Origin of the sequence: Klebsiella sp. FDAARGOS_511, from assembly GCF_003812845.1 — a bacterium.
Classification (GTDB): domain Bacteria; phylum Pseudomonadota; class Gammaproteobacteria; order Enterobacterales; family Enterobacteriaceae; genus Klebsiella; species Klebsiella grimontii.
Genome location: NZ_CP033824.1, coordinates 3,039,640 through 3,152,090 on the forward strand (window position 1 = coordinate 3,039,640; position 112,451 = coordinate 3,152,090).

Consider the following 112,451-nt stretch of genomic DNA (forward strand, 5'->3'; position numbering starts at 1 on the left):
CGCCATTCTGGAATCCCGTTAATTTTCTTTACGTTCCCGCCATTCATTATCTCCTTGATTCTTATCCCGGTTTAACGCCGGGGTAGGATCAGGTGCATAAAAATATGTGAAACCGATCAAAAGATATAAGGGTATACCTTTATATCTTTTTGAGTATGGTTACACTTTCTTCATCGCCTCCATAAATTTCTGGCGGCGGCTTATATATAAAAACGTTTTTATTTCATGTAGTGACATCATTAATTGCTCACCCTATTTGCGCTGTTAAGCGTAAAGGAATATCAACATGAAACTTTCTATTGTGGAAAAGATCGGCTTCGGCGCAGGAGACATGGCGATAAACGTTGTGATTATCGCCATGCAGCTGCTGCTCGCCTATTTCTATACCGATATCTATGGCCTGAGCGCCGCTGATGTTGGCGTACTGTTCGTGGTTGTACGGATGATCGATGCGATTATCGATCCCGCCATGGGGGTTCTTACCGATAAGCTGAATACGCGCTGGGGACGTTATCGCCCGTGGCTGTTGTGGTTTGCAATCCCTTTTGGCTTTGCCGTTTATTTGATGTTTATCACGCCTGATATGGCCTATATGGCCAAGCTGGCATGGGCCTACGGCACCTATATTCTGATGACTCTGGTCTATACCGCCATAACCATTCCTTATATTTCGATGATTGGCGTAATCACCAGCGACCCTGTCGAACGCTTAAGCGCAAACGGCTATCGCTTTGTGATGACTAAGATTGCCGCTTTTCTGGTAACTATCGTTGTGCCGATGCTCGCCGTCTGGCTGGGGCAGGGCAACAAGGCGCTGGGCTATCAGTTTTCAACGGGGCTGATGGGCGCGATGGGCGCCGTGCTGTTTATCTTCTGTTTTCTCACTACGCGTGAACGCAGCGAGCCGGAAATTACCTCGCTCTCGGTGGGGAAGCAGTTTAAGTATCTGTTACGTAACGATCAGTGGATTATTCTCGGCGTTGTTATTTTACTGCTGATGTGCGGCTATGTTATTCGTGGTTCCGTCGCGGCTTATTATGCTAAGTATTATCTGAACGGTGGCGATAGCCTGATTTCACCCTTCCTGACCACCGGCGTCATCGCTTCTATTTTGGCGATGATCGCCACCACATGGATAACCAAGTTCTGGGATAAAATTAAGATGTTCCGCTACACCCAGATTATTACTTTTATCCTGAGCGCGCTGATGTATTTCTCCGTCGGGCGCGAAAACCTTGTCCTGGCGTTTGCGTTCTATTTTCTTATTAATTTCTTCTGCGATATGCAAATGCCGGTGTTCTGGTCCTCTATCGCTGAAGCGGTAGATTACGGAGAAAAGAAAACCGGGCTGCGCGTTTCCGGACTCGCGTTTGGCGGCATCCTCTTCTTCCAGAAGTTTGGTATGGGCATTGCGGGAGGCATTCTTGGATTTCTGCTGAGCCACTTTGGCTATCAGGCCGATGTTGAACAGAGCGCACGTTCTCTCACCGGCATTGCGCTGATGATGACGCTCATTCCTGCCCTGTTCCACCTTGCGGTGGGGCTGCTTATGAAAAAATATCTGATTAATAACGAATATTACCGTGATATTCAGCTCGCCCTCGCGCAGAAAAAGGCATAAGGAGGCGCAAATGGACACCATCAATAAAGTTTGGGTTATCGGTGACGCCTCCGTTGACCTGGTGCCGGAAAAACAAAATAGCTACCTGAAATGTCCCGGTGGAGCATCGGCCAACGTGGGAGTGTGCGTGGCCAGGCTGGGCGGAGAATGCGGTTTTATCGGCTGTCTTGGCGACGATGATGCCGGGCGTTTTCTGCGCCAGGTATTCCAGGACAATGGCGTAGATGTCTCATTTCTTAGGCTGGACGCGAGCCTGACCAGCGCGGTGCTGATCGTCAATCTGACGGCTGACGGCGAGCGCAGCTTTACCTATCTGGTGCATCCAGGAGCCGACACCTACGTTTCGCCGCAGGATCTGCCGCCGTTCAGGAAACACGAATGGTTTTACTTTAGTTCGATAGGCCTCACCGACAGCCCCGCCCGCGAGGCGTGCCTTGAGGGGGCGAGACGTATGCGTGAGGCCGGCGGCTACGTTCTTTTTGACGTCAACTTACGCAGCAAGATGTGGCGCGATGCTACGGAGATCCCTGATCTGATCGCCCGATCTGCCGCGCTTGCCTCTATCTGCAAAGTCTCAGCAGATGAGCTTTGTCAGCTGAGCGGCGCCAGCCGCTGGCAGGATGCGCGTTATTACCTGCGCGATCTGGGCTGTGAGACCACCATTATTTCGCTGGGGGCCGATGGCGCGCTGCTCATTACCGCCGAGGGGGAGTTCCTTTTTCCTGCTCCGCGCGTTGACGTCGTCGATACCACCGGAGCAGGCGATGCCTTTGTTGGCGGCCTGCTGTTCACGCTTTCCCGCGCAAACGGCTGGTCTCATGCCCTGCTGGCGGAGGCTATCGGTAATGCCAACGCCTGTGGTGCGATGGCGGTGACGGCAAAAGGTGCGATGACGGCCCTGCCGTTTCCCGACCAGCTAAACACTTTTCTGGCCAGCCATTCGCTGGCACAAGCTATGACCATGAAATAAGGAGTCATCATGCACGTTGATCAAAACAAAATACTGGGATGCCTGGTTGGCGCCGCCGCCGCGGACGCGATGGGAGCGGCAACGGAAGTTCGGACTCAGCAGCAAATTAAGGACTATTTTGGCGGCTGGGTGACAACCTTTCAAAAACCGCCGGCGGATACGTTTGGCCGCTGCAATGAAGCGGGCATGTGCACCGATGATTTTATTCAGGCTAAGTACATTATGGACGCGCTGCTGCGCCATCAGCGCCAGGTCAGCGACGAAGCGATGCGCGAGGCGTTCCAGCAGTGGCTGGATTATCCTTACTACGCCAACTTTACCGGTCCGACGACGCGCGCGGCGATGAAAGCGATCTTCAATGACAACCGCGCCTCTTTGCAGGGCGAGCTGGAAGGTGAAAAACAGTCGGTACAGATTATTAATAAAGGAAACGCGGAAGCCACGAACGGCGCGGCGATGAAGATTTGGCCAGCGGCGGTGCTGCACCCCGGCAATATCGACGCGGCAATTGAATGTGCGCTGCAGATTTGCCGCTTTACGCACAACAATGTGCTGGCGATGTCCGGCGCGGCGGCGATGGCCGCGGCAACCAGCGAGGCGTTAAGATCGCAGACCAATGCAGACAGCATTATTGCCGCCGGTGTTTACGGCGCTCAAAAGGGCTATCTGCTGGCGCAGGAGCAAGGAGCGATGATGGTTGCAGGCCCTTCCGTTGCCCGGCGCATTGAGCTGGCGGTGGAGATCGGTAAACGTCATCGCCATTGGGAAACCGCGGTAGTGGAAATCGCCGATATTATTGGTTCCGGGCTGCACGTAAGTGAAGCAGTACCTGCGGCCTTCGGTCTGTTCGCGTGTTGTCCGAATTCTGCCGTAGATGCTATTATCTCCGGCGTTAATATCGGCAATGATACTGATACTGTCGCCACCATGGTTGGGGCGATCTCCGGCGCATTTCATGGTGCGGATGCTTTCCCCGCCGATTATTTAACGACCGTGGATCGTATGAATCATTTCGATTTGGTAGAACTGGCCAGGCAAATCGCAGGGTAGCGAATTCACCCTGCCGGGGACGGTGAAACGTCCCCTGCTGGCGAAGACGTGAGGTGCGCAGTTTGCAGGTTGATAAAACGAGCTTTACTCCGCTTTATAAGCAACTATTTTTTATCATCTGTCAGCAGATCCAAAACGGGTCTTTGCCTGTAGGCAGCCAGCTGCCGACGCAAAAAGAGGTCGCCAGAGCCTACAACGTCTCGTTGATTGTGGTTAAGCAGGCCTGGAGCGAATTAATCAATGCCGGCATTATTTCGTCCCAGCGCGGAAGCGGCTCGGTAGTATGTTCCGTGCCGGAAGGCGTGAGCTATGGCCATACGTTTCGCGGAATTACCAGCGATCTTCAGGATGCCAGCGTCGAGATAGAGAACCGTATTCTGGAAATCGCTCCGCGCCGCGCGCGCGATGCTCAGGCAGATGGCTTGAGCCTTCCTGCCCATCATCATTATCTTTATATCTCGCGTATTCGTTGCCTGAATAACCGCCCGTTCAACCATGAAAAAATATATCTCGATCTTAGCTTCTTTCCCGGCCTGGAATTGACCCCGCGGTCGCTGGAACATACGTCGCTTTATTCGTTATTAAACGTTACAAGCGACTCGGCGATTGAAAAAGTTGAGGCGATTTTACCTTCCCCCGAGTTATGTGAAAAACTGCAGATTGCTGAGAATAAACCGCTGCTATCCGTCGCCAGACAGACGTTTCAGGCCGGACACGATAGTCCTTTTGAATATTGCCGTTATTACGTGCTGTCTGAATACTTTGGTGAGATCCATTATCACTAAACTGCCTGTATCCATCCCGTAATAACCCCACCATATCTGGCGTTTACCTGTCTTATTGTCCGTCGTATTCTTGCTGAAAAAAACGACAGGAGACAGGTATGTCGCTCTGGTTTTCCCACCCTCTGTTCCTTCCCTCTATCATCGTCGGCATCACTATTCTCCTCTGGGCGACCTCGCTACTGCCGGAGTTTATGACCGCGCTGCTGTTTTTTGCCGCGGCGATGATCGCCAAAATCGCGCCGCCGGAGGTGATTTTCGGCGGCTTTGCCTCATCGGCGTTCTGGCTGGTGTTCAGCGGCTTTGTGCTGGGGATCGCTATACGCAAAACCGGGCTGGCGGACAGGGCGGCCCGGTCGCTCTCGTCGCGGCTAACCGACTTCTGGCCGCTGATGGTCGGCAGCGTGGTGCTGCTCAGCTATGCGCTGGCGTTTGTGATGCCGTCCAATATGGGACGTATCGCGCTGCTGATGCCGATTGTGGCGGCAATGGCCAGGCGTGCCGGTATTGAAGAGGGGACGCGCCCGTGGTTTGGCCTGGCGCTGGCGGTAGGGTTCGGGACCTTCCAGCTGTCTGCCACCATTCTGCCTGCCAACGTCCCGAATCTGGTGATGAGCGGCGCGGCGGAGGGGTCATACGGCATCCACCTGAATTACCTGCCCTATTTACTGCTGCATACGCCGGTACTCGGCTGGCTCAAAGGGGCTGTGCTGATCGCCTTGATATGCTGGCTGTTTCCCGGAAAACCGCACCCGCCGCGCGACATGACGCCGCTGCCGCCGATGAGCCGCGATGAGAAGCGCCTGGCGTGGCTGCTGGTGGTGGTGCTGACGCTCTGGGTGACGGAGAGCTGGCACGGCGTGGGGCCGGCCTGGACAGGGCTGGCGGCGGCGGTGATAACGCTGCTGCCGCGGGTCGGTTTTATCAGCGGCGAGGAGTTTTCCAGCGGCGTGAATATCCGCACCTGTATTTACGTCGCCGGAATTTTGGGACTGGCTATCACCGTGACGCAAACCGGTATCGGCGGCGTGGTGGGGAATGCCCTGCTGCAGATTATGCCGCTGGATAAAGAGAGCCCGTTTACCAGCTTTCTCGCATTGACCGGCATTACCAGCGCGCTGAACTTTATCATGACCGCTAACGGCGTACCGGCGCTGTATACCACCTTCGCGCAGAGCTTCTCCGATGCCACCGGCTTCCCGCTGCTGAGCGTGATTATGATTCAGGTGCTGGGGTACTCCACGCCGCTGCTGCCGTATCAGGCGTCACCGATTGTCGTGGCGATGGGGCTAGGGAAAGTGCCTGCGCGGGCGGGAATGCTGCTGTGTATCGCGCTAGCGGCGGTGAGCTATTTGATTCTGCTGCCGCTGGACTATCTGTGGTATCAGGCGCTGGGGAAACTGTAGCGGTGTAAAAAACCCGGCTTGCGCTGCGCTGAGCCGGGCTACAAATATTGCAGATTTCTGGTCAGTAGCCCCGGTTGCGAAGCGCGACCGGGATAGCCTTTAAAGCGAATTACGCTTTTTTCGCGGCTTCTGCTGCTTTAACGATCACCGCGAAAGCGTCAGCTTTCAGGGATGCGCCGCCAACCAGCGCGCCGTCGATGTCCGGCTGGGTAAACAGCTCTGCTGCGTTGCCCGCGTTAACGGAACCGCCGTACTGGATGATCACTTGTTCAGCCACTTTCGCATCGGCTTTCGCGATGTGGTCGCGAATAAATTTGTGTACTGCCTGAGCCTGAGCCGGGGTAGCGGATTTGCCGGTACCGATCGCCCATACGGGTTCGTAAGCGATAACCACGCCTTCGAAGGCCGCCGCGCCCTGAGTTTTCAGAACGGCGTCGATTTGACGGGCGCACACTTCTTCCGTTTTGCCCGCTTCGTTTTCCGCTTCGGTTTCACCGATGCACAGAACCGGGATCAGACCCTGCTCTTTCAGTACCGCGAATTTTTTAGCGATGAGCTCGTCGGACTCTTTATGGTAGGTACGACGCTCGGAGTGGCCGATGATGATGTACTGAGCGCCGATGTCTTTCAGCATTTCAGCAGAGGTTTCGCCGGTGAATGCGCCGGACAGGTTCAGGTCAACGTTCTGCGCGCCCAGGTGAATGTGGCTGCCGGCAGCGGCTTGTTTCGCCAGGTCGATGTACATTTCAGGCGGAGCAATTGCAACTGCACAGCCGGTCACGCCAGCCAGTTCGGTACGCAGGTTCGCGACCAGTTCGTTTACCATGTGGCGGCTGCCGTTCAGTTTCCAGTTACCCATCACTAAAGGATGTCGCATTTTTATTCTCCACGCTTCAAAGCGAATTAAGGAATATAGCCGCCCCCGAGGGCAGCATGGTCTGTGAAACAGTATAGAGATTCATCACTGGAAAGGCTTTGCTTTTTGTCATTTATTGTTGTTTTCCAGCGTTTCAGATAGCGCCAGCTTAATCGGTTCAACAGCGAAGGTCAGCCCCTTTTCGCCGTTGTCCGCCACCACATAGCGTACCGCGCCTTCGGTTTCGCTGAAGTAACGTTTACCTTTTCCGGCGGTCAGCAATTTTTGCAATTTTTGCTGGCTTTGCGTCTGGCTCAGGGTGGGCACAAAAGCGCGCATCACGGCGCTCATATACTCCTGAGCCCTGGCTTTCGCCGCTTTCTGCTGCGGCCCCTGAATCGGTAGCCAGGTTATTTGCATCGATTTAATTTTGAGGGTTCCACGTTCAAGCGCGGTCGACGCGTAGAGGTTCTCATTGATCTTGGTGGCGGCGCGGGTCAGGTTCGCCTGGTCTTTGCTGGCGGCGACGGCGCGAAATTCATTGAGCGTTAGCTTCGGGTTATCGCGATTGAATTTTTCCCGAAACTCGCTGATGGAAATATCAAAGACCGGCGCGCCGGAGAGAAGATAGGGTGCCGTAGCACCGGCGTCTGACTCGGCGGACAACGCCTTTTGGCCAACGGATAACGCCGCCAGCCCAATCAAACATAAGGTTGCCCACTTCTTCATGCCCATCTTCCCTTTTTTTATCTGCTGACGATTAAAACGAGAACCGTCACGCTTGTCAAAAAGTCACGCCTTCAGGGTAAACTACGTCAGTGATGATGATAAGGAATAAAATATGACCCTACAGCAGTGGCTATTCTCAATTAAAGGGCGGATTGGACGTCGCGACTTCTGGATCTGGATCGCTATCTGGATAATGACCATGAGCGCGCTGTTCACGCTGGCTGGCAGTAATCTTCTTAATTTACAGACGGCGGCTTTTATTCTGGTGTGCTTGCTGTGGCCGACGGCGGCGGTGACCATTAAACGCCTGCACGATCGGGGTAAATCCGGTCTCTGGGCGCTGCTAATGATTCTGGCGTGGATGCTGCTGGCGGGCAACTGGTCAATGCTGCCTGGGGTCTGGCAGTGGGGCGTCGGGCGGTTTATACCGACGCTGATTATCGTCATGATGCTGATCGACCTGGGCGCGTTTGTCGGCACCCAGGGCGCGAATAAGTTTGGTAAAGAGACGCTGGACGTACGCTGGAAAGCGGAATCCTGATTACCAATAGTGTTCGGCTGTCATATGACCCGGTCGGCGACGCAGGTGCTTGCTCATCTGCCGGGTCTCTTTCAGTAGCTGCTGGGTGTCGCGCACCATCTGCGGGTTACCGCACAGCATAACGTGGCTGCTCTCGGCGTTCATCGGCAGGCCGACGGCCTCTTCCAGCGCGCCGGTCTCAATCAGGAACGGGATGCGCCCCGTGAGCATGCCCGGTGCGGTTTCCCGGCTGACGACTGACTGGATGCGCAGCTTGCCCGCATAGCGCGCTTCCAGCGCCTGCATCTGCGGCAGATAGCTGAGATCGGCGGCATAACGCGCGGCGTGCACCAGTACCAGGTTTTTAAAACGATCCAGGTCTTTCCCTTCTTCGAGAATCGACAGGTACGGGCCAATGGCTGTGCCGGTGGCGAGCATCCATAGCGTGTCGCAATCGGGTACCTCTTCCAGGACAAAGAAACCAGCGGCTTCGCTGACAATCTGCACTTCGTCGCCCGGCTTCAGTGCCGCCAGCCGCGGGCTGAGCTTGCCCTCCGGAACCGTCACCAGGTAGAACTCAAGATCGGGATTACCGGGGGCGTTGACGTAGGAATAGGCGCGCTGCACGCGTTCACCGTCAATGTCCAGGCCTAGCTTGGCAAACTGACCTGCGGTAAACGGCGCAACCGGTGCGTGAACGGTGAGGCTAAACAGTGCATCAGTCCAGTTTTGTACTTTTACCACTTTACCTGTAACCCAGTTGGCCATAGCGTCTCTCCTCTCAATCCTGTTAGCGTATCTTCACCGCGACGAGAGCAGATTTCCAGCCCGAAAAGGCTGGAAAGCTCTATTGATCAAATGTTTTACAGGATGTGCAGCTGGATATCCGGATCTTTGCGATCGAGATAATGAATCGACTGAATACGGCGAATTGTGCGGGATTTGCCGCGGATCAGCAGAGTTTCGGTGGTGGCCATATTGCCTTTACGGGTGATACCGTCCAGCAGATCGCCTTTGGTGATGCCGGTCGCTGAGAAAACGACGTTGTCGCTGCGCGCCATATCGTCCAGGCGCAGCACTTTGCCTGCTTCAATGCCCATTGCTTTGCAGCGTTCCAGCTCGTTTTCGCCGATGCGGCGGTTCTCTTCGCTGTCGCCCTTCACGTGGTGACGCGCCAGCAGACGGCCGTTCATATCGCCGTCCAGCGCGCGGATCACCGCTGCGGAAACGACGCCCTCCGGCGCGCCGCCGATACCGTACATAACGTCAACTTCGCTGTCCGGCATACAGGTCAGAATAGAGGCGGCAACGTCGCCGTCGGGGATAGCAAACACGCGCACGCCCAACTTTTGCAGCTCAACAATGACCTTATCATGGCGCGGCTTGGCTAAGATGGTGACCGTTAATTCGCTCAGCGGCTTATTCAGCGCGCGGGCGATATTATGCAGGTTCTCCGCCAGCGGCAGGTTCATATCGATGGTGCCTTTCGCCCCTGGGCCGACGATCAGCTTTTCCATGTACATATCCGGCGCGTTCAGGAAGCAGCCCTTATCGCCTACCGCCATGACCGCCAGCGCGTTCGCCTGGCCCATCGCCGTCATGCGGGTGCCTTCGATGGGATCGACAGCGATATCTACCGCATCGCCGTGGCCGGTACCGACGCGCTCGCCGATGTACAGCATCGGCGCTTCGTCGATTTCGCCTTCGCCAATCACGATGGTGCCGTCGATGTTGATCAGGTTGAGCATAATACGCATGGCGTTGACGGCGGCGCCGTCGGCGGTGTTTTTATCACCACGGCCTAACCACTTGTAGCCTGCCAGCGCGGCGGCTTCGGTGACGCGCGAAAATTCGATGGCCAGTTCTCGTTTCATAATCCACTCATCTGAATAAAAATTATGCGCAGCGTGGCGAGATGACGTTCGCGCTACGCGTTGGAATAGCGTTCGGTTTCCGGCATCCAGCGCTCAATCAGGGCCTGGGCCTGCTGGGGATAGCGTTCGTGAATATGGCGGGCGATGCGCTGAACTTCCGGGATCATGGCCTGATCGCGCAATAAGTCCGCAACTTTAAATTCAGCATTGCCGGTCTGACGGGTGCCAAGCAGCTCGCCGGGACCGCGAATTTCCAGGTCTTTTTGGGCGATGACGAAACCGTCGTTGCTATCGCGCAGAACCTGCAGGCGCTTCTGGGCGGTTTTTGAAAGCGGCGATTTGTAGAGTAGCACGCAGTGGGAAGCTACCGCGCCGCGCCCGACGCGGCCTCTGAGCTGGTGCAGTTGAGCCAGGCCCAGACGCTCCGGGTTTTCGATGATCATCAGACTGGAGTTGGGCACGTCCACACCGACTTCAATCACCGTGGTGGCGACCAGCAGATGCAGCTCGCCCTGCTTGAATGCGCTCATCACCGCCTGCTTCTCGGCGGACTTCATGCGCCCGTGCACCAGGCCGATATTCAGCTCCGGCAGCGCGAGCTTCAGCTCTTCCCAGGTGGCTTCCGCCGCCTGGGCTTCCAGCAGATCCGACTCTTCAATCAGCGTACAGACCCAGTAGGCCTGACGACCTTCGTGGGTGCAGGCGTTGCGCACGCGGTCAATAATATCGCTGCGGCGGGTATCCGGAATAGCCACCGTAGTGACCGGCGTACGGCCCGGCGGCAGTTCATCGATGACCGAGGTGTCGAGATCGGCATAAGCGGTCATCGCCAGGGTTCGTGGAATCGGCGTGGCGGTCATAATCAGCTGGTGCGGGTGAAAACCCTGCTGTTGGCCTTTTTCCCACAGCGCCAGCCGCTGATGGACGCCAAAACGGTGCTGTTCGTCGATAATCACCAACGCGAGGCCGTTAAACTGGACCTGCTCCTGAAAGATGGCGTGGGTCCCGACAATCATCTGCACCTGTCCGCTGGCGATAGCCTCCTGCTGCGCCAGGCGCGCTTTGCCTTTTTGTTTGCCCGCCAGCCAGCCAACCTCAACGCCCAGCGGTTCGAACCAGCTGCGGAAATTATTGGCGTGCTGTTCAGCCAGCAGCTCGGTCGGTGCCATCAGCGCCACCTGTTTGCCGTGGGCGATGGCGCGCAGGGCGGCAAGCGCGGCAACCAGGGTTTTACCGGAACCCACGTCACCCTGCACCAGACGCATCATCGGCACGTCCAGCGCCATATCGCGCTCGATTTCAGCCGTCACGCGCGCTTGCGCGCCGGTCGGCGTAAAGGGGAGGGAGGCCAGCAGCTTGTCTTTTAACGTGTCGTTAGCGCTAAGCGCGAGGGCGTGATAGCGCTGGGCGCCTGCCCGCAGCGCCAGCATGCTGAGGTTATGCGCCAGCAGCTCTTCCAGAATTAAGCGCCGCTGGGCTGGATGTTTACCGCTTTCCAGCTCGCCAAGCTGTAACGTGGGCGGCGGGCGATGCAGGGTGCGTAAGGCGTCCGGCAGGCTCATCATCCCCTGGGCCAACTCCGGCGGCAGCAGCTCGGCGATAGCGCAGGTTTCAAGCAGCTCAAGCGCCTGGTCAGTGAGCTTGCGCAGCGTAGCCTGCTTGATGCCTTCGGTGGTGGGATAAACCGGGGTCAGCGTTTCCTGTAAATCAGGCGTACTCATGTCGCCCTGAACCCGATATTCCGGGTGGATCATCTCCGCTCCGTGCTTACCGCGCTTCGCTTCGCCGTAGGCCAGTACGCGGCGCCCGGTTGCCAGGCTGTTTTTCATCGCCGCGCTGAAGTTAAAAAAGCGCATGGTGAGGATGCCGGAACCGTCGCTTATCTGGCAGGTCATCATCCGGCGGCCGCCGAAAGTGATATTGCAGTTGAGAACTTCGCCTTCAACGGTGGCGTAAACGCCGGGCAGCAGTTCGCCGATTTGATACAGATGGGTGCGGTCTTCGTAGCGTAGCGGCAGGTGCAGGAGCAGATCCTGTACCGTATGCAGGCCAATCTTTGCCAGTTTACTACTCTGGGCCGCGCCAACGCCCGTCAGGGAGTTGAGCGGCACCGCATCCAGCAGACGGCCCTGCATGATTACTTCGCCGCCTGCATGGTGGCCCACCACGCGGCATCGGCTTCGACTTCACCCTGCTCGTTGATGTGGGGGTAGGGGAGACCTTTGCGTTTTGCGACCCTCGCCAGCACCGGATAGCCGCCCTCAAACAGCAGTCGCTGCTGGTCTTCTTCCGGCAGCATGCTGTTCTCGCGCTGGTACATGCCGGCGTTCTGCCGCTGGCGCTGGGCTTCATAGAGGATAAGCGCTGAGGCGACGGAAACGTTCAGCGACTGCACCATGCCAATCATTGGAATGATGATGTCCTGGTCCGCCAGGTCTAACGCTTCCTGCGTAATGCCGGTTTTCTCCTGCCCCATCAGGATACAGGTAGGGCGGGTATAGTCGATTTCACGGAAATCAACGGCTTTATCAGAGAGATGGGTCGCCAGGATCTGCATTCCCTGGCCTTTTAAATGCGTGACGGCCTCGCCAATAGTACGGTGGGTTTTAACCTGCACCCAGCTATTGCTGCCGGCCGCCGCAGAGGCCATGGTACGCATACGGCTGCCCGGCCAGATGGCGTGCACTTCATGCACGCCAACGGCGTCAGCCGTACGAATGACCGCAGAGACGTTATGAGGTTTGTGGACCTGCTCCATGCAGACCGTCAGGTCAGGCTGACGCCTGGCGAGCATCTCGCAGATACGCGCATAACGCTGTAAATTCATTACACTTCATCCTTCGAATGACTCTTTAATCGCCGCGGATTACTCGGCCCATCCCTGGGCCTCGCCCCTTGCGGGGCTGCTGTAAGCAGCGTTCAAATCCGCTCCCGGCAGATTTGTCATTCGCTTGCCGCCTTGATGCAATTCGAATGATTTTGTGTCAGAGCTAGTTTCGGTTACGGGTGACTTTTATCACATCCGGCATGACGCGAATTTTGCGCATAATATTCGCCAGATGCACGCGGTCGCGCGCGGTGAGGCGAATAAAGGCGCTGTAAACGCGGCCATCTTTCTCTTCCGTATTCAGGCTTTGGATATTGGAAGAGGCGGTGTTGATCGCGGCGGTAAGATTCGCCAGGGCACCCTGATGGTTGAACATGTCCACCTTGATTTCGGTGATAAATTCCTGCGCCGTCTCTTTGTCCCACTCGACCGCCATAAATTTCTCCGGCTCTTTCTGATAGCCGCGAATGTTACGACAGGACTCATGGTGGATGACCAGGCCTTTGCCCGGACTAACGTGCGCAATAATCGGGTCGCCGGGGATCGGACGGCAGCATTTGGCAAAGGTGATCAGCACGCCATCCGCGCCTTTAATCGGCAGATGGTTATGGCCGACAGGCGCCGGCTGTACAGGCACGGCGGTAGTTTCACCCTGCTGTAGGTTTTTGGCCACCACGACGCTCATGGCGTTGCCGAGGCCGATTTCGGCCAGCAGATCGTCAAGCGTGGTCAGCTTCATGCGCTCAATTTCACGCTGAATATTCTCTGGCGGAATCTCCGCCAGCTTGCGGCTACCGCCGAGGGCGTGGTTGAGCAGGCGGCGTCCGAGGCTAACGGAATCGTCGCGCTTGAGGTTTTTCAGCAGCTGGCGAATTTTGGCGCGCGCTTTCGAGCTGACGACAAAGTTCAGCCACGCGGCGTTCGGGCGTGCGCCCGGCGCGGTGATGATTTCCACCGTTTGGCCGCTGGAGAGCGACTGCGATAGCGGATAGGGCTGGCGGTCGACGCGCGCGCCGACGCAGGCATGGCCGATATCGGTATGCACCGCGTAGGCGAAGTCCACCGGCGTCGCGCCAGCGGGCAGTTCGACAATGCGCCCTTCCGGGGTGAAAACGTAAATCTCATCCGGGAACAGATCGGATTTCACGCTCTCAATGAATTCAAATGAACTACCGGCGCTCTGCTGAAGCTCCAGCAGGCTCTGCATCCAGCGCTGGGCGCGGATTTGCGCTGTGGTGCTGCTCTCGCCGCCGTGCTCTTTATAAGCCCAGTGCGCCGCAACCCCCATTTCCGCCATCTGGTCCATGTCTTCGGTACGAATTTGTACCTCAACCGGGACGCCGTGCGGGCCGATCATCGAGGTGTGCAAAGATTGATAGCCGTTCGCCTTTGGAATGGCAATGTAGTCTTTGACGCGACCCGGACGCGGCTTGTAAAGGCTGTGCATCTGGCCTAGCACGCGATAGCAGGTGTCAGAATCATGGACAATCACGCGGAAGGCGTAGATATCCATAATCGAGTGAAAACGCTGCTCTTTGAGCACCATCTTGCAGTAGATGGAGTACAAATGCTTTTCACGGCCGCTTACGCGACAGGGAATTCCCGCTTCCTGCAGGCGCCCTTCGATTTCGGAGAGGATCTTTTGAATCATCTCTTTACGGTTACCGCGCGCCGCTTTGACCACCTCTTTAATGACGCGGTAGCGGTTAGGATACAGCGCCTCAAAGCCCAGCTCTTCGAGCTCGGTTTTGATGTGATGAATACCTAAACGGTGCGCCAGAGGGCTGTAGATTTCCAGCGTTTCGCGGGCGATGCGGCGACGCTTATCCGGGCGCAATGAGCCCAGCGTACGCATGTTATGGGTGCGGTCAGCAAGCTTGATAAGGATGACGCGGATATCCTGCACCATCGCCATAATCATTTTGCGAAAGTTTTCGGCCTGGGCCTCTTTTTTGTCGCGAAACTTAAGCTTATCAAGTTTTGACACCCCCTCTACCAGTTCAGCAACGCTTTTACCAAAAAGCTGTTCCATGTCCTGGTAGGTGGCGGGGGTATCTTCTATCACGTCGTGCAGCAGAGCGGCCATCAGCGTTTCGTGGTCGAGTTTCATCTCGGCCAGGATACAGGCTACCGCTACCGGGTGCGTGATATAGGGTTCACCGCTTGAACGTGTCTGGCCCTCGTGAGCGTCACGTGCAACGAGATAAGCCTGCCGAAGACGTTTAATTTGCTCTTCGGGCAGGTAGTTTTGAATCAGCTGATTCAGGCTTTCAAACAGATACAAGGGCGACCCGCAGTGTGATTAACGACGACCTTCAGCAATAGCGGTAACGGCTTGTAATTCAGCGGCTTCCTGCTCTTGCTGTTCCTGGCGCTCACGAACGTCGAGGATCTTATTGTTGATCAAACCCTCTTCGATTTCGCGCAGTGCGATAACGGTAGTTTTATCGTTTTCTTCCGGTACCAGCGGATCCTTTCCGCCTACCTGCATCTGACGAGCGCGACGCGCGGCGACCAGCACCAGGTCAAAACGGTTACCAATTTTCTCTACAGCGTCCTGAACAGTTACGCGTGCCATACTTAAAATGCTCCACAGGTGAAGAAATGACTGGGCATAATACTGAATGTGGGTTCAGTCTGCCAACAGTTTGGTGATTAAAGCGCCATGTCGCTGCTTTTGGCGGCTCATGCGCAGACGTTCGGCGCGAATAATAATTTTCAGATCGCTCAGCGCGGTATCAAAATCATCATTCACAATCAGGTAATCATATTCCGCGTAATGGCTCATTTCTGCAACTGCCTGCGCCATACGTTTCGCGATAACCTCTTCGCTATCCTGACCGCGGCCGCGCAGGCGACGATCAAGCTCATCTTTTGACGGCGGCAGAATAAAAATACTGCGCGCGCCGGGCATTCTGTTGCGGATTTGCTGCGCGCCCTGCCAGTCGATATCAAGGAAGACGTCGACGCCGGTCGCCAGTACCTGCTCGATAGCTTCGCGCGAGGTGCCGTAATAGTTGCCAAAGACTTCTGCATGTTCAAGAAAAGCGTCTCTGCCAATCATCGTTCTGAATTCGTCGTGATTCACAAAGAAATAGTGTTCACCGTGCACTTCACCCGGACGCGGAGCGCGTGTGGTATGCGAAACAGAAACCTGAGAGTCGTACAACGGTTGGGTTTTTAATAAAGCCTGAATCAGGCTGGATTTACCCGCGCCGCTAGGGGCGGAAACAATATAAAGCGTGCCTTGAGCCATGAGTGTCTTTTGTATGTGATGGTCGAAATAGAGCTTACATACGAGCCTATTATACACGGCGGCGCAGCGTGACGCAGTCCCTGTCACACTTTTTGCGTTCTTTCTTTCATTTTGCTTGCTGTTTTCCTGATTTCTCCGTGCGTTGCAGAAACAACGCAGAAAAGCCGGAAGCATGCTCGCAGCGTTAAAAATCCCCTCTCGCCGATGAAAATAAGCCTGCGGCACAATCCCCGGTGAGAAAACAGGAGGGCATCGCGATGCAAAAAGGAGTCTGGGCGCTGGTGCTGTGGATGCTGGTGGGATACGGGCAGGCAGCCTGCCCCGCGTGGCCGCAGGCCAGGGCTGAACAGGAAATCGAACGTCTTGGTCAGCGGATAACTGAATGGAATAACGCCTACTGGCAGCAGGGGAGCAGTACGGTAAGCGATGAAGTCTATGACCAGCTTGCGGCGCGGCTGGCATACTGGCAGCGCTGCTTCGCCAGCGAGACCCCCGCTCGCTTTGTGCTTCCGTCGCTAAGGGGAGATATCAGACATCCGGTAGCGCACACCGGCGTGCGTAAACTGGCGAATCAAGCCGACGTGGCGCGCTGGATGCGCGGCCAGTCCAGCCTGTGGGTACAGCCGAAAGTCGATGGCGTCGCGGTCACGCTCGTATATCGGCAAGGGCGTTTGACGCAGGCGATAAGCCGGGGTAACGGCTTGACCGGAGAAGACTGGACGGCCAGGGTCTTGCAGATCCCCTCCGTTCCTAAAACTTCTGATGGCTTACTCGCGAATAGCGTGTTGCAAGGCGAGCTGTTCCTGCTCCGCGAGGGGCATGTGCAAAAGCGAATGGGCGGCATGAACGCGCGGGCAAAAGTAGCCGGCATGATGATGCGACAGGAGGCGCAAGCGGAGCTTGATAGGCTGGGCATCTTTATCTGGGCGTGGCCAGATGGTCCAGAGGATATGGAACAGCGGCTGGCGCTGCTGCGGCAGGGCGGCTTTCTTTACAGCGCGCTTTTTTCGCATCCTGTCGCGGATGCGCAGCAGGTTGAACGGTGGCGCCAGCGTTGGTTAACTTCACCGCTGCCTTTTGCCACCGATGGCGTTGTGGTGCGGCGGGCGAAAGAGTCCCCCGGGCGTTTCTGGGCGCCGGGTCAGGGCGATTGGGTTATCGCCTGGAAATATCCGCCTGCCTCGCGGGTTATGGAGGTTCGCGGTATCAGCTTCAGCACCGGTCGTAGCGGTAAAATAGCCGTGGTGGCGCTCCTGGAGCCGCAGCTGCTGGACGATAAGCGCGTGCAGCGGGTGAACATCGGCTCGGTATCCCGCTGGCACAATCTGGACATCGGTATTGGCGATCAGCTGCAAATCAGCCTTGCCGGGCAGGGGATACCGCGCATCGATTCGGTCGTCTGGCGCACGGCTCAGCGTAATAAACCCCAGCCACCGGCGGCGCGTTTCAATGCCTTAACCTGCTATTTCGCCACCCCAGAGTGCGCGGAGCAGTTTCTCTCGCGGCTGGTCTGGCTCTCATCCCGATCGGTTCTCGATATTGACGGCGCGGGGGAAACGCTGTGGCGGTCCCTGCATGATGCGCGCGGCATGGAGCATCTCTTCTCATGGCTGGCGTTTACGCCGGAGCGGCTGCAATCCATCCCGGGCATCTCTGCGCTGCGCGGGCAGCGGCTGTGGCATCAGTTCAATCTTGCGCGCGAACGGCCTTTCCTGCGCTGGATACAGGCAATCGGCGTGCCCATACCGAAGACGGCATTTGCCGGGCTGAAGGAGGATGACTGGCGACAGATGCAGGATCGCAACGAAGAGCAGTGGCGACGCCTGCCGGGCATCGGGGAAGAACGGGCGCGGCAGCTGGTGACGTTCTTGCATCATCCGGATGTCGCCGCGCTAGCGAAGTGGCTAAGCGGGCAACACGTTCCGGGATTCTGAAAGCACTAATGTGCGCTATGGTTGTAATTAAACACCGGCAGGCCCAGCTTCCAGCGCAGCGCCAGCATGCGGGCGGTAAAGCCGAACAGCAGGGTGGAGATAACCACCACATCGTGATTGCTGACGTAATGCTGGAGCGCGATATAAAGCACCGCGGCGGCGAATGATACCCCGGCGTACAGCTCTTTCTGGAACACCAGCGGGATGCGCTTGCAGAACATATCGCGCAGCACGCCGCCAAAGACGCCGGTGATCACGGCGGCAATGGAGGCGATGACCGGGCCCTGGCCCATATCCAGCGCGATCTGGGCGCCAATGATAGAAAACACGATCAGGCCGAGCGCATCAAGCACCAGAAACAGACGGCGCAGATGCGGCATCACCGGCGCGGCAATCGTGGTCAGGACCGCGGCGACGGCGACAATAATCACGTATTCAGGGTGCTGCACCCAGCCCAGCGGGTAGTGGCCAAGCAAAATATCGCGCACTGAACCGCCTCCGAGAGCCGTCGCGGTGGCAATAATAATGACGCCAAACGTATCCATACGGCGGCGTCCGGCAGCCAGCGCGCCGGTCATGGCTTCCGCCGTAATCCCAATCAGATAAAGAATATGAAGCAGCATAAATCCCCCACGGTGATGGCGGAAGGTTAACGATTTGTGCTCAGGATCACGATTGAGATTTTCTAAAGTGAATGCGTTTAACCTGATTAAACTAATGCACGATAGGTTTAAATTGGCTGAATTTAACGGTTTATTTGTCATTTATTCATTTTTATTGATTATAAAAAGTAATGTGAAAGCCGTCGATGCGTATCGGTATTGAAAACGCGATGAATACCTGTTGTTTAACTCTCAACCTTTATCCTTTTATTTTCCTCCTTCAAGGCCTGAGAAAATGACTGTAGCAGCTGGCAATAAAAACTATCTCACCCGCCTGATTGCCGTTGTGCTGACGGGGCTGCTTGCCGGTCTATCAGGCATGGTTCTGGCGCTGATTTTACACGCGATTCAGCACCTGGCCTTTGGCTACAGCCCCGGGCAGATCGTGAGCGCGGAGTCATTTTTAGAGGGCGTCACGGATTCATCCTGGCCTCGTCGCATCTCGGCCATTGTGGCGGGGGGAGCCATCGCAGGATTTGGCTGGTGGCTCCTTGGGCGCTATGGGCAGAAGCGAGTCTCAATAGCGTCAGCGGTGGCGAATCCTTCCGTGCCAATGCCTGCGGGTACCACAACGATTCATGCCCTGTTGCAGATTGTCACCGTGGCGCTGGGTTCTCCGCTTGGTCGCGAAGTGGCTCCCCGGGAAATGGGCGCTCTGGGAGCGGGGATGGTGGCGCGTAAGCTGGGGCTGACGGCGGATGAAACCCGAACGCTGGTTGCCTGCGGCGCCGGTGCGGGCCTGGCGGCGGTGTATAACGTCCCGCTGGCCGGTGCGTTATTCAGCCTTGAGGTCATGCTGCTGTCGTTTAGCTGGGAAAAAACGCTGGCGGCGATGATTACCTCGGCGATTGCCGCGTGGACGGCAACGCTCGGGTTAGGCGAGGAATCGCAATACCATTTTGCTTCCGACATCCTGCCGCATTCATTTCTCTGGTGGGCAATTATCGCCGGCCCCATTCTTGGCGCCGGGGCCTGGCTCTTCCGCAAAGCGACCAGCACGGCGCGCTCGCGGGTCCGAAGCAACTGGCAGATGCCGGTTTTCTGTCTACTGGCGTTTTCTCTGCTCGCCGTCCTCAGCCTCTATTTCCCCCAGCTTCCGGGAAACGGTAAAGGACCTATGCAGCTGGCTCTCAACGATGAACTGGGTTTCCCCGGGGCGGCGATGCTGCTGGCGCTAAAAATGGTGGTGATTCTGGCGGTGCTGCGCGGCGGCGCGGAAGGCGGCCTGCTGACGCCGGGGCTTGCGGTCGGCGGCCTGACCAGCCTGCTGCTGTGTATGCTCTGGCAACAGCTGCTTCCCGGCGGAGATTACGGCAGTTTTGCTCTCGTCGGCGCGGCGGCGTTTCTCGCCGCATCCATGCAGATGCCGCTCACAGCGGTCGCGCTGGTGATGGAGTTCACCCACATGGATCACAGCTATCTGGCACCTACGCTGCTGTGCGCCGCAGGGGCATTTTTAACCTGCCGGATATTGGACAAAAACTACGTCTTCTGAAACGCAGCGAAAATAAAAGGCCATGATTTACCATGGCCTTTTGTCTGAGCGTGATGTGGCGGGCGGGGAACCGTTACTCGATGTTGGATCTGAATGTTGAGTATTTGCCTTAATCCCTTGTCATTAGAGGGATTCGATTACTCTGCTTTTTCTGTAAGTACACCCTTAAGTACCCGTGTTTTATCAGCGCTCGTTTTTTCGGCGCGAATGCGGCAGCACTTTAAACCGTGCTTAAAATGGCAGCGCACAATCATTCTTTACTCATTTTCATACCGTTTTCCGCTCATTCTTATGCAGGAAATGAGCATTATTTAACAGAAAATCTCATTTTTCTGGCGGGGCGTTTGTCTTTTTTGTTATGTATATCAATTCATTAAATGAATTTACCCTAAAATAAAATGACTACTGCCACCCCAGAATCGCGGTCATTCCGCTAAATCCCGTACTTTCCCGGATAATCCCGGAATAACTCGCCTTTTAAAAGCCGTTTAAATCGTGCTGTAAACTCCCGGTGCTTTTGGTAAGGCATCGGCCCGCCCGGTGTTCGTTTACTGCGCCTGCGGGCCGCTGGCTCAGTCAGTCCGGGGGGGTATCGTAGGGGGTGCTTTCATACTGCTGGTGGAGTCTGTCCCCCTCCGCGCAGTAGCGAGGCACCTTAACGCCGTGAGCAACACAGACCGGGCAGGCCATCAGGTGACTGATAAACGCATCGCGGGCCATCTGCCATGCGCGGGGTGGCGGGTACATCGGTGGCAGGGGGTGAGATTGGGCGGGGCTTTCAGACTCCGGCCATTCATCGGCCCGTGGTTGCCGTTGTGGTGCGGGAGGCTCCAGCGACTGAATGAAGTGACAAAGCGCGGGCGGAAGGATGAATGGACGTTGCATAAAGTAATTCCTGCATTGTGTCGTAACGGGATGTTTAATGCCGTTTTTACCCGTTAATTGTGGGTTTCTGCCCGGTGATTTCCTGTAATCCCTTTGCTGGTGCGGCCTGCGGGCGCATTGTGCGGCTGGAATGCCCTTCATAAAACGCCTGTCCAGCGCAACAAATACGGCTGTAAGCCTTGCCGTGTCTGGTCTTGCGTGATTTTGCCACCAGAAAAGCGCGTTTTCTGGCTAAAATGCGTACTTTTGCAAACGCGGATAAACCAGCCTGCAAGCCTTGCGGCGTCTGACCTGTGGCTGTTTTTTGTTGTTCCGGCGCTTTCACTGCTTAACACGGTATAATCAGCCTGTAAGCCTTGCTGTATAAGAGATTGTGTTGTTTTCAGCGGGTTATTTCCGCCGTTCTGGCTACCGTGAAAATGCATGGGGACAGCGGGGACAGTGGGGACAACCAGATATGGCGCGGGTTTGAGGCGTCCCCACTCGTTTCTGACTGCGGGGACAGTGGGGACAGGCTGGCTAAAATGCAATCAATGCTGTCCCCACCTGTCCCCACTGTGTCCCCACTTAAAAACGGCTAAAAACACATCTGTAAAAAATATAACTTAATGATTAATTGATTATTTTATTTTTCTGTCCCCGGTGTCCCCACTGTCCCCAGCGGTTTTTCATGTTTCGAAAGTGCCTCACTTTCTGTTTTATGCATCAATACTGCTTAAAATTGCATTCGCGCCAATGGCGTATACGTGGGGGCGGATTGACCCGGCCCGGATACGCTTTGTGTAGCGCCCGGCGTCGCGCTCCACGATGGCACCCACTGCGTCCAGACAGGCAACAACACGCGAGCGGTCATAACCCGGCGCAGCCTCCCCCAGCGTGTCCGGGGCGAAATACAGTACCTTTTCCCCGGCCTCATTCGCCCGCCACCATCCGGCGCGGTTGGGTATGCTGCCATATTCATTAGCCGCCATCCCCTCAAAACGGGCCTCATGGTGCGCGATAAATGAAGCCACGGCGCGGAGTATCTTCACATCCTCCGACTGGCCCCGGCCACGATACGCCGCCCACGATTCAAAGATGGCCCGCACGGCGGCCAGCGCTGCCCCCTGTTTCCACGGCAGAATCCCCGCCGTGATTGCCATTTCTCCCGCCAGCGCACACAGGGTAAAACGCGCAGCGGCGCGGGCTTCCTGCCCGGTACTGACCGGAAATTGCTCACGCAGCCCGGCGAAAACATCCCCCAGCGTCTGGCCGTCGCTGTTATTGCTGGTGCTGCTGGTCTGGCTGCGGGAAATGAGCCAGCGCACAAACTCCGGCCCGGCGTGGCCGTAATGTGTGGAGGCGTTGCCGCGCAGAGTTTCGGCAAACTTCCGGCCAGCGCCCCGGCGCTCCGCTTCATTGTCCGGGTTATGCGCCAGCGCCATGCCGTGGAGAAAATCAAACGCCCCATAGAGTCGTTGCGCCGGAATATCTAACAGGCGCATTTCCTGCCCGGCTTTGATGCGCTGGCCGCTGCTTTCCATGTGCTTACCCACGGTCATTTCCCCGGTGGAAATCAGCATGGTACGCCACACGTTGACCGGGCGAGCCATACCGGACACCTTGCCGCGCTGGCGGCCCGTGCCGTTGCCTAACTGGTAAATCAGCCCGCCGATATCTCTCGCCGGGGCTTCGCCGATTTCGTCCAGAATCAGCGCGGTATCGTTGCGCATGGTTGCCAGCCCTTCTAATCCGGTGCTGGTGGCGTTCCAGTTGCGTTTAAAGCTGCGAGGCTCACCCCATACACTACAGGCCACCAGTGCGGCCACGCTTTTACCACTGGAACTGTCGCCCATGAAATGGAATCCGCCGCTGTCCACGTCCAGCAGCCACAGCAACGGCCCGGCCAGCGCCGCGCATACTGCCATCATCGGTACAGGGTTATCACGGCACAGGGCGGCCACGCCATCGCGCCAGCCCTCCGCCGTGCCTGCGGTGGTGTATTCCTGTGAACCGGCTTCCGTGGACTGAAACACCACATCACCGATGCCAATAATGCCGGATGGCATCACAAACAGCGTGGAGGAATGCCAGCCCGTGGCGGTGGCGGCCAGCGCATGACGTTTCGGGGCGGATTCCATGATGTAATCCGTTAACGCCTGTCGTTGCTTGTGGGGGATAGTTACGCCCATGCGCAGCAGTTCGGCGCGGAGTTCGCCGCCGTCGCCGGATAACATTTCCATAGGGGCCGCCCATTCGCGCCACTCGCCTTTCGGGGTGAGAAAGCGCAGCAACCGGCCGTAGTTTTCCCCTTTGTCGTCGCTGGTCATGGCGATGACTTCCAGTGGGGAGCAAATAAACGTATCGGTATTGGTGGCATCACGCACTCCGTGCCAGTAAAGGCCCGGTTTCAGTATCTGGCCGCCATCCACCTGCACATACTGCGCATGGGTGGCATAGCCCGGACGTGCCGGGCTGACTTTCGGGTATTTGGGGCGGGGCTTTTTGCGCGGCCCCGCGCCTGTGGTTTTTGCTGGCTGGCCGTCAGGCTTCTGGCTCATGTTCTATCGTCCATATCATCAGGTCGTTAAAGTCGGATAGCTCGACGGGCGCACCGGGCGGCCACTCCGGGGATACCACCATACACCCGGCCAGATACGCCGCCTCATTGGCGGCCCGGTCTCCGGGATTGCCTTGTGACGCCCGGTCATCATCCCCGGCAATCACCATCTGAATACCTGAGCCGTAGCGCTCACGCAGCGCCAGCGCCACATGTTTAAGGTTTCCGGCGTTCATGGCGCACACTACGGCCTGAATATCCCAGAATTGCAGCAGGGCGGCCCCGGTGGCCCATCCCTCACATACGTACACGTCATGCGGCGGGGCGTCCGGGTTCATCTGGTCAAAATCCCCCATCACATGGAAAGCGCCCTGCACCTGCCCGTCACGCAAAAACAGCTTGCGCCCGTCCGGGCCGATGGTCTGCACGTTCACCAGTTCGCCGCGCACGTTATGCAGCGGCACCAGCAAATCATTGCCGGACTGATACAGCCCGTGGGGTTGCAGCCGTTTGGCGACCAGATACGGGTGATGAGGGCAGGCCGCCTCCGCATTGCTCAGTAACTCAAAGGCCCGGCAGGCGGTCAGTTTCTGGCGGCGCTGGCGCTGCTGGTGTTCGGCCTGTCTCAGGCGGGCGGCTTCCTGCTCCGCCGCCGCCAGCCGCTCCCGCTGCGCCTTACGCTGCCCGGCGTTCATAACATCGGGCTTACCCAGCGCGGGCAGGCACAGGCCCAGCCTGTCGGCCACGATGCGGGCAGCGTCAGTCTGGCGCACGTTCCACAGGTACGCGCCCAGCGCCACAAGGTCGCCGCCGCCGTCACCCGTGGCGAAATCGTGCCAGCGGCCATCCACCAGAGAAACCGAAAAGCTCCCGGCGTGACGGTCTGCGCGGGTGGGATTGCGGCACGTCCATTCACCACCCTGTCGTTTACCTTCCGGCAGCCATTCCGGCACGAGAATTTCAGCGCTTTGCGTGGCGGCAGCGGCCACGCTGCGAATGGCGTTGATTGTCGCTATGTCAGACATGGCGGCCCCCTCTGAATACCGGGAGTTCCCCGGCTATCTGGCGCTGGCGGTAAACGTCCACCACGTCATACATGCCCCGGATAATCTCGACGGTGAGCGCCAGTGAGGCTCCGATATCACGCAATTTATCCGGTGGTGTATCGGTGGTATCGCGTGATTCTTCCATTGCCTCACCCATGCAGACTAAAAGCGCGGTCATTCTGTCGGCGCAAAGGCCGGCATCCTCAAAAAGGCGTTCAGCCTGCGCGGCGTCGGCGGTTTTCATCGTCTGAATTAGCAGGTCAGGGATTCGGGTATATCCGGCGTTACGCATGGCGCACCCCCTGAGCAGGGACGCGCCCGGCAAAGCACAGCACAAAGCTCCCGGCCAGCAGCCGGCGGGCGGTCAGTTCATCGGGTGCGGTGACGGATTCGCGGTGCGGTTTATCGTTCAGGTCAGAACGGCGCACGGCCAGAAAGTGAAACGTAAATTCAGGGTGTGACGGGGTAGGGGTAGCAACCATAACGGCGGCCTCCTTTTTCATATTTAAGGAGTCACCACCAGAGTTCCTACGCTCACAAAGGGTGGTGACGCTGGCAGGGGTAGGAATACCGGCGAAAAAGGAAACCGGCCAGCCCGAAAGCTGCCCCACCAGCGCCACCATTGATACAGGGCGACTACAAGCCGCTGAATACAGGTGTGCTGATATTGCGACAATAAAAAAGACGCTCGCGGCGTCTGGTGTCGCCTTTTTCAATTCCGGGTTCCTACGCCCGGCTGGTGGATTGACACCAGCGGGATAACTGTAGCGGGCTTTTGTGTTGGCTGCAATACCTGACGGCCAGATTTGGGCGCAAGAGCGCCCCGGCCCGGTATCGGGCCTTTGTGTTGTTCTCATGGCTGGATCCTGCTGGCGGATTAGTGGCTGGTGGTTTTTCGGGATTTAACCCACTCGCGTAGCTCGGCAACGTCAAAGCGGGTTACACCATCAGATAGCCTGTCTGGTTTGGGGAATTTCCCGTTCTTAACCCAGTTCCACAGGGTGGATTCGCTAATCTGGAAATGGCGCATAACCTGCGCGGGGCGCATGTAGCCGGATTCCGGTAGGGTGTCCATGTTTAAAGCCTCTGACAGTGATTAGGAGTTATCAGGAGCCTATGCAGTAAATAGGAAAAATAAAAGGCAACTAAATTTAGTTGCCAATTTTGGATTGGATGTGATTTTCAGATTGTGCGGGCATCTGTTTTAAAATGTGCGTTTAAATGCTCAATCTTCGCTCAATTTATCACTTTTTTGATTTTGCATTTCCGCCCAAAATTTTCCACTCATCCGGTGTTCTGGTGGCATCAGAAAGAATTTTAGCCACTCGCTCAGGGTCTGGCGCTGGTTCATCCTTCCAGAAAAGGTATGAGTGCTTATCAATGCAACCGGCGTGTGATTTAAAGGTCTTGCCCGCCTCTTTGGGGAAATGGTGTGCCACATACAGGGCAGCGGCCAGAATTTTTTCACGCTCCAGCGCAAACCTTTCAATACCGCCGTGTGATTTGGATTGCTCCGGCTGTTCTTCCGGCAGTGTCTGCGCCTGCTGGTGTCCGGGCCGCCTGGCTAGCATTTTGCGCATTACGTCCATATCGGATTCGGTGATGCGTAAATTCTTTTTCTCAGGGGCATTGATGCGGCGTGAGCCGATACCCGGCGTGAAAGTGGCCGCCACCGCCGCGAATGCCGCGTTTGGGGAGAATGCCTGCAATGTGAAAGTGTCCTGCACATGGACGCGGGAAAACTCTCTGTAAGGCACCACCCACAGGCCATACAGCAGAACATCATAAACCAGCATTACCCCTGCGCCGTCTGGCACTGCCCGGCTATGTTTGTGGTCAAAGTAAAACCCGGATTGCGAATATTCGTGATAGAGGCTCGGAAATACCGTAACCAGTTCCTTGCCTTTGTCCATATCGAGAAGGGAAAAAAAACGCTCTTCTTTCTTTGGCTTAAGCAGGTCTATGGGGAAAAAATCATCTTTTGCAGGTGCGGAAATATCAGCAATATTCCAAGGCGTAAGGCGGTTATAACGGGCGTCAACATCTTCATAGCTGGTGGGCTTTACTTTGTCCTTTGGCCCGAAATCCAGAACGATTTGAATTGTGCCTTTAGCCCATTCCGTCATGATTTTCTTTTGCTGGCACCCCAGCATTTCTGCGGCGGTGTCTATCGGGTAAGTCGTTTCATACATAATTAACGTCACCTTTAACGCTGCCTTAAAAGGGCCGGGGCAGGCGGTAAGGCTTCCCGCTTTTCACGCCGTCGCGCTATCCCCGGTTGGTTTCGTTGCTCTTGTGTCAGGCTCGCTTTATAGGGGTTACGTTGTATTCTCCGCCTTGCTCCAGAGCCACCAGCAACCCGGCCCACAACTCCAGCGCGTGGCGACGTTCATCAAAATACTGGTGGCGGTTGTAAATCCCCTCCACTCCCTTAATACGGTGATTAAGGCAGCGTTCGGCTACCACGGGGTCAACCCCCAGAGCGGCTAAATGAGTGCGGCCAGTTCGGCGGAAGTCGTGAATTGTAAAGTTGGGGGTGTCCGGCATTTCGTGACGTACCTTTGCAAGCGCCACGGGCAGAGTGCTTTCCTGAATATGGGGAATCATCCGGTGTTGCATCTTGCGGGCAGGTAATACCCAGCGGCTACCGCCTGAGATGCGGTGTAACTCGCGCAGCCATTCAACCGCTGGTGGGGGTAGCGGTATATCAATCGCATCGCCATTCTTAACCCGTTCGGCGGGAAGGTGCCATATTGCCCCGTCTAAATCGAACTCGGCCCACGGTGCGCCGCACAGTTCCATTTTCCGGCAGCACAGAGCAAGCAAAAGCTTCATAGTTAGTTCATTTTCCCGGCTGAATCCCTTAGCCATGCGCATAGCCTGAAAGAACCGGATAAGTTCATCACGGGTTAACCAGCGTTCACGGCTTTTTTCCTGCCCTCCGGCATCTGCAATCTCAAAAGCTCCGGCAGGGTTGACTTCTAAAGCATGGCGTTTAATGGCGTAATCAAATATGCGACGCGTCCAGCGCAGCACATCGTTAGCCACGGTGGGCGCTCCACGGGCGACAATCTTTTGTAACATGTCGTCAATATGGCGTGGGCGCACGTCTTCGACTTTCAGGCCGCCAATGTTGGGATTGATATCTTTTTCAATGCGGCGGCGCAGAATGTCCGGGTGTTTCCAGCGGTCTAATATCTGGCGTTCAAAATATTCGGCGGCCAAATCAGACACACGCAGCGCGTTTTTTTCTTCCTCAATCCTTTCCAGTGCTTCCGCTTTCCGGGCCTGCTTTTCGCCCGCCACGTCATAACCCAGCGCGACACGGGCGGCCAGTTCTTTAACGGTTGCACGTGCCTTGCTCAATGACAGGTCGGAATATGAGCCGATAAGCATAGCCCGACGCTTACCCGCTATCCGGTAACGGAATCGCCAGAACGGGGCGCTGTAGCTGCTGGGAAAGCAAAGATATAGCCCGCCCCCATCGGCGCGACCATCAAAGTGATCCCCGGCCTTTATCCATGCTCGTATCTGAATATCAGTTAGTTTTGCCATATGCCCGCCTGAACATTGAATAGGGGTGGGTACTTAAACTGGAACGTGAATCACCCTGTAAGTACCCACTTAAGTACCCGTTTTTTGCTGGCTTGTCTCGGAGTATATAGGAGCGCATAGGAGTAAAAAAGCCCCGATTGATGGGGCTTGATGGTTTTTGCGTGGAGTGTCTCGGAGTGGATGAAAGGTTATTCCACGTTTTGGATCTGCTCGCGCATTTGTTCGATCAGCACTTTCAGCTCAATGGCGGAGTTCGTCACTTCGGCATTGATTGATTTAGACGCCAGGGTGTTCGACTCGCGGTTGAACTCTTGCATCATAAAGTCGAGACGGCGACCGACTGCTTCTTTCTTCTTCAGGATATTCCACGTTTCTTTCACGTGTGCTTCCAGACGATCCAGCTCTTCGGCGACGTCTATACGCTGCGCCATCAGCACCAGCTCCTGCTCGAGGCGGTTGTTTTCCAGCTGCACTTCCGCATCTTCCAGCTTGGCAACCAGACGCTCGCGTTGCCACTGTAAAATTTCCGGCATATGGGCGCGCACTTTAGCCACTTCGGCCGTCACGCCGTCGAGACGCTGTTCGATCAGCGCTTTCAGCGCCTGGCCTTCGGTTTCGCGGGCGACGATAAAGTCATCCAGCGCGCCGTTTAACGCGCCCAGGATTTCGGCGGCAATGGCGTCCAGATCCTGCTCATGAGCTGACATTACGCCCGGCCAGCGCAGAATATCGACTGGATTGATTTCGCCTTCGTCGCTCTGCATTTTGACCCAGTTGGCGGCGTTAACCAGCTGCTTTGCCAGTTTCTCGTTGAGGATCAGCTCGCCCTGCGCGCTCGGGTCCTGCTCAAAACGCAGGGTACATTCGACTTTACCGCGGGTCAGACGGGAACGAATACGTTCACGCACCACGGGCTCCAGGCTACGGAACTGCTCCGGCAGGCGGAAGTAGGTTTCCAGATATCGTTGGTTTACCGAGCGCAGTTCCCACGCGGCGCTACCCCATTCACCCTTGATTTCACGCCGGGCGTAGGCGGTCATACTGCGGATCATAGACGTTCCTGTTTTTAAAGGAGAGTGGGGTGGATTATAGCTTTCGAGGCCTTATCAGGATAGGAATAAGCGCGCATTATCCGTATAATGCGCAGCCACATTCGTTTCAAGCCGGAGAACACCATGCGTCCAGCAGGCCGTAGCGCTAATCAAGTGCGCCCAGTAACCCTGACCCGTAACTACACAAAACACGCAGAAGGCTCCGTGCTGGTCGAATTTGGTGACACGAAAGTATTGTGCACCGCTTCTATTGATGAAGGCGTGCCGCGCTTTCTGAAAGGCCAGGGCCAGGGGTGGATCACCGCTGAATACGGCATGCTGCCGCGTTCTACCCACACGCGTAACGCGCGTGAAGCCGCAAAAGGTAAGCAGGGCGGACGCACCATGGAAATCCAGCGCCTGATCGCGCGTGCGCTGCGCGCTGCAGTTGACCTGAAAGCGCTGGGTGAGTTCACCATCACGCTGGACTGCGACGTGCTGCAGGCAGACGGCGGCACCCGTACCGCGTCTATCACCGGAGCCTGCGTGGCGCTGGCCGATGCGCTGAATAAGCTGGTCGCGGCCGGTAAGCTGAAAACCAACCCGATGAAGGGAATGGTGGCGGCGGTCTCCGTGGGTATCGTGAATGGCGAAGCGATTTGCGATCTGGAATACGTTGAAGATTCCGCGGCGGAAACCGATATGAACGTGGTGATGACCGAAGATGGCCGCATCATTGAGGTGCAGGGTACGGCGGAAGGCGAGCCGTTCACCCATGAAGAACTCCTCACCCTGCTGGCATTGGCCCGGGGGGGTATCGAATCCATTGTCACGACGCAGAAAGCGGCGTTGCAAAACTAGTTTTTAAGGCGACTGAGAAGTCGCCTTTTTTTTGTCCGTAGAAAAGTAAGATGAGGAGCGAATCCATGAAACCGTATCAGCGCCAGTTTATTGAGTTTGCGCTTAACAAGCAGGTACTTAAGTTTGGCGAATTTACGCTGAAATCCGGGCGCAAGAGCCCCTATTTCTTCAACGCCGGCCTGTTTAATACCGGGCGCGATCTGGCTCTGTTAGGCCGTTTTTATGCCGAAGCGCTGGTGGATTCCGGGATTGATTTTGACCTGCTGTTTGGCCCGGCCTATAAAGGCATTCCGATTGCCACGACCACGGCGGTCGCGCTGGCGGAACACCATGACCGCGATCTGCCTTACTGCTTTAACCGCAAAGAGGCGAAGACTCACGGCGAGGGTGGAAACCTGGTGGGGAGCGCGCTGCAGGGCCGCGTGATGCTGGTGGATGATGTGATTACCGCAGGCACCGCGATTCGGGAATCGATGGAAATTATTCAGGCCAACGGTGCTGAGCTGGCCGGCGTACTGATCTCTCTGGATCGTCAGGAACGCGGACGCGGCGAAATCTCCGCGATTCAGGAAGTTGAGCGCGACTACGGCTGTAAAGTGATTTCCATCGTGACGCTGAAAGACCTGATTAGCTATCTGGAAGAGAAGCCGGAAATGGCTGAACACCTGGCGTCCGTTCGCGCCTATCGCGAAGCGTACGGCGTATAAACCGCAGCCCGGCAGGCGCCGGGCTGATTCAAGCCGCTACGCTGAGAGCTGCAGGATATCAACGCGGATCACGTTCCTGTGGGAAGAGATGCAGCCTTTCTGGCTGCATAGAGACAGGCGATAATTACTTCAGCTGGGCGGCGACCAGCGGCCAGCGGGCGTCAAAATCGTCCGTCGGGCGATATTTAAATTCGCTGCGCACAAAGCGCGACAGCATCCCTTCGCAGAAGGCCAATAGCTGGCTGGCCAGCAGGGCCTCATCGACGGTAAAGCCTTCGCCTTCGCGCATTTTCTTTTCCCGCATCACCTGACGCAGCTGAACTTCAATACGCTCGAACAGCTGATTGATACGGCCCTGAAGCCGGTCCTGTTCAAACATCAGCGCATGGCCGGTCAGAATTCGTGTCAGCCCAGGATTACGCTCGCCAAACCCAAGAATCAACAGAACAATCAGCCGCAGGCGCGCTGAAGTGTCTTTTTCATCTTTTAAAATCAAATTGATGCGCGTAATCAGGCTGTCTTCAATAAATTCAATCAGGCTATCAAACATGCGGGTCTTGCTCGGGAAATGCCGATACAGAGCCGCTTCGGATACGCCAACGGACGCCGCCAGTTTCGCTGTGGTAATGCGCTGACTTCCATCGCTGGATTCAAGCATTAGCGCCAGAGATTGAAGTATTTCTTCGCGACGATTCCTTTTCGCAGTTTGTTTTTCTGCCATGTTTTAAAATACCCCTGAAAAAAAGCACTTGTCAGGCAGGCACCCACAAAGCGACCGCAAGCTGTGGCCTGCGGTGATGTTATTGCATTAGTGCGCTTTGCGATGCTGGTTCCACTTCATCCTTCAGGCTGCCTTTTTGCCGGCGACGCCCCGAAAGGTTTTTGTCTAACGCCGGGCTTATTGACGCCCTGAGTGGCCGAAGCCGCCTTCGCCGCGATCGGTGGCGTCAAAATCTTCCACCAGGTTAAATTCCGCCTGCACAACAGGCACAAACACCATTTGCGCGATGCGCTCGCCGGGTTCGATGATGAAGCTCTGCTGGCTGCGGTTCCAGACGGAAACCATCAGCTGGCCCTGATAGTCAGAATCAATCAGACCGACCAGGTTACCCAGTACGACACCGTGCTTATGGCCCAGCCCGGAGCGTGGGAGAATGACCGCGGCCAGAGAAGGATCGGCAATATGAATCGCCAGTCCGGTTGGCACGAGGGTGGTTGCGCCGGGAGCCAGCTCTACGGCGTCATCGAGACAGGCTCGCAGGTCAAGTCCGGCGGAGCCGGAGGTGGCATAGGTCGGCAGCGGAAATTGCTGACCAACGCGCGGGTCCAGAATCTTAACGTCGATTTTTTTCATCATAACGGGTAACGATCTCGTCGAGTAATAATTGGCCCAGGAGTTCCTTGCGCTCAAGTGGTAAGCGCTTATCTCCCTCCTGCCAGAAAAGGTGTAATGCATTGCTGTCGCTGTTAAATCCTTGATTTGGCTGTGAAACATCATTTGCGCAAATCAGATCAAGATTTTTGCGGGCTCGCTTTTGCCGTGCGTATTCTTCCACATTATTTGTTTCGGCGGCAAACCCAACGACGTAAGGGCGGTTGGCCTTAAGCGCAGCGACCCCTGCGACGATATCCGGATTTTTCACCATTTTCAGGGTTAATTCATCACCTTGTTTTTTAAATTTTTCTTCGGCGATGGCGACCGCGCGGTAGTCGGCGACTGCCGCACAGCCAATAAAAATCTGCTGTTGAGACGCGCTGTTTTGCACCGCGGCTTCCATTTCCAGCGCGGTGGTGACATCAATTCTGTGTACAAACGGCGGCGTAGGCAGCGAAACCGGGCCGCTCACCAGCGTGACGTTCGCCCCGCGGCGCGCGGCGGCGGCGGCAATCGCGAAGCCCATCTTACCAGAACTGTGGTTGGTGATATAACGCACCGGATCCAGCGGCTCCCGGGTGGGGCCCGCGGTAATCATGATGTTCAGATGTTGCAAATCTTTGACAGGAGAGAAATGCTGCGCGGCCATATCCACAATGGTCAGCGGGTCGAGCATCCGCCCTGGGCCAATATCGCCGCAGGCCTGGCTGCCGCTGTCCGGGCCCCAGACCAGCAGGCCGCGTGCGGCGATGACGCCAAGATTATGCTGGGTGGCGGCGGCGCGATACATCTGCTGGTTCATGGCGGGCAAGACGGCGACCGGCGACGGCGTAGCGAGACAGATCGTCGAGACGAGATCGTTGGCCATGCCTGCCGCGATGCGGGCGATTAAGTCGGCGGTGGCGGGGGCAAGAATGACCAGGTCAGCCCATTTCCCCAGCTCAATATGGCCCATTGCCGCTTCGGCGGCCGGGTCGAGCAGGCTGTCGGATACCGGATAACCGGATACCGCCTGTAAACTTAACGGCGTAATAAAGGCTTTTGCGGCTTCCGTCATGGCGACGCGGACATCCGCGCCGCGGTCACGCAGGCGGCGCACCAGTTCCGGCGTTTTATAGGCGGCAATGCCGCCGCTCACGCCAAGAACGATCTTTTTACCAGCCAGACTCATCATGATTTTTTCCTGTTGCGGTACACCAGAATTCGCGCATCTTATCACAATCCTCACGGCATCGTGTGCCTGGTAGAGATTCACTTTGCGAGGCACCACGCAGGGACAAAACTTGCGTATCGGCGGCGCAAAAAGGCTGTGCCAGGATAGCGCGGAGTGGGAAGGAGAGGTCGCGATGGAAATACAAGAATCCCTGATGCCGAGGGAAAAGATGCAGCGCTACGGTATCGAAGTTTTGTCGGATATTGAGCTGTTGGCGCTATTTTTACGTACCGGTACCCGCACGCAGGATGTGATGACGTTTTCGCGCGAGTTGCTGCAGCGTTTTGGCTCGCTGTACGGCCTGTTATCGGCGGAGGAGTCGCAGTTTGCCGAGGTCGAAGGCATTGGCCTGGCGAAATATGCGCAGCTAAAAGGGATTGCTGAACTGGCGCGACGCTATTTTAGTCTGCGAATGACCGAAGAACCCTCGCTGGTTACCCCATCGATGACGCGGGAATTTCTGCAAAGTCAGTTAGCCGACGAAGAGCGCGAGATCTTCATGGTGATCTTTTTAGACAATCAGAACCGGGTATTGAAACATAGCCGACTTTTTTCTGGTACTCTTAGCCACGTTGAGGTGCATCCGCGAGAAATCGTACGCGAAGCCATCAAAGTGAACGCCGCCGCGGTGATCCTGGCACATAATCATCCATCCGGTAGTCCTGAGCCGAGCAAGGCCGACAGGTTGATTACCGAAAGAGTGATAAAATGTTGTCGATTCATGGATATACGTGTGCTTGATCACCTTGTAATCGGCCGCGGAGCGTACGTATCTTTTGCTGAACGCGGCTGGATTTAGCCCCGATCGCGCGATCCATCGGGATCTTTGTCTGTTCGGGACTTGAGCACATCGCCGAGTCAGCGTATACTACGCCACCTTTGAGAATCTCGGGTTTGGCATTTGGGCCTGGCAATCGAGAGTTCAATAGAACTATGCGATGACCGGGCTGTAAAGCCTGACGAGGCGCCAATACCCCATACGAAGCTCGAGCTAATTTGATTTTTGGAGAATAGACATGTCCCGAGTCTGCCAAGTTACTGGCAAGCGTCCGGTGACCGGTAACAACCGTTCCCACGCACTGAACGCGACTAAACGCCGTTTCCTGCCGAACCTGCACTCTCACCGTTTCTGGGTTGAGAGCGAGAAGCGTTTTGTCACCCTGCGCGTATCTGCTAAAGGTATGCGTGTTATTGATAAGAAAGGCATCGATACAGTTCTGTCCGAACTGCGTGCCCGTGGCGAAAAGTACTAAGTACTTAGAGGAAATAAGTCATGGCTAAAGGTATTCGTGAGAAAATCAAGCTGGTTTCTTCTGCTGGTACTGGTCACTTCTATACCACCACGAAGAACAAACGTACTAAGCCGGAAAAACTGGAACTGAAAAAGTTCGATCCAGTTGTCCGTCAGCACGTTTTATACAAAGAAGCTAAAATCAAATAATTTTAGATTCCTTGTAAAGAAAAACCCCGCCTCGGCGGGGTTTTTTGTTTCCATTTTATAGCCCTCCTTCAGTATTAATCAGTCGTCCATGTTTTCCTTTTCAATCATTAACTATATGAATGAAATGGTTTTTCTTGTCTTGAGTGCATGAGGTGTTTATTCTGCCGGTACAGAAAACCACCGACAGGGATTGTTATGGCATCTTTAATTCCGGATGTTTCATTTATTGATAATAGTGAACAGCGCACGCCTTTAATTTTGGTTCTCGATTGTTCCGGTAGTATGGACGGCCAACCTATGGCTCAGCTCAATCAGGGGCTTAAGCTCCTGGAAGAAGAGCTGAAGCAGGATGTCATCGCGGCTAAACGCGTCCGCCTGCTGGTGATTAAATACGGCGGTTATGATGAATGTGAACTGTATGGCGACTGGTGTGATGCGATGGACTTCACGGCTCCCGTACTTGAAGCCAATGGACTGACGCCAACCGGGCAGGCCGTTAGCCTGGCGCTGAGCGAAATCGAGGCAGAAAAACAGCGTCTGAAAGCAGCTGGTGTACCCTATACCCGGCCATGGCTGTTTTTGATGTCGGACGGCGAGCCTACGGACAACTGGCAAGCCGCGGCGCAGGAGTGTCGCGAAGCGCAGGCGGCAAACAAAGTCGCCGTATTCCCGATTAGCGTAGGAAAAGAAGCCACTGAATCAATGGGCCACTTCAGCCGTAGCGGCATTAACGGCGTGAAGCAGCTAAAAGGATTGCAGTTCCGCGAGCTGTTCCTCTGGCTGAGCGCCAGTATGCAGGTCGTTTCGCAGTCGACGCCGGGCGGTAAAGCACAGCTGCCGCCGACGGATAGCTGGTCAGAAATTTCGGTCTGATGCCATGAGCTGGCGCGTTTACGCTTCGTCGGTCATTGGCAGCAGCCACCGACAAAATAACCTTCCCTGTCAGGATGCTTTTTGCTATCGCAATTTGGGCGATCGCCTGGTGGCCGTCGTTTGTGACGGCGCAGGCTCCGCCACGTATGGCGAACAGGGGGCGGCTTTGGTCAGCCGGGAGCTGGTTGAGGGGCTGGTAAAATTTACCGCCGTACCCGATGAAAATCAGCTGTCTACTCTGGTGGAGAGCGTGCGCAAGACCATTCTGAGCCAGGCGCAAGAACGGGAACGCTCCGCAGGCGATTTTGCCTGTACTGTTGTGGCCGCGTGGCTCGGGGAGAGTGCCTCTGTGATGCTACATATCGGCGACGGTGTTGCAGCGTTGCATATTGATGCTGATGAGCACTTCTCTTTACCTGAGAACGGAGAATATGCTAACCAGACCTGGTTTCTTACCAGTCACGACTGGCGAGACCATTTACGTATCAGCCAGTTTGCTGGTCGCGCCACGCAGCTGGTGATGATGTCTGACGGCGTGCAGCCGTTCGCGCTAAACCGGCGCGGCGATGCGCTGTTCTCTCCTTTTATGGATCCTGTTTTGCGCTATTTACAGCAGGTCTCCGAGGCTAAAGGGAGCGAAGCGATATGCGCCACGCTTGACGATCCGCGCTCCTGGGCGATAACCGGTGATGACAAGACGCTTCTGGTAGCTCTGCGTCATGAAGCATAAAAAGGTTGCGACCTGCTATACCGAGCAGCGCCGCGCGGTACGTCTGGGGAAACTCATCAAGAGCGGCGGTGCGGGTAGCGTCTATTTCCTGGCGGATGACCCGGACCGCGTTGCCAAAATTTACCATCCCCATACCGATACCGGTTATTACCAGCGTAAGCTCGGCGCTATGCTGGCGCAGCGCCCGGAAATCCCTGCGCCGACAGAAGATGAGGCGATTGTTCAGCTGGCATGGCCTGATTATTTGCTTTTCGATGAGCGCAGGCGCGTCGTTGGTTTTGTTATGCCTGTTCTGGATACCCAGCGCACCATTGAGCTGGAGTACATTTTACAGGCGCGGCAGGCGAAGGCGCAGAATCTGCCGGAAGGCATCGGCGCAAAAGTGAGCCTGGCCTGTAACCTCGCAACCCTGGTATCCGCGCTGCACGCTCGGCAGCACCGGGTGATCGACATGAAGCCGATCAACCTGCGGTTTTATCGTGACAGCCTCTATATCGCGCTGCTGGACTGCGATGGCTTTAGCATCCAGGGCGTCGGTGAACGTTTCCCGGCCGGGCAGTTTACGGCGGATTACCTGGCGCCGGAGTTTCAGCGCATCGGGCAAGTACCCGGAGAACAGGAAGAGGCTCAGGATCGCTTTTCTCTGGCAGTCATTATTTTCCAACTGCTTAACCACGGTATCCATCCCTATAGCGGCCGTTCACAAACGGCGAAGGTGCCTGATGATTTATCAGGGCGTATTGCCGTGGGCTGCTACGCCTATGGCATTGATGCCGCAAACAGTATCGCCCCGGTACCGGCCAGCACTCACCATCTCTTGCCGCTCGAGCTTCGTAAGCTGTTCGATCGCGCTTTTAGCGATTCAGCCTCCCGACGTCCTTCCGCCGATGAATGGGCGCAGGTGCTGCGTCCTTATGCGCTACGCAGCACGCAAAAAATTATTCTCTGTAGTCAGAAGCATCAGCATTTCGCCGGAATGCCGTGCCTGGTGTGTGCGCGTGAAAAACAGCTTACCGAGGGGGTAAAACAGGCGAAGCTGCATAAAAGGACGCAAACCATTCGCCCGCGTCCTGCGCCTGTAAAACGGCAGCCTCATGCGGCGTCAGCCGCAGCGGTTCCTCGGCAGCCAGCCGTGCCGGGGCCGTTAACGCTGCTGTGGCGCAATATTCGCGGCAAAGTCCCTTCGTTTGTATGGCATGGCGCCCTGGCTCTTATTAGTACGCTGGTGATGGCCATATTAGCGCGCAATTTTACCCAACTGAGCGGTCCCTGGCATGCCTGGTACGATAACGCGGCGTTAATCCTGATTTTTGTCTGGATAACCGTGATGGGGTTGCTGGCGATTTTTCGGAGTAAGCCATAGATGATTACGCCGAAGTTAAAATACCTGCTGGTTATCTTGTCTTTGATTGCGCTTTTTGTCGCGCCGAATATGGTGCTCTTTCTCTGGTCTGCACCCTTTATGTTAGTGGATAAGCTTTCGCTTTTACCTGCGGTGCTCAACGACCCCCAGCGTTTATATCTCTATGGCCTGTGGCTGGGGGGAATGCTCTATTTTTCCGCCCTGATGTGGGTGGCGGTTACCCGGCGTAATAAAGGTTATCTGGCAGCCGCCGTGGCGCAGGTTGTTTTTGTCGTGGGGATCACGTTATTCAATGTCCCCATCGGCGAGCAGAACCAGCGGCGCTGGCACAGTATGAATCAGCTGGAATCACCCGCCTGGCAGGGATTTCTCTTTGATCGCCATGCCCGTTTTATTCAGATAACCCTGGGCGGAGAGCCGTTTAATCAGCATCAGATTATTGAGCAATTTCTCGCGCAGAAAAGACCGCTGGCGGAGCTGCCGCTTGGCTGGAGTGAAGAAGATGCCGCCGCTGCCGATGCGTTCTGGCAACAGGCATTGGGCTATCCTGAGCAAGAGGCAAAAGCCCTTCCGAAGATGGATGATTATTTGTCCTGGATGCCGGACCGTGGCGATCTGACGCTGGCTGCGGCCGTCCTGACGCTGGCCACGGATGCCAATAAATCGCTGGCTGAAAGCGCGTTTCGTCGGGCAATCGCTATTGTGCCGGAAAACCCTGACGCCTGGCTGGGTTGGGCATTAGCGCTGATTCAGTCCCGGGATGATGAGCGGGTGCGAAATTCGCAGTTTCAGCCGCTTACGCAAAGCATCACCAGCGGATTATTGATGGCGGAGGGCCTGAAGGATAGCCCGCGCCAGCCTGCGCTACAGCAGCGGTTAGAGGAGTATATCGCGCAAATGCCGGCAGAAGATCGGCAAATCCTGCAAATTCTGCGGGCCAGAATGCAGAGCCATTCCTGCGATTTGCCACTGGACAGCTATGCCTCGGAAAAGGGTGAGGCTGGTAAGGTACTGCCTTTATCGAAACCGATCCTGTTTAAACAAGGCCCTGTGCATAGCGTCAGCCCGGTTAACGAGCGCTTTCCCGGACACGTGAGTATTGAGGCCGAAAGATATGGAATCGCCAAAGAGACGTTGTCTCCGATGCTCTATCCGGCGATATATAAATTTATCAAGTCGGCGACGACGGTGCTCTCGGTGGATACTCACGTTAGCGGCGATCTGTTAAACGTGGTGGTTGAATGCAGTAGCGGCGTTCCAGAGTTTGATAAGGCTGCGCTGCACTACGCGCAGCAGTGGCGTTTTCACGCTAACCCGCAGGGAAGGCGTTTGCTGATACCAGTGACGTTTATCAGCGATCGTCTGCCTCCTGAGGAACACTATCGGGAGATGGAAACACGGGCGATGCGTATCGCCCGGCTGGCGGCCCGGCATAATAAAGCCGGGATGGAAACTGCCGCGCAAGAGATGACCGCGCAATTCACCCGGATGAAAGCGCTCTTTCCGCAGAAGAAGCTCAGCGCGGAAGAGGCGCGAAATTTGCAGCTCGTCTACTTCAAAAAGCGGGATAAAAGTACCAAAAGCCGAATGGAAGCCTTCACTGAAATGACCGAGGCGATGGAGGCCCTGGTTGATACGCATCCGTACTACGCGCCGCTATTGAAGGATCTGGCGCTGCGAAAGAGCTTTGCTTCTTTTGAAGAGAATCGGGCAACGTGGGCACAGCTGCTGGCGCTGGCTCCGGAAGACCCGCAGGTATGGATGGCCTGGGGTAGTCTGTGGGCCGAGCATGACCCCGAGCTGTACATTGGTGCGATGATCTATTCCCTGTTGCTACAGCCCCTCGTCGCGGATACCGAGCAGAAATTAGCCGATATCAAAACTAAGCTGCTGATGCGGGTTGGCATGGGTGAACGTAATGCGATTCTTTCAGCAAAAGTGTACGCGGATTATGTCGATATCCTCGGGGAAAGAGCGAAAGGTGAAGATACCGCAAAGGCCGGAGACGTCTTACCGGCGAGCAAAATGCTGGACCGTCATGAAACTATTGTTGCCGGTGACTTTCCGGTGAGTATGGCGGTTGATATCGATCGGAATGAGGTGTTAAACGCGTCTTTCTTCAACGTTGAATGGAAGACGCCGCAGGCGCAAGGAGACAAACGCGCTGAGCTGAGTGTTGATATTGATAAAAATGGCGCTCCGACGTTGGTGCTGGTGAGCAAAAGCAGCGAAGTGGAAGAGTATGATGCACGGGCGATCGATATGTTTTGGCGCTGGAAATTCAAGCCGCAGCCTGACGGCAGGAGAATAACTATCCGAGTGAATTTTCAGCACTAAACGCTTCGTTACCTCCTGAAAGAGGTAAAATAGGGGCGCCTGCTGTTTAAACATGAGAAAAATATGCCTGAATTACCTGAAGTAGAAACCAGTCGCCGCGGCATTGAGCCGCACCTGGTGGGAGCCACCATCCTGCACGCCGTTGTGCGCAACGGGCGTCTGCGCTGGCCCGTTTCTGAAGAGATCTATCGTCTGAGCGACGTTCCGGTGCTCAGCGTACGCCGCCGTGCTAAATATCTGCTGCTGGAGCTGCCCGACGGCTGGATTATCGTCCACCTCGGCATGTCCGGCAGCCTGCGTATCCTCAGCGAAGAGCTGCCCGCAGAAAAACACGATCACGTAGACCTGGTGATGAGTAACGGCAAGGTCCTGCGCTATACCGATCCGCGCCGCTTTGGCGCCTGGCTGTGGACTAAAGAGCTGCAAGGCCATCCGGTGCTGGCGCATCTGGGGCCGGAGCCGCTGAGCGATGAGTTCAACGCCGATTATCTGCAGGCGAAGTGCGCGAAGAAGAAAACCGCGATTAAGCCCTGGCTAATGGATAATAAGCTGGTGGTCGGGGTGGGCAATATCTACGCCAGCGAATCGCTCTTTTCGGCGGGCATTCATCCCGACAGGCTGGCTTCTTCTCTATCGCGAGAGGAGTGCGAGCAACTGGTGAAAGTGATTAAGCTGGTCCTGCTGCGCTCCATCGAACAGGGCGGGACGACGCTGAAAGATTTCCTGCAAAGCGACGGTAAACCGGGCTACTTTGCCCAAGAGCTGCAGGTGTATGGCCGCAAGGGCGAGCCGTGCCGCATTTGCGGGACGCCGGTTATCGGCAGTAAGCACGCCCAGCGGGCGACGTTTTATTGCCGCCAGTGTCAGAAGTAAAGTGCGGGGGTTACCGTGAACCCGGCTCGCGCTGCGCTTAGCCGGGCTACAGGGCGGCAACGGAGATAGCCCGCTAAGCGCAGCGCGAGCGGGGGAGTGCATGGGTAAAAAACTTTACTACAGCTTCTTCAGTAGCGCCTGGTGAACGTTTGCCGGCAGAAAGTGAGAGACATCGCCCTGGTGGCGCGCCACTTCTTTTACCAGCGAAGAGGAGATAAACGACCACTCTTTGCACGGCATCAGAAACACGCTCTCCAGCGTCGGCATCAAATGACGGTTCATATGCGCTAGCTGCATCTCATATTCAAAATCCGCCACCGCCCGCAGGCCGCGAATTAAAATATTCGCCTGCTGCGCGCGGGCGAAGTTGGCCATTAAATCGCTGAAGCCAATAACCTCAACGTTGACCAGATGCGCCGTTGCCTGGGTGGCCAGCGCGATGCGCTCGTCGAGAGTGAACATCGGCTTTTTGCTCGGGCTGGCGGCGATAGCCAGCAGCACTTTATCGAACATGCTGGCCGCGCGGGTGACGATATCGATATGGCCGTTGGTGATAGGGTCGAAGGTTCCCGGATAGATCGCTTTTGTGCTCATAATGACACTTTCTCCGAGTAGCCGCGGCTCAGGGCCCACAGCTCGGTGTATTTATTAAACGTATATTGCGCGTTGACCACCGCCAGCAGCCAACCTTGTTTCCCATCCAGAAAGCCCCCGCGCAGCAGCAGCGTTTTAACAAAAGCGCCCAGCGTATGGCCGAAGATAGCGGCCAGCGAGGTCTTCTTCCCTCTTTGATGGCGCTCCTGCGCCCAGGCGGCGGCGTAGGCCAGCTGCTTTTGCTGAAAGCCGGAAAAATCGCGGCAGGTCAGATGCAGCAGGTCGCCCGCGAGTTCGATAACCTGCGCGCCCTGGGCGTCGAGAGATTCGTGGACCAGATTATCGTTATAGCGGTAACGGTCGCGTTCGTACAGGCGCATCACGCGGTCGGGGTACCATCCGCTGTGGCGCATAAAGCGGCCAAGGAAATAGTTGCGCCGGGCGATGCTGTATATCGCGCCGGTTTGCGGCGCGGCCAGCACGCTGCGGATGGACTGCTCAAGCTCCGGGGTCACGCGCTCGTCGGTATCGATCATCAGCACGTAGTCGCCGGTGGCGTAGGCCTGGGCGCGCTGGCGCTGAATGCCGTAGCCCTGCCAGTCGCGGTTGATATGTACCTGAACGCCCTGGCTGCGGGCGAGTTCGACGGTGTTGTCGTTGCTGCCGGAATCCAGCAGCACTATCTCATCGGCCCAGCTTACCGAGGCCAGACAATCAGGCAGCAGATCTGCCGCGTTTTTGGCGATCATCACGACCGAGAGGCGAGGCGACATCAGTGGCTCCGCTGCGGCAGGTAGGGTTGTAGTAACTGTAGCAGACGGGAGAGCGCGCCCTGGTTTTGGTGCAGAACTTCCACCGCGTGACGGCCGTACCACAGACGGTAATCTTCATCGGTTAGCAGGTTAGACACCTGCGTTACCAGCGAGTCGGCGTCGGTGACGGTAATCAGTCCATCGTCCTGCTGCAGCTTGGCGCAGATATCTTTGAAGTTGAACGTGTACGGACCCATCAGTACCGGTATCGCATGGGCGGCGGGCTCCAGCGGGTTATGGCCGCCGCGTTCTACCAGGCTGCCGCCGACAAACGCGAGGTCGGCAATACCGTACAGCAGCATCAGCTCGCCCATGGTATCGCCAATCACCACCTGGGTACTGTTCGACGGGATTTCGCCGGTGCTGCGCAGGGTGTAGCTCATTCCCGCTTTCTGCACCATCTCGCGGGCGTCGCTGAAGCGCTCCGGATGGCGAGGGACAAGGATCAGCAGCAGGTTGGGGAAACGCTCGAGCAGCTTTTTATGCGCCTGAAGAATAATTTGTTCTTCGCCGTCGTGGGTGCTGGTGGCAATCCACACCTGGCGGTGGGGCGCCCACTGGCGGCGTAGGGTGATGGCGCGAGCCGCCAGCTCCGGCGTGACCGAAATATCAAACTTCAGGCTGCCGGTGACCGCCAGTTGATTGCGTTTCAGGCCAAGGGCGATAAAGCGGCTAGCGTCTTCTTCGTTCTGCGCGGCGATAAGGGTAATGCGGCTTAGCAGCCGACGCATAAATTTCCCCAGTTTGGCATAGCCTTTCGCCGACCGTTCGGAGAGGCGGGCGTTGGCGATCACCAGCGGGATTTTACGCTTGTGCAGCGTGGCGACCATGTTCGGCCAGAGTTCGGTTTCCATGACGATAACCAGCTTCGGCTGAACGGTGTTGAAGAAGCGGTTCATCGCGCCGGGCAGATCGTAAGGCAGATAGACGTGATGCACGTCTTTGCCGAAAGCGGACATGGCGCGTTCAGAGCCGGTTGGCGTCATGGTGGTGACGGTGATTGGCAGATAGGGGTAACGGTGGCGTAGCGCGCGCACCAGCGGAATCGCCGCCAGGGTTTCGCCAACGGAAACGGAATGCAGCAGGATGCCACCCGGTTCTACCTTGTTCTGGCAGAAGCCATAACGTTCCTTCCAGCGTTTACGATAGGCAGGGGCCTTACGGCTGCGTAACAGCAGTCGCAGCCACACCAGCGGCTGAATGAGGTAAAGTAGGGCGGTATAAAGCAATTCCAAGCGATTTATCCGTATTTATGTTTTTGCGGGCAAATTCTAAGCATTTAACCCGCGTAAAGCTATCTCTTTGGCGGAAACTAAGGGATTCAGTATTAAGCCGCGTCGCGATAGCGCTTGATGCGCAGATAGCGGCGTCCAAGACGCCAGCGTAGACGGAACGTACGGGCGTTTTTCCAGATCAGGCGCCAGATGCCGCGGTCGAAAAACTCTTTAATGATAATATGCTTTTTTGACTCATCTTTCATGCTATCGAAGGTATGAATAATTCCCAGCCCCTCTTTGGCGATCTGCCAGCGGCAGGCGGAAATATCGCGAACCTTGTCCGGATAGCGCTGGTTGATGGCGTCCAGCATCTCCAGAATCTTCATGTAGTGGCGCGCTGAACGCATCAGCGTGTCGTCGTTGTCCGGCTTATGCGATACCGATTCCGAGTGAATATAGTAGTCGTAGAACTGTTCGCTGGTGTACTGCACGCGTTCTGCCGCCAGCAGCACTTCGGTGGTCCAGGGAATATCCTGATGGCGCAGGCCAGGCTCAAAATGGAAGTGGTGGCTGGCGATAAACTCGCGGCGGTAGATATTGAGCCAGGTGACATGCAGGAACTTACGAGAATCCAGCGCCTGCTTTAACCAGACGTGGCCGGGCAAAACGCCCGTCGACTGCAGCCGGTCCAGCGGAAAAATAGGATGGATATCTTTTTTCGTCTCGTAGACGTAGCGGCCGTTGCAGGTGGCGACGTCAAGATTGCCCTTTTCCGCCATCTCCAGAAGCGTACGGTACATGCCCGGGTAAAGCTTATCGTCGATATCCGGGAAGGTCAGGTACTTACCGGTCGCCGCGGCGAGGCCGGTATTGCGCGCCACCGACACGCCCTGGTTTTCCTGCTCCAGCACGAGCACGTTTTGCAGGCGCTCTTTCCACTGGTCGATAACCGCAAGGCTGCCGTCCGTCGACCCGTCGTTCACCAGGATCAGTTCATAGCTTTCCAGCTGCTGTTGCTCAAGGCACTCAAAGAATTGCGCAAGGAATTTTTCGCCGTTATAGACGGCGGCTACGATGCTTAGTAAAGGCGTTTGACTCATAACTCATTCGATCCTGGTTGAATAACGGCGTCAGGCGCTGCGCAGCTGACGATACTGCTGACAAATCGATGCCACGCTGAACTTCTCCAGCGCCGCTGCGTCGATGGCCGGCGGGCTATGGTAAATGCTTTGCATCGTCTGAGCCAGCGCCGGGCTGTTGAGATCCGCCAGGCCGCGCGACAGCTCGCCGGTGAGGATCTCGGTCACGCCGCCCGGGCAGCGGGTGCTGGCGACCGGCGTATCCAGCAGCAGCGCCTCAACCACCACGTTGCCAAAGCCTTCGCTATCGGAGCTGAGGACCAGCATCCGCGCGCCTTTGATCCACGGCAGCGGGTTTTTCTGGAAGCCTTTAAACAGGACGCGATCGGCAACCTGTAGCTGCTGCGCCAGCTGGCGCAGGCGCTGCTCTTGTTCCGGTTTGCCCTGCCCCAGCAGCACCAGCGGCGCGTCGATACCGCTTTGCGCATAGGCCTCAATCAGGCGGTCGTGGCGTTTGCCGGGGTGAAAGCGGCCGACGTGGATAATATAGTCGCCGTCGGGGCGCTGGCTGGGCTCTTCGGCCGCGGCGCGCAGGGCGGCGATATCAAACGGGTTATAAATCGTTTTCAGCTGGGCGGGGCGAATGGCGAACTGCTCGACCAGGTCTTGACCGACCGCATCGGAGACGGTAACGACATTGCGTCCCTGATAAACGCGCCCGATCTTCTGCTTTTTCATCCAGCGGTTAAAACCGCTGCGGTGTCCGAGATAGGACGTGGAGAACACGCCGTGCAGGCAGAACCAGACGTTGCGCCCGTTCAGCAGGCGGCTGCGGGAGACGATGCGGTCGGTTTTATGTAGATTGGAGAGCACCAGATCGAAACGGCCCTGCTGTTCTGCTTTCTCGATTGCCGCATCAAGCTGGCGCGCGCGCCGGGATAGCTCGGTGAGTTTGCGCCAGGGTTTGCGGCAGCGGTCGGCGATGACCTGATAATCCAGCCCCGCCGGTAGCGGATACTCGCAGACATCGCGTAGGGAAAAAAGCGATACCTGTTCACCCTGGCTGATAAAATGCGCTGCCAGCGTCAGCACGACTTTTTCCGCGCCGCCGCCGGGCAGGCCGTCGATAACAAACAGTATGCGCATCGTTATTTCACCAAATCCTGATAGAGGGAGAGCAGCTGTGCCGAGAGCCGTTCGCTGGTGCAGGTCATGATCCGCTCGCGGGCGCGCTGGCCTTCTGCAGAACCCAAAGCCCGAGCAGGCAGGGCGTTAACCGACTCCTGCAGGGCCGGGATATCCAGCGCATCGCAAACGTAGCCGTTGCTGCCCTGAACGATAAACTCCGCGCCGCCGCAGCCGGTAGTCGTAATCACCGGCAGGCCGCAGGCCATCGCTTCGAGAATGACGTTGGGGAACGGATCGTAAAGCGTCGGCAGCAGCAGGGCGTCGGCCATCTGATAGAATGGCAGGGTTTCCGACTGCATGCCGAAAAAGCGCACCCGTTCCTCGCAGTTCAGCGTTTTCGCCAGCTGCTGATAGCGACTCTGCTCTTTATCTTTGCCCACCACCAGAAGATAGCGGTTGGTCGGCGCGATGGCGCGGATCGCCGCATCCAGCCCCTTGCGCTCAAAGCCGGAGCCGACGTAAATCAGGCAGGTTGCCTGGATCGGCAGATTCCATTTGGCGCGCAGCGCGGTAAAGGCTTCTTCCGTCGGCGGCAGAAAACGCTGGTTATCAATAGCGTTATAGATGACGTGAATTTTTTCCGCCGGCAGGCCGAAGTCTTCAATAATCTCGCGTTTAATCATCTCCGCGTTGCAGATAACGCCGCGCAGGTGCGAGTCCTGGTACATGTCGCGCTCGGCCTGCATCACATAGCGATGGTAGCGGTCGGCAAACAGCAGGCGGCTTTTCCAGCCGGGCAAAATGCGCGAACGCTGCTGCAGCCAGCGGCGGTGTACGCCGTCTCCGGCGCGGTACAGGTCGCAGCCGGGTATACGCTCATGGCTTTGCACCAGATCGAAGGCTTCGCGCTGCCAGAGCTGGCGGGCGGCGTCGGCAAACCCACGCTCGCGGCTGATCCGCCCCCACTTGCGCGGATTGCAGATGTGGATGTTCCACTCGGGCTTCACCGGCCCCTGCCACTCGCGGGTGATGACGTTCAGTTCAAGATCGCTGTCGTCGAGGGCTTCCAGCGCGCGGGAGACAAAGCGCTCCGCACCGCCGTCCGGGCGATACTTCTGGCGTACCAGAGCCAGCCTGAATTTACTCATGCCAGTACCTTTTTCGCCGCCGCGATGACCGCGTCGGTGGGGATTAAATCGAGAAAGCGTTCGTTGGTGTTGGTATCAATGTCGTCAGGATCGGGAATCGATCCGAAATCACCCGCCCAAATCACCTCGCCCTGCGCCTGCCATGGACGCCAGAAGGTGAGCTTGGAGGGGCCGAATAGCGCCACCAGCGGCGTACCGAGCGCGGCGGCCATATGCATCGGCACCGAGTCGACGCCGATGAACAGGCGGGCATGGTCGATGACGGACGCCAGCTGGCGCAGGGTGAGCAGCCCGGCGAGGGAGTGCAGGCGAGCATCGGGGCAGCCCGCCATAATGGTGTCGATCATCTGCTTCTCTCTGGCGTCAGGGCCGGAGGTCAGCACGACCGGGTAGCCTGCTTCAGAAAGCGCGTTTATCAGGGCGCTCATTCGCGCTTCGCGCCAGCACTTAAAGAACCAGCGGGAGGTCGGCTGAATGACGATATAGTTATCCTGAAATCCTTCCGGCAGCAGCGCGCGGCTGGCGCGCCAGTCCTGCTCGCTGTAGCCCATCTTCGCCGGCGCGTCAGCAATATCCAGTCCAAGCGGCGCCAGAATCGACAGATTCTGCTGCACGGTATGCAGCTGGTTATGCCGCTCGGTTGAGGCGAGGGCGGTATGGCAAAAACGCCAGGCCGGGTGGCGACGCTTCGGAAAGTCAAAGCCGATACGGATGGCCGCCCCGGTCAGTTTGGTGATGATCGCGCTGGGCCACTGATCGGCAAGATTGAGCACCATATCGTAGCGCTGCTGGCGGAGCGTGCGAATCAGCCGCCACTCCATCTTCAGCTGATGGCCAGCGCCCTGTTTTTTCCAGCGCCGGTCAATGCCGTAAATGTGGCGGATATCCGTATTCGCTGCGAGCATATCCCGCGTTTCTTCATAAAGCAGCACATCCACGCAGGCGGCGGGATATTGCTGCTTAAGCGCATGAATAAGCGGCGTTATCAATAACATATCGCCATGATGGCGAAGCTTAATAACCAGGATTCGCGCCGGGTTCACGCGGCCGGAAGTGCGGGTTTCAGGCGTCATTCTCTGTTCTTCATTCAGGGTCAGGGCTCCGATTCTAGGGGATCAGATAGATTGAGAGAAGCCTTGTCTTGCTCTACCATGACCCGATACGTATGGCCTGAGGACGTTTTCGTGCACAAACCCGCATTTCTCATCACGATTGATACAGAGGGTGATAACCTCTGGCAAAAACATGACAGCATCACCACCGAGAATGCGCGCTATCTACCGCGTTTTCAGCAGCTTTGCGAAAAGTATGGTTTTAAACCGGTCTGGTTGACCAACTATGAAATGGCTATCGACCCGGTTTATATCGAATTTGCCAAAGATACGATCGCCCGGGGTACCGCGGAAATTGGTATGCATCTCCACGCGTGGAACAGCCCGCCGACCGATCCGCTCACCGATGACGACTGGCGACATAAACCGTATTTGATCGAGTACAGCGATGCGGCGATGCGGGCAAAAGTCGACTATATGACCCGTTTGCTGGAGGACACCTTCCAAACCAAAATGGTCAGCCATCGCGCCGGGCGGTGGGCGTTTGATGAGCGCTACGCGCGTCTGCTGGTGGAGTATGGCTATCTGGTGGATTGCTCGGTTACCCCGAGAGTGAACTGGAAGACGGCGAAAGGCGCGCCGCAGGGCGACGGCGGCACCGATTATCGTCATTTCCCGCAGCACGCCTATTTTCTTGACGAGAATGATATCCGTCGTGAAGGGCAATCATCGCTGCTGGAAGTGCCTATGAGCATTCAGTACAAGCATTCCGCCTGGATGAATAGCCTGAAGCAGGGCTACGATCGCCTGCGCGGCAAAGTACGCTCGCCGTCGGTACACTGGCTGCGTCCGATGGGCGGTAACGTTGAGACGATGAAAAAAGTGGTCGAACAAACGTTGACTCAGGGTAATGACTACGTCGAATATATGCTCCACTCTTCAGAGTACATGCCCGGCGGCAGCCCAACGTTTAAAAACGAGCAGGATATCGAGCGCTTATATGCCGATCTGGACGCTTTTTTCAGCTGGCTGGCGCCGCAGGTGAAGGGAATGACGTTGGCGGAGTATTACCAACAGAAACTCACACAGCGATAAAAGATCACAACCAGGTACCGTATGCGTATCGTGAAGCAGTTTACGCGGAAGAAAAATGCCTTCTTCCGCGAAATTAAGTTTAATTTAATTAACTATCGTTACAGAAATAAAAGCGCACGCCAGCCCTTTAATTCCGCGAAGATTCAGCATGTTTTATTATTGCGCCTGGATGACAAAGTTGGGGATATGGTCGTAACGACCGGCTGCGCAAAGCTTTTAGCCGATCGGGGCTATAAGGTTTCTGTGCTGACCGGGCCGGTCTGTAAGCAGATGCTTGCCGGCGCGGATTTTCTTGAGCAGGTCTATTTATATCAGCCGCGGATGCCGTTAAACGCACTGCGTGCGGCAGGATTTGACGCGGTTGTTGATTTTGATGATGTGAAAACCTACGAGCGTTTTAAACTGCTGGCTGATTTGCAGCCTGGCTGTGTTATCGGTTTTAATAAACAAGAATATAAACTTTACGATCACTCCATCCCTTTTCTGGATAGCAGCAGCCATATTTCCGCCCGCTATAAAGCCGTCGCCAGGCTATTTGGCATAGAACACCCTCATTACCACTATCATCTGCCCGGCGATGCTTTTGAGCGGGAAAAAGTCAAAACACTGATGGCTCAGCACAAGGGGAGTCAGCTCTGTATTGCCATAAACCCGTTTACCGCCTCAACGGATAAAGACTTTTGCCGTCATCAGGTTTCTGCCCTGATTGAGCGCTTATATACGCTCCCTTATAAAATCAGCGTCGTGATGGTCGGGCATAGCGAGAAAATTCGTCAGCTTAATCTGGAAACGGCGCTGCATCTGCCTGATAGCAATATTAATTCAGCAGTTGAGATTGTTCGCCACTGCGATCTGGTGATTACGGCGGATACCGCCATCGTGCATATTGCTCGCGCGTTCGACAAGCCCATGGTGGCGGTTTACAACAAACGTAAACTCAAAGATACCGGATTGCCGGGCTATACCATCTGGGCGCCGGGTTATGACAAGGCCAGACAAATTGTCTGCGAAGAGACTAACGTCGCCGACATGACCATTGACGCGGTCTGGCCGGTGATCAAAGCCCAGGCGGATGCCCTGATCGCCGCCCGCCAGCAGGCGTAAAAAAGGGCCCGCTGCGGGCCCTTGTCTTAGCGTTTCGCCTTCAGGCCGCCGCTGAGCGCAATGCCCAGCGGTAGCCAAAACAGCGGCCAGCTTTCGCGAGGGTTGCTGATGATAAACATGCCCTGCGAAGCCATAAAAATCAGCGCATAGATAAAAATCGCCAGCCCGTAGCGGCCATCCTGCTGTTTACGCCATGCCTGCCATAACCCTCCGGCAATCACCGCCAGCAGCAGCGCCAGGCCGATGATGCCGCCTTTCAGCAGTGCGCCAAGATAGACGCTGTGGGTGGTGGTGATATGCTCGCCGCTGTAGTTGGTAAAGTTGAGCTCGTAGTCAAAGCCACGACCCAGCCACGGCTGGCTGGCCACTTCCTGGACCGTATGGCGCCAGATACTCAAGCGCAATCCGCTTTGTGTGCCCAGCTCTTCAAAGCGCGCCAGCAGCAGGTCTCCCGTTGGCGTAAAGAGGAAAAGCGCGCCCAGAACCAATGCTAACGCGGCGACAATCAAAAGATTGCGGCGGGTAAAGACGTGCAGGTGCAGGGTGCAAACAAACGCCACCAGCAGGGCGATAATCGGGCCGCGGCTTTGGGTCAGAAACAGCATCACCAGCATGATGGCCATCGGCACATACAGCAGGTGGCTGCCTTTCTCCTTCAGCAGCATCGCGCAAATAAGGATACCGATACCGCAATAGCCTGCGAGGTCGATAACGTTGGTCGGCCCGGGATTGCCCGGTGACACCAGGCGCTCTTTGAGGACCAGGGTGAAATCGATCGCCATCGTCCAGATGGAGAGCACCGTGATCCCGGCAACGACGCTCAGCAGCGCCAGATGTCGGGTTCGGGTGTCGCCCAGCAGGGTAGTTAGCAGCAGGAGATAAAAAATTAAATAGGCGCCGTGCGTCAGCGGCGAGTCGATATGCTGAGGCGTCTGCCCCCAAATGTTGCTCAGGGCATAGTAAACGCAGAATATCACCAGCAGGCTATAAACCGGCCACCGCTGGCGGATGCTTTCCGCTATTGCCTGACGGTTAACCTGGTTAAGCAGTGAAAGCAAAAACAGCAAAATAGATAAATGAAGAAGGTTGTTTGTCCGGGTTGATACGCAAAAAACAGCGCTAAAAAACAGAAACAAAGTGAAGAAAACGGTGTAGCCCTGTCTGGCGTAACTACTTATTTTTAAAGTACTCATCAAAAGAAACCTTTGCGAAAATCGTTTCCGGAACCGCGCTTTCTAAAGAGAAGTTAACGACCCGAATATGGTTTTGTTGCAGCACGTTGGCAGCGTGCGAAAAGGACGGCATGACCAGGTCATCCACCTTATTTGCCAGCCAGGAGGGGAGTTTATCCTGTTCCGTTTCGTAGAATCGCGGCTGGTTGAAGTTACTCATATCCAGACCGCTTATCAGAATGGTTTTAAATCCCAGCCACATCAGAATTTGCAGGGCCCAGTAGACCACGGTTCCGGCATCGAAAATGCCCTGGCGGATATCGGTGCTAAAGCAAATATCCTGCCGCTGCGGGTGAAAGCGTAAAGCCGCAACGCCTTTCCAGACCTGCGGCATCGCGCTTTTGGCGACTTTGGGCTGATAAATTTTATAACAGGCGTCTTCAATTAATGCCAAACGACAGCGAAGCTCTGCGCCGTGGCGGTCGAGGATTTTGGCGATACCGTGCATGGTGGTGAAGAGCACGAGATCGGGTTGGCTAATCACTGAACGAATCACGTCCGGCTTTTTATCGTAAAAGACCATATCGACAATGGTATAGAACGAAAATTTAATTTTATCAGAGAGATGCCAGGCGCCATTCACCCCCATCACCGGAACGCTTTTCGGCAGCCGCGTGAAATCAATACGGCGCGTAGAGGGGCCGGTGGCGGTCAGCAGCACCTCGCCCTGGGCGCTATCCTTCAGTTCGCTGAGATTAACCAGCGGCACCGTTTTTCCTTTGTATTTCAGGGTGCGGATTTCACCGCTCGCCGCGCGCGTGATATGGGTAAACGGCCAGAGATTTTCGTTATGGCGATAGGCGCGTCGATGCGTGTAGCGATAGATCTGCTTAAATAATGAACCCATTAAGCCAGTTCCTGAGATTTCAACAGTTGCCGAATCCGGGAGGCGGGTATATCCCCCGTGCTGCTGCCGCTTTCCGGGCGCACCACGTACTGATTTTTACCGTAGCCGCCAATCAGCCCCGGATCGGTCGGGCCGTACAGCGTGAAGTTCGGTTTATCGAGCGCGGCGGTAAGATGGCTCAGCCCCGTGTCGACGGAAACCACCCCGCGCGCGCCTGCCAGAACCTCTGCTACCTGCTCCAGGCTCATGCGCGGCAGGACGTCGACAAAATCGTGCCCCTCCGCCAGGCGCCTGGCCCGCGCCTCTTCATGGGGGGCGCCCCACGGCAGTTTGATGCGTACGCCGCTGTCGGTCAGCAGGGCGATAAGCGCCCGCCAGTTCTCTTCCGGCCAGTGCTTATCATCGCGCGTCGTGGCGTGGAGGAACACCAGATACGGCGCAGCGGACGGGTCAGTCTGACGCAAAAAATGGCGGGCGATCGCGTAGTCGCCCTGGGTTTCCGGCTTCGCGTAGCCGAGGCTTTTTGCGAACAGCTCGCGGGTGCGCTCAACGGCGTGCTGCTGTTTAGCAATATGGTGGCGACGGTTGTAAAACAGGCTGGCCAGCGGCTCGCGGGCGGTTTGCCAGTCCATACCGTGCTTCACGCCGCGGGCCAGCCGGGTGACCAGCGCGGCGCTCTTCACCAGCCCCTGAGCATCGATGATCGCGTCATATTTTTCCGCCCGTACGGCGTCGCGGAAAGCCTTACGCTCGGCTTTGATCGGCGCGGAAAACCACGCCTTGCGCCAGCGGCGAATCGCTACCGGGATGACCCGGTCGACGGTCTCATGCCAGGAGGGGATCTGCGCGAAGCCTTCCTCAACCACCCAGTCGAAACGAATGCCGGGAAAGGCCAGCGCGGCGTCGCTCAGCGCGGGCAGCGTGTGCAGCACGTCGCCCATGGACGAGGTTTTTACGATCAGTACCCGCATCCGTTAGTCTTCCTCTTGTTCCGTTTTTTCCAGCAACAGGTCGTTTAATTCTTCCAGCACGCGCTGTGGCGTAATGTCGATCAAACTCTGATGATAGCCTTCGGCGGCGTCGCCTTTACGTACTTTGTGGTAGCCACTGATCAGGCGGATCACGCGCGCTTTGTGCGACAGAGGTGGAGTGAAGTCCGGGCTGCTGGGCCCGTAGAGCGCCACCAGCGGACGGTCGAGCGCGGCGGCGACGTGCATCAGGCCGGAATCGTTGCTGACCACCGCTTTACAGGCGGCGATCAGAATGACTGCCTGCTCAAGTTGAGTCTCCCCGGCCAGATTGCGGCACCATGCCTGCTGTTCGGTATTGAGGGCGGCGAGGATTTCATTGCCCGCTTCGTGATCTTTCGCGGAGCCAAACAGCACGATCTGAAAGCCTTCGTCGATCAGCTGTTTCGCCAGTTCGGCGTAGTGATAGTGCGGCCAGCGTTTTGCCGGGCCGAACTCTGCGCCGGGGCAGAAGCCGATGAGCGGGCGCTCGGCTGAGAGGTTAAACGCGCTACAGGCCTGCGATTTTTCGCCTTCATGTACCTGCAGCTGCGGCCAGAGCAGCGGCTGCGGCAGATCTTTCGCGCAGCGCATCACGCCTTTGTCGTAGGCCAGACCGACGTAGCGTTCGACCATCAGCGGCCAGGCGTCTTTATCCAGCTTGCGGGCATCGTTCAGCAGGCCGTAGCGCATCTCGCCGAGCCAGCCGGTGCGATGCGGTATTCCCGCAAAGAACGGCACGAGGGCCGATTTAAACGAGTTGGGCAGCACATAAGCGCGATCGTAGCGACGTTCGCGCAGGCTGTGCCCAAGCTTACGCCGTTCCCCGATTTCCAGCGCGCCGTGGCCGAGCGGCATCGGGATTGCTTCGTTGACTTCCGGCATGCGCGATAGCAGCGGACGGCACCATGCGGGCGCCATCACGTCGATGATCGCCTGGGGATAGCGCGCCCTGAGCGTACGATAAAGACTTTGCGACATCATCATGTCGCCCACCCAAGACGGGCCAATCACCAGTATTTTCATGCTTGCTTCTTACGCGTCGCGGTTCAGCCAGGCCATATATTCCGTTACGCCTTCGGCAACGGTCTTAAACGGTTTATCGTAGCCCGCTGCGCGCAGGTTTGTCAGATCCGCCTGGGTAAACGCCTGATAGCGGCCTTTCAGCTTATCCGGGAACGGAATGTACTCGATGCTGCCTTTCTGGTGGTAAGCCAGCGTTGCGTCTGCGACAGCCTGGAAAGACTCCGCGCGGCCGGTGCCAAGGTTGAAAATGCCGGATACGCCGTTTTCCCAGAACCACAGGTTCACCGCCGCGACGTCGCCGACGTAGACGAAGTCGCGCTTGAAGCCGTCGCTGCCTTCAAACAATTTCGGACTTTCGCCATTATTCAGCTGAGTATTCAGATGGAAAGCGACGCTGGCCATGCTGCCTTTATGGCCTTCGCGCGGCCCGTAGACGTTGAAATAGCGGAAGCCGACGATCTGCGAGTTCGCTTCCGGCAGGATCTGACGGACATATTCATCAAACAGAAACTTGGAGTAGCCGTAAACGTTGAGCGGCTGCTCGTATTCGCGGGATTCGATAAAGTCGCTGGTGCGGCCGCCGTAGGTCGCCGCGGAAGAGGCGTACAGGAACGGGATTTCACGCTCCAGACAGTAGTGAAGCACCTCTTTTGAGTACTGATAGTTGTTATCCATCATGTACTTGCCATCCCACTCCGTGGTGGAAGAGCAGGCGCCTTCATGGAAAATAGCGTCGATATCGCCGAACTCTTCGCCCGCCATAATCTGGATCAGAAAGTCTTCTTTATCCATGTAGTCGGCAATGTTCAAATCCACCAGATTGATGAATTTGGTGCCGTCTTTCAGATTATCTACGACCAGAATGTCGGTAATGCCCTGGTCATTCAGTGCTTTAACGATATTGCTGCCGATAAAGCCTGCGCCGCCGGTAACGATGATCATAACTGTAACCTTTGAAGTGGGTAGTCCAGAGACAATCCGGACATGAATACTCTTATCATATCACTACATCGAAAAGGCTTCAGCCATTCGCCGATAAGGTAGAGAGGGACTCGTGATTTATGCTGCAAATAATTCATGCAGTAATGCATCATCTCGTATCAGCGTATAGCTTTAGGTAATATGTGCCAAATTTTGCCGAATCTGGAGAGTTGCAATGCGTGGTGATTTCTACAAACAGTTAACCAATGACCTGGATACCGCGCGCGCGGAAGGGTTGTTTAAAGAAGAACGGATTATTACTTCGGCGCAGCAGGCGGATATCACCGTCGGCGGCAGCCTGGTGATTAACTTCTGCGCCAATAACTATCTCGGCCTCGCGAACCACCCGGAACTGATTGCCGCCGCGAAAAGCGGCATGGATAGCCACGGCTTCGGTATGGCCTCCGTGCGTTTTATCTGCGGGACCCAGGACAGCCATAAAGCGCTTGAGAAGAAGCTGGCCGATTTTCTCGGTATGGAAGATGCGATTCTCTACTCCTCCTGTTTTGATGCTAACGGCGGCCTGTTTGAAACCCTGCTCGGCGCAGAAGATGCGATTATCTCCGATGCCCTGAACCACGCGTCGATCATCGACGGCGTGCGCCTGTGTAAAGCGAAGCGCTTCCGCTACGCCAACAACGATATGGTGGAGCTGGAAGCCCGTCTGAAAGAGGCGCGTGACGCCGGCGCGCGCCATGTGCTGATTGCCACCGACGGCGTGTTCTCAATGGACGGGGTGATCGCCAACCTGAAGGGCGTTTGCGATCTGGCGGACAAATACGACGCGCTGGTGATGGTGGATGATTCTCACGCCGTGGGTTTTGTGGGTGAAAACGGCCGCGGTTCCCATGAGTACTGCGACGTGATGGGCCGCGTCGATATTATCACCGGTACGCTGGGTAAGGCGCTGGGCGGCGCGTCCGGCGGCTATACCGCCGCGCGTAAAGAAGTTGTCGAGTGGCTGCGCCAGCGCTCGCGTCCGTATCTGTTCTCCAACTCGCTGGCGCCGGCGATTGTCGCCGCTTCCATCAAAGTGCTGGAGATGGTGGAAGCGGGCAGCGAGCTGCGCGATCGCCTGTGGGCTAACGCGCGCCTGTTCCGTGAAAAAATGACCGCGGCAGGGTTTACCCTTGCGGGCGCCGATCACGCCATTATCCCGGTGATGCTCGGTGAAGCCACCGTGGCGCAGCAGTTCGCGCTCGAGCTGCAAAAAGAAGGGATTTACGTCACCGGATTCTTCTACCCGGTGGTACCAAAAGGCCAGGCGCGTATCCGTACCCAGATGTCTGCGGCACATACCCCTGAACAAATTGAACGTGCGGTGGAAGCCTTTACCCGCATCGGTAAACAACTGGGCGTCATTGCCTGAGGGTGTGAGATGAAAGCGTTATCCAAACTGAAGGCGGAAGAAGGCATCTGGATGACCGACGTGCCGGAACCGGAAGTCGGCCATAACGATTTGCTGATTAAAATTCGCAAGACCGCGATTTGCGGTACCGACGTGCACATCTACAACTGGGACGAGTGGTCGCAAAAGACCATTCCGGTGCCGATGGTGGTGGGCCATGAATATGTCGGCGAAGTGGTGGGTATCGGTCAGGAAGTTCGCGGCTTTAAGCTTGGCGACCGCGTTTCCGGCGAAGGGCATATCACCTGCGGCCACTGCCGTAACTGCCGCGCCGGGCGTACGCATCTGTGCCGCAATACCACGGGCGTCGGCGTCAACCGTCCGGGCTGTTTTGCCGAATATCTGGTGATCCCGGCGTTTAACGCCTTTAAAATCCCCGACAATATCTCTGACGATCTGGCGTCGATTTTCGACCCATTTGGCAACGCCGTGCATACCGCGCTTTCATTCGACCTCGTCGGTGAAGATGTGCTGGTTTCCGGCGCCGGCCCGATCGGCGTGATGGCCGCCGCGGTGGCGAAACACGTTGGCGCGCGTAACGTGGTGATTACCGACGTTAACGAATATCGTCTGGAGCTGGCGCGCAAAATTGGCGTCACCCGGGCGGTGAACGTTTCTAAAGAGAACCTTAACGATGTGATGGCCGAACTGGGCATGACCGAAGGTTTCGACGTGGGTCTGGAGATGTCCGGCGCGCCGCCGGCGTTCCGCACCATGCTCGATACCATGAACCACGGCGGGCGCATCGCCATGCTGGGGATCCCGCCGTCGGATATGTCTATCGACTGGACCAAGGTGATTTTCAAGGGGCTGTTTATCAAAGGGATTTATGGTCGCGAAATGTTCGAAACCTGGTACAAGATGGCCGCGCTCATCCAGTCCGGTCTCGATCTGTCGCCGATCATCACTCACCGCTTTGGTATTGATGATTTCCAGCAGGGCTTTGACGCGATGCGTTCCGGCCAGTCTGGCAAAGTCATTCTCAGCTGGGATTAATTTCCCCCGGTCTGCATTTTAAAAAAGCGCCTGCGGGCGCTTTTTTGAGAGTTGTCCTACATTTTTGTGATACTTAATCCACTCCGCACTTTTTCTAAATCGCTTTCTCGCCTATTCGTTTATACAGTCAGTTTAACCATGGTTTAACCCTACAAAGATTATGCTTAAACTTTCTGTATGCTTATTGACCTGTAATTCATCCCGCTTATTACGGGAGGTTTTACCACCTTTGCTTAAGGTAGCTGATGAATTTATCGTCATCGATTCAGGCAGTACGGACGCCACGCTGCAGATTTGCCAACAGTTCGGTCTCACCGTTCACTATCATGCTTATACCACTCACGGCTCGCAGATGAACTACGCGACCTCCCTCGCCAGCCACGACTGGGTGCTGTGTATGGATAGCGATGAGATTCTTGATGACGAGGTGGTGGCAGCTATTCTGGCGCTGAAGGCGGGGGATGAGCCCGATCCAACCTGCGCCTGGCGTCTGCCGCGCTACTGGTTCGTGCTGGGTGAAGAGGTGCGAACTATTTACCCGGTATCCTCGCCGGATTTCCCGGTTCGCTTGTATAACCGTTCTGCCGCCCGGTTCAACGAGCGTCCGGTAGACGATCAGGTCGTCGGTTTTTCGCACTCGGCCAGGCTACCGGGATGCGTGCGCCACGACACTTTCTACTCCCTGCATGAAGTGTTTAATAAGCTCAATAGCTACACCACGCGGCTGGTTAAATATCAGAAGATCAGGCCGTCTCTTGGGCGCGGAGCGATCAGCGCGATTGGCGCTTTCTTTAAGTGGTATCTGTTTAGCGGAGCGTGGCGAAAGGGCAAGGTCGGCGTGGTCACCGGGCTTTACGCGACCTTTTACAGCTTTCTTAAATACTTTAAAGCCTGGTACGCCCATCAGGACAAGCCGGAATCCGCGGCGGATAAGCACACGGATTCCCGGACGATTTAGTTGGTGGGCTGATCCCAGCCCTGCCACTTCAGCTGGTAATACTGCAACAGCGTACTCTGCGCGATGCTTTCGCTCAGAATGGTAAAGAAGCGGCTGGCGTTGACCGGCTCCGGCGGACGTTTAGATTTGCACTGCTTCACGCCGCGGAACGGATTGCGCGGCGGCTGAACCCGCGGCGCGGTGTTCGGCGTAGAGGTATCCACCTGCGGTTCGTTGAGCAGGCTGCTCGGGCGAACCAGAGTGATATCCGGCGGCAGGTTATACACCATCTGCTGCAGCACGCGCACCGTGGTGGGATGCGGGTGGCCGATAGCAATGGCGGAACCGTTGCGCCGCGCCAAAGCGATAGCGCGGTTGAACTGATAGCGGATATCCGCTTCGTTTTGGGTATCGTCGAGGAAAACCTTACGCTTAATCACCTTTACGCCGGTGCCCTGCGCCGCGCGCATGGCTTGGGTATTGCCGATGGTGACGCTATCGAGAAAGTAGAGATTGTAGCGCTCGAGCGCCTGCATCACCTTCTGCATGCCGAAGAGGTTCGACGTCATCGCGCTGCCCATATGGTTATTCAGCCCCACGGCGTAAGGGACCTTGCCGTAGGCTTCGCGGATAATGCGCTCTATCTCGCTGCTGTTCATATCCGGACGGAGAGTATCTTTTTCCAGCGGCTGTTTGCTGAGCGGCGCCATCGGCAGGTGGATGAGCACCTCGTGGCCGAGATTATGCGCTTTGGTCGCCATTTCGCGGGCGTGGGGCGCATTAGGGAGTACGGCAACGGAGATCGTCGCTGGCAGCGCCAGCACCTGGTTTTCCGTTTGTGGACGATAGCCAAAGTCGTCGATAACAATGGAGAGTTTGCCGGCAAATACCGGCGACGCGATAACCAGCGTACCGGTTACCGCGAGTGCGATTCTGCGAAATTGAAGCAAAACTTATCTTCCCAACCACGGCTGTGGATTGACCGCCTGACCCTGGCGGCGAATTTCGAAATAGAGCGACGGACGGCCCTGACCGCCGCTGCTGCCTACGAGAGCGATCGGCTGGCCCGCCCGGACCTGAGTGCCGACGCTGACCAGCGCGCTTTGGTTATAGCCGTAAAGACTCATGTCGCCTTTGCCGTGTTCAACGACCACCACCAGGCCATAGCCCTGCAGCCAGTCGGCGAGAATAACCCGACCATCGGCAACGGCTTTGACCTCGGTGCCTTCAGACGCAGCGATAACCATCCCCTTCCAACGTAGTTCACCTTGCAGCTGTTCGCCATAGCGATGGAGAATTGAGCCGCGAACCGGCCAGAATGCCTGGCCGCGCGGTGAGCCAAGCCCGCCGGTGCGGGACATCAGCGAGCGTTCGCTTTCGGTAGGTTTGTAGGTGGTGCCTTTACGCGAGGCTTCCTGCTGGCGATCGCGCACATCCTGCGCTTCGCGGGCTTCGCGATCCGCCCGCGCTTTGGCCGCCGCCGCCGCCTGGGCGATACGGCCGCGCAGGCGTGATTCGTTAGCCCGCATCTCGCTGAGCTGCTGCTGGCCTTGCTGAATGGAGGATTCCAGGCTGGCGAGGGTCTTTTTACGCTCGTTGCGCGCCTGCTCCAGCTTGCTCTGCTGGGCGCGCTGTTCGTACACCAAGGTTTGCTGCTGGCTCTGTTTCTCTTCCAGCATCGATTTTTGCACCGCCATGTCTTCGCGGGTTTTCTTCAACTGGGCGATGGTTTCCTGGCGCGCCTGGTTCAGATAGCCAAAGTAAGCCTGCAGGCGTTGATTACGCTGCCCCTCTTCGCCGCTGAGGATCATCTGGATACCGGTATGTGGCCCCTGACGAAACGCGGCGTCGAGTTGCGCGGAAAGATTACGCTCCTGCGAGGCGCGCTGACGCTCCAGCTTAGCCAGCGCGGCGTTCATTTCGTCGATCTGCTTATTTAGCTGGTTCAGCGTTTCCTGAGTTTCGCGCAGCTTGCGCGCGGCGGCGGAGATAGCCTCCTCCTGCGCTTTAAGCTGAGCGACCAGGGAAGCGCGCTGCTGCTGCTGCTGCTTAATCGCCCGCTGTTTAGCGGCGATATCGGCCTGAATGGATTTAAGCTGGTCGCTGTCGTCGGCGTGAGCAGATGCGGCGCACAGCAATACGCCAGCGCTAAGCGCGCTGGCGTAAAGGACGGATCGAACTGCCGTTGCGATCCATGTAGTTGAATAAGTCGCCTTTCCCCTCATGGGGAAGGATTATTCCACGATGAACAGCGGCTTGCCAGTCATCTCTTGCGGGATTTCCATTCCCATCAGCGTCAGCATGGTCGGCGCGATGTCGGAAAGTTTGCCGCCGTTAACCGCTTTGACGTTTTTATCGCCAACGTAAATCAGCGGAACCGGCAGGTTGGTGTGCGCGGTATGCGCCTGACCGGTGGCCGGGTCGCGCATCTGCTCGGCGTTGCCGTGGTCTGCGGTGATCAGCAGCTGTCCGCCAACGGATTCAACGGCTTTGCTAACCTGGTCGATGCAGTGATCCAGCGCTTCCACCGCTTTAACGGCGGCTTCCATCACTCCGGTATGGCCAACCATATCGCCGTTCGGGTAGTTACAGATGATGGTGTCGAACTGACCGCCCTTGATGGCGGCAACCAGTTTTTCGGTCAGCTCGGCGGAGCTCATTTCCGGCTGCAGATCGTAGGTCGCGACCTTCGGCGAGTTGATCAGAATGCGCTCTTCGCCTTTGAACGGCTCTTCAACGCCGCCGTTGAAGAAGAAAGTTACGTGAGCGTATTTTTCGGTTTCGGAGATGCGCAGCTGGGTTTTGTCGTTCTTCGCCATCCATTCGCCGAAGGTATTGGTCAGGGACGCCGGCGGATAAGCACAGGCGACTTTAATGTCCGCGGCGTATTCGGTCAGCATGACGAAATCGAGGTTCACCACTTTCTTACGGGCGAAGCCGTCGAAATCGGCGTTAACGAAGGCGCGAGTAATTTCGCGGGCGCGGTCGGCGCGGAAATTCATGAAAATCAGCGCATCGCCGTCTTCCATCGCCGCGTCGGCCTGGCCTGCGGCGCGGATAACGGTCGCTTTCACGAACTCATCGTTCTCATCGCGCGCATAAGCGGCCTGCAGGCCTGCAACGGCGGTATCGGCCTGGAACTCGCCTTTTGCCAGGGTCATCAGATCGTAAGCCTGCTCAACGCGATCCCAACGGTTGTCGCGGTCCATGGCGTAGTAGCGGCCAATGATCGAGGCGACGCGGCCTTTGCCCAGCGCGGCAAATTTGTCTTCGAATTTCGCCAGCGTCTTTTCAGCGCTGCGCGGCGGGGTATCGCGGCCGTCGAGGAAGGCGTGCAGATAGATTTTATCCGCGCCGCGCTCGGCTGCCAGTTCCACCATCGCCATGATGTGGTCTTCGTGGCTGTGGACGCCGCCCGGCGACATCAGGCCCATGATATGCACGGCTTTGCCCGCGGCGACGGCTTTATCGACCGCGCCGGTCAGTACCGGGTTGGCGAAGAAGGTGCGTTCTTTGATTTCAACGTCCAGGCGGGTCAGATCCTGGTACACGATGCGGCCCGCGCCGAGATTAACGTGGCCTACTTCAGAGTTGCCCATTTGACGATCCGGCAGACCGACTTCCAGGCCTGAAGCATCGATCAGAGTGTGCGGACGTTTTGCCCACAGTGCGTCCATAACAGGGGTTTTAGCGCTATAAATAGCGTTATCCTGCTGGTCTTCACGGTAGCCATAGCCATCCAGAATCACCAGTACCATAGGTTTTTTAGAAACCGACATTGCGACAACCTCATGCTCAAAGACAGAAAATTTGCGTAATTTTACTACAGCTGAATCGATCAAATCACCGTAAAAGATCAAAGAAAGAGGGCGGCCAGAGCGCATCGTTGCGGCGAGAGCGGTTTTTTTTCGTGACGGGCCGCAGAAAATACATTACATCGCGCTCACTGGCTGTATTTGCCGCAATGCACAGGTATACTCCTTCCCTGGTTTTTTTATCACTTAGTCGGGAGTTGTAACCCCCCATGCAAGAAATTATGCAATTCATCAGCCGTCACCCCGTCCTGAGCATCGCGTGGGTCGCGCTGCTGGTGGCGGTGCTGTTCACCACCTTTAAAGGATTGATGTCGAAAGTTAAAGTCATCACCCGTGGTGAAGCGACGCGCCTGATCAACAAAGAAGATGCCGTGGTTGTCGACCTGCGTCAGCGTGACGATTTCCGTAAAGGCCACATTGCGGGTTCTATTAACCTGCTGCCGAGCGATATCAAAGCAAATAACGTCGGCGAGTTGGAAAAGCACAAAGCACAACCCATTATAGTAGTAGACGGCTCAGGTATGCAGGCGCAAGAACCCGCCAGCGCGCTGAACAAAGCCGGCTTTGAAAAGGTCTTCGTACTGAAAGAGGGCATCGCTGGCTGGAGCGGCGAGAACCTTCCTCTGGTACGCGGTAAATAATTTACCCGCGTCTTTATGGCGCAGCGCGGTTTTCCCTGCGGCGGCTATTCGCCAGCGGGAAAATAGCGCCTGCGGCGTGAAACTCTCGGGGGTAAAAACAGGAGTGAAGTCATGGCCAATATTGATATCTATACCAAAGCGACCTGCCCGTTCTGCGTACGTGCAAAAGCGCTGCTGAACAGCAAGGGCGTGACGTTCAACGAGTTGCCTATCGATGGCGATGCTGCGAAGCGTGAAGAGATGATTCAGCGCAGCGGTCGGACGACGGTTCCGCAGATTTTTATTGATGCGCAGCACATTGGCGGCTGTGACGACTTGTATGCGCTTGATTCACGTGGTGGACTCGATCCCCTCCTGCGCTAATTTTTGCGCTCATCCCCATTGGACGGGCGTACTTAAGGACAACACGAAAGGGTTTTACTATGTCAGAACAAAACAGCACCGAAATGACTTTCCAGATTCAGCGCATCTACACCAAAGATATCTCTTTTGAAGCGCCGAACGCGCCGCAAGTTTTTCAGAAAGATTGGCAGCCGGAAGTTAAACTTGATCTGGATACGGCTTCCAGCCAGCTGGCTGAAGGCGTGTATGAAGTGGTGCTGCGCGTAACCGTAACCGCCTCTCTGGGCGAAGAAACCGCGTTCCTGTGTGAAGTACAGCAGGGCGGTATTTTCTCCATCGAAGGCATCGACGGTACCCAGATGGCGCACTGCCTCGGCGCATACTGCCCGAACATTCTGTTCCCGTACGCGCGCGAGTGCATCACCAGCCTGGTTTCTCGCGGTACCTTCCCGCAACTGAACCTTGCGCCAGTGAACTTCGATGCGCTGTTTATGAACTATCTGCAGCAGCAGGCTGGCGAAGGTGCTGAACAACATCAGGATGCCTGATGAACGCGCTTAACGCTGCAATGACTGTGATCGGTGCCGGCTCTTACGGCACCGCTCTTGCCATCACCCTGGCAAGAAATGGCCACGAGGTTGTCCTCTGGGGCCATGACCCGAAACATATCGCGACGCTGCAGAACGATCGCTGCAACGCTGCGTTCCTTCCCGATGTTCCATTCCCGGATACGCTGCACCTTGAGAGCGACCTGGCAACGGCGCTTGCCGCCAGCCGCGATATTCTCGTGGTGGTGCCCAGTCACGTCTTTGGGCAGGTTCTGCGCCAGATCAAGCCGCTGATGCGCCCTGACGCGCGTCTGGTATGGGCAACAAAAGGTCTGGAAGCCGAAACCGGACGCCTGCTGCAGGACGTGGCCCGTGAAGCGCTGGGCGACGCTATTCCGCTGGCGGTGATTTCCGGCCCGACCTTCGCCAAAGAGCTGGCGGCAGGCATGCCGACCGCGATCTCGCTGGCGTCTACGGACCCGCAGTTCGCTGATGATTTGCAAAGCCTGCTGCACTGCGGCAAGAGCTTCCGCGTCTATATCAACCCGGACTTTATCGGCGTGCAGCTCGGCGGCGCGGTGAAAAACGTCATCGCTATCGGCGCCGGCATGTCTGACGGCATCGGCTTTGGCGCCAACGCGCGTACCGCGCTGATTACCCGCGGGCTGGTTGAGATGTCCCGCCTCGGGGAGGCGCTTGGCGCCGATCCGGAGACCTTTATGGGGATGGCGGGCTTAGGCGATCTGGTGCTCACCTGCACCGATAACCAGTCGCGTAACCGCCGCTTCGGCATGATGCTCGGTCAGGGCATGGACGTGCAAAGCGCGCAGGAGAAGATTGGCCAGGTGGTTGAAGGCTATCGCAATACCAAAGAGGTTCGCGTTCTGGCGCAGCGTTTAGGCGTCGAAATGCCAATAACCGAGGAAATTTATCAGGTATTGTATTGCGGAAAAATTGCGCGCGAGGCAGCATTGACCTTATTAGGTCGTGCACGCAAGGACGAGCGTAGCAACTAACTGCGATGGAACCTGGATCACCTGAGTGACCCGGCCAGCAAAGAACTGGCCGGTCATTATTATATCGTCTGGAGTCAGCAATGCCGTGTGAAGAACTGGATATCGTCTGGAATAATATTAAAGCCGAAGCTCGGGCTTTAGCTGACTGTGAGCCGATGCTCGCCAGTTTTTACCACGCCACGCTACTCAAGCACGAAAATCTCGGCAGCGCCCTGAGCTATATGCTGGCGAATAAACTGGCTTCTCCGATCATGCCCGCCATCGCGATTCGTGAAGTGGTGGAAGAGGCCTACGCCGCCGACCCGGAAATGATCGCCTCCGCCGCCTGCGATATTCAGGCGGTTCGTACCCGCGACCCGGCGGTGGACAAATACTCGACGCCGCTGCTCTATCTGAAAGGGTTCCACGCGCTGCAGGCCTATCGTATCGGCCACTGGTTGTGGAATCAGGGGCGTCGGGCGCTGGCGATCTTCCTGCAAAATCAGGTTTCCGTATCGTTCCAGGTGGACATCCACCCGGCGGCGAAGATTGGCCGTGGCATCATGCTTGACCACGCGACGGGTATCGTCGTCGGTGAAACGGCGGTGATTGAAGACGATGTGTCGATTCTACAATCCGTGACCCTTGGCGGTACCGGTAAAACCAGCGGCGATCGTCATCCGAAAATTCGCGAAGGCGTGATGATTGGCGCCGGGGCGAAGATCCTCGGCAATATCGAAGTCGGACGCGGGGCAAAAATCGGCGCGGGTTCGGTGGTGCTACAGCCGGTGCCGCCGCATACCACCGCCGCAGGCGTTCCCGCCCGCATCGTGGGCAAGCCGGAGAGCGATAAGCCGGCGATGGATATGGATCAGCACTTTAACGGCATACACCATACCTTCGAGTACGGCGACGGTATCTGATTGATTTCCCGGAGACGATGCTGCGCATCTATCCGGGCTACAAAACAGAGCGCTGTCCGGTAGCCCGGACAGGTCCTACGCGCCGCAATCCGGGAATCGCTCAGGCTAGCTGCGCAGCACCGCTCCGGGATAGCCCAGCTGGCGCCAGGCTTCATACACCACCACCGACACCGCATTTGACAGGTTCATGCTGCGGCTGTCCGGCATCATCGGAATACGAATTTTTTGCTCTGGCGGCAGGGCATCGAGAATGCTGGCCGGCAGGCCGCGGGTTTCCGGGCCAAACAGCAGAAAATCGCCATCCTGATAGCTCACCGCGCTATGCGCCGGGGTCCCTTTGGTGGTCAGGGCGAACAGACGCTGCGGCTTTGCGCTTTCAATAAAAGCGGCGTAATCACGATGGCGCTGGACGGCGGCGAACTCATGGTAATCCAGCCCGGCGCGGCGAAGACGCTTATCATCCCAGGCAAAACCCATGGGTTCGATAATATGCAGATTGAAGCCGGTGTTAGCGCACAGGCGGATGATATTCCCGGTATTTGGCGGGATTTCTGGTTCGAATAAGACGATGTTCAGCATACTGCCCCCTTAATTGCGGGGGGCAGAATAGCAGATATTTGGTTAACCCTCACCCCGACCCTCTCGCGGAAAGGGTGCGGGAGAAAACCGGCGCCGGCCTGTGAGCCCGATGGCGTTAACCCGCCTGCCGGACGTTTCCCTCTCCCTGGGGGAGAGGGGTCACTGCCGGGTTTCCTGCTGCGATCGTATCAAAGGTCCGCAGCGCATCGGCGTTTTGCACTAAAGATTCACGGCTGATTTCGCCGATAGTTTTCGCGCCGGTCAGCGTCATCGCCACCTTCATCTCTTTCTCGATCAGGTTCAGCAGATTGGCGACACCCTGCTTGCCGTGGGTGGCGAGCGCATAGAGGTATGCGCGGCCCAGCAGCACGCTGTCGGCGCCAAGGGCGATCATGCGTACGACATCGAGACCGTTGCGGATGCCGCTATCGGCGAGGATGGTAATGTCGCCTTTAACCGCATCGGCAATCGCGGGAAGGGCGCGGGCGGAAGAGAGCACGCCGTCAAGTTGGCGGCCGCCGTGGTTGGAAACCACGATGCCGTCAGCGCCGAAGCGCACCGCGTCGCGGGCGTCTTCCGGATCGAGGATCCCCTTGATCACCATCGGACCGTCCCAAAAGTCGCGGATCCACTCAAGGTCTTTCCAGGAAATCGAAGGATCGAAGTTATTCGCCAGCCAGCCGATATAGTCCTCCAGACCGGTCGGCTTGCCGAGGTAGGCGGAGATATTGCCCAAATCGTGCGGCCGACCGTTTAATCCGACGTCCCATGCCCACTGAGGATGAGTCACCGCCTGCCAGTAGCGGCGCATTGCCGCGTTCGGGCCGCTCATCCCGGAGTGAGCGTCGCGATAGCGCGCGCCGGGGGTTGGCATATCGACGGTAAAGACCAGCGTTGAACAGCCCGCCGCCTTCGCCCGCTCCAGCGCATTGCGCATAAAACCGCGGTCGCGCAGGACGTATAGCTGGAACCACATTGGGCGCTTAATGGTCGGGGCGACCTCTTCAATCGGGCAGACGGAAACGGTAGAGAGGGTAAACGGAATACCTTTTTCATCCGCCGCGCCGGCGGCCTGCACTTCACCGCGGCGGGCGTACATCCCGCACAGTCCAACCGGCGCCAGGGCTGTCGGCATCGCCAGCTTCTCGTTGAATAAGGTGGTTTCCAGGCTCAGGTCCGACATATTGCGCAGAATACGCTGGCGGAGCGCGACGTCGGACAGGTCCTCAACGTTGCGGCGCAGGGTGTGCTCGGCGTAAGCGCCGCCGTCGATATAGTGGAACAGGAACGGTGGCAGGATACGCTGTGCGGCGGCGCGGTAGTCGCTGGCGGCGGAAATAATCATCACAAGTTCTCCCTGGAATTTTCGTTATGGTCACCGGGCAGGCGGGTAATTCGCGCCTGGCGGGCCTGGTCTTCATCAAAGCGTTTGATCGTGGCGTGAACAAAGCCCAAATGGGCCATCATCGCCTTTCTGGCACCTTCCGGGTCACCGGCGATAATCGCCTCCATGACCGCCTGGTGCTGTTCGGTCAAGCGAGCGAATACCGGCGGGACGAGATACATCCGCTGGCGGCTCTCCTTGACTGAGGACTGTAAGAGGTCGAAAAAACCGCGCATGGTTTGCAGCAGCACCACGTTGTGCGAGGCTTCGGCAATCGCCAGGTGGAAGCGGACGTCGGCCTGCGAGGCCAGGTCCGGATCTTCGCTTTGGGTGGCTTCAAAGCAGAGGCGGATTTTCTCTTTTTCGGCATCGGTTGCCCGCATTGCCGCATGCCAGGCGGTACTGGCTTCGATGGCGTGACGGGCTTCGAGAATATCAAAGCTGTAATCGGGGTCGTCGGAGAGCAGCGTCTTCAGCGGCTGGACGATGTTTTGCTCCGACCACGCTTCATGCTGCCAGCGCACGAAGGTGCCCCCGCCGCGACGACTGAGCAGCACCCCTTCGTTGACTAACATCGCCAGCGCTTCGCGCAGGGAATTGCGCGATACGCCCAGCTGCGCCGCCAGCTGACGTTCGGCGGGCAATCGCATGCCCGCCTCCAGCTTTTGTTCTTCAATCAGCGCCCGCACGCGACGGGCTACATCGTCGGCAAGGCGTTTTGGCATCACTATCACGGGATCATCCAGGTTAAGACGTAGGCCTGCAGGGTGGTGATCACGCCGACCATGCAGGTGAAAATCAGACTATGTTTCACGGTAAAGCGGAACAGGTCCGACTCCTTCCCAACCAGACCGACCGCCGCACAGGCGATGGCGATGGACTGTGGGGAGATCATTTTCCCGGTCACGCCGCCGGTGGTGTTGGCGGCGACCAGCAGGATATCGGAGACGCCAATCTGCTGGGCCGCCGTCGCTTGTAGCGCGGCAAACAGCGCGTTCGACGAGGTATCCGAACCAGTCAGGAATACCCCCAGCCAGCCGAGGAACGGCGAGAAGAAGGTAAACGCATGGCCGGTATGCGCCAGCGCAAGGGCCAGCGTTGAGGATAGACCGGAATAGTTAGAAATAAAGGCGAACGCCAGTACCATGCCGATGGAGTAAATCGGCAGCGCCAGCTCTTTCAGCGTGCTGCCAAAGGTCGAGATCGCGTCCTTCGGCTTCATGCGCAGCCAGACGATGGAAAGCAGCGCGGCGAACAGGATGGCGGTGCCGGTGGCGGAGAGCCAGTCAAACTTATAGACCGCGGCGTAAGGCGTGGCTTCGTTGACCACCGGCGGCATGCGGGCCACCATTTTGTCGAGAAACGGCACGGAAATATTAATCACAAAATCGTACATCGCACCGCCCGGGGCGAACAGCGCTTTGAACGGCGGCACGCTCCACAGGGTCACGGTTGCGGTCAGAAACAGGAACGGCGACCACGCGCGAATCACCTGTCCCGGCGTGTAGCGGGTGCGCGCCAGGTTCATATCGACCTGCGATGCGCCCATATCGCCGAAGCGGAAGATGCGAACCGGCTGCCAGCGTTTGAGGAACAGCGTCAGGCAGACCAGCGATACCAGTGAAGAGATAATGTCCGGCAGCTCCGGGCCGAGGAAGTTAGAGCTGAGGTACTGAGCAATCGCGAAGGAGCCGCCGGCGACCATGACTGCGGGCCAGGTCTCTTTAATGCCGCGCCAGCCGTCCATAATCGCCATGATCCAGAACAGCACGATGATGGTCAGGAACGGCAGCTGGCGGCCAACCATCTGGCCGATTTCGAAACTGTCGAGGCCCGTCACCTGTCCGGCGACCAGAATCGGAATGCCCATCGCGCCAAACGCGACCGGCGCGGTGTTGACGATCAGACAGAGGCCTGCCGCATACAGCGGGTTAAAGCCGAGCCCCACCAGCAGCGCTGCGGTGATGGCGACCGGCGCGCCAAAACCGGCGGCCCCTTCGAGGAACGCGCCGAAGGAGAAACCGACAATCAGCATTTGCAGACGCTGATCCGGGGTGATTGACAAAATCGATGAGCGGATAATGTCGAACTGCCCGGTTTTCACCGAGATTTTATAGACGAAGACCGCAGCGATAATAATCCACGCGATTGGCCACAGGCCGTAGAAGAAGCCGTAGATGACGGAGGCCAGCGCGTGGTCAACCGGCATTTTGTAGAACAGCAGAGCGACAGAGAGCGCAATGAGCACGGTCCAGGTCGCGGCAACGTACCCTTTCAGCTTGAGCTTTATCAGGGCAAAAAAGAAAAACAGAATCGGTAGCGATGCGATAAGACTCGATAGCCAGATGTTGCCGGCCGGATCGTAATTTTGTTGCCAGAGGTTCATGCAGGTCTCCATCGGGCCGTTATGATGCCGTGCTGAGTCTTGCGCTCTTAGCAGGTCACATCATTTGTAAAATTGGCCCAGCCAAATTGCGATTGTAGGATTAACGACAACGAATGGTTAATCAAATGTTATTGATGAGCAATATGTCTGTGACGAAAAATGATGGATATGTGAACCATTGGGCGATTTAAGAAATAATTGGTAGGGCCAGTTGGGGCGATGAATAGCGTTAGAAACAGAATAGATCCCGGAGGCGATGCTGCGCATCTGTCCGGGCTACCATCTCGTAGACGGCGGTGAACCCATAGCCCCGGTAAGGCGTTAGCCGCCACCGGGGACGACAGGATTAGAACGCGGTTTTGGCGAAGCCGGTCATCTCTTTGAGGCCCATTTCGCGACCCAGCGCGGTCATCGGGTGAACAACAACCAGACCGCGCACGCTTTTCTTGAGTTTGCCCATATCGGCCTGCTCTTTTTTGGTGATGGCGCGGCGATGCGGCATGTCCATCAGCTTTTGCGCTTCTTTGCTCAGCTTCTGGCCTTGAATCTCACGCAGGCGGATGATTTCTGCCTCAATGGTGGTTTTTTCTTTTTCCAGCTCGGCGTATTTTTCTGCGGCTTCAACCAGGGACAGATCGGCCTGCTGGTGGCGGATGGCGTCAAGACGATCGCTCAGACGTTTAATTTCGTTTTTTTCGACTTCTTTCATGATGGCTTAATCTATTAAGAAAGGGGCATTATCAGACTATAGTATGTGCTGTCGCTTGGGTTGTGGGTAGTAATTTATCAAAACGTCGCCGTTTTTTGGTCATAACAGCCGTAACGGCATTCAATAACCTATTGAACATAAAAATCATTTTTAGCCAGAGTTGGCGAATATTCATTTCTGTGAAGCCTGTCGGTCATTCAGCACGTTTTCCTCATCTGAAAGCCTGTTTTTGGCTAATCCTTAATAAGATCATTCCCGAGCAGAGGAGAGCGTGATGGCGAAAATCGGCGACGGCGTACCGCGCATTATTGATAAGGCCGTAGATTTTATGGCTTCAAGCCAGGCTTTTATGGAATATCTGAAAAAATCTCCGCGTTTGCAGCATATACCGCCGGATATTCCGGCTGATAAAGAAGCGCTATTTCTGCGGCGTCTTGAGTATTATCGTCAGCTTTATCGGCCGACGTGCGACCAGCAAGAGCCAGAATCAGAGCGTTGATTTTTGAAAGGCTTTTTTTAAGCTGATTTTAGAAATCAGCTCGGTCAGAGATAGCATCATTGTCGAACGTACGACCTGCTGGTAGCGCAGCTTTTGCATTGCCAGCAGGTCCGCATCGCTCTCATCAAATAGCGGCGTTGGCGGCAGAGCGGCTACGCAGTGCAGTTCGCCAAACGGTCCAAGGATCTCATCGTCGGTAAAGCTGTACTCATTACCGTCGTGGTTCAGTTCTTCGCGCAGGGCCATCAGCAGTTCAGCGTCTTCATATTCGGCGCGGCTAATCACCCCAAGGCCGTAAATCAGCTTCAGGCGTACAGAAAGGTCGCCAAGCGGCCCGTCGCCGTCCAGCAACGGCTCCACTGCGTATTTCACCGCGTAGTCGTCTTTACGGAATACCTGAAGCACCAGAATATTGACCGCTTCCGTCAACAGTTCAACGGTGGCGATCAGGAAGCTTCTTACGGTTTTGCCAGCATTCAGACGTTCAAGCACACGGTTTTCAAATGCCTGTGTTTCTTCCATTATTGCCTGCATATCTGACATGAGTAATGGGCGCGGTTCGGACCGCGCCAGGTCTTGCCTCATTTGGTGGCGCTGTAGTCGTTAACGGCCTCCGCCACCACTTCGCTTGCCGCGTCCAGACCCGAAATCTGCGCCAGCGCAGCCTGCGGACCTTTCTCGGCAATCAGCGCCGCCAGTTCCTGCGCCTGCGGGTCCTCTTCGCTTGGTGGCGCTGTAGTCGTTAACGGCCTCCGCCACCACTTCGCTTGCCGCGTCCAGACCCGAAATCTGCGCCAGCGCAGCCTGCGGACCTTTCTCGGCAATCAGCGCCGCCAGTTCCTGCGCCTGCGGGTCCTCTTCGCTGCGGAAATGCATCGCCGCGGCGATCCCTTTCACCAGATTCCGATGCGGCAGGCCATATTCCAGCGTGCCGAGCAGCGGCTTAATTAAGCGATCCCCCGCGCTCAGTTTGCGCAGCGGCTGGCGGCCAACGCGCTCAACGTCATCTTTCAGATACGGGTTCTCAAAACGACCAATAATTTTCTGGATGTATGCAGCGTGCTTTTGCGCATCAAAGGCATAGCGTTTGATCAGCACCGCGCCGCTCTCTTCCATTGCCCCTTTGACCACAGCGCGAATATTCTCATCAAGAATCGCGTCGCGAATCGTCTGGTGGCCCGCCAGTTTTCCGAGGTAGGCGGTTATAGCATGTCCGGTGTTTAAGGTGAATAGCTTACGTTCGACAAATGCCATCAGGTTATCGGTTAATTCCATACCTGGGATGTTCGGCAGTTCGCCTTTGAACTGGGTCTTGTCGACAATCCACTCGCTGAAGGTTTCCACGGTGACTTCCAGCGGATCGTGAGTGGCGGAAGCGGACGGCGGAACGATGCGGTCAACGGCGGAATCAACGAAGCCGACGTTGGCTTCAACCCAGGCTTTATCCTCTTCGGCCAGGGCGTTAAAAACGTGGCCCTTAAGCTGGCTGGTGCCGCGAACCATATTCTCGCAGGCGATGATATTCAGTGGGGCCGTAACGCCCTGGGCCTTGCGTTTAGCCAGGCCTTTGGCAATCGCCGGTGCGATGCGCTCGAGCACGACCGGGCCGACGGCGGTGGTCAGCAGATCCACGTGGGCGATCAGCTCCACGACTTCATCGCCGATGCTGCTGACGGCATCAACGCCGGAAACGGTATCAACCTGCTCGTTCTCGCCGACTACGTGAACCTGATAGCTATGACGGGCATTCAGGGCATCAAGAACGACCTGATTTACATCCGCAAACGTCAGCTGTATCCCCGCGTCCGCCAGCAGTTTGCCGATAAAGCCACGACCGATATTACCTGCGCCAAAATGTAATGCTTTCATAGTATTAACCTTAAATTAATGTTTTTACCTGAGAGGGCTGGGGTGAGGCTTTTCCCTCACCCAAACCCTCTCCCCATGACTAAGGAGAGAGGGGGGCGTTTCCCGGCGCACCGCCGGGAGACAAATTACCCTTTCAACAGCGTCAGAACTTCTTCAACGCTGGTGGTTTTCGTCAGACGCTCAATCACAGATTCATCGTCCAGCGCGTTCGTCAGGCTGGTAATGACCTGAATATGCTCGTTATTACGAGCCGCGATACCGATAACCAGGCGAGCCACCTCGTCCTCTTCTTCGCCGAAGCGCACGCCTTCGGGATACTGGCAGAAGACGATGCCGGTTTTCAGGACGCGATCTTTCGCTTCAATCGTGCCGTGCGGTACCGCGATAGACTCACCCAGATAGGTGGAGGTCAGCTTTTCACGGTCCAGCATCGCCTGGACGTATTCCGGCTCAACGTAGCCGCCTTTCACCAGCTGCTCGCCGGCAAACAGAATCGCTTCTTCTTTGGTCGCCGCTTTACGACCGAGGAAGATGTTCTCCGCGCCGAGTTTGAACAGGTTGGTGTCAGCCGCCTCGAAGCTGTCTTTCAGGCTATCGCGGACTTTCTCTTCGTTGTCAGTATGGCGCTGCGCCGCAACCAGACGTTCAGTCAGGCTGGTGTACAGGCCGCTGTCGAGGAAGTTAGTCAGCGAAATATGCTGCGCCTGCGGCACCTGACGCATCGCCCGCTCGGTCAGATCGCGGTGGGTGATGACCAGGTCCACATCCGGCGGCAGGTTGTTAATCGCACAGTTAGTCACGGAGATATTGCTCAGCCCGGCATCCTGCACTTTCTTACGCAGCACGCCTGCGCCCATGGCGCTGGAGCCCATACCGGCGTCGCAGGCGACGATGATTTTACGTACGTGGCTCAGGTCGTTCGCGACATCGCCAGCGGCCAGCGGAGTAGCGGCGCCTTTGGATTCGGCTTTCATATCGTGCATGCGACGGGTCGCGGCTTCGATATCATCTTCTTCTTTCACTTTGCTGGTTTTCAGCAGAACCGCTGCGACCACGAAGGAAACGGCCATCGCGGCGACAATCGCGGCGATATTAGCGAAGTAGGCGCCTTTCGGCGTCATCGCCAGCACGGCCAGGATGGAGCCCGGGGAAGCCGGAGAGACCAGACCGCCGTTAAAGATGGTCAGCGTGAACACGCCGGTCATCCCGCCGAGGATAACGGCCAGAATCAGGCGCGGGTTCATCAGCACGTACGGGAAGTAAATCTCGTGGATACCGCCGAGGAAGTGGATGATAGCCGCACCGCCCGCAGACTGTTTGGCGCTGCCGCGGCCGAAGAACATATACGCCAGCAGGACGCCCATCCCCGGACCTGGGTTAGCTTCGATCAGGAAGAAGATCGATTTGCCCAGCTCGTGGGATTGCTGAATACCCAGCGGCGAGAAAATACCGTGGTTAATGGCGTTGTTGAGGAACAGGATTTTCGCCGGTTCAACAAAGATAGACGCCAGCGGCAGCATCTCGTGCGCCACCATGAAGTTAACGCCTGCGGCCAGAATTTTCGACAGGACTTCAACCGCCGGGCCAATGCCGAGAAACGCCAGAATGGCGAGGATCATACCGATGATGCCTGCGGAGAAGTTATTCACCAGCATCTCAAAACCGGATTTGATCTTACCGTCTACCCAGACGTCGAATTTTTTAATTGCCCAGCCGCCCAGCGGGCCGGCGATCATGGAGCCGAGGAACATTGGCATATCCGCGCCGACGATAACGCCCATGGTGGTAATCGCGCCGACCACGCCGCCGCGCTCGCCGCCAACCAGCTTACCGCCGGTATAACCGATCAGCAGCGGCAGCAGATAGGTGATCATCGGACCAACCAGCTTCGCCAGCGTTTCGTTCGGTAACCATCCTGTCGGAATGAATAGAGCGGTGATAATACCCCACGCGATAAACGCGCCGATATTTGGCATCACCATATTGCTGAGGAAACGACCAAAGCTTTGCACTTTGATCTTGATATCGGATGACATAAAACACCCCTTCTTCTGTTTTTGCTATCGGCAGGCTGAAAGCCCGAGGCTTGTTGTTAATAAGGCGGCAGAGGTAGCCGGGCCCTGAGTGATAGTGCGAAATCTGGCACTGAATCGTTAAGCTGTCCAGTCGATGGATTTTTATGTGATTTGGATCACATGAATATAGGGCGATGACGGTCTTTTGTAGTGATCTGCATCACAAAATGGATGTGTAAAAAAACAACAGACCGGGTTTTAAGGGGGGATAATGCATTTTTATGTGATGAAAATCACAAATTTACTTTGGCACTTTGTTATTTATCTGTGATGTTTATCACAAAATATTTTCACCAGGATTTAGCCTGGTGTGATCTCGCGCAGGTTATGCCGCGTTCCGCTTGCTGATACGTCACTCAGCAACGCGATCGCTTAAAGAACATTTTAGTCATCAATGGCGAAAATGATACGGGTGAATTATGCTCATTTTGTCGGCCCATTTTTCATCCGGCCCGGCACACATCCTGAAAATAATTAGCGTAAATCCGAGGAAATTATGTTTCTCAATTATTTTGCGCTCGGTGTTCTGATCTTTGTATTTCTGGTGATTTTTTATGGAATCATCATTCTTCATGATATTCCTTACCTGATCGCGAAGAAACGTAATCATCCGCATGCCGATGCGATTCACGTCGCGGGCTGGGTGAGCCTTTTTACGCTGCACGTCATCTGGCCGTTTTTATGGATATGGGCCACGCTTTACCGGCCAGAACGCGGCTGGGGTATGCAGCATCGGCGGGACGAGACGCCGTCTGAGGCGGTGGAAGAGGGGGACGAAATCAGCGAACTGCGCCAGCGGGTTATCGCGCTCGAGCAGCAAATAAACGGTCTTAGACCGTCAGCTCAACCTCCTTCGGTGGAGAAATAACTCATGGATCTGCTAATTATTTTGACCTATGTGGCAATTGCCTGGTCGATATTTAAAATATTTAAGATCCCGGTAAATAAATGGACGGTTCCCACCGCGGCGCTGGGCGGCGTATTTATTGTTAGCGCGCTTATTTTATTAATGAACTATAACCACCCGTATACCTTTACCGCGCAAAAAGCGGTTATTTCTATTCCTATTACGCCGCAAGTCACCGGGGTGGTCAGCAGCGTCACGGATAAAGCAAATCAACGGGTTAAAAAGGGCGAGGTGCTGTTTACCATCGATCCGGCGCGTTATCAGGCCCGGGTGGACAGGCTGCAGGCCGACCTTGTTACTGCGCTGCACAGCATTAATACCCTTAAAGCCCAGCTTTCTGAGGCTCAGGCCAATACCACGCGCGTTTCGGCGGAGCGCGACCGTCTGTACAAGGATTATCAGCGCTACCTGAAAGGAAGCCAGGCGCGGGTCAATCCGTTTTCTGAAAGCGATATCGATAATGCCCGGCAAAACTATCTGGCGCAGGATGCAATGGTGAAAGGGTCTGTCGCGGAGCAGGCACAGATCCAGAGCCAGCTCGACAGCATGATAAACGGTGAGCAGTCGCAGGTGGTGAGCCTGCGCGCGCAGCTGGCGGAGGCGAAATATAACCTCGATCAGACGACCGTGCGCGCGCCCAGCGATGGTTATATCACCCAGGTGTTAATTCGTCCTGGGACCTATGCCGCCTCGCTGCCGCTGCGTCCGGTGATGGTCTTTATCCCCCAGCAAAAACGGCTGATTGTGGCGCAGTTCCGGCAAAATTCGCTGCTCAGGCTGGAGAAGGGCGACGATGCTGAAGCGGTGTTCAACGCGCTGCCGGGACAGGTCTTTCGCGGCAAGCTGGTTAGCATCCTGCCAGTCGTGCCGGGGGGAACATACCAGGCGCAGGGCACGCTGCAGGCGCTGACGGTGACGCCGGGCACCGACGGCGTGCTGGCGACCATTGAGCTGGAGCCTGATGCCGCCGTAGACGCCCTGCCTGACGGCATTTACGCCCAGGTGGCGGTCTACTCCGATCATTTCACCCACGTTTCGGTGATGCGCAAGGTGCTGCTGCGGATGACCAGCTGGATGCACTATCTCTATCTGGACCATTAGCGGGGTCGGTCCGGAATGAGGTGATTTCTCTCTCTGCTATTTGCCTGCGTCTGCGCCATACTTACTACTTTGTTGGCGAAAGGAGCAGGCAATGAAACTGATCGGCAGCTACACCAGTCCCTTTGTGCGCAAAATTTCCGTCATATTGCTGGAAAAAGCGATCCCCTTCGAGTTCGTCAACGAATTCCCTTACCACGAGACCAACGGCGTGGCGCAGTATAATCCGCTGGGAAAAGTACCCGCTCTGGTCACCGACGACGGTGAATGCTGGTACGACTCGCCCATTATTGCGCAATATCTGGAGCTGCTCGGCATCGCGCCGGATATGTTGCCTGTGGCGCCGAAGGCCGCGCTGAAATTGCGTCAAATTGAAGCGCTGGCTGATGGCGTGATGGAGGCTGCGCAAACGCTGGTACGGGAGAAAACGCGCCCGGCGGCCCAGCAGTCGGAAAGCGAACTGCTGCGCCAGCGCGAAAAAATTGCTCGCGGGCTTGATGCGCTGGAAGGGTATGCAGGTGACGGGACATTACGTCCTGATGAGGTCAATCTGGCAACCATTTCGACCGCCTGCGCCATTGCTTATCTCAATTTCCGTCGCGTCGCGCCGGGCTGGTGCGCTACTCGACCGAAGCTGGTTCGGCTGGTGGATTCCCTCTTTCAACGCGCCAGCTTTGCGCGCACTGAACCGCCGGTGAGTTGACCCAGACAGGTAACAGTTTTTGCGCGGAGGCATTACAATTGCTGCTCATTTGTTGACTCCCTCTCCCGTTGGGAGGGGGGAAAATAGGTTCATTCATGACTAGCGAAATTCGTGCGCTTTATACCCGGCTTCCGGCCATCGACCGTTTACTCCGCGACCCCGCATTTTCACCGCTGTTGATGCAATACGGTCATGCCCAGACGGTGGCGCTGCTGCGTCAGATGCTGGACGAGGCGCGGGAATACATCCGCCTGAACCAGGCGCTGCCGGACTGGTGCGAAGCGTGGCTAATGGAGACCTCGCGTCGTTTGACGCAGAGACAGCAAAGTGCGCTGCGCCCGGTGTTCAACCTGACCGGTACCGTGCTGCACACCAACCTTGGGCGGGCGATTCAGGCGGAAGCGGCGGTGGAGGCGGTGACCCAGGCGATGCGCGCGCCGGTGACGCTGGAATACGATCTTGACGATGCCGGACGCGGCCACCGCGATCGCGCGCTGTCCGACCTGCTTTGCCAGATCACCGGCGCGGAAGACGCCTGTATCGTCAACAACAATGCGGCAGCGGTGCTGCTGATGCTGGCGGCAACCGCCAGCGGCAGTGAGGTGGTGGTGTCGCGCGGCGAGCTGGTGGAGATCGGCGGCGCGTTCCGTATTCCCGACGTGATGCGCCAGGCGGGCTGTGTCCTGCATGAGGTCGGAACCACGAACCGCACCCACGCGAAAGATTATCGTCAGGCGGTGAATGACAATACCGGCCTGCTGATGAAGGTGCACACCAGCAACTACAGCATCGAGGGCTTTACTAAAGCGGTCGATGAGGCGACGCTGGCGGAGATTGGCCGCGAGCTGAATATCCCGGTGGTCGCCGATCTCGGCAGCGGCTCGCTGGTTGATTTAAGCCAGTACGGCCTGCCGAAAGAGCCGATGCCGCAGGAGATGATTGCCGCCGGCGTCAGCCTGGTGAGCTTCTCCGGCGATAAACTGCTGGGCGGTCCGCAGGCGGGAATTATCGTCGGTAAAAAAGCGCTGATCGACCGTTTGCAGAACCACCCGCTCAAGCGCGCCCTGCGGGCGGATAAAATGACCCTCGCGGCGCTCGAGGCGACGCTGCGCCTCTATCTGCATCCGGAAAAGCTGGCCGCTGAACTGCCGACCCTGCGTCTGCTGACTCGCCAGGCGGACGAGATCCGCCTGCAGGGCGAGCGCATTCAGGCCGCGCTGGCTGCGCATTATGCTGATTTTGACCTGCAAGTTGAGCCATGCCTGTCGCAGATTGGCAGCGGCTCGCTGCCGGTGGACCGCTTGCCCAGCGCGGCGTTGACCTTGACCCCGCGCGATGGCCGCGGCAGCCGGCTGGAAGCCCTGGCGGCGCGCTGGCGTCTGTTGCCCGTGCCGGTTATTGGCAGGATCTACGATGGCCGCCTGTGGCTGGATCTGCGCTGTCTTGAGGATGAAACCCGGTTTATGGAGATGTTATTGAGATGATTATTGCCACTGCCGGCCACGTTGACCACGGCAAAACCACGCTGCTGCAGGCGATTACCGGCATCAACGCCGATCGCCTGCCGGAAGAGAAAGCGCGCGGGATGACTATCGACCTCGGCTACGCCTACTGGCCGCAGCCCGACGGGCGGGTGCTGGGTTTTATCGACGTCCCCGGTCACGAAAAGTTTCTGTCCAATATGCTGGCCGGCGTTGGCGGTATCGATCACGCGCTGCTGGTGGTGGCCTGCGATGATGGGGTGATGGCGCAGACGCGCGAGCATCTGGCGATCCTCCAGCTTACCGGGCAGCCGACGTTAACCGTGGCGCTGACCAAAGCGGACCGCGTAGAAACGGCGCGGGTTGAGGAAGTGAAGGCGGAGGTCGAGGCGGTGCTGGCGGAGTTCGGCTTTACCGGCGCGACCCTGTTCGCCGTCGCGGCGACGGAAGGTCTGGGTATCGCCGGGCTGCGCGATCATCTCCTGCAGCTTTCCGCGCGCGCTCACCCGCAGCATCAGCGTTTTCGCCTGGCGATCGACCGGGCGTTTACCGTCAAAGGTGCGGGGCTGGTGGTCACCGGGACGGCGTTATCCGGCGAGATAAACGTTGGCGATACGCTGTGGCTGACCGGCGTCGATAAACCGATGCGCGTGCGCGGCCTGCACGCGCAGAATCAGCCGGTGGCAAAAGCGTGGGCCGGTCAGCGCATCGCCCTGAATATTGTCGGCGATGCGCAAAAAGAGGATCTCAACCGCGGTGACTGGCTGCTGTCGCTACGGCCGCCGGAAGCCTCTGAACGGGTCATTGTCGAACTCCAGTGCCACACGCCGCTTAGCCAGTGGCAGCCGCTGCATATCCACCATGCCGCCAGCCATATTACCGGCCGCGTGTCGCTGCTCGAAGGCGCGCTGGCGGAGCTGGTTCTCGATACGCCGCTGCGGCTGGCGGATAACGACCGTCTGGTGTTGCGCGATATTTCCGCGCGCCTGACGCTGGCCGGCGCGCGAGTGGTGACCCTCAATCCGCCGCGCCGGGGCAAGCGTAAGCCGGAGTATTTACAGTGGCTGCACGCGCTGGCCGCCGCGCAGAGCGATGACGTCCAGGCGCTGGATATTCACCTTCAGCGCGATGCGGTGCGCCTCGATGATTTCGCCTGGGCGCGTCAGCTCAGCGACGAAGGGCTGAAGGCGCTGATTAACCGTCCTGATTACCTGCAGGCGGGCAATAGTCTGCTGAGCGCCCCGCTCGCCGCGCGCTGGCAACGGAAACTGCTCGACGCCCTGGCGCGTTACCACGACCAGCATCGCGATGAGCCCGGGCCGGGCCGCGAACGCTTGCGGCGTATTGCGCTGCCGATGGAAGATGAAGCGCTGGTGCTGCTGCTGATTGAGCAGATGCGTGAAAGCGGTATTGTTCATAGCCACCACGGCTGGCTGCATCTGCCGGAGCATAAAGCGGGCTTTACCGACGAGCAGCAGGCCATCTGGCAGCGGGTTGCCGGGTTGTTTGCCGATGAGCCATGGTGGGTTCGCGATCTGGCGCGTGAAGCCAACGTAGAAGAGTCGTTAATGCGGGCGGTATTACGCCAGGCGGCGCAGCAGGGGATGATTACCGCGATCGTTAAAGATCGCTACTATCGCAACGATCGGATTGTGGCGTTTGCCAAAATGATCCGCGAGCTGGATCTGGAAAGAGGCTCAACCTGCGCGGCGGATTTTCGCGATACCCTGAACGTCGGGCGTAAGCTGGCGATTCAGATCCTCGAGTATTTCGACCGTATCGGCTTTACCCGTCGTCGCGGTAATGACCATATTCTGCGCGATAAGGCATTGTTCCTTTAGAATAAGCAGGTTGTCCCGGGTCGCGGCGTGAACGCCTTACCCGGGCTACGATAACGCACAAACCTTGTAGCCCCGGTAAGCACAGCGCCACCGGGGAATGTTCACACTTACGCTTCCGTCTCGTTCACCCAGATACGCATCTCGCCTTCGCCGCGGTTGGCCCAGCTAAACCACGGAATAAAGGTTAATACTTGCGGCTGACGGGTGGACTGCGCACGGTCATAGTTCCACAGAGCCTGGTTTTCGGCATCTTCCGCCGTTTGCTTATAGCCAGGCGCCTGGAGAAGTATCTTGCGGGCAAAAATCCCTTTGCCCTCTACAGTGCTAAACCGGGCGTCGCACGGCAGCTGCAGGTTATGCAATTGCTCGCCGTTATCCGCCTGCTCCAGGCAGTAAACCAGCGGACCGCGCTGGACGGCGACCAAACCGGCCTGGTGGCGCACCAGCGGGTTACCGTAAATGCGGCGCACCGGCATCGGCAGGGTTAACAGTAGCGTGTCGCCCTCCTGCCAGAGATGGCTGATGTGCAGATACCCTTTGCGTACGTCCTGCGTAACCGGCACGCCGTTGAGCGTCACCTGCGGCTTATCGCACCAGTCCGGCAGGCGCAGGGCCAGGGTATGATGCACAGGTGAAGATGAATCGACGACTATCTTCACCTGTTCCTGCCATGGATAGTTGCCGCTGATGCGCAGGCGCAGTGCCTCATTGCCGACCGGGATCTCCACGCTGTTGCCGACATACAGGTTGATGTACAGGGCGTCGTCGTGCGGCGTGTAGATATAGTGCCCCAGCGAGGTGAGCACGCGGGCGATATTCGGCGGGCAGCAGGCGCATCCGAACCAGCGCTGGCGGACGGGCTTAACGTGATCGTAAATATGGTTGAATTTTAAGGATTTTGGATTCACTTCCAGCGGGTTGACGTAGAAGAAGTGCTTGCCGTCGAGCGCCATTCCACCCAGCACGGTGTTATACAGCGCGCGCTCCATCACGTCGGCGTACTGGCTGTCGGCTTCCATCTCCAGCATCCGGCGGGCAAACATCATCAGGCCAATGGAAGCACAGCTTTCGGCATAGACCGTGTCGTTTGGCAGGTCATAGTCGCTGCTGAAGGCCTCCCCGCTGCTCTGCGAACCGATGCCGCCGGTGATATACAGCTGACGCTGGGCCATATTTTTCCACAGACGCAGACAATCCTGGCGCTTGCCCTCGTCCTGACTTAAACGGGCGAGATGGGCAACACCGGTCATCAGATAGACGAAACGGACCGCGTGGCCGATGGCGACCGGCTGTTCGGAAATCGATTGATGCGCCTGGCTGTAGGGCTTATCCATCACCATCCACGCCGGACCGTAGGTGTTCCAGTAAGAAGTTTTGCCGCGCTTCTCATATTCGATATCGTAAAAATGCGGCTGCGTTCCGCGCGCCTCAACGAAGTACTTCACCAGCGCGATATAGCGCGGCTCCTGAGTGACGTCGTACAGGCGCATTAACGCCAGCTCGATTTCCGGATGGCCAGGATAGCCGTGCAGCTGATTATCTCCGGGGCCAAACACGCTATCGATGTGGTCAGCAAGGCGGCAGACGACATCCAACAGACGACGTTTTCCGGTGGCCTGGAAGAAGGCGACGCCCGCTTCAATCATGTGCCCGGCGCAGTATAGTTCATGGCATTCGGCGAGGTTTGTCCAGCGCTCCTCTGGCGCTTTGACCGTGAAATATGTATTCAGATAGCCATCTTCACACTGGGCGGCCGCGACCAGTTCAATCACCTCGTCGGCAGTTTTTTCCAGCCCGGCGTCCGGCTTCTGGCACAGCGACCAGGCCACCGCCTCCAGCCATTTCGCCACGTCGCTGTCCTGAAAGACCATGCCGTAGAATTCGCCCTCCTGTCGACCGGCGGCGATGCGGAAGTTCTCTATCGCATGACTCGGGTCCGCCTCTTCGATGCGGTCATTAAGCGCATCCCACTGGTAGGGGATGACGACATCGCGTACCAGTTGCTGGTACTGGCCGAGGAACGGGTCGTTGATTTTCAGTTTGTGCAGATCGACTTCCATAACGGGCATGACGGACTCCTTAAGACTGAACGTGACGCGTGCGCAGGTCAGTGGCAATGCGCGCCATCATAGGATTGTTAAGCTTGCAGGCGCGAATAGTGAAGGCCAGCAGCAGATGGAACAGGGCGGGCAGCAGGGTCTCCATTGAGGAGATGCCCGCCAGGGATGAGGCCGTTTGGTTTTCCACGCCCGGCTGATAAGCCACGTAGATAAACACGACGCTGATAATGCCGGCGCTGGAAGCCCATGCCAGCTTGATAAAGAACAGGTTAAAAGCGAAGTTCATCCCGGAAGAGCGCACCCCGGTTTTCCATTCGCCGTAGTCGTCGGAGAAGGCCATCAGCGAAAAGTGCAGCGGCAGGGTAAAGCCGAGAATAATGCCGTTACCGAGAATGACGACCAGCCACAGGGTCTGGTACGCTTGCCCGGTTGGCAAAAACCACATCGCCACGGCCAGCGCGGCTAGCACCAGGTTGGTGTAGTAGTAGAGTTTGACGGTATCGAAGCGGCGCGAGAGCAGGTTGATGATCACGGAGCCCGCAATCGAGGCGAAGGTTACCATGGTGAAGAACAGCGAGGTGTAGCCGGTGGAGCCGCCCAGCACGTAGGTGATGAAGTACATATAGCCGCCGCCGCGGATATTAAAAACGTTGATCAGCAGGAACGACATTACCAGCATCAGCAGCAGCTGGTCGTTTTTACGCAGCCCGGCGATGTGCTCGCGCAGGGTAAATTTCCCCATGACATCCAGCGAGACGCGTTCGCGAACCCAGAAGAAGCAGCACAGGAACATCGCCACCGCGATGGCGCAGAGTACGCCGACGCCGTACTGATAGCCCTGCGCGGTATCGCCCTTGCCGAGCGCTTTCACCAGCCACGGCAGCCCAACGGAGACTAAGAATCCCGCCACGCCGCACAGCACAAAACGCCATGCCTGACATGAGATAACCTCGCTATGGCGCGTGGTCATGGTGTTGATCAGCGCGCAGTAGGGGACGTTAATCGCGGTGTAGCTCACCGACAGCAGCAGATAGGTGCCGAACGCCCAGGCGATTTTTACCCCCATGCTGGCGTCGGGCACGGTAAACGTCAGGACGCCGATAACGCCGATTGGCACGGCAATCCACAGCTGCCAGGGACGAAAGCGTCTCCAGCGGCTCTGGGTACGGTCGGCCAGCACGCCCATGATCGGGTCGGAAACAGCGTCGAAAACGCGCAGGGCCAGGAATAGGGTCCCGACCAGCGCGGGCGTCAGGCCGAAGACATCGGTATAGAAAAAAGTTAAAAAGTTCATGATCAGGCAGGTAATCACCGTCCCGCCCGCGTCGCCGAGTCCGTAGCCTATTTTTTCCCGAAGGGATAATTTGTCGTCCTGGGCACGCTGTGCCAAATCAGTTGTGGTAATCGGAGCCGAAGTCATAAATAACTCCCGGAGAGGATGTGCGAATAATATCCCACTGAAGTGCGGGCTTTAATTGTGTTATTTGCAAATTACGTTATTTATTCTGCACCAAATGTTGGGGGCAGCAAGGGAAGGGAAAAGTATAAAAAGAGGACGATTCCGACCTGATGGTAAAAATGTGATTTCGATCCAGCAGACGGCTATTTTATCGTGAATAATCAAAGGGAATAGGGGTTGTTAATGATATTAAAAGCGGAATATTGAATATCTATGCTTGAATTATCCATGTCACTTCCGATTAAAGTGCAGAACGGCGGATTGTTTATTTCCCGCGGCGTCGGCAGCCATCCGGCGCGCCGGCTTCACTCCTGGGAAATAATCTTTGTGGAAAAAGGGACATTAACGATTCGCGAAAACAACGAGATTTTTAGCGTCAATGCCGGGGACAGTTTGCTGCTCTGGCCGCAGCGATTACATGTGGGGATCGGACAGTTTCCGGCAGATTTAAAATTCTACTGGCTGCATTTTGAAGTGATGTCGGGTGAGGGTGATACGCTGCTTTCTATTCCACAACACATGCGTGTTAATGACCCGCAGTATATTATTTCGTTGTTCCGCCAATTCTTACGCGAGCAGGAAAATATTCATCGTAGCGTGGCGCTGGAGCTGATTCTGTTGCTGATTTTGCAGCAAATTTCGGCGGCAGCAGGCGAACAGCCTGCCGACAGTCCCGGTAACGCGCTGGCGTGGCGAGCGCAGCAAATCATTCGTACCCGGTTTCATTTGCCCCTTTCCGCATCCACACTGGCGCAGGAGCTGCACTGCAATGTGGATTATCTGGGGCGCGTTTATCGCCATGTTTTCCGGCTGACGTTAACCGAAGCGCTGCACCGTCAGCGGGTAAGGGCGGCGGAAAAGCTGCTTATCAGCGATTCCCTGTCGCTTACCGAGGTGGCGATGAAATGCGGGTTTAACGATGTTGGCTATTTTCGCAAGATTTTCCGCAAGCACACCAGCCTGACGCCGGCGGCGTGGAAGCGTCGTTACTGCAAGGAACATATTAATTCGGCGTAGGGTTGATGGGCTTTTCCCGACGGGGACGGGCAGCTCGGACAGATGCGCAGCATCGCCTCCGGGAGAATTCTGCAACATCCTGCACGCTTTCCCCGGGGGCGGCGCAAAGCGCCTGCCCGGGCTACGGGACCGCAGACCGCCGGTAGCCCTGATAAGGCGTTAGCCGCGATCCGGGGAGTCCCGAGGTGTTAGTTTTGTCCGTAATAGGCGTTTGCGCCGTGTTTACGCAGATAGTGTTTATCGAGCAGTTCAGACTGCATATCCGGCAGCTGTGGCGACAGCTGGCGCGAGAAGAGCCCCATATAGGCACACTCCTCCAGCACCACGGCGTTATGTACGGCGTCGGCCGCATCTTTACCCCAGGCAAACGGGCCGTGCGAATGGACCAATACCGCCGGGATTTGCGTCGGATCCAGGCCGCGCTGTTCAAAGGTTTTGATAATCACCTCGCCGGTCTGATACTCATACTCGCCGTTAATCTCCTCAACGGTCATCCGTCTGGTACAGGGGATCGCGCCATAGAAGTAGTCGGCGTGGGTGGTACCCCAGGCGGGGAGATCGAGCCCGGCCTGCGACCAGATCGTCGCGTGGCGGGAGTGGGTATGCACGATCCCGCCTATCTGCGGATAGCGGCGATAAAGCGCCAGATGCGTTGGCGTATCCGAAGAGGGTTTTTTAGCGCCTTCAACGACTCTACCGCTGGCGATCTCTATGACCACCATATCGTCGGCGGTCATCACCTCATACTCGACGCCGGAGGGCTTAATGACCATCAGCTTGCGCGTTTCATCGACCGCGCTGACGTTGCCCCAGGTAAAGGTGACCAGTCCGTGCGCCGGGAGCGCCAGGTTTGCCGCCAGTACCTCGGCTTTCAGTTGTTCTAACATGTGAATCCCCCTTCCTGCATCCGTGATTCAATCCAGCGCCGGGCCTGGATAATCTCCAGCACCGGCTCGCTGGCTTTCTCCGTCCACATCTCAATCAAAAATGAACCGCGGTAGTTCAGCTCGCGCAGCGTCTTAAAAATGCCGACAAAATCGACGCATCCTTCGCCGAACGGCACGTCGCGGAACTGTCCGGGGCTATCGTCGGTCACGGGCAGCGTATCTTTCAGGTGGATGGCGGCGATACGATCGATGCCCAGCTTCAGCTCGGCGGTGACGTCGTTTCCCCAGGCGCTGAGGTTGCCGACGTCCGGGTAGACGGTAAACCACGGTGACGAAAGCATCTCGTCCCACTTTTTCCATTTGCTGATGGAGTTCATAAAGGCGGTGTCCATGATCTCCACCGCCAGCATTACCTGCGCGGCAGCGGCCTGTTCTACCGCCCAGGCCAGCCCTTCGGCAAAACGCTGCCGGGTGCCTTCATCGTGCTCTTCGTAATAAACGTCGTAACCCGCCAACTGGATGGTGCGGATCCCCAGATCGCGCGCCAGGCGGATGGCTTTGGTCATGATCTCCCGCGCCCGATCGCGTACCGCTTCATCGCGGCTGCCAAAGGGGAAACGGCGATGGGCGGACAGGCACATTGAGGGGATGGCGACGCCGGTTTCCAGCATTGCGCTCACCAGCGATGCCCGCTGGCCCGGGGTCCACTCCAGGCGCGAAAGGCGTTCGTCGGTCTCGTCCACCGACATTTCGACAAAATCAAAACCGCAGCTTTTGGCCAGCACCAGCCGCTCAGGCCAGCTGAGATCCTTCGCCAGCGCTTTTTCATAAATACCTAACGGGTGGCTACGCATGCTGTTCTCCCCAGATAGCGTCGATTTGCGCGTGGAATTCGGCGGCAACCCGCGCCGGATGGGCGGCGCCTGCCAGCGCACGCCCGGCAATAAAGGCTTTGACGTTGATATCTTTGAACAGCGGCAGATCCGCCGGGGTAATGCCGCCGGTGATCGATAGCTCAAGGCCGATGTCGGAGAGCGCCTGCATGCGCGCCAGATCCGCCTCCCCCCACTGCTGCCCGCTGGCCTGGGCATCGCGTCCGCGATGGTAAATCGCCTGATGGACGCCGGTACGGTACCAGGCGCGGGCGTCATCCAGCGTCCAGTTGCCGAACAGCTCCATCTGAATCTCACCGCCGCAGGCCTGGGCCACGGCGTGGCCTTTCTCGACCGTGGCGAGCGGCGCGGCGCAGATGATGGTCATCCAGTTGGCGCCAGCGCGAAAGGCCTGCTGCGCCAGGGTTTCACCGGCGTCGGCGACTTTCCAGTCGGCGACGATGATCTTCTGCGGACACTGGGCGCGCAGGGCTTTAACCGCGCTAAGCCCTTCGGTTAAGCAGAGGATGGTTCCCGCCTCCACAATATCAACGTGATCCTGTAGCAGGGCGACATCGCGCTGCGCAGCCTGAAGGCTGGTGTGGTCGAGCGCCAGCTGCAGTAATGGTCGGCTCATAATGCGTGCTCCTTAATACGGGCGTGATAGCCCTGTAGTGCTTCAATCAAATGCAGGTAGTGGCGGTATTTGCGCTGATAGCGCGCGTGGGCGGTCATATCGGGCAGCAGCGTGCGCACCGGGTGCTGCCGGGCGTGCCGGGCTTCGCTAAAGCTGCGGTATACGCCAGTGCCGACGCGAGCGGCGAGGGCCGCGCCATAGCAGCCGGTCTCTTCCACCTGCGGCAGTTCAACGCGTAAGCCGGTGACGTCCGCCAGCATTTGCATCCAGACGTCGGAGTGCGCCGGGCCGCCGGTGACGCGCAGGGCCTGAACGCTTGTAAAGCGTTCGCGCATACGGTTGAGATGGGTCATATGGCTGAATACCACGCCTTCATAAACCGCCTGCAGCAGGTGGGCGCGGGTATGCAGCGCCTGCATGCCGTAAAAGCCGCAGGTCATCTCCAGCCCGGCGTTGCTGCCGTAGAGAAACGGCAGAAAAAACAGCTCGCTACCGGCTTTCGGCAGGCTGGCTACGGCCTGATTGATCTCAGCAAACGAGAGATCGCCCCACTGGGCGGTAAACCATTCGAGGTTGCCGGACGAGGTCGGGCTGGCTTCGTGAACGATATACTGGCCGTCATTGACGTAGCGGCCATAGACATAAGGATGGGCTTCGTGCTCGCGCAAACCGTTGGCGATCCCGCTGGTGACGGCCCAGGTTCCCATTACCGCATTGAGGGCCGATTCATCCTCAATCCCGGCGCAAAGGGCGGTGGAGACCACGTCAAACAGGCCGCCAACGACGGGAGTACCCGCCGCCAGACCGGTTAAAGCGGCTGCCTGAGCGGTGATCTCCCCGCAAATTTCGGCTGACCCTACAACGGGTGGCAGCGCGTTATCGATTTCACCGATGCCCAGCCACTCGGTCAGGCGCGGGTCGTACTGGCCCGCGGCCATGTTGTAAAGGTTTGACTCGGAGATGTTGCTCTCCTCACAGCCTTTCACGCCGGTTAAGCACCAGCGCAGATAGTCATGCGTCATCATGACGCAGCCTATCTGCGCATAGCGCTGAGGTTCATTGTCTTTCATCCAGCGTAAAAGGGAGACCGGATGGCCGGTCCATAACGTTTGTCGGGTAATGGGGTAGAGTTGTTCCGGAATACCATCCTGCTGCCATTGATGGATGATGCCCATCGCGCGCCTATCGGATGAGAGGATTGCCGCTCCCAGCGGTTTGTCATTTTTATCTAGTAAAAACAGCCCCTTGCCTTGAGCTGAGATGCCTACACCGCGGATGCGGGTATTGTCGATGCCGGTACGTGAGAGCAATGTGGCGATAACCGCAGCACACTGTTGCCATAACGCATACATGTCGCGCTCTGCTCTACCCGGCTGTGGACTGAGCGTGCGCAGCGGCAGGCGCTCTACGCCTGCCTCCCGGCCTTCACGGTCATACAATCCGGCTTTCAGCCAGCTTCCGCCGCAGTCTAACCCCAGCCAGTAATCGCTCATAACTTATTGCACCTCATCAACGGCTTTCAGGAGATCTGCGCCCTGAGGGCTGTCTTTCAGGAACATATCGCGTACCTGGTTACCGAGCACATCGCTAAAGGTTTTACGATCGATATCGGTCAGAACTTCCACTCCGGCTTGCTTCATGCCGTCGATGATTTTTTGCTGATCTTCGGCGACCAGTTTGCGCTGATAGTCGCCGGCTTCTTTGGCGGAACTTAGCAGCGCTTCCTGAAACTGCGGGCTTAAAGAATCGAATTTGGTTTTATTGATCACCAACAGCAAAGGAGAATAAGCGTGGTGAGTCAGAGAAAGGTACTTTTGTACTTCATAGAATTTGGCCGACCAGACGACATTAATAGGATGTTCCTGGGCATCAATCGTGCGGGTTTCCAGCCCGGTATAGACTTCGGAGAACGGCATCGGAATCGGGTTCGCACCAAAGATTTTAAAAGCCGCGATATTCATTGGGCTGTTATTGGTACGAATTTTTAACCCTTTTAGATCGGCAGGGGTTTTTACCGGCGTACGGGAGTTAGTAACGTCACGCCAGCCATTTTCCCAGTACGCGAGAACTTTTAGCCCTTTTGACTCGAGTGATTTTTTCAGTTCATCGCCGACTTTACCGTCGAGCGTTTTATGCGCATGTGGGGTATCGCGAAACAGGAATGGAACATCAAGTAAGTTGAATACCGGGGCCAGGCCGGTGAAATTGTTTGAACCGGACATTTCCATATCAATGGTTCCGCCACGCACCCCGCTGATCATCGCCTGTGCGTTACCTAATGTGCTGTCAGGAAAAAGTTTTAAGGCCAATTCGCCATTGGTTTTTTCTTTTAATAATTCGTTAAATTTTTTCGCAGCAATATGTTGGGAGTCAGTTTGCGGTGTTTCATAACCAAAACGTAAAGACTGCGCCGCCAGAGACGACATGCTGAAAACTGTCAGACCAGCTATGAATAATGAACGAGCAATAACATGTAATTTCATAATATTATCCTTTAATTAATCCATTTAAGCGGTGTGGTAATTAGCTCGGGAATAAAAATAAACAGAACCAGCAGCGACATCAGGACGGCAACGTACGGGAATACGCCTCTCACCGCGTCATCAAACTTTAATTTTGCTACGCCGGATATCACGTTAAGAACGTTACCGACCGGCGGTGTGATTAACCCTATAGAGCAGTTAATGATGAACATGACTCCGAAATAAATAGGGTCAATGCCTGCTTCTTTAACCAGCGGTAATAATACGGGGGTAAGAATTAACACCGTTGGCGTTAAATCCATCACCATACCCACGACCATAATTGAAATCATAATGACGATAAATAAGAGTCGCGGAGAGTCGACCAGCGGCTGCAGCAAATCTGACACCATCATTGGCAATTCCGCGATAGTAATCAGCCAGGCGGATACTTGTGCCGCGGCGACCAGAAACATGACGACAGAGGTTGTTTTGGCAGCATTGACCAGCACGTGGTAAAGACTGGAAAACGTTAATTCCCGATAGATAACGACGGCGACAAAGAGGGCGTAAAACGCGGCAACTGCCCCAGCTTCTGTTGGCGTGAAGAGCCCGGAACGGAAGCCGCCGATGATAATCACCGGTAAAAACAGCGCCCAGATGCCTGAAACTAATGATTGCCAGATTTCACGCGTTGTTGCTTTGGGCTGGGAGGGAAGATTTAATCGCCCGGCTTGCCACCACCATGTGAGCATAAGCGCCGCGCCCATCATGATTCCCGGTGCGATGCCAGCCATGAACAGCTTGCTGATAGACAGACCGCTGGAAACGCCAAAGATAATAAAAGGAATTGAGGGTGGAATAATGGGTGCAATGATCCCGCCGGAAGCGATTAACCCAACGGAGCGGTTGATCGGATAGTTTGCCGAACGCATCATCGGCACGAGCAGCGCGGCAACCGCGGCGGTATCCGCCACCGCAGAGCCAGAAAGACTGGCCATGATCATGGCTGCAATAACGCCTACGTAGCCCAGGCCGCCGGGTTTATGGCCGACCAGCTTCATTGGCAGATCGACGATTCGCTTTGACAGGCCGCCCGCGTTCATGATTTCCCCGGCCAGAACAAAAAAAGGAATCGCCAGCAGGGAGAAACTGTCTGCCCCGTTAACCAGAGTCTGCGCCATAATCTGCACGTCAAACATATCCAGGTATGTCATCAGAGCAGCGCCGCAAAGTAGTAACGACCAGGCGATGGGTAAACCAATCGCGATCCCGCCGAGCAGGCAGCAGAGAAATATCACCACGGCCATGATTAGGCTCCTTGCTGTGGTTGTTGAAAGGAATCGTTACGCGTTATTAAGCGATACAGCCGACGCAGTTCGATTAATGCGATGGCAACGCTTGTGGGCAGACAAGCGATATACATCAGGCCAATAGGTAAACCGAGGATTGGCGAGTGATCGCTCCAGTCCTGCATCGCTTTTTGCAAACTGCCCCAGCCTAGTGCGATGCATAACAATAAAATCAGCGAATGTGTCAGTAGCGAGAGACGGCGTTGATTCGCTGGTGAGAGTTTTTCCACTACAAAGGTGACCTGAACGTGAGCGTTATCCATAAATGCAACGATGGCACCGATAAATGTCAGCCATACAAAGAGATAACGAGATAATTCATCCACTGATAAAATACTGCTCTCAAAACCATAACGTAAAACCACATTAATAAATACAATGCAGGAAAGTACGGCAATTAATACCGCAAGTATGCCCTCAAGTACCCGCTTCATAACGACTCCATCAGGTTGTGGAACTTATATTTTTTGCGCTGAATATTGGAACTTAACTTCTTATGCCTGGTGTATATTAGGTCCGGTACAAAAACGAATTGTTCGTCGTAAATTAAGATTTTAATACTTGAGTCAGGTCAACCGCTGGGTGGCTTTCGCCAGAGTATTAATACCGTCACGTAATATACTAATGCGGTGATTAATATCGGCGCTGGCATTGATTTCCAGCAATTTAATCCCGGTAAACCGCAGCGGATCGGGATCGGCGGCGGTAATGAGCTCCCTGGCATGTTTCTCGGTCATCAGGCTTTGCGAGCAGAAAGGGGAGAATGGAGCATGGAGATCTTGCCACGCGCCGTACTCTCCGCTCTGCGTCGTGCCGGAGAACATCAGCGCACCGAGCTTTCCTGCCCGTTTGGCCTGATGCACGTGGGTTAGTGGCAAACGACTATTCTGCCCTTCAATGGCGGAACGCGCCCAGTTAATGCAGACGCTGATGTCATAGTCAGCAATGGTTTCCAGCACGTTTTCTAACGGTAAGAATCCTTTGCGCGGTGCGGGGCCATTCATTGCGTCGCAGTGTTCGAGCACCAGCTCGCAGGACCAGTCCCAGCGGGTAATTTCTTTTAATGAACGGGCAAAGGCGTCGGTCGCCTGAGCCACGTTGGCATTGCCCGCCAGCGGGGCGGCGTGAAGCTCAAGGGCAATGACCTTTCCGGCGGTATTGCCATTGATTTTAGCGATCTTCTGCTGCAGGTGGCGATAGTACTCCACGCAGGCTTTGCGCTGCTCTTCGTCGCTGGACGCCAGCCCAAAGCCGCCGTTTTCACCGCGGCGGCGCATGGTCTCCATAATGGCGGTGACAACGATTTGCCAATTTCCCGGCGTATGGCGCAATAACCACTCGTCGCCGAGTGGATGCAGATGTTCAAGGCAAGGCTGCTCCAGCCCACGAATGTTTGGGGTATCGGAGAGCTGTCGCCAGAATTCCGTCTCTTCCTCTTCACTCTTTTGGTGAAATGAGGGGGCACAGGGGTACGCACCGATAATGTAACCGGTATTATTCGAATTCATAGTGTGCTCCTGAAAATAATTTTCTATAAAGCCGCTATTGCAACTTTAACGACTATTTTCCTGATTGGCGTAGCGATATTTTTATTACAACCTGGCCGATGAACATCCTGCGGGAAAAAAATCGCGTAACTTCCCGGTATCATTTCAATGAACGACTCATGCTCACTATCGTGGTAAAAAATAATATCACGCTGTTCTAATAAGGCTTCGTTTATTTCATTATTGCCGGTATCAATAGCAATACCGATTTTCTCTTCACCCGACGCCAAAAATTGAATATCCAGATAGCGGCGATGCACCTCGGGACGATTGTCAGCGGCATCGCGGGTGGTTAAATCGATGATCTGCGCGTAAATATTTTTACCATCAATCTCCACGACGCCGGGTTCGTGCGTGCGAAAGTCTGTGGTGCGTAAAAAATGAAGCGCTTTCTCAATCGCGTCTGGCAGATGACATGGATTCGGCTGCGCGATATGACCAAAGATCATATTTTAACTCCCTACAACGCTTGAATTTTAGCCCAGACGCTATCGTCAATGGTGATGCCGTTACGACGATTTTCATCCAGCAGTTTCGTAAATTCATGACCAGGCAGACGAATGGCCACGTTTTCATCTGCCCGTTCAGCGGTGGTGACGAAATCCATAATCCGCTGCAGTTTGGCATCACGGGTTGCGCCGTCGATCAGCTTATCCACTTCAATGGCGATGAAGATCTGCGAAACGCCATATTCATCGCTGTTTTCCTGGGTGACTTCAGCAACGGAGGAACCGTTAGAAAGCAGAGTGGCTATCATATCCAGCACGATGGACAGACCGGAGCCTTTCCAGTAGCCCATTGGCAAAATGCGGCGATTTTTTTCGATTACGCCAGGCTCTTTGGTCAGATGACCCTCATCGTCGAATCCACCATCCACGGGCAGTTCGCGGCCGGCAAGGCGGTTAACTTCCAGCATACCGTAGGAGAACATCGACATCGACATATCCACCATGGTGATCGGCGTCGACGGAATGGCGACGATCAGCGGGTTGGTACCGATGCGGCACTCTTTAGCGCCCCAGGGTGGCATCACGGCGATGGAGTTGGTCCAGCAAATGCCGATATAGCCTTTTTCCGCCGCCTGCCAGCCGTAGCTGCCGCCGCGCATCCAGTGATTGGCATTACGTAGTGCGATCAAACCGATACCGTGCCCGGAGGCCAGCTCAATGGCCCGATCCATCATCTTTTTCGCCGTCAGGTTGCCGATGGAGCGTTGGGCATCCCATTGTTCGATGGCGCCGAGGCTGGTCACCCGCTGCGGTTTAGCTTCAGGGATAATGTCGCCGTTATCTAACTGTTGGATGAAACGCGGAAAACGGTTAACACCATGGGAATAGACCCCGGACTCGGTTGTTCTGGCGAACATTTCAGCGCACTCGTCCGCCGTTTCTTCCGTGATATTTCGTGACCGTAGCACACGATAGAAGGCCTCTTTTAACTCTGCGAAAGTTACTTTCATCCCAGCTCCCCTGGTCGATTCTTAAAAATGATGGTATGTTTTTTTATCTCTAAATTTCACAATGCGAAACCTGATTCCAAATATATAGATCAAAAATTAACAAGGCAACGATATGTAACTTTTTTAAAAATCATTAAAATCAAAATGTTATGCTTTTTATGTTGAGATCGTGAACTACAACACACTTTGAGCTACCATCTGAGTGCCAGGAAAAGGAGGGGTATTTCTGATGAACCTGAACGATGAAAAAGAGAAACCAGCAGGAAGTCAGAGCCTGTTTCGTGGCCTGACGTTGATAGAAATTTTGAGTAACTATCCGAACGGCTGCCCGTTGGCGCACCTGTCGGAATTGGCGGGATTGAACAAAAGTACCGTTCATCGCTTATTACAGGGGCTGCAGTCCTGCGGGTACGTGACGCCTGCCCCGGCGGCGGGGAGCTATCGTCTGACGACAAAATTTATCGCCGTTGGCCAAAAGGCTTTGTCGTCGCTGAATATTATCCACGTCGCGGCGCCGCATCTTGAGGCGCTCAATCTTGCCACCGGCGAGACGGTGAACTTCTCCAGCCGTGAAGATGACCACGCCATCCTGATTTATAAGCTGGAGCCGACCACCGGCATGCTGCGTACGCGCGCTTATATTGGTCAGCATATGCCGCTGTACTGTTCGGCGATGGGGAAGATCTACATGGCGTTTGGTCACCCTGATTATGTTGAGACTTATTGGGACACGCACCAGGACATCATCCAGCAGCTCACCCGTAATACCATCACCACGTTACCCGCCATGAATCTAGAGCTGGCGCAGATCCGCGAGCGAAACATGGCGATGGACAGGGAAGAGAACGAGCTGGGCGTATCGTGCCTGGCTGTTCCCGTTTTCGATATCCATGGGCGCGTGCCTTATGCCATTTCTATCTCTCTATCAACATCGCGCCTCAAGCAGGTGGGAGAGAAAAATTTACTCAAGCCGCTGCGCGATACGGCAGAGGCGATTTCCCGCGAACTGGGCTTTTCCGTGCGGGAAGGGTAAGGCAGATGACCAGATTATCCCGGGCATCTGAGAGAAAACGCCGCTGACTCCATTCAGGATCAAGGCGCGGAAGCGGTTTTTTCTGGCACTCTGCGTTTTTATCCCCAATGGAGCAAGGATGAACCGGTTTATTCTCGCGGATGCGCAAAAGTGCATCGGCTGCCGTACCTGTGAAGTCGCCTGCGTGGTGTCCCATCAGCAGGACCAGGACTGTTCTGGCGTCTCCGCCGCGCGCTTTGCGCCGCGGATCCGCGTGGTGAAAAATGATGAACTCTCGACGGCGACGCTGTGCCGCCAGTGCGAAGATGCGCCCTGCGCCAACGTCTGCCCCGAGGGCGCAATCCGCCGCGAAAACGCGGTCTGGCACGTGGATCAGCGCCGCTGTATCGGATGCAAAAGCTGTATGGTGGCGTGTCCCTATGGCGCGATGACCGTGATGCGGGTGGAGGAGGGCGTACAGGCGCTGAAGTGCGATTTATGCAGCCATCGCGAAGAAGGCCCGGCCTGCGTGGCTGCGTGCCCGACCCAGGCGCTGCGCTGCATGGAGCCGATGGAGCTGGAGAGAATAGCCGCTGAACGTCGCCAGCGGATGGCGCTGGCGATGTAGCGATGACGCCTTCTTACGGTGTGTTCCCGGAGGCGGCGCTTGCGCGCCTTGTCCGGGCTACCTGTCCGCAGATCGCTGGAAGCCTGTAGCCCGGCTGAGCGCAGCGCGAGCCGGGAATATATCTGGATTATTCAGGATTCTGGCGCCCGTTTACGCGCCCTGTTCACCCCATGCGCGTTCAACCTCTTCGGCGAGAATCTTCACGCCCGCTTCAATCTTCGCCGGGTCCGGCACGTAGTTCATGCGCATGCACTGATGCGTGTGCGGCCACGGCTTATCCAGGCCCGGGAAGAAGTAGTCGCCCGGCACCATCAGGACGCCGCGCTTTTTCAGGCGCTGGTACAGCAACTCGGTAGAAATCGGCAGATCCTTAAACCACAGCCAGAGGAAAATCGCCCCTTCCGGCTTATGAATCAGGCAGCGATCTTCCGGTAAATAGCGGCGAATAATGGCGATAGTCTCCAGCACGCGCTGGTAATAGAAAGGCTTAATCACCGTTTCTGACAGGCGCAGAAGATCGTTGCGCTTAATCATCTCGCACATCATAGCCGGCCCCATTCCACCGGGGGCGAGGCTGATAATGCCGTTCATATTGCTGATGGCGGTGATGATTTTTTCGTTTGCGATGATAATCCCGCAGCGGCTACCCGGCAGGCCCAGCTTGGAGAGGCTCATGCACAGCACGATATTCGGATTCCACAGCGGCCTGGCGTCGCTGAAAATAATCCCCGGGAACGGAACGCCGTAGGCGTTATCAATCACCAACGGGATGCCGTGCTGGTTGGCCAGCGCATCCAGCTTGATCAGCTCATCGTCGGTGATCACGTTACCCGTTGGGTTGGTGGGGCGGGAAACGCAGATCATTCCCGTCTCGTCCGTGACCTGCAAATGTTCGAAATCCACGTGGTATTTAAACTGGCCTTCCGGCAGCAGCTCAATATTCGGGCGAGTGGCGACAAACAGATCTTCTTCGAGGCCGGAATCGGCGTAGCCGATGTACTCGGGCGTTAACGGAAACAGCACTTTACGGGTGGTTCCATCCGCACGACGGCCTGCGAAGAGGTTAAACAAGTAGAAAAACGCGCTCTGACTGCCGTTTGTCAGTGCAATATTCTGTGGTTCGATCTCCCAACCCAGTTCATCACGCAGCATCTGCGCCAGCAGGGCCAGCAGCTCGCTTTTACCCTGCGGACCGTCATAATTACAAAGCGCATCAAGGGCTTTGCCGCTGTTCAGCATGTCGGCCAGCAGGCTATGGAAGTAATCATTCATTTCCGGAATCTGTGCGGGATTGCCGCCGCCCAGCATGATGGCGCCCGGCGTACGCAGGCCGTCATTGAGGTCTTCCATCAAGCGGGTGATGCCCGAATGACGGGTAAATTTGTCGCCAAAAAGTGAAAATGTCATCGCGATTAGTCTGTCGGTATTCCAGGAAAGTGGGTAACCATAACGCCAGTGCAGACAGGGTGCAAATCGAGGTATCAGGAAGATATTTTGTTTTTATGCTGTGAGAGAAAATATTTTTGGATGTTTATCCTGAAAAGGCTCCCCCGAACGTCAGGGGAGCCATGGGTCAGAAAGCTACTGCTGACCTGCCCATACCACCATCACTTTGTCATCGCCGTTCTCGCGAATAAAGCCGTAGCCTTTCGCCATCGATAGCGTGGTTTGTTTACCCATGCCAATCGCCGGGTGACGGGCGCGGAACTGGCCCAGTTTCTCCCAGTGGGTCACGCTGCGCGCGGCTTTGCCGTTGACGTCCTGCCAGTTCATATCTGAACGCGTCCCCTGAAGCGGATCGGAGCCGGTCGGACCGAACGGTCGTGAGGATTCATCGCCGTAGAAGATCTGCACTGCGCCAGGCGCGAGCAGCAGCAGTTCCGCCGCCGTGCTGCCGCCTTCGCGGAACAGGCTGGTATCGTGTGAGGAGAGGTAGCTTAATACATTGAAATCCTGAAGCTTCTCCGCCATATGTTGCCAGGTGAGGTCTATGTTCGCCAGGCAGCTTGTCGCTTTCGCCGCCTGATCCTGGTAATCAAAGTTCAGCATGGCGTCAAAGCCGTGGCGATAGTAGTCGCTCTGCATCACGCCGTGGCCCCAGGCTTCGCCGGTCATCCAGAACGGCGCGTTATCCAGCGCTTTGTCCGGATTGGCTTTTTTCCATTCCGCCAGCGCTTCAGTGGCCTGAGTTTTTAATTGCAGCCAGGCGGCCTGCTCGACGTGCTTGGCGGTATCGACGCGGAAGCCGTCGATACCGTAATCGCGCACCCATTGGCTCAGCCAGTGGGTCAGATAATCGCGCGGCGTATAGCCGGGGATCGCTTTGGCCGCGGTATCCGGCTTATGGCGATAGAAGTTCGGCAGGCCGGATGGCTCCGTGGATTCGGTTTTCAGATCCGGCAGGAAGGCCAGCGACATGGTCAGGTCGTCAAAGCCGGGGTTGTCGTAGTCGCCGATATCGGTGCGGATCCATTTTTTACCCCACCATTTCTCCCATCCGGCTTTGTCGCTGAAGTTGATGTAATCGTTAAAGCTGTGCCAGCTTTGGCCCGCGCGGGGCTTCCAGTCGGTCCAGCGCTCTCCGAAGGTCTTTTTCAGTTCATCTCCCTGGATGTACAGCGAGCCGAACTGAAACTCCTGCATATCGGCCAGGGTCGCGTAGCCGGTATGGTTCATCACCACGTCGAACAGAATGCGGATCCCGCGCTTGTGGGCTTCATCGACGAGGCGACGCAGATCGTCTTCCGTCCCCATATTAGCATCCAGCTTCGTCCAGTCCTGGATGTAATAGCCGTGATAGGCGTAGTGCGGGAAATCGCCTTTCGTACCGCCGCCGACCCAGCCGTGGATTTGTTCCAGCGGCGAGCTGATCCAAAGGGCGTTGACGCCTAGCTGCTGGAGGTAATCCAGTTTGCTGGTCAGGCCCTGCAGGTCGCCGCCGTGGAAGGTGCCAATTTCCTGCATGCCGTCTTTGTGGCGGCCATAGCTATTGTCGTTGGCCGGGTTGCCGTTGACAAAGCGATCGGTCAGGACGAAATAGACGGTGGCGTTATGCCAGTTGAACGGCGCGGCGGCTTCCGTTTCCGCGCGTTCAAGCAGCAGCAGACCATTGCTGTTGAATGCCGGCTGGAGGGTAATTTTACCGCCGCTGACGGTCGCGATATTGCCGCTGTAGAAATCGCGAACTTGACTGCCTTCGGCGAAGGATTTGCTGACGTCAATGGTGAGCGGCTTGCCATCCCATTTCGGACACTGTTTCATCTGCGGCGCGGCGGCGGCGGTCTGCTTCTCCTCCAGAGAGACCATCAGGGTTGGCGTACCTGAACGGGTATCGACTTCCAGTGTATAGCGGCCATCGCGGAATACGCGCCACTGCGGCGCCGGATCGCGGCAAGGCTCCATAGAGAGCATCTGGTTGAGCTTGATCGCGCCGGCAGGCTGCCAGCACTGTTGGTCAAACGTAATCCGCAGAGGGCGCGTACCCTTTGCTACCTCGTTTTGACTGATAAATCTGCCGGTGCCTTCTTCGGTAAAGGCGGGGAAATCTGCGGTAGTCCAGGCGGCGAAGGCCATCCCAGGCAACAGCAGCGACGCAAGCGCAGCGAGTTTCATTCCGGAGTCCTGTGTGCGGTTTTTTGTTCAGTTTGCGCGTCCGGCAGTCCCATGAACTCATCCCAGCGGCGCTTTTCCAGGGAGGATGGAAAAGGGTGAGTGATCGCGTTCAAAAAATGAGCAAAAAATGAGAAGGTAGTCGCATTTTTGTACTGTTGTCAGGATGCGGAAACCGATTTCAGATGACAGCTTTTCGGAATTGGACTATTTCTGTGGGTGCGTCATCTGGGTATTTTTGATACTATTCGCGATTCAACTATCGATTTTTTGTGAAAAACAAGGCGTTGGAATGATTGCATCCGACCAGGAGACCTAATGATATCGACTCCCATTCGACGATATGGGGCCGCGATACTCATGTTACTTACCTGCATATTTTCAGGTAGTGTGCTGGCAACAACACACACAGCAACAACGAGTCATAAAGCCCCAATCGTTAAGAAGCAAAGTACCGTTAAAGTAAACAAGGTAAGCAGTAAACAAGAGTATTCTCGCAATAGTGTAAAGAGCAGTTCACTTCCTGATTTGCGAAAATACCCTTCCGGGACACCAAGGAAAAAAGCGTTTCTCCGGACGGTAATGCCTTATATTACGAAACAGAATCAGGTGATTACCGCCGATCGTAACTGGCTTGTTTCAAAGCAGTACGATGCGCGCTGGTCGCCAAGTGAGCGTACTCGACTGAAAGAGATCGCCTCTCGCTATAAAGTGAAGTGGTCCGGCAATACTCGCCATATTCCATGGAACTCGTTGCTTGAGCGCGTCGACATTATCCCGAATAGCATGGTTGCCACCATGGCAGCGGCGGAAAGCGGCTGGGGAACGTCAAAGCTGGCGCGGGTGAACAACAATCTGTTTGGTATGAAGTGTGGCGGTGGAAACTGCCGCGGCGCGGTGAAGGGCTACTCCCAATTTGATTCGGTGGAAGAGTCCGTTCAGGCCTATGTCCGAAATCTGAATACGCATCCGGCCTACTCGTCATTCCGTAAATCGCGTGCGCAGCTGCGTAAAGCCGATCAGGAAGTGACCGCCAGCACGATGATTCATAAGCTGAAGGGCTATTCGACCAAAGGGTCGAGCTATAACAACTATCTCTTCGCGATGTATCAGGATAACCAGCGGTTGATAGCCGCGCATATGTAATGGATTATCCATGACATTATTAATGCCCGGCGCGTAAGCCCGGGCATTTTTCTTTGCGCGCTACATCATCACTTCGCTGTGCCGGTCGCGGTACTCCTTCGGCGTCACGTCGTACTCTTTCTTAAACACCGAGTAGAAATACTGCAGCGAGGGATAGCCGCACATCTGTGAGATTTCGTTAATCGAAAGGGTGGTCGATACCAGCAGGCTGCGCGCTTTTTCCAGTTTTTCGCTGTGGATCACCGTATGAATGGTCTCGCCGACTTCCTCTTTGAAGCGCTTTTCCAGGTTCGAGCGGGAAATACCCACGGCGTCCAGCACCTGCTCCACTTTTATCCCTTTACAGGCGTGGTTACGAATATAGTGCATCGCCTGGATAACCGAGGGGTCGGTGAGCGAACGGTAGTCGGTGGAGCGGCGTTCTACCACGCGCATCGGTGGGATAAGCTGACGCTGAAGCGGCAGCTCTTCATTCTCCAGCAGGCGATGCAGCAGCTTTGCCGCCTGGTAGCCCATCTGACGGGTGCCCTGCGCAACGGAGGAGAGGGCCACGCGCGACAGGTAGCGGGTCAGCTCTTCGTTATCTATGCCGATAACGCACAGCTTTTCCGGTACCGGAATATGCAGGCGCTCGCAGGCCTGTAATACGTGGCGGGCGCGGGCGTCGGTAACGGCGATGATGCCGGTTTGCGGCGGCAGGGTTTGCAGCCAGTCGGCGAGGCGGTTTTGCGCATGCTGCCAGTTTTCGGGCGCCGTCTCTAGACCCTGATAGACCACGCCGCGATATTTCTCTCTGGCGACCAGCTGGCAAAACGCGTGTTCGCGCTCGGCGGCCCAGCCCTTACAGCTGGAAGCGGGCAGGCCGTAAAAGGCGAAGCGGTTGATGCCTTTTTCTTTGAGGTGTAGAAAGGCGCTCTCGACCAGCGCGGCGTTGTCGGTGGCGATATAGTGAACCGGCGGATAGCATTCCGGCCGGTGAAAGGAGCCGCCAACGCCGACAATCGGCACATTGACGTCGATCAGCAGATTTTCAATTTCCGGATCGTCATAATCAGCAATGACGCCGTCGCCTAACCACTCCTTGATGTTTTCAATCCGCGCCCGAAAATCTTCCTCAATGAAGATATCCCATTCCAATTGCGATGCCTGAAGATACTCGCCAACGCCCTCAACGACCTGACGGTCATAGGCCTTGTTGGCGTTGAATAACAGCGTAATACGGTGACGCTTTTCAAACATAGTGTTGTTCCTGGTCTCTCTTGCAGGCCATACAATACCGGCCAATGCCCGGATTATTTCAAGTTACTTGTGCCTAAGTTTGGCTGTAGCGCAAATAATTCGGGCATTTTTTTTCACTGTCCTCAGTTCCGACGTTTAGTGGCTGAATCCATCCACACCGCGAGCAATAAAATGACCCCTTTGACGATGTACTGCCAGAAGGTGGCGACGTCCATCATGCTCATGCCGTTATCCAGCGCGGACATGATGAAAGCGCCCATGACTGCGCCCGCGACGCTGCCAATGCCGCCGGCCAGGCTGGTACCGCCGATCACGCAGGCGGCGATGGCGTCCAGTTCGGCGATGTTGCCGGCGGAAGGGGAACCGGCGCCCAGGCGCGAGCTGAGAATCAACCCGGCGATCGCCACCATCAGGCCGTTAATGGCGAACACCGCCAGCTTGGTGCGCTCCACGCTGATACCGGATAAACGCGCGGCCTCCAGGTTGCCGCCGATGGCGTAGATGCGGCGCCCAAACGCGGTACGGGTGGCCATAAACATGCCCGCCAGCAGCAGCGCGGCGAGGATCAGTACCGGCGTCGGGACGCCGCGATAGTCGTTTAACAACCAGATGGCGCCCAGCACGATAACGGCGGTGATCGTCTGACGGCCAACGGTTGAGGCGGAGGCGGGCGTGGAGAGGCCCAGAGCCTGGCGTCGCATACGGCCGCGCCACTGCCAGATAATAAATGCCGCCATACCCAGCACGCCGATGCCAAAGCCAATACCATCAGGTAGATAGCTCTGGCCGATTTGCGACATCGCCGGGCTGGTGGGAGAGACGGTGGTGCCGTTGGTGATGCCTATCAGAATACCGCGAAATGCCAGCATCCCGGCGAGCGTCACGATAAACGAGGGGACCTTACGATAGGCAACCCACCAACCGTTCCAGGCCCCCAGCAGCAGACCCAGGACCAGGGTAACCACAATTGTCAGCGGTAGCGGCCAACCGAGCCAGACGTCAAAGATTGCCGCCGCGCCGCCGAGCAGGCCCATCATTGAGCCCACGGAGAGGTCGATCTCGGCGGAAATAATCACAAACACCATGCCGACCGCGAGAATGCCGGTGATAGCGGTCTGGCGCAGCAGGTTGGAGATATTACGCGCGCTCAGATAAGCGCCTTCGGTAGTCCAGGTGAAAAACAGCATAATGGCCACGATGGCGGCGATCATCACGAATACCTGGAGGTTCATCCCCTTCAGCCCTGACAGCGCGCCGGCAGTAGGCGGGGTGAGTTTCATTTCAGACGACGTGTTCTTCGACATGGCGTTCGCTCCTCAGTGCGGCTTCCATTACCTGTTCCTGGGTCAGACCCTGGTTGATCAAATTAGCCTTCAGCTTACCCTCATGCATCACCAGCACCCGGTCGCTTAGGCCAAGCACTTCGGGCAGCTCGGATGAAATGACAATGACGGCGATCCCCTGCTGCACCAGCTGATTAATCAGCTTGTAGATTTCATACTTGGCGCCGATGTCGATGCCGCGGGTAGGCTCATCGAGTATCAGAATGCGCGGGTTCAGTAGCAGGCAGCGGGCGAGGATCGCCTTTTGCTGATTGCCGCCGCTCAGACGACCGATCGCCAGCTCCGGCGATGAGGTTTTGATCTTCAAACGCTGGATGGATTGCTGAATACAGTGCTGCTCTCCGGCATCGTCAAGACTGCTCAGCGGACCGGTAAACTGGTTTAACGCGGCGAGGGTGATGTTTTTACCCACTGCCATAACTGGCACGATGCCGTCTTTCTTCCTGTCTTCCGGCACCATGGCGATGCCCTGGGCAATAGCCTGCTGGCAGCTGTGAATCGTCACCTGCTTGCCATCAATAAAGATTTTTCCTTGCCAGCGGCCCGGCCAGACACCGAACAGGCACTGCACCGCTTCGGTTCGGCCCGCGCCGACCAACCCGGCGATCCCCAGAATTTCGCCGCGCCGTAGCGAGAAGGAGACGTCATTGACGCGCTTAATGTGGCGATTCACCGGGTGCCAGGCCGTCAGGTTCTCCACCCGCAGGATTTCCTCGCCGCAGCTGTGGGCTTCGCTCGGGTAGAGGGCGGTAAGCTCGCGGCCGACCATCATGGTGATAATGTCATCTTCGCTCATGCCGTCAGCGTTGCGGGTGCCAATATGCTGCCCATCGCGGATCACGCAGATGGTGTCGGAGATGGCTTTGACTTCATTGAGCTTGTGGGAAATGTAAATGCAGGCAATACCGTGATTTTGCAGATCGCGAATAATATTCAGCAGAATTGCCGTCTCTTGTTCCGTTAATGAGGCGGTGGGTTCGTCGAGAATTAACAACCGCACCTGCTTGTTCAGCGCTTTTGCTATTTCAACCAACTGCTGCTGACCAAGGCCTAAATCGCCGACGCGGGTGTCGGGTGATATGGCTAAATTGACCTGGGCCAGCAGCTTCTCGCAGCGCAAAGTCATGGTTTCATAATCCAGCAGACCGTGGCGGGAGATTTCCGCGCCGAGAAAAATATTCTCCAGAACGGTCAGATGTTTTACCAGCGCCAGCTCCTGATGAATGATGGCAATCCCTTTGCGCTCGGTATCGCGTATATGGCCCGGCCGCAACGTTTCCCCGGAAAAAATAATCTCTCCCTCATAGCTACCGTGCGGATATATTCCGCAAAGGACCTTCATGAGCGTGGACTTACCGGAGCCGTTTTCGCCGCACAGCGAGACCACTTCTCCGGCGTTAAGCCGCAGACTGACATTATCAATCGCCTTCACCGTACCGAAGGTTTTAGTAATGTTTTTCATTTCGAGTAACCAGGACATAGAGACTCCACATAAGCGATATCCGGCTGAATGGGGCAACGCCCCCGGGAGAGGGCGTCAGAGATTACAGCTCGCTTTTTTTGTGGAAACCGTCTTTGATCACCGTCTGATCAATGTTGTCTTTATTGACCTCAATGGGGGTCAGCAGCCGTGACGGGACATCTTTCAGCCCATTGTTGAGCGTGGAATCGGCCTGCGGCTGCTTGTCGTTGCCTAGTTCGACGGCGATTTCAGCCGCGGTGGTGGCAAGGGTGGTGATAGGTTTATAGACGGTCATCGTTTGGGTGCCGGCGATAATGCGCTTCACGCCGGCGAGGTCGGCATCCTGTCCTGATATGGCGACTTTGCCTGCGAGTCCCTGGGCGCTTAATGCCTGGATGGCGCCTCCAGCGGTGGCGTCGTTGGAGGCGACGACCGCATCAATTTTATTGTTGTTGGCGGTCAGGGCGTTTTCCATAATTTTCAACGCATTTTCCGGTAACCATCCGTCGACCCATTGATCGCCGACGATTTTAATTTTCCCTTCATCAACATAAGGCTTGAGGACTTTCATTTGTCCGGCACGGAAAAGCTTGGCGTTATTGTCCACCGGCGAGCCGCCCATCAAGAAATAGTTACCCTGAGGCACTTTATCGACCAGACTTTGCGCCTGCATTTCACCCACTTTTTCATTATTAAATGAAATATAAAAATCAATGTCGGCGTTATTGATAAGACGATCGTAGGCGAGAACTTTAATTCCCTCCTGTTTCGCCTCTTTTATGACATTGCTCAGCACCTGGCCGTTATAGGGAATAATCACCAGAACGTCGACGCCACGGTTGATCATATTTTCGATTTGCGACATTTGCGTTTCTTCGTTGCCATTGGCTGACTGGACGAATACTTTTGCACCTAATGATTCTGCTTTGTTGACAAAAATATCGCGATCTTTTTGCCAGCGTTCAAGACGCAAGTCGTCAATCGCCATGCCAATTTTAACTTCTTTAGCAATGCCCGACAGGCTGGTGAGGAGGAGTGAAGCGCAGAGCGTTAGGCAAAGGTTCTTTATCTTCATAATAATAACACCTTTTTTGTAAAGTGCAGGATAAGACGAACGATAAAAACAAACGGCCTGATACGTAGCAGATTTTTAACGCGGAAAGGAACGCTGGCAATTATCTATGCTTATTTTGCCGTTATGAAATTTTGTTTATTTGTTAATTTATGACCGCGATCGTACTTTAATAATTAGTTCTCACCGTATTTCATTGATCTTTCGTGGCGGAAGCGGCGGAATGGGGCCGCTGACGTATTATTTTTGCGACCTGGCGCACGTTTGTGGATTCTCTCAATCACGGTGTGAAATAACGTAATTGAGGAAACTAAAAAGAGAATTCTATATTGGCTTATGACTTATTACTCGCCGCATCCCTGAATATGGAGTTCATTATGCAGACCTATTTTGATCAGCTCGATCGCGTTCGTTATGAAGGCCCGAAATCCGCTAACCCACTGGCTTTCCGTCATTACAACCCGGATGAGCTGGTGCTGGGCAAACGGATGGAAGACCATTTACGCTTTGCGGCCTGCTACTGGCACACCTTCTGCTGGAACGGTGCCGATATGTTCGGCGTGGGCTCCTTTAACCGCCCGTGGCAGCAGCCGGGTGAAGCAATGGAAATGGCGAAACGTAAAGCCGATGTCGCTTTTGAGTTTTTCCATAAACTGAACGTACCGTACTACTGCTTCCACGACGTCGACGTTTCTCCTGAAGGGGCATCGCTGAAAGAGTATGCCAATAACTTCGCACAAATGGTTGATGTGCTTGCGGAAAAACAGCAGCAAAGCGGCGTCAAGCTGCTGTGGGGCACGGCAAACTGCTTTACGAACCCGCGTTACGGCGCCGGTGCGGCAACCAATCCGGATCCGGAAGTGTTCAGTTGGGCGGCGACCCAGGTGGTGACCGCGATGGATGCGACCCACAAACTGGGTGGTGAAAACTACGTCCTGTGGGGCGGTCGCGAAGGCTATGAAACCCTGCTGAACACCGACCTGCGTCAGGAACGCGAGCAGATTGGCCGCTTCATGCAGCTGGTCGTGGAGCATAAACATAAAATCGGCTTCCAGGGTACGCTGCTGATTGAACCGAAACCGCAGGAGCCCACCAAGCATCAGTACGATTACGACGCGTCTACCGTCTACGGCTTCCTGAAACAGTTCGGCCTGGAAAAAGAGATCAAGCTGAATATCGAAGCGAACCACGCGACGCTGGCCGGCCACACGTTCCACCACGAAATTGCTACCGCCATCGCCCTCGGCCTGTTTGGTTCCGTTGACGCTAACCGCGGCGACCCGCAGCTGGGCTGGGATACTGACCAGTTCCCGAACAGCGTTGAAGAGAACGCGCTGGTGATGTACGAAATCCTTAAAGCGGGCGGCTTTACCACCGGCGGCCTGAACTTTGATGCTAAAGTGCGTCGTCAGAGCACCGACAAATACGACCTGTTCTACGGCCACATCGGCGCGATGGACACCATGGCGCTGGCGCTGAAAGTCGCTGCCCGTATGATTGAAGGCGGCGAGCTGGATAAACGCGTTGCCAAACGCTATGCCGGCTGGAACGGCGAGCTGGGTCAGCAGATCCTCAAAGGCCAGATGAACCTGGCGGACATCGCCCAGTATGCCACTCAGCATAACCTGGCGCCGCAGCACCAGAGCGGCCATCAGGAACTGCTTGAAAACGTGGTTAACCGCTACCTTTTTGATCGCTGATGATGGCGAAAATGCCCGGCGGGTCCGGGCATTGGTTTAACCGATGCTTTATTCCCGTTAGTAAGGAGAGGCTGTATGTATATCGGGATTGATCTGGGCACCTCGGGCGTTAAGGCCATTCTGCTCAACGAGCAGGGCGAGGTCGTGGCTTCGCACACCGAAAAGCTCAACGTGTCGCGTCCGCACCCTTTATGGTCTGAACAAGATCCTGAGCACTGGTGGCTGGCGACGGACCGCGCGATGAAAGCGCTGGGCGCGCAGCACTCTTTGCGCGCGGTTAAAGCGTTGGGCATTGCGGGTCAGATGCACGGCGCGACGCTGCTCGATAAGCAACAGCGCGTCCTGCGCCCGGCGATCTTGTGGAATGATGGCCGCTGCGGCGAGGAGTGTGCGCTGCTGGAGGAGGAAGTCAGCCGTTCGCGACAGATCACCGGTAATCTGATGATGCCGGGATTTACCGCGCCGAAGCTGTTGTGGGTGCAACGTCACGAGCCTGAGATTTTTAGGCAAGTCGATAAGGTTCTGCTGCCAAAAGATTATTTACGTTTGCGTATGACCGGTGAGTTTGCCAGCGATATGTCCGATGCCGCCGGAACGATGTGGATGGACGTGGCGCGCCGCGACTGGAGCGATGAAATGCTCGCCGCCTGTGGGTTGAGCCGCGATAACATGCCAGCGCTTTTCGAAGGATGCGAAGTGACGGGCTCGCTGCGCCCGGCCGTCGCGCAAGCGTGGAATATGCCGGAAGTATTGGTGGTGGCCGGCGGCGGCGACAACGCGGCGGGAGCGGTTGGCGTAGGTATGGCGGATGCGGGCCAGGCGATGCTGTCGCTGGGGACCTCGGGCGTCTACTTTGCCGTCAGCGACGGCTTTCTTAGCAAACCGGAAAGCGCCGTTCACAGCTTCTGCCACGCGTTGCCCGGGCGCTGGCATCTGATGTCGGTCATGCTGAGCGCGGCTTCCTGCCTTGATTGGGCGGCGACATTAACTGGCCTGGGCACGGTTCCGGCGCTGATTGCGGCAGCGGAAGCGGCGAACGACGATGCCGATCCGGTCTGGTTCTTGCCTTATCTCTCGGGTGAACGCACGCCGCACAACAATCCGCAGGCGAAAGGCGTCTTTTTCGGCCTGACTCATCAACACGGTCCGGCGGAGCTGGCGCGGGCGGTGCTGGAGGGAGTCGGTTATGCTCTGGCGGACGGCATGGATGTGGTTCACGCCTGCGGCGTCAAACCGGAGAGCGTCACGCTGATTGGCGGCGGCGCGCGCAGCGCCTACTGGCGGCAAATGCTGGCGGATATAAGCGGCCAGCAGCTTGATTTCCGCACCGGCGGCGATGTCGGACCGGCGCTTGGCGCGGCGCGGCTGGCGCAGCTGGCGCTGCATCGAAATGTCGCGTTTTCCGATCTGCTCCCGCAGCTCCCGCTGGAACAGGCTCATCTTCCGGATGCCGAACGCTTTGCGCGTTACGCACCTCGTAGGGAAACTTTCCGCCAGATTTATCAGCAGCTTTTACCGCTGATGTCCTGAAACATTCGCCCCTTTCACGGGGCGAATTCATCTAATGAATATTTTTAAAATCATCTAGTTATCGAGTGTATTGATATATTCCGAATTTGTCGTTTCAGATGCGAAAAGTGCGGATAATCACGTTCTGGCAGTACACAATGGGGCCTGTCTTATGCCAGGGAGGCCTCATGAAAAATAATATTATTCCTAAGCTATTGATGTCCCTTGGGGCACTGGTTTATCTGCTGGGGATCTGGCGCACCTGTCCGTTATTTAGCGGCAAGGGCTATTTTCTCGGCGTTCTGGTGATGGGCATGTTCGCGATTTTAGCGCATCAACGTACGATGCAGGAGAAGGGGCCAGACGATGGCTTTGCTTCGCTGTGCCGCCTTGTGCTCCTGCTGTCGGTCGGTTTACTGATGGTCGGCGCCTGGTTCGTACCCGCCGGATGGAACGAGAAGATCATCTACGTGGCGGCCTGGTTTGTGTGCTTATACGGCGTTTCCGCGATGCCCCAGAAAGCGCTGGACGCACAGGCTGCGCAGAAAGATTCCTCAGAACGGCCTTAACTGACAAAGCGGCGGACATCAAACCGCTGAACCAGCATTGAGAGCAATAAACTTCCCAGCAGCGCAGCGCTGAATATCCAGACAATATCTAATAACGGCCAGCGGGACAGCGCCAGTCCGCTGGCGCGGAGCGCGTGGATAATCAACGCATGAAAACCGTAAATCCCTAATGAATGGCGTGCAATCAGCGCAATAAGAGGCAACTCACGCGTATTCAGCGTATTTTTTACCAGCGTCAGAAGCGCTATCGCGCAAACAAAAACCGCGGGACCGCAATATAAATACCAGGTATCGCCAAAGTCGCCGCGCCAGCGCAGTTCGTGCAGCGTACCGCGTGATATGACCCATACTCCCGCGATGAAAAGGCCAGCGCTGAGCGCAGTCAGCCATTTTTTATCGCTATTCATCATACCGATTGCCCGGCCTAACACGCCATACATCACATAGTAGAACGTATCCCCGTTGATATAGAGATTGATCGGCAGCCACTCGACTCCTCCCGCTTTCACCGCCACCATATTAGGATTCGCCAAAAGCCCGATGATCGCCATCAGCGCCAGCAGCATCTTGCCGCTAACCGGTTTGACCTGAACCAGCGGTGAAAGCAGGTAAATGACGACGATTGCGAAGAAAAACCACAGATGGTAGAACACCGGTTTTTGCAGCAAATTCTTCAGCGATAGCTCAACGTTGATGTGGGTAAACAGGGTGATATAGAGCAGCGACAGCGCGCTATAAAAGAGGATGCACAGCGCGATGCGCAAAAAGTGCCGGGGCTGGGCGCTGCGCTCGCCGAAAAACAGATAGCCTGAAATCATGAAAAATAGCGGCACGCTGACGCGAGACGCGGAGTTGAGGATATTGGCTACATCCCACGTCAGCAGACTGACGGTGTGCGGGTGCGTGATATACCAGGTGGTGCTATGAATCATGACGACCATCAGGCAGGCAATACCGCGCAAATGGGTAATCCAGTGTATTTTTTCCTGCATCAGTACCTCTGTTTCTCCTTCTCAGACAGGGTCTGACTGCCCTTATCCGCTTGTATCGCAGTGGAATAATCCGAGTTTTTCATCATAGACTTGTCGAGGTGTGGTCCAATTCGCACAATGAGCCGGTTATTTAACGTAACCTGCACGATAACAATTTACTAACAAGGCGGTCGAGAAAAAATGGTGATGAAATATGCGTTTTCTGGACTGCTGCTGTGCATGCTTGCGGGCTGTAGCGCAACGCCGCCTCAGCCAGCGCAGAAGGCGCAAAAAGCGCGGATAACGCCGCAGGCAACACTCAATATGGCGCAGCTGTGCAAGGATAATGCCGCCGTACGTTACAGTACAGGCGTGCGTCAGATTGACGTCAGCCATTTCGAACAGTTCCGGGGGAGCTACGAGCTTTCGGGCAAGACTGCGCGGAATGAACGCTTTATCTGTTCTTTTGACCCGGACGGGCAGTTTTTGCATCTTTCCATGCGCTAGATGCGCCCGCGATGGCGCTTATTTCCGCAATTTTCCCTAAACAATCCCGTTTCATACTGTATATCTCGCAGCCAGCGGGTATACTGGCTCCTTCCTTTAAATCCACACGTATCCAGCACGAAATCATATGCAAAAGTTTGATACCAGGACCTTCCAGGGCCTGATCCTGACCTTACAGGATTACTGGGCTCGCCAGGGCTGCACCATTGTTCAACCACTGGACATGGAAGTCGGCGCAGGCACTTCTCACCCAATGACCTGCTTACGCGCATTGGGCCCAGAGCCGATGGCAACCGCCTACGTGCAGCCTTCCCGCCGTCCGACCGATGGTCGCTACGGTGAAAACCCGAACCGTTTACAGCACTACTATCAGTTCCAGGTGGTGATAAAACCTTCTCCGGATAATATTCAGGAGCTGTACCTTGGGTCTCTGAAAGAGCTGGGTATGGATCCGACCATCCACGACATTCGCTTCGTTGAAGACAACTGGGAAAACCCGACGCTGGGTGCCTGGGGTCTGGGTTGGGAAGTGTGGCTGAATGGTATGGAAGTGACGCAGTTCACCTACTTCCAGCAGGTTGGCGGCCTGGAGTGCAAGCCGGTAACCGGCGAGATCACCTACGGTCTGGAGCGCCTGGCGATGTATATCCAGGGTGTTGACAG

109 protein-coding genes and 1 pseudogene (2 of these 110 only partly in view) are annotated in these 112,451 nt (G+C 56.3%); 44 read left to right on the forward strand and 66 right to left on the reverse strand.

The genetic code is table 11. The annotated features are described in order from the left end of the window. The 6 genes from EGY08_RS15585 to EGY08_RS15610 all read left to right on the forward strand — a co-directional run. On the forward strand, nucleotides 1-22 hold the final stretch of the coding sequence (locus EGY08_RS15585) for a CDP-diacylglycerol diphosphatase (RefSeq protein WP_049123098.1). The gene continues 740 nt to the left of window position 1, outside the view; 22 of the gene's 762 nt are visible here — the last part of the coding sequence; its start codon lies beyond the left edge, outside the window; it ends in the stop codon at nucleotides 20-22. A gap of 264 nt (nucleotides 23-286) precedes the next feature. Continuing rightward, nucleotides 287-1,621, forward strand: a complete 1,335-nt coding sequence (locus EGY08_RS15590) for an MFS transporter (RefSeq protein WP_123828645.1) — start codon at nucleotides 287-289, stop codon at nucleotides 1,619-1,621. 10 nt (nucleotides 1,622-1,631) lie between these two features. Beyond that, entirely contained in the window at nucleotides 1,632-2,591 is a 960-nt protein-coding gene (locus tag EGY08_RS15595; RefSeq protein WP_004126709.1) for an aminoimidazole riboside kinase, read from the forward strand. A gap of 9 nt (nucleotides 2,592-2,600) precedes the next feature. Further along, the gene (locus tag EGY08_RS15600) at nucleotides 2,601-3,641 is read left to right on the forward strand and encodes an ADP-ribosylglycohydrolase family protein (RefSeq protein WP_123828646.1); all 1,041 of its coding nucleotides are present in this window, start codon (nucleotides 2,601-2,603) and stop codon (nucleotides 3,639-3,641) included. 62 nt (nucleotides 3,642-3,703) lie between these two features. After that, nucleotides 3,704-4,426: a GntR family transcriptional regulator gene (locus EGY08_RS15605; protein WP_049114935.1), complete on the forward strand. Its 723-nt coding sequence runs from the start codon at nucleotides 3,704-3,706 to the stop codon at nucleotides 4,424-4,426. Between the two features lie 98 nt (nucleotides 4,427-4,524). Further along, a complete protein-coding gene (locus EGY08_RS15610; RefSeq protein ID WP_123828647.1) occupies nucleotides 4,525-5,829 on the forward strand; it encodes an SLC13 family permease in 1,305 nt (434 codons plus the stop codon). A gap of 109 nt (nucleotides 5,830-5,938) precedes the next feature. Here EGY08_RS15610 and tpiA read toward each other — a convergent pair whose 3' ends face one another. Both tpiA and EGY08_RS15620 read right to left on the reverse strand, forming a co-directional pair. After that, complete coding sequence (tpiA, locus tag EGY08_RS15615) at nucleotides 5,939-6,706, reverse strand: triose-phosphate isomerase (RefSeq protein ID WP_004126701.1); 768 nt, start codon at nucleotides 6,704-6,706, stop codon at nucleotides 5,939-5,941. A 108-nt stretch (nucleotides 6,707-6,814) separates the two neighbouring features. Next, nucleotides 6,815-7,414, reverse strand: coding sequence for a DUF1454 family protein (locus tag EGY08_RS15620; protein WP_004126697.1), 600 nt, complete (start codon nucleotides 7,412-7,414; stop codon nucleotides 6,815-6,817). Between the two features lie 112 nt (nucleotides 7,415-7,526). Here EGY08_RS15620 and EGY08_RS15625 point away from each other — a divergent pair, with 112 nt between their 5' ends. Beyond that, the gene (locus tag EGY08_RS15625; protein ID WP_004126694.1) at nucleotides 7,527-7,955 is read left to right on the forward strand and encodes a DUF805 domain-containing protein; all 429 of its coding nucleotides are present in this window, start codon (nucleotides 7,527-7,529) and stop codon (nucleotides 7,953-7,955) included. On the opposite strand, the gene fpr is transcribed toward EGY08_RS15625, so the two are convergent. From fpr to gmk, 7 genes are all read right to left on the reverse strand, one after another. Continuing rightward, a complete protein-coding gene (gene fpr, locus EGY08_RS15630) occupies nucleotides 7,956-8,702 on the reverse strand; it encodes a ferredoxin--NADP(+) reductase (RefSeq protein ID WP_004126692.1) in 747 nt (248 codons plus the stop codon). A gap of 95 nt (nucleotides 8,703-8,797) precedes the next feature. Then, nucleotides 8,798-9,808: a class II fructose-bisphosphatase gene (gene glpX, locus EGY08_RS15635; RefSeq protein ID WP_004126688.1), complete on the reverse strand. Its 1,011-nt coding sequence runs from the start codon at nucleotides 9,806-9,808 to the stop codon at nucleotides 8,798-8,800. A 53-nt stretch (nucleotides 9,809-9,861) separates the two neighbouring features. Next, complete coding sequence (gene recG, locus EGY08_RS15640; RefSeq protein WP_004126685.1) at nucleotides 9,862-11,943, reverse strand: ATP-dependent DNA helicase RecG; 2,082 nt, start codon at nucleotides 11,941-11,943, stop codon at nucleotides 9,862-9,864. Nucleotides 11,944-11,945: 2 nt separating this feature from the next. Further along, entirely contained in the window at nucleotides 11,946-12,635 is a 690-nt protein-coding gene (trmH, locus tag EGY08_RS15645; RefSeq protein ID WP_004126682.1) for a tRNA (guanosine(18)-2'-O)-methyltransferase TrmH, read from the reverse strand. Nucleotides 12,636-12,798: 163 nt separating this feature from the next. After that, on the reverse strand, nucleotides 12,799-14,919 hold the full coding sequence (spoT, locus tag EGY08_RS15650; protein ID WP_004126679.1) for a bifunctional GTP diphosphokinase/guanosine-3',5'-bis pyrophosphate 3'-pyrophosphohydrolase: 2,121 nt from the start codon (nucleotides 14,917-14,919) through the stop codon (nucleotides 12,799-12,801). Nucleotides 14,920-14,937: 18 nt separating this feature from the next. Then, nucleotides 14,938-15,213: a DNA-directed RNA polymerase subunit omega gene (gene rpoZ / locus EGY08_RS15655; RefSeq protein WP_004106927.1), complete on the reverse strand. Its 276-nt coding sequence runs from the start codon at nucleotides 15,211-15,213 to the stop codon at nucleotides 14,938-14,940. A 54-nt stretch (nucleotides 15,214-15,267) separates the two neighbouring features. Further along, nucleotides 15,268-15,891, reverse strand: coding sequence for a guanylate kinase (gene gmk / locus EGY08_RS15660; RefSeq protein ID WP_004126677.1), 624 nt, complete (start codon nucleotides 15,889-15,891; stop codon nucleotides 15,268-15,270). 257 nt (nucleotides 15,892-16,148) lie between these two features. Between gmk and ligB the strand changes: the two genes are divergently transcribed. Beyond that, nucleotides 16,149-17,825 (forward strand): NAD-dependent DNA ligase LigB, encoded by a 1,677-nt coding sequence (gene ligB / locus EGY08_RS15670; RefSeq protein ID WP_123828648.1) that lies wholly within the window; start codon nucleotides 16,149-16,151, stop codon nucleotides 17,823-17,825. A 5-nt stretch (nucleotides 17,826-17,830) separates the two neighbouring features. On the opposite strand, the gene EGY08_RS15675 is transcribed toward ligB, so the two are convergent. Beyond that, the gene (locus tag EGY08_RS15675; protein ID WP_004126674.1) at nucleotides 17,831-18,448 is read right to left on the reverse strand and encodes a trimeric intracellular cation channel family protein; all 618 of its coding nucleotides are present in this window, start codon (nucleotides 18,446-18,448) and stop codon (nucleotides 17,831-17,833) included. Nucleotides 18,449-18,722: 274 nt separating this feature from the next. On the opposite strand from EGY08_RS15675, the gene EGY08_RS15680 reads away from it, so the two are divergent. Continuing rightward, a complete protein-coding gene (locus EGY08_RS15680) occupies nucleotides 18,723-19,982 on the forward strand; it encodes a chloride channel protein (protein ID WP_123828649.1) in 1,260 nt (419 codons plus the stop codon). 576 nt (nucleotides 19,983-20,558) lie between these two features. Here EGY08_RS15680 and EGY08_RS31085 read toward each other — a convergent pair. From EGY08_RS31085 to EGY08_RS15730, 11 genes and pseudogenes are all read right to left on the reverse strand, one after another. After that, entirely contained in the window at nucleotides 20,559-20,867 is a 309-nt protein-coding gene (locus EGY08_RS31085) for a hypothetical protein (RefSeq protein ID WP_228712754.1), read from the reverse strand. A 46-nt stretch (nucleotides 20,868-20,913) separates the two neighbouring features. After that, nucleotides 20,914-21,192 carry a hypothetical protein gene (locus EGY08_RS15690; protein WP_123828650.1) on the reverse strand — a complete coding sequence of 93 codons (279 nt, stop codon included), beginning with the start codon at nucleotides 21,190-21,192 and terminating at the stop codon, nucleotides 20,914-20,916. 373 nt (nucleotides 21,193-21,565) lie between these two features. Continuing rightward, nucleotides 21,566-23,407, reverse strand: coding sequence for a DUF927 domain-containing protein (locus tag EGY08_RS15695; protein ID WP_123828651.1), 1,842 nt, complete (start codon nucleotides 23,405-23,407; stop codon nucleotides 21,566-21,568). Continuing rightward, nucleotides 23,391-24,431, reverse strand: a complete 1,041-nt coding sequence (locus EGY08_RS15700) for a toprim domain-containing protein (RefSeq protein ID WP_123828652.1) — start codon at nucleotides 24,429-24,431, stop codon at nucleotides 23,391-23,393. Before EGY08_RS15700 ends, EGY08_RS15695 begins: the two co-directional genes overlap by 17 nt. Continuing rightward, nucleotides 24,424-24,744 (reverse strand): hypothetical protein, encoded by a 321-nt coding sequence (locus EGY08_RS15705; protein WP_123828653.1) that lies wholly within the window; start codon nucleotides 24,742-24,744, stop codon nucleotides 24,424-24,426. Before EGY08_RS15705 ends, EGY08_RS15700 begins: the two co-directional genes overlap by 8 nt. Beyond that, a complete protein-coding gene (locus EGY08_RS31255) occupies nucleotides 24,737-24,934 on the reverse strand; it encodes a host cell division inhibitor Icd-like protein (RefSeq protein WP_249415744.1) in 198 nt (65 codons plus the stop codon). The genes EGY08_RS15705 and EGY08_RS31255 overlap by 8 nt, the downstream gene beginning before the upstream one ends. A gap of 24 nt (nucleotides 24,935-24,958) precedes the next feature. Then, nucleotides 24,959-25,309: pseudogene (locus EGY08_RS31260) on the reverse strand (ash family protein); the annotation flags it as partial. Between the two features lie 20 nt (nucleotides 25,310-25,329). Beyond that, on the reverse strand, nucleotides 25,330-25,527 hold the full coding sequence (locus tag EGY08_RS15715; protein ID WP_117055029.1) for a helix-turn-helix transcriptional regulator: 198 nt from the start codon (nucleotides 25,525-25,527) through the stop codon (nucleotides 25,330-25,332). Between the two features lie 169 nt (nucleotides 25,528-25,696). Continuing rightward, entirely contained in the window at nucleotides 25,697-26,644 is a 948-nt protein-coding gene (locus tag EGY08_RS15720) for a hypothetical protein (RefSeq protein WP_123828655.1), read from the reverse strand. Between the two features lie 106 nt (nucleotides 26,645-26,750). Further along, nucleotides 26,751-28,007 (reverse strand): tyrosine-type recombinase/integrase, encoded by a 1,257-nt coding sequence (locus EGY08_RS15725; protein ID WP_123828656.1) that lies wholly within the window; start codon nucleotides 28,005-28,007, stop codon nucleotides 26,751-26,753. A gap of 188 nt (nucleotides 28,008-28,195) precedes the next feature. After that, nucleotides 28,196-29,059, reverse strand: a complete 864-nt coding sequence (locus EGY08_RS15730) for a YicC/YloC family endoribonuclease (protein WP_123828657.1) — start codon at nucleotides 29,057-29,059, stop codon at nucleotides 28,196-28,198. 123 nt (nucleotides 29,060-29,182) lie between these two features. Between EGY08_RS15730 and rph the strand changes: the two genes are divergently transcribed. Further along, nucleotides 29,183-29,899 (forward strand): ribonuclease PH, encoded by a 717-nt coding sequence (rph, locus tag EGY08_RS15735; protein ID WP_004106921.1) that lies wholly within the window; start codon nucleotides 29,183-29,185, stop codon nucleotides 29,897-29,899. A 65-nt stretch (nucleotides 29,900-29,964) separates the two neighbouring features. Then, nucleotides 29,965-30,606, forward strand: coding sequence for an orotate phosphoribosyltransferase (gene pyrE, locus EGY08_RS15740; RefSeq protein ID WP_004126666.1), 642 nt, complete (start codon nucleotides 29,965-29,967; stop codon nucleotides 30,604-30,606). Nucleotides 30,607-30,730: 124 nt separating this feature from the next. Here pyrE and slmA read toward each other — a convergent pair whose 3' ends face one another. The 3 genes from slmA to coaBC form a co-directional block, all read right to left on the reverse strand. Next, on the reverse strand, nucleotides 30,731-31,327 hold the full coding sequence (gene slmA, locus EGY08_RS15745; protein ID WP_004137709.1) for a nucleoid occlusion factor SlmA: 597 nt from the start codon (nucleotides 31,325-31,327) through the stop codon (nucleotides 30,731-30,733). Nucleotides 31,328-31,504: 177 nt separating this feature from the next. Continuing rightward, a complete protein-coding gene (dut, locus tag EGY08_RS15750; RefSeq protein ID WP_004126662.1) occupies nucleotides 31,505-31,963 on the reverse strand; it encodes a dUTP diphosphatase in 459 nt (152 codons plus the stop codon). Beyond that, nucleotides 31,941-33,152 (reverse strand): bifunctional phosphopantothenoylcysteine decarboxylase/phosphopantothenate--cysteine ligase CoaBC, encoded by a 1,212-nt coding sequence (coaBC, locus tag EGY08_RS15755; RefSeq protein WP_123829433.1) that lies wholly within the window; start codon nucleotides 33,150-33,152, stop codon nucleotides 31,941-31,943. The genes dut and coaBC overlap by 23 nt, the downstream gene beginning before the upstream one ends. Before the next feature lie 175 nt (nucleotides 33,153-33,327). On the opposite strand from coaBC, the gene radC reads away from it, so the two are divergent. From radC to mutM, 8 genes are all read left to right on the forward strand, one after another. Then, nucleotides 33,328-33,993 (forward strand): RadC family protein, encoded by a 666-nt coding sequence (gene radC / locus EGY08_RS15760; RefSeq protein ID WP_004126657.1) that lies wholly within the window; start codon nucleotides 33,328-33,330, stop codon nucleotides 33,991-33,993. Nucleotides 33,994-34,210: 217 nt separating this feature from the next. Further along, a complete protein-coding gene (gene rpmB, locus EGY08_RS15765) occupies nucleotides 34,211-34,447 on the forward strand; it encodes a 50S ribosomal protein L28 (protein ID WP_002436699.1) in 237 nt (78 codons plus the stop codon). A 20-nt stretch (nucleotides 34,448-34,467) separates the two neighbouring features. Continuing rightward, nucleotides 34,468-34,635, forward strand: coding sequence for a 50S ribosomal protein L33 (gene rpmG, locus EGY08_RS15770; protein ID WP_003024094.1), 168 nt, complete (start codon nucleotides 34,468-34,470; stop codon nucleotides 34,633-34,635). A 195-nt stretch (nucleotides 34,636-34,830) separates the two neighbouring features. Then, nucleotides 34,831-35,508 carry a vWA domain-containing protein gene (locus tag EGY08_RS15775; RefSeq protein WP_004126649.1) on the forward strand — a complete coding sequence of 226 codons (678 nt, stop codon included), beginning with the start codon at nucleotides 34,831-34,833 and terminating at the stop codon, nucleotides 35,506-35,508. Nucleotides 35,509-35,512: 4 nt separating this feature from the next. Beyond that, nucleotides 35,513-36,238 (forward strand): PP2C family serine/threonine-protein phosphatase, encoded by a 726-nt coding sequence (locus EGY08_RS15780; protein ID WP_049112654.1) that lies wholly within the window; start codon nucleotides 35,513-35,515, stop codon nucleotides 36,236-36,238. Beyond that, the gene (locus EGY08_RS15785) at nucleotides 36,228-37,601 is read left to right on the forward strand and encodes a DNA-binding protein (RefSeq protein WP_123828658.1); all 1,374 of its coding nucleotides are present in this window, start codon (nucleotides 36,228-36,230) and stop codon (nucleotides 37,599-37,601) included. Before EGY08_RS15780 ends, EGY08_RS15785 begins: the two co-directional genes overlap by 11 nt. After that, a complete protein-coding gene (locus tag EGY08_RS15790) occupies nucleotides 37,602-39,938 on the forward strand; it encodes a TonB family protein (RefSeq protein WP_123828659.1) in 2,337 nt (778 codons plus the stop codon). Nucleotides 39,939-40,001: 63 nt separating this feature from the next. Continuing rightward, nucleotides 40,002-40,811 (forward strand): bifunctional DNA-formamidopyrimidine glycosylase/DNA-(apurinic or apyrimidinic site) lyase, encoded by an 810-nt coding sequence (gene mutM / locus EGY08_RS15795; protein ID WP_049112648.1) that lies wholly within the window; start codon nucleotides 40,002-40,004, stop codon nucleotides 40,809-40,811. Nucleotides 40,812-40,928: 117 nt separating this feature from the next. On the opposite strand, the gene coaD is transcribed toward mutM, so the two are convergent. From coaD to rfaQ, 7 genes are all read right to left on the reverse strand, one after another. After that, nucleotides 40,929-41,405, reverse strand: coding sequence for a pantetheine-phosphate adenylyltransferase (gene coaD, locus EGY08_RS15800; RefSeq protein ID WP_004106901.1), 477 nt, complete (start codon nucleotides 41,403-41,405; stop codon nucleotides 40,929-40,931). Beyond that, a complete protein-coding gene (locus tag EGY08_RS15805; RefSeq protein ID WP_004126637.1) occupies nucleotides 41,402-42,178 on the reverse strand; it encodes a glycosyltransferase family 2 protein in 777 nt (258 codons plus the stop codon). The genes coaD and EGY08_RS15805 overlap by 4 nt, the downstream gene beginning before the upstream one ends. Then, nucleotides 42,178-43,452, reverse strand: coding sequence for a lipid IV(A) 3-deoxy-D-manno-octulosonic acid transferase (gene waaA / locus EGY08_RS15810; RefSeq protein WP_004126633.1), 1,275 nt, complete (start codon nucleotides 43,450-43,452; stop codon nucleotides 42,178-42,180). The genes EGY08_RS15805 and waaA overlap by 1 nt, the downstream gene beginning before the upstream one ends. A gap of 92 nt (nucleotides 43,453-43,544) precedes the next feature. Next, entirely contained in the window at nucleotides 43,545-44,534 is a 990-nt protein-coding gene (locus tag EGY08_RS15815) for a glycosyltransferase (protein ID WP_004126630.1), read from the reverse strand. Nucleotides 44,535-44,564: 30 nt separating this feature from the next. Then, nucleotides 44,565-45,659 (reverse strand): glycosyltransferase, encoded by a 1,095-nt coding sequence (locus EGY08_RS15820; RefSeq protein WP_112166040.1) that lies wholly within the window; start codon nucleotides 45,657-45,659, stop codon nucleotides 44,565-44,567. Nucleotides 45,660-45,661: 2 nt separating this feature from the next. Next, nucleotides 45,662-46,789, reverse strand: a complete 1,128-nt coding sequence (locus tag EGY08_RS15825; protein ID WP_004126625.1) for a glycosyltransferase family 4 protein — start codon at nucleotides 46,787-46,789, stop codon at nucleotides 45,662-45,664. Continuing rightward, nucleotides 46,786-47,862 carry a putative lipopolysaccharide heptosyltransferase III gene (gene rfaQ, locus EGY08_RS15830; protein WP_049115843.1) on the reverse strand — a complete coding sequence of 359 codons (1,077 nt, stop codon included), beginning with the start codon at nucleotides 47,860-47,862 and terminating at the stop codon, nucleotides 46,786-46,788. The genes EGY08_RS15825 and rfaQ overlap by 4 nt, the downstream gene beginning before the upstream one ends. A gap of 111 nt (nucleotides 47,863-47,973) precedes the next feature. Between rfaQ and EGY08_RS15835 the strand changes: the two genes are divergently transcribed. Both EGY08_RS15835 and EGY08_RS15840 read left to right on the forward strand, forming a co-directional pair. Continuing rightward, nucleotides 47,974-48,936, forward strand: coding sequence for a polysaccharide deacetylase family protein (locus EGY08_RS15835; RefSeq protein WP_004126620.1), 963 nt, complete (start codon nucleotides 47,974-47,976; stop codon nucleotides 48,934-48,936). A 21-nt stretch (nucleotides 48,937-48,957) separates the two neighbouring features. Further along, nucleotides 48,958-50,040 carry a glycosyltransferase family 9 protein gene (locus EGY08_RS15840; protein WP_004126617.1) on the forward strand — a complete coding sequence of 361 codons (1,083 nt, stop codon included), beginning with the start codon at nucleotides 48,958-48,960 and terminating at the stop codon, nucleotides 50,038-50,040. Nucleotides 50,041-50,066: 26 nt separating this feature from the next. On the opposite strand, the gene EGY08_RS15845 is transcribed toward EGY08_RS15840, so the two are convergent. From EGY08_RS15845 to rfaD, 5 genes are read right to left on the reverse strand one after another with little or no spacing between them, the layout of a single operon-like run. Beyond that, nucleotides 50,067-51,233 (reverse strand): O-antigen ligase family protein, encoded by a 1,167-nt coding sequence (locus tag EGY08_RS15845; RefSeq protein WP_170100838.1) that lies wholly within the window; start codon nucleotides 51,231-51,233, stop codon nucleotides 50,067-50,069. After that, nucleotides 51,211-52,119: a hypothetical protein gene (locus EGY08_RS15850; protein ID WP_004126611.1), complete on the reverse strand. Its 909-nt coding sequence runs from the start codon at nucleotides 52,117-52,119 to the stop codon at nucleotides 51,211-51,213. The genes EGY08_RS15845 and EGY08_RS15850 overlap by 23 nt, the downstream gene beginning before the upstream one ends. Further along, on the reverse strand, nucleotides 52,119-53,090 hold the full coding sequence (gene rfaC / locus EGY08_RS15855) for a lipopolysaccharide heptosyltransferase RfaC (protein ID WP_004126608.1): 972 nt from the start codon (nucleotides 53,088-53,090) through the stop codon (nucleotides 52,119-52,121). The genes EGY08_RS15850 and rfaC overlap by 1 nt, the downstream gene beginning before the upstream one ends. Nucleotides 53,091-53,093: 3 nt before the next feature. After that, nucleotides 53,094-54,152, reverse strand: a complete 1,059-nt coding sequence (gene rfaF, locus EGY08_RS15860; RefSeq protein WP_004126606.1) for an ADP-heptose--LPS heptosyltransferase RfaF — start codon at nucleotides 54,150-54,152, stop codon at nucleotides 53,094-53,096. A 9-nt stretch (nucleotides 54,153-54,161) separates the two neighbouring features. Continuing rightward, nucleotides 54,162-55,094, reverse strand: coding sequence for an ADP-glyceromanno-heptose 6-epimerase (gene rfaD, locus EGY08_RS15865; RefSeq protein ID WP_004126603.1), 933 nt, complete (start codon nucleotides 55,092-55,094; stop codon nucleotides 54,162-54,164). Between the two features lie 214 nt (nucleotides 55,095-55,308). Here rfaD and kbl point away from each other — a divergent pair, with 214 nt between their 5' ends. The 3 genes from kbl (at nucleotide 55,309) to EGY08_RS15880 (ending at nucleotide 58,495) form a co-directional block, all read left to right on the forward strand. Further along, nucleotides 55,309-56,502: a glycine C-acetyltransferase gene (kbl, locus tag EGY08_RS15870; RefSeq protein WP_123828660.1), complete on the forward strand. Its 1,194-nt coding sequence runs from the start codon at nucleotides 55,309-55,311 to the stop codon at nucleotides 56,500-56,502. 9 nt (nucleotides 56,503-56,511) lie between these two features. After that, on the forward strand, nucleotides 56,512-57,537 hold the full coding sequence (gene tdh, locus EGY08_RS15875) for an L-threonine 3-dehydrogenase (RefSeq protein ID WP_123828661.1): 1,026 nt from the start codon (nucleotides 56,512-56,514) through the stop codon (nucleotides 57,535-57,537). 160 nt (nucleotides 57,538-57,697) lie between these two features. Beyond that, nucleotides 57,698-58,495, forward strand: a complete 798-nt coding sequence (locus EGY08_RS15880) for a glycosyltransferase family 2 protein (RefSeq protein WP_049114109.1) — start codon at nucleotides 57,698-57,700, stop codon at nucleotides 58,493-58,495. Here EGY08_RS15880 and EGY08_RS15885 read toward each other — a convergent pair. From EGY08_RS15885 to gpmM, 3 genes are read right to left on the reverse strand one after another with little or no spacing between them, the layout of a single operon-like run. Beyond that, nucleotides 58,492-59,424 carry a divergent polysaccharide deacetylase family protein gene (locus EGY08_RS15885; RefSeq protein ID WP_004126591.1) on the reverse strand — a complete coding sequence of 311 codons (933 nt, stop codon included), beginning with the start codon at nucleotides 59,422-59,424 and terminating at the stop codon, nucleotides 58,492-58,494. The genes EGY08_RS15880 and EGY08_RS15885 overlap by 4 nt on opposite strands. Nucleotides 59,425-59,427: 3 nt before the next feature. Next, the gene (gene envC / locus EGY08_RS15890) at nucleotides 59,428-60,699 is read right to left on the reverse strand and encodes a murein hydrolase activator EnvC (protein ID WP_004126588.1); all 1,272 of its coding nucleotides are present in this window, start codon (nucleotides 60,697-60,699) and stop codon (nucleotides 59,428-59,430) included. 9 nt (nucleotides 60,700-60,708) lie between these two features. After that, nucleotides 60,709-62,253: a 2,3-bisphosphoglycerate-independent phosphoglycerate mutase gene (gene gpmM / locus EGY08_RS15895; RefSeq protein ID WP_004126585.1), complete on the reverse strand. Its 1,545-nt coding sequence runs from the start codon at nucleotides 62,251-62,253 to the stop codon at nucleotides 60,709-60,711. Nucleotides 62,254-62,498: 245 nt separating this feature from the next. Here gpmM and EGY08_RS15900 point away from each other — a divergent pair, with 245 nt between their 5' ends. The 5 genes from EGY08_RS15900 to cysE all read left to right on the forward strand — a co-directional run bounded on the left by EGY08_RS15900 (nucleotide 62,499) and on the right by cysE (nucleotide 65,738). Continuing rightward, nucleotides 62,499-62,930: a rhodanese-like domain-containing protein gene (locus EGY08_RS15900; RefSeq protein WP_004126582.1), complete on the forward strand. Its 432-nt coding sequence runs from the start codon at nucleotides 62,499-62,501 to the stop codon at nucleotides 62,928-62,930. Between the two features lie 111 nt (nucleotides 62,931-63,041). Then, on the forward strand, nucleotides 63,042-63,293 hold the full coding sequence (gene grxC / locus EGY08_RS15905; RefSeq protein WP_004106850.1) for a glutaredoxin 3: 252 nt from the start codon (nucleotides 63,042-63,044) through the stop codon (nucleotides 63,291-63,293). Nucleotides 63,294-63,352: 59 nt separating this feature from the next. Further along, nucleotides 63,353-63,820 (forward strand): protein-export chaperone SecB, encoded by a 468-nt coding sequence (gene secB, locus EGY08_RS15910; protein ID WP_004106849.1) that lies wholly within the window; start codon nucleotides 63,353-63,355, stop codon nucleotides 63,818-63,820. Then, the gene (gene gpsA / locus EGY08_RS15915; RefSeq protein ID WP_123828662.1) at nucleotides 63,820-64,836 is read left to right on the forward strand and encodes an NAD(P)H-dependent glycerol-3-phosphate dehydrogenase; all 1,017 of its coding nucleotides are present in this window, start codon (nucleotides 63,820-63,822) and stop codon (nucleotides 64,834-64,836) included. Before secB ends, gpsA begins: the two co-directional genes overlap by 1 nt. 80 nt (nucleotides 64,837-64,916) lie before the next feature. Then, nucleotides 64,917-65,738 carry a serine O-acetyltransferase gene (cysE, locus tag EGY08_RS15920; protein ID WP_004106845.1) on the forward strand — a complete coding sequence of 274 codons (822 nt, stop codon included), beginning with the start codon at nucleotides 64,917-64,919 and terminating at the stop codon, nucleotides 65,736-65,738. Nucleotides 65,739-65,843: 105 nt separating this feature from the next. On the opposite strand, the gene trmL is transcribed toward cysE, so the two are convergent. The 5 genes from trmL to EGY08_RS15945 form a co-directional block, all read right to left on the reverse strand. Further along, the gene (gene trmL, locus EGY08_RS15925) at nucleotides 65,844-66,317 is read right to left on the reverse strand and encodes a tRNA (uridine(34)/cytosine(34)/5-carboxymethylaminomethyluridine(34)-2'-O)-methyltransferase TrmL (RefSeq protein WP_004126574.1); all 474 of its coding nucleotides are present in this window, start codon (nucleotides 66,315-66,317) and stop codon (nucleotides 65,844-65,846) included. Between the two features lie 115 nt (nucleotides 66,318-66,432). Then, nucleotides 66,433-67,662 carry an FMN-dependent L-lactate dehydrogenase LldD gene (gene lldD / locus EGY08_RS15930; RefSeq protein WP_049114117.1) on the reverse strand — a complete coding sequence of 410 codons (1,230 nt, stop codon included), beginning with the start codon at nucleotides 67,660-67,662 and terminating at the stop codon, nucleotides 66,433-66,435. Further along, nucleotides 67,662-68,435, reverse strand: coding sequence for a transcriptional regulator LldR (gene lldR / locus EGY08_RS15935; RefSeq protein ID WP_004126569.1), 774 nt, complete (start codon nucleotides 68,433-68,435; stop codon nucleotides 67,662-67,664). Before lldR ends, lldD begins: the two co-directional genes overlap by 1 nt. Continuing rightward, entirely contained in the window at nucleotides 68,432-70,087 is a 1,656-nt protein-coding gene (gene lldP / locus EGY08_RS15940; RefSeq protein WP_112166025.1) for an L-lactate permease, read from the reverse strand. The genes lldR and lldP overlap by 4 nt, the downstream gene beginning before the upstream one ends. Before the next feature lie 346 nt (nucleotides 70,088-70,433). Continuing rightward, on the reverse strand, nucleotides 70,434-70,796 hold the full coding sequence (locus tag EGY08_RS15945) for a YibL family ribosome-associated protein (protein ID WP_004126558.1): 363 nt from the start codon (nucleotides 70,794-70,796) through the stop codon (nucleotides 70,434-70,436). A gap of 274 nt (nucleotides 70,797-71,070) precedes the next feature. On the opposite strand from EGY08_RS15945, the gene EGY08_RS15950 reads away from it, so the two are divergent. Beyond that, entirely contained in the window at nucleotides 71,071-71,295 is a 225-nt protein-coding gene (locus EGY08_RS15950; protein WP_004126554.1) for a hypothetical protein, read from the forward strand. On the opposite strand, the gene mtlR is transcribed toward EGY08_RS15950, so the two are convergent. The 3 genes from mtlR to EGY08_RS15965 form a co-directional block, all read right to left on the reverse strand. Next, nucleotides 71,284-71,880, reverse strand: coding sequence for a mannitol operon repressor MtlR (gene mtlR / locus EGY08_RS15955; RefSeq protein ID WP_004137764.1), 597 nt, complete (start codon nucleotides 71,878-71,880; stop codon nucleotides 71,284-71,286). The genes EGY08_RS15950 and mtlR overlap by 12 nt on opposite strands. A gap of 18 nt (nucleotides 71,881-71,898) precedes the next feature. After that, nucleotides 71,899-73,164, reverse strand: a complete 1,266-nt coding sequence (gene mtlD, locus EGY08_RS15960; RefSeq protein ID WP_228712755.1) for a mannitol-1-phosphate 5-dehydrogenase — start codon at nucleotides 73,162-73,164, stop codon at nucleotides 71,899-71,901. Nucleotides 73,165-73,289: 125 nt separating this feature from the next. After that, nucleotides 73,290-75,200, reverse strand: a complete 1,911-nt coding sequence (locus EGY08_RS15965) for a PTS mannitol transporter subunit IICBA (RefSeq protein WP_049114682.1) — start codon at nucleotides 75,198-75,200, stop codon at nucleotides 73,290-73,292. A 535-nt stretch (nucleotides 75,201-75,735) separates the two neighbouring features. Here EGY08_RS15965 and EGY08_RS15970 point away from each other — a divergent pair. From EGY08_RS15970 to selB, 5 genes are all read left to right on the forward strand, one after another. Then, on the forward strand, nucleotides 75,736-76,107 hold the full coding sequence (locus EGY08_RS15970) for a DUF3302 domain-containing protein (protein ID WP_087828417.1): 372 nt from the start codon (nucleotides 75,736-75,738) through the stop codon (nucleotides 76,105-76,107). A 3-nt stretch (nucleotides 76,108-76,110) separates the two neighbouring features. Then, complete coding sequence (locus EGY08_RS15975) at nucleotides 76,111-77,247, forward strand: HlyD family secretion protein (RefSeq protein ID WP_024359733.1); 1,137 nt, start codon at nucleotides 76,111-76,113, stop codon at nucleotides 77,245-77,247. Nucleotides 77,248-77,338: 91 nt separating this feature from the next. Continuing rightward, nucleotides 77,339-77,947, forward strand: coding sequence for a glutathione S-transferase (locus EGY08_RS15980; protein ID WP_004126536.1), 609 nt, complete (start codon nucleotides 77,339-77,341; stop codon nucleotides 77,945-77,947). Between the two features lie 95 nt (nucleotides 77,948-78,042). Beyond that, nucleotides 78,043-79,431, forward strand: coding sequence for an L-seryl-tRNA(Sec) selenium transferase (gene selA / locus EGY08_RS15985; RefSeq protein ID WP_087828419.1), 1,389 nt, complete (start codon nucleotides 78,043-78,045; stop codon nucleotides 79,429-79,431). Continuing rightward, on the forward strand, nucleotides 79,428-81,269 hold the full coding sequence (gene selB, locus EGY08_RS15990; protein ID WP_123828663.1) for a selenocysteine-specific translation elongation factor: 1,842 nt from the start codon (nucleotides 79,428-79,430) through the stop codon (nucleotides 81,267-81,269). Before selA ends, selB begins: the two co-directional genes overlap by 4 nt. Nucleotides 81,270-81,376: 107 nt before the next feature. Here selB and EGY08_RS15995 read toward each other — a convergent pair whose 3' ends face one another. Further along, nucleotides 81,377-83,338 (reverse strand): glycoside hydrolase family 127 protein, encoded by a 1,962-nt coding sequence (locus EGY08_RS15995; RefSeq protein ID WP_123828664.1) that lies wholly within the window; start codon nucleotides 83,336-83,338, stop codon nucleotides 81,377-81,379. Nucleotides 83,339-83,348: 10 nt separating this feature from the next. Beyond that, a complete protein-coding gene (locus EGY08_RS16000; RefSeq protein WP_123828665.1) occupies nucleotides 83,349-84,749 on the reverse strand; it encodes an MFS transporter in 1,401 nt (466 codons plus the stop codon). 252 nt (nucleotides 84,750-85,001) lie between these two features. Between EGY08_RS16000 and EGY08_RS16005 the strand changes: the two genes are divergently transcribed. Next, nucleotides 85,002-85,805, forward strand: a complete 804-nt coding sequence (locus EGY08_RS16005) for an AraC family transcriptional regulator (RefSeq protein ID WP_004126526.1) — start codon at nucleotides 85,002-85,004, stop codon at nucleotides 85,803-85,805. A 188-nt stretch (nucleotides 85,806-85,993) separates the two neighbouring features. On the opposite strand, the gene araD is transcribed toward EGY08_RS16005, so the two are convergent. The 10 genes from araD to yiaK form a co-directional block, all read right to left on the reverse strand. After that, on the reverse strand, nucleotides 85,994-86,692 hold the full coding sequence (araD, locus tag EGY08_RS16010) for an L-ribulose-5-phosphate 4-epimerase (RefSeq protein ID WP_004126523.1): 699 nt from the start codon (nucleotides 86,690-86,692) through the stop codon (nucleotides 85,994-85,996). Then, a complete protein-coding gene (locus EGY08_RS16015; RefSeq protein ID WP_004126521.1) occupies nucleotides 86,686-87,546 on the reverse strand; it encodes an L-ribulose-5-phosphate 3-epimerase in 861 nt (286 codons plus the stop codon). Before EGY08_RS16015 ends, araD begins: the two co-directional genes overlap by 7 nt. Then, entirely contained in the window at nucleotides 87,539-88,201 is a 663-nt protein-coding gene (gene ulaD, locus EGY08_RS16020) for a 3-keto-L-gulonate-6-phosphate decarboxylase UlaD (RefSeq protein ID WP_049113623.1), read from the reverse strand. Before ulaD ends, EGY08_RS16015 begins: the two co-directional genes overlap by 8 nt. Further along, nucleotides 88,198-89,694 (reverse strand): FGGY-family carbohydrate kinase, encoded by a 1,497-nt coding sequence (locus EGY08_RS16025; RefSeq protein ID WP_123828666.1) that lies wholly within the window; start codon nucleotides 89,692-89,694, stop codon nucleotides 88,198-88,200. Before EGY08_RS16025 ends, ulaD begins: the two co-directional genes overlap by 4 nt. A 3-nt stretch (nucleotides 89,695-89,697) precedes the next feature. Then, nucleotides 89,698-90,684 carry a 2,3-diketo-L-gulonate TRAP transporter substrate-binding protein YiaO gene (gene yiaO, locus EGY08_RS16030; protein WP_087828424.1) on the reverse strand — a complete coding sequence of 329 codons (987 nt, stop codon included), beginning with the start codon at nucleotides 90,682-90,684 and terminating at the stop codon, nucleotides 89,698-89,700. 11 nt (nucleotides 90,685-90,695) lie between these two features. Then, nucleotides 90,696-91,973 carry a 2,3-diketo-L-gulonate TRAP transporter large permease YiaN gene (yiaN, locus tag EGY08_RS16035; protein ID WP_004126509.1) on the reverse strand — a complete coding sequence of 426 codons (1,278 nt, stop codon included), beginning with the start codon at nucleotides 91,971-91,973 and terminating at the stop codon, nucleotides 90,696-90,698. Between the two features lie 2 nt (nucleotides 91,974-91,975). Further along, entirely contained in the window at nucleotides 91,976-92,449 is a 474-nt protein-coding gene (yiaM, locus tag EGY08_RS16040; RefSeq protein WP_004126507.1) for a 2,3-diketo-L-gulonate TRAP transporter small permease YiaM, read from the reverse strand. Nucleotides 92,450-92,581: 132 nt separating this feature from the next. After that, complete coding sequence (locus EGY08_RS16045; protein ID WP_049113628.1) at nucleotides 92,582-93,523, reverse strand: DUF4862 family protein; 942 nt, start codon at nucleotides 93,521-93,523, stop codon at nucleotides 92,582-92,584. Nucleotides 93,524-93,546: 23 nt separating this feature from the next. Further along, on the reverse strand, nucleotides 93,547-94,011 hold the full coding sequence (locus tag EGY08_RS16050; RefSeq protein WP_004126501.1) for a YhcH/YjgK/YiaL family protein: 465 nt from the start codon (nucleotides 94,009-94,011) through the stop codon (nucleotides 93,547-93,549). Nucleotides 94,012-94,022: 11 nt separating this feature from the next. Beyond that, the gene (yiaK, locus tag EGY08_RS16055; protein WP_049113629.1) at nucleotides 94,023-95,021 is read right to left on the reverse strand and encodes a 3-dehydro-L-gulonate 2-dehydrogenase; all 999 of its coding nucleotides are present in this window, start codon (nucleotides 95,019-95,021) and stop codon (nucleotides 94,023-94,025) included. 229 nt (nucleotides 95,022-95,250) lie between these two features. Between yiaK and yiaJ the strand changes: the two genes are divergently transcribed. Next, nucleotides 95,251-96,054 carry an IclR family transcriptional regulator YiaJ gene (gene yiaJ, locus EGY08_RS16060; protein WP_004126495.1) on the forward strand — a complete coding sequence of 268 codons (804 nt, stop codon included), beginning with the start codon at nucleotides 95,251-95,253 and terminating at the stop codon, nucleotides 96,052-96,054. A 118-nt stretch (nucleotides 96,055-96,172) separates the two neighbouring features. Beyond that, complete coding sequence (locus tag EGY08_RS16065; RefSeq protein WP_004126493.1) at nucleotides 96,173-96,661, forward strand: 4Fe-4S binding protein; 489 nt, start codon at nucleotides 96,173-96,175, stop codon at nucleotides 96,659-96,661. 150 nt (nucleotides 96,662-96,811) lie between these two features. Here the strand turns inward: EGY08_RS16065 and avtA are convergent, their stop codons facing one another. After that, entirely contained in the window at nucleotides 96,812-98,068 is a 1,257-nt protein-coding gene (avtA, locus tag EGY08_RS16070) for a valine--pyruvate transaminase (RefSeq protein WP_123828667.1), read from the reverse strand. A 174-nt stretch (nucleotides 98,069-98,242) separates the two neighbouring features. After that, the gene (locus tag EGY08_RS16075; protein WP_004126487.1) at nucleotides 98,243-100,273 is read right to left on the reverse strand and encodes an alpha-amylase; all 2,031 of its coding nucleotides are present in this window, start codon (nucleotides 100,271-100,273) and stop codon (nucleotides 98,243-98,245) included. Nucleotides 100,274-100,588: 315 nt separating this feature from the next. On the opposite strand from EGY08_RS16075, the gene EGY08_RS16080 reads away from it, so the two are divergent. Then, on the forward strand, nucleotides 100,589-101,416 hold the full coding sequence (locus EGY08_RS16080; protein WP_123828668.1) for a protein bax: 828 nt from the start codon (nucleotides 100,589-100,591) through the stop codon (nucleotides 101,414-101,416). Between the two features lie 60 nt (nucleotides 101,417-101,476). Here the strand turns inward: EGY08_RS16080 and xylR are convergent, their stop codons facing one another. The 4 genes from xylR to xylF form a co-directional block, all read right to left on the reverse strand. Then, complete coding sequence (gene xylR, locus EGY08_RS16085; RefSeq protein WP_004126484.1) at nucleotides 101,477-102,655, reverse strand: D-xylose utilization transcriptional activator XylR; 1,179 nt, start codon at nucleotides 102,653-102,655, stop codon at nucleotides 101,477-101,479. Between the two features lie 122 nt (nucleotides 102,656-102,777). Further along, entirely contained in the window at nucleotides 102,778-103,959 is a 1,182-nt protein-coding gene (xylH, locus tag EGY08_RS16090) for a xylose ABC transporter permease XylH (RefSeq protein WP_049113636.1), read from the reverse strand. After that, complete coding sequence (locus EGY08_RS16095) at nucleotides 103,937-105,478, reverse strand: xylose ABC transporter ATP-binding protein (RefSeq protein WP_049113638.1); 1,542 nt, start codon at nucleotides 105,476-105,478, stop codon at nucleotides 103,937-103,939. Before EGY08_RS16095 ends, xylH begins: the two co-directional genes overlap by 23 nt. A 64-nt stretch (nucleotides 105,479-105,542) precedes the next feature. Then, nucleotides 105,543-106,535 (reverse strand): D-xylose ABC transporter substrate-binding protein, encoded by a 993-nt coding sequence (gene xylF / locus EGY08_RS16100; RefSeq protein ID WP_123828669.1) that lies wholly within the window; start codon nucleotides 106,533-106,535, stop codon nucleotides 105,543-105,545. Nucleotides 106,536-106,909: 374 nt separating this feature from the next. On the opposite strand from xylF, the gene xylA reads away from it, so the two are divergent. From xylA to yiaB, 3 genes are all read left to right on the forward strand, one after another. Beyond that, on the forward strand, nucleotides 106,910-108,232 hold the full coding sequence (xylA, locus tag EGY08_RS16110; RefSeq protein WP_004137805.1) for a xylose isomerase: 1,323 nt from the start codon (nucleotides 106,910-106,912) through the stop codon (nucleotides 108,230-108,232). A 75-nt stretch (nucleotides 108,233-108,307) separates the two neighbouring features. Then, nucleotides 108,308-109,762, forward strand: a complete 1,455-nt coding sequence (xylB, locus tag EGY08_RS16115; RefSeq protein WP_004126469.1) for a xylulokinase — start codon at nucleotides 108,308-108,310, stop codon at nucleotides 109,760-109,762. 167 nt (nucleotides 109,763-109,929) lie between these two features. Further along, a complete protein-coding gene (gene yiaB, locus EGY08_RS16120; protein WP_004126465.1) occupies nucleotides 109,930-110,310 on the forward strand; it encodes an inner membrane protein YiaB in 381 nt (126 codons plus the stop codon). On the opposite strand, the gene EGY08_RS16125 is transcribed toward yiaB, so the two are convergent. Next, nucleotides 110,307-111,302 (reverse strand): acyltransferase, encoded by a 996-nt coding sequence (locus EGY08_RS16125; protein ID WP_004126463.1) that lies wholly within the window; start codon nucleotides 111,300-111,302, stop codon nucleotides 110,307-110,309. The genes yiaB and EGY08_RS16125 overlap by 4 nt on opposite strands. A gap of 180 nt (nucleotides 111,303-111,482) precedes the next feature. On the opposite strand from EGY08_RS16125, the gene EGY08_RS16130 reads away from it, so the two are divergent. Both EGY08_RS16130 and glyQ read left to right on the forward strand, forming a co-directional pair. Beyond that, nucleotides 111,483-111,788, forward strand: coding sequence for a YsaB family lipoprotein (locus tag EGY08_RS16130; protein WP_004126460.1), 306 nt, complete (start codon nucleotides 111,483-111,485; stop codon nucleotides 111,786-111,788). 127 nt (nucleotides 111,789-111,915) lie between these two features. Next, a protein-coding gene (gene glyQ / locus EGY08_RS16135; RefSeq protein WP_004126458.1) for a glycine--tRNA ligase subunit alpha crosses the window boundary here: on the forward strand, nucleotides 111,916-112,451 show its 5' portion. It continues 376 nt past the right edge of the window; only the first 536 of its 912 coding nucleotides appear in the window; its start codon is at nucleotides 111,916-111,918; its stop codon lies beyond the right edge, outside the window.

What these genes read in the sequence shown, in the direction of transcription:
- EGY08_RS15590 (WP_123828645.1), top strand. Translation starts at nt 287, where the DNA reads ATGAAACTTTCTATTGTGGAAAAGATCGGCTTCGGCGCAGGAGACATG.
- EGY08_RS15595 (WP_004126709.1), top strand. Translation starts at nt 1,632, where the DNA reads ATGGACACCATCAATAAAGTTTGGGTTATCGGTGACGCCTCCGTTGAC.
- EGY08_RS15600 (WP_123828646.1), top strand. Translation starts at nt 2,601, where the DNA reads ATGCACGTTGATCAAAACAAAATACTGGGATGCCTGGTTGGCGCCGCC.
- EGY08_RS15610 (WP_123828647.1), top strand. Translation starts at nt 4,525, where the DNA reads ATGTCGCTCTGGTTTTCCCACCCTCTGTTCCTTCCCTCTATCATCGTC.
- tpiA (WP_004126701.1), bottom strand. Translation starts at nt 6,706, where the DNA reads ATGCGACATCCTTTAGTGATGGGTAACTGGAAACTGAACGGCAGCCGC.
- EGY08_RS15620 (WP_004126697.1), bottom strand. Translation starts at nt 7,414, where the DNA reads ATGAAGAAGTGGGCAACCTTATGTTTGATTGGGCTGGCGGCGTTATCC.
- EGY08_RS15625 (WP_004126694.1), top strand. Translation starts at nt 7,527, where the DNA reads ATGACCCTACAGCAGTGGCTATTCTCAATTAAAGGGCGGATTGGACGT.
- fpr (WP_004126692.1), bottom strand. Translation starts at nt 8,702, where the DNA reads ATGGCCAACTGGGTTACAGGTAAAGTGGTAAAAGTACAAAACTGGACT.
- glpX (WP_004126688.1), bottom strand. Translation starts at nt 9,808, where the DNA reads ATGAAACGAGAACTGGCCATCGAATTTTCGCGCGTCACCGAAGCCGCC.
- recG (WP_004126685.1), bottom strand. Translation starts at nt 11,943, where the DNA reads ATGCAGGGCCGTCTGCTGGATGCGGTGCCGCTCAACTCCCTGACGGGC.
- trmH (WP_004126682.1), bottom strand. Translation starts at nt 12,635, where the DNA reads ATGAATTTACAGCGTTATGCGCGTATCTGCGAGATGCTCGCCAGGCGT.
- rpoZ (WP_004106927.1), bottom strand. Translation starts at nt 15,213, where the DNA reads ATGGCACGCGTAACTGTTCAGGACGCTGTAGAGAAAATTGGTAACCGT.
- gmk (WP_004126677.1), bottom strand. Translation starts at nt 15,891, where the DNA reads ATGGCTCAAGGCACGCTTTATATTGTTTCCGCCCCTAGCGGCGCGGGT.
- ligB (WP_123828648.1), top strand. Translation starts at nt 16,149, where the DNA reads ATGCAAAAAGGAGTCTGGGCGCTGGTGCTGTGGATGCTGGTGGGATAC.
- EGY08_RS15675 (WP_004126674.1), bottom strand. Translation starts at nt 18,448, where the DNA reads ATGCTGCTTCATATTCTTTATCTGATTGGGATTACGGCGGAAGCCATG.
- EGY08_RS15680 (WP_123828649.1), top strand. Translation starts at nt 18,723, where the DNA reads ATGACTGTAGCAGCTGGCAATAAAAACTATCTCACCCGCCTGATTGCC.
- EGY08_RS31085 (WP_228712754.1), bottom strand. Translation starts at nt 20,867, where the DNA reads ATGCAACGTCCATTCATCCTTCCGCCCGCGCTTTGTCACTTCATTCAG.
- EGY08_RS15695 (WP_123828651.1), bottom strand. Translation starts at nt 23,407, where the DNA reads ATGAGCCAGAAGCCTGACGGCCAGCCAGCAAAAACCACAGGCGCGGGG.
- EGY08_RS15700 (WP_123828652.1), bottom strand. Translation starts at nt 24,431, where the DNA reads ATGTCTGACATAGCGACAATCAACGCCATTCGCAGCGTGGCCGCTGCC.
- EGY08_RS15705 (WP_123828653.1), bottom strand. Translation starts at nt 24,744, where the DNA reads ATGCGTAACGCCGGATATACCCGAATCCCTGACCTGCTAATTCAGACG.
- EGY08_RS31255 (WP_249415744.1), bottom strand. Translation starts at nt 24,934, where the DNA reads ATGGTTGCTACCCCTACCCCGTCACACCCTGAATTTACGTTTCACTTT.
- EGY08_RS15715 (WP_117055029.1), bottom strand. Translation starts at nt 25,527, where the DNA reads ATGGACACCCTACCGGAATCCGGCTACATGCGCCCCGCGCAGGTTATG.
- EGY08_RS15720 (WP_123828655.1), bottom strand. Translation starts at nt 26,644, where the DNA reads ATGTATGAAACGACTTACCCGATAGACACCGCCGCAGAAATGCTGGGG.
- EGY08_RS15725 (WP_123828656.1), bottom strand. Translation starts at nt 28,007, where the DNA reads ATGGCAAAACTAACTGATATTCAGATACGAGCATGGATAAAGGCCGGG.
- EGY08_RS15730 (WP_123828657.1), bottom strand. Translation starts at nt 29,059, where the DNA reads ATGATCCGCAGTATGACCGCCTACGCCCGGCGTGAAATCAAGGGTGAA.
- rph (WP_004106921.1), top strand. Translation starts at nt 29,183, where the DNA reads ATGCGTCCAGCAGGCCGTAGCGCTAATCAAGTGCGCCCAGTAACCCTG.
- pyrE (WP_004126666.1), top strand. Translation starts at nt 29,965, where the DNA reads ATGAAACCGTATCAGCGCCAGTTTATTGAGTTTGCGCTTAACAAGCAG.
- slmA (WP_004137709.1), bottom strand. Translation starts at nt 31,327, where the DNA reads ATGGCAGAAAAACAAACTGCGAAAAGGAATCGTCGCGAAGAAATACTT.
- dut (WP_004126662.1), bottom strand. Translation starts at nt 31,963, where the DNA reads ATGATGAAAAAAATCGACGTTAAGATTCTGGACCCGCGCGTTGGTCAG.
- coaBC (WP_123829433.1), bottom strand. Translation starts at nt 33,152, where the DNA reads ATGAGTCTGGCTGGTAAAAAGATCGTTCTTGGCGTGAGCGGCGGCATT.
- radC (WP_004126657.1), top strand. Translation starts at nt 33,328, where the DNA reads ATGGAAATACAAGAATCCCTGATGCCGAGGGAAAAGATGCAGCGCTAC.
- rpmB (WP_002436699.1), top strand. Translation starts at nt 34,211, where the DNA reads ATGTCCCGAGTCTGCCAAGTTACTGGCAAGCGTCCGGTGACCGGTAAC.
- rpmG (WP_003024094.1), top strand. Translation starts at nt 34,468, where the DNA reads ATGGCTAAAGGTATTCGTGAGAAAATCAAGCTGGTTTCTTCTGCTGGT.
- EGY08_RS15775 (WP_004126649.1), top strand. Translation starts at nt 34,831, where the DNA reads ATGGCATCTTTAATTCCGGATGTTTCATTTATTGATAATAGTGAACAG.
- EGY08_RS15780 (WP_049112654.1), top strand. Translation starts at nt 35,513, where the DNA reads ATGAGCTGGCGCGTTTACGCTTCGTCGGTCATTGGCAGCAGCCACCGA.
- EGY08_RS15785 (WP_123828658.1), top strand. Translation starts at nt 36,228, where the DNA reads ATGAAGCATAAAAAGGTTGCGACCTGCTATACCGAGCAGCGCCGCGCG.
- EGY08_RS15790 (WP_123828659.1), top strand. Translation starts at nt 37,602, where the DNA reads ATGATTACGCCGAAGTTAAAATACCTGCTGGTTATCTTGTCTTTGATT.
- mutM (WP_049112648.1), top strand. Translation starts at nt 40,002, where the DNA reads ATGCCTGAATTACCTGAAGTAGAAACCAGTCGCCGCGGCATTGAGCCG.
- coaD (WP_004106901.1), bottom strand. Translation starts at nt 41,405, where the DNA reads ATGAGCACAAAAGCGATCTATCCGGGAACCTTCGACCCTATCACCAAC.
- EGY08_RS15805 (WP_004126637.1), bottom strand. Translation starts at nt 42,178, where the DNA reads ATGTCGCCTCGCCTCTCGGTCGTGATGATCGCCAAAAACGCGGCAGAT.
- EGY08_RS15815 (WP_004126630.1), bottom strand. Translation starts at nt 44,534, where the DNA reads ATGAGTCAAACGCCTTTACTAAGCATCGTAGCCGCCGTCTATAACGGC.
- EGY08_RS15820 (WP_112166040.1), bottom strand. Translation starts at nt 45,659, where the DNA reads ATGCGCATACTGTTTGTTATCGACGGCCTGCCCGGCGGCGGCGCGGAA.
- EGY08_RS15825 (WP_004126625.1), bottom strand. Translation starts at nt 46,789, where the DNA reads ATGAGTAAATTCAGGCTGGCTCTGGTACGCCAGAAGTATCGCCCGGAC.
- rfaQ (WP_049115843.1), bottom strand. Translation starts at nt 47,862, where the DNA reads ATGACGCCTGAAACCCGCACTTCCGGCCGCGTGAACCCGGCGCGAATC.
- EGY08_RS15840 (WP_004126617.1), top strand. Translation starts at nt 48,958, where the DNA reads ATGCGTATCGTGAAGCAGTTTACGCGGAAGAAAAATGCCTTCTTCCGC.
- EGY08_RS15845 (WP_170100838.1), bottom strand. Translation starts at nt 51,233, where the DNA reads ATGAGTACTTTAAAAATAAGTAGTTACGCCAGACAGGGCTACACCGTT.
- EGY08_RS15850 (WP_004126611.1), bottom strand. Translation starts at nt 52,119, where the DNA reads ATGGGTTCATTATTTAAGCAGATCTATCGCTACACGCATCGACGCGCC.
- rfaC (WP_004126608.1), bottom strand. Translation starts at nt 53,090, where the DNA reads ATGCGGGTACTGATCGTAAAAACCTCGTCCATGGGCGACGTGCTGCAC.
- rfaF (WP_004126606.1), bottom strand. Translation starts at nt 54,152, where the DNA reads ATGAAAATACTGGTGATTGGCCCGTCTTGGGTGGGCGACATGATGATG.
- rfaD (WP_004126603.1), bottom strand. Translation starts at nt 55,094, where the DNA reads ATGATCATCGTTACCGGCGGCGCAGGCTTTATCGGCAGCAATATCGTT.
- kbl (WP_123828660.1), top strand. Translation starts at nt 55,309, where the DNA reads ATGCGTGGTGATTTCTACAAACAGTTAACCAATGACCTGGATACCGCG.
- tdh (WP_123828661.1), top strand. Translation starts at nt 56,512, where the DNA reads ATGAAAGCGTTATCCAAACTGAAGGCGGAAGAAGGCATCTGGATGACC.
- EGY08_RS15880 (WP_049114109.1), top strand. Translation starts at nt 57,698, where the DNA reads ATGCTTAAACTTTCTGTATGCTTATTGACCTGTAATTCATCCCGCTTA.
- envC (WP_004126588.1), bottom strand. Translation starts at nt 60,699, where the DNA reads ATGAGGGGAAAGGCGACTTATTCAACTACATGGATCGCAACGGCAGTT.
- gpmM (WP_004126585.1), bottom strand. Translation starts at nt 62,253, where the DNA reads ATGTCGGTTTCTAAAAAACCTATGGTACTGGTGATTCTGGATGGCTAT.
- EGY08_RS15900 (WP_004126582.1), top strand. Translation starts at nt 62,499, where the DNA reads ATGCAAGAAATTATGCAATTCATCAGCCGTCACCCCGTCCTGAGCATC.
- grxC (WP_004106850.1), top strand. Translation starts at nt 63,042, where the DNA reads ATGGCCAATATTGATATCTATACCAAAGCGACCTGCCCGTTCTGCGTA.
- secB (WP_004106849.1), top strand. Translation starts at nt 63,353, where the DNA reads ATGTCAGAACAAAACAGCACCGAAATGACTTTCCAGATTCAGCGCATC.
- gpsA (WP_123828662.1), top strand. Translation starts at nt 63,820, where the DNA reads ATGAACGCGCTTAACGCTGCAATGACTGTGATCGGTGCCGGCTCTTAC.
- cysE (WP_004106845.1), top strand. Translation starts at nt 64,917, where the DNA reads ATGCCGTGTGAAGAACTGGATATCGTCTGGAATAATATTAAAGCCGAA.
- trmL (WP_004126574.1), bottom strand. Translation starts at nt 66,317, where the DNA reads ATGCTGAACATCGTCTTATTCGAACCAGAAATCCCGCCAAATACCGGG.
- lldD (WP_049114117.1), bottom strand. Translation starts at nt 67,662, where the DNA reads ATGATTATTTCCGCCGCCAGCGACTACCGCGCCGCCGCACAGCGTATC.
- lldP (WP_112166025.1), bottom strand. Translation starts at nt 70,087, where the DNA reads ATGAACCTCTGGCAACAAAATTACGATCCGGCCGGCAACATCTGGCTA.
- EGY08_RS15945 (WP_004126558.1), bottom strand. Translation starts at nt 70,796, where the DNA reads ATGAAAGAAGTCGAAAAAAACGAAATTAAACGTCTGAGCGATCGTCTT.
- EGY08_RS15950 (WP_004126554.1), top strand. Translation starts at nt 71,071, where the DNA reads ATGGCGAAAATCGGCGACGGCGTACCGCGCATTATTGATAAGGCCGTA.
- mtlR (WP_004137764.1), bottom strand. Translation starts at nt 71,880, where the DNA reads ATGAGGCAAGACCTGGCGCGGTCCGAACCGCGCCCATTACTCATGTCA.
- mtlD (WP_228712755.1), bottom strand. Translation starts at nt 73,164, where the DNA reads ATGAAAGCATTACATTTTGGCGCAGGTAATATCGGTCGTGGCTTTATC.
- EGY08_RS15965 (WP_049114682.1), bottom strand. Translation starts at nt 75,200, where the DNA reads ATGTCATCCGATATCAAGATCAAAGTGCAAAGCTTTGGTCGTTTCCTC.
- EGY08_RS15970 (WP_087828417.1), top strand. Translation starts at nt 75,736, where the DNA reads ATGTTTCTCAATTATTTTGCGCTCGGTGTTCTGATCTTTGTATTTCTG.
- EGY08_RS15975 (WP_024359733.1), top strand. Translation starts at nt 76,111, where the DNA reads ATGGATCTGCTAATTATTTTGACCTATGTGGCAATTGCCTGGTCGATA.
- EGY08_RS15980 (WP_004126536.1), top strand. Translation starts at nt 77,339, where the DNA reads ATGAAACTGATCGGCAGCTACACCAGTCCCTTTGTGCGCAAAATTTCC.
- selA (WP_087828419.1), top strand. Translation starts at nt 78,043, where the DNA reads ATGACTAGCGAAATTCGTGCGCTTTATACCCGGCTTCCGGCCATCGAC.
- selB (WP_123828663.1), top strand. Translation starts at nt 79,428, where the DNA reads ATGATTATTGCCACTGCCGGCCACGTTGACCACGGCAAAACCACGCTG.
- EGY08_RS15995 (WP_123828664.1), bottom strand. Translation starts at nt 83,338, where the DNA reads ATGCCCGTTATGGAAGTCGATCTGCACAAACTGAAAATCAACGACCCG.
- EGY08_RS16000 (WP_123828665.1), bottom strand. Translation starts at nt 84,749, where the DNA reads ATGACTTCGGCTCCGATTACCACAACTGATTTGGCACAGCGTGCCCAG.
- EGY08_RS16005 (WP_004126526.1), top strand. Translation starts at nt 85,002, where the DNA reads ATGCTTGAATTATCCATGTCACTTCCGATTAAAGTGCAGAACGGCGGA.
- araD (WP_004126523.1), bottom strand. Translation starts at nt 86,692, where the DNA reads ATGTTAGAACAACTGAAAGCCGAGGTACTGGCGGCAAACCTGGCGCTC.
- EGY08_RS16015 (WP_004126521.1), bottom strand. Translation starts at nt 87,546, where the DNA reads ATGCGTAGCCACCCGTTAGGTATTTATGAAAAAGCGCTGGCGAAGGAT.
- ulaD (WP_049113623.1), bottom strand. Translation starts at nt 88,201, where the DNA reads ATGAGCCGACCATTACTGCAGCTGGCGCTCGACCACACCAGCCTTCAG.
- EGY08_RS16025 (WP_123828666.1), bottom strand. Translation starts at nt 89,694, where the DNA reads ATGAGCGATTACTGGCTGGGGTTAGACTGCGGCGGAAGCTGGCTGAAA.
- yiaO (WP_087828424.1), bottom strand. Translation starts at nt 90,684, where the DNA reads ATGAAATTACATGTTATTGCTCGTTCATTATTCATAGCTGGTCTGACA.
- yiaN (WP_004126509.1), bottom strand. Translation starts at nt 91,973, where the DNA reads ATGGCCGTGGTGATATTTCTCTGCTGCCTGCTCGGCGGGATCGCGATT.
- yiaM (WP_004126507.1), bottom strand. Translation starts at nt 92,449, where the DNA reads ATGAAGCGGGTACTTGAGGGCATACTTGCGGTATTAATTGCCGTACTT.
- EGY08_RS16045 (WP_049113628.1), bottom strand. Translation starts at nt 93,523, where the DNA reads ATGAATTCGAATAATACCGGTTACATTATCGGTGCGTACCCCTGTGCC.
- EGY08_RS16050 (WP_004126501.1), bottom strand. Translation starts at nt 94,011, where the DNA reads ATGATCTTTGGTCATATCGCGCAGCCGAATCCATGTCATCTGCCAGAC.
- yiaK (WP_049113629.1), bottom strand. Translation starts at nt 95,021, where the DNA reads ATGAAAGTAACTTTCGCAGAGTTAAAAGAGGCCTTCTATCGTGTGCTA.
- yiaJ (WP_004126495.1), top strand. Translation starts at nt 95,251, where the DNA reads ATGAACCTGAACGATGAAAAAGAGAAACCAGCAGGAAGTCAGAGCCTG.
- EGY08_RS16065 (WP_004126493.1), top strand. Translation starts at nt 96,173, where the DNA reads ATGAACCGGTTTATTCTCGCGGATGCGCAAAAGTGCATCGGCTGCCGT.
- avtA (WP_123828667.1), bottom strand. Translation starts at nt 98,068, where the DNA reads ATGACATTTTCACTTTTTGGCGACAAATTTACCCGTCATTCGGGCATC.
- EGY08_RS16075 (WP_004126487.1), bottom strand. Translation starts at nt 100,273, where the DNA reads ATGAAACTCGCTGCGCTTGCGTCGCTGCTGTTGCCTGGGATGGCCTTC.
- EGY08_RS16080 (WP_123828668.1), top strand. Translation starts at nt 100,589, where the DNA reads ATGATATCGACTCCCATTCGACGATATGGGGCCGCGATACTCATGTTA.
- xylR (WP_004126484.1), bottom strand. Translation starts at nt 102,655, where the DNA reads ATGTTTGAAAAGCGTCACCGTATTACGCTGTTATTCAACGCCAACAAG.
- xylH (WP_049113636.1), bottom strand. Translation starts at nt 103,959, where the DNA reads ATGTCGAAGAACACGTCGTCTGAAATGAAACTCACCCCGCCTACTGCC.
- EGY08_RS16095 (WP_049113638.1), bottom strand. Translation starts at nt 105,478, where the DNA reads ATGTCCTGGTTACTCGAAATGAAAAACATTACTAAAACCTTCGGTACG.
- xylF (WP_123828669.1), bottom strand. Translation starts at nt 106,535, where the DNA reads ATGAAGATAAAGAACCTTTGCCTAACGCTCTGCGCTTCACTCCTCCTC.
- xylA (WP_004137805.1), top strand. Translation starts at nt 106,910, where the DNA reads ATGCAGACCTATTTTGATCAGCTCGATCGCGTTCGTTATGAAGGCCCG.
- xylB (WP_004126469.1), top strand. Translation starts at nt 108,308, where the DNA reads ATGTATATCGGGATTGATCTGGGCACCTCGGGCGTTAAGGCCATTCTG.
- yiaB (WP_004126465.1), top strand. Translation starts at nt 109,930, where the DNA reads ATGAAAAATAATATTATTCCTAAGCTATTGATGTCCCTTGGGGCACTG.
- EGY08_RS16125 (WP_004126463.1), bottom strand. Translation starts at nt 111,302, where the DNA reads ATGCAGGAAAAAATACACTGGATTACCCATTTGCGCGGTATTGCCTGC.
- EGY08_RS16130 (WP_004126460.1), top strand. Translation starts at nt 111,483, where the DNA reads ATGGTGATGAAATATGCGTTTTCTGGACTGCTGCTGTGCATGCTTGCG.